Source organism: Mycobacterium sp. NGS27, assembly GCF_059813005.1.
In genome coordinates this window covers 511,466-603,834 of sequence record NZ_JCALDT010000003.1, presented here as the reverse complement: position 1 = coordinate 603,834, position 92,369 = coordinate 511,466, and the positions used below count along the sequence as shown (strand labels likewise).

Below are 92,369 nucleotides of genomic sequence, written 5' to 3'. Positions count from 1 at the left end.
ATTGGCCGCCGACAACCTGCGAGCCCGGGGCCCTGCCCCCCTCGCGTCTCGGACGCAACTGGCGAGCGCGGTGCGGCGGATTTGTTACGCCGACGGTGGGTCCGCCACGCAGCGAAATCCGATGTGGGTCGTCGCGGAGTCCTGCGATTGCGGCGACCGGGCCGCGGGACGGTAGCGGTGGCAGTACTCGGGCGCGCACAGGTGGCTGCCGCCCTTCAGGGTCTGGCTGACGGACGGATTGGCGGGACCCGACGGGGTGCAGCAGGACTTGGGCGGCTGATCGAGCCGGTGATGCGCGGCGAACTCGGTCGCCGTCCACTCCCACACGTTGCCGATCATGTCGACAAGCCCAAAGCCGTTGGGGGCGAACGTCCCAACGGGCGAGGTTCCCACCCAGCCGCGCGCCCCCTCATTGCGGTACGGGAAATCGCCCTGCCAGGTATTGGCCATCAATCGGCCAGCGCTCGTGGCCTCGTCTCCCCAGGAGTACGTCGTCGTGGACCCGGCCCGGGCCGCGTACTCCCACTCGGCCTCGGTCGGCAGCCGCCGGCCGGCCCAGCGCGCATAGGCCGCCGCGTCCGGGTACGCCACCTGCACGACCGGATGGTCGCCGCGGTCCGCGACATCGCTATCGGGCCCGAACGGGTGGCGCCAGCTCGCCCCCGGCACCCACTCCCACCACCGTCGCCAGTCGCGCAGGTCGACCGGCCCGGGTGTCGGCCGGAAAACCATTGCGCCCGGACATAACTCGTCCGGGTTCGCTCGCGGGTACAGCGCCGGATCGATCGGCTGCTCGGCCACCGTCACATACCCGGTAGCGTCGACGAATTCGGCGAACTGCGCGTTGGTCACCGGATGCCGTTCCACCGCAATCGGACCCACCGTCACGGTGTGGATCGGCGCCTCTTCGGGGTAGAAGCTCGTCGAGCCCATGCGGAAGGAACCGCCCGGGAGGTCGACCAGCTCGCTTAGCACCCCGTCAGGCTACGCCGGTCGACCGCCCTAATCGGATTGCCGATACCAGGTGAGCATGTAAAGAGCCATCGCCGCGACCAACGCGATCAGCACCCAGATCACCAGCACTTGGTCGATCCACGCGCCCGGCGGGGGCGCACCTGGCAAGAAGTTGCGAATGGGGATGACCGCGAACAACATGGCGGCGAACCACGTCACGAATGGCGGAACGAATTTCCTTCTGCCCAAGGCGATTTGGATCACCACGGCGAAGGCTAATGCGGGTAGCGCGAAGAGCACCAAGCAGATGCCTAAGTCGAAGATCAGCGGCCCCTTGGCCCGGTGCAAGGTGATGACGACGTTGTCGGCGCGATCCGAGTCCTGACTGGCTTCGCCGACGCGCTGAACGCTGACGTCCCAGCCATCCAAGCCGCCGGTCACCTCCACCCGTGCCGGTACGTAGCGGCGCGCATCCCCCTGGCCGACAAGCACATCGGCGGACAGGGTGTCGGTGCGGTAGGAATCGAACGGCCAATTGTTCGGGTCGCCGTGTGCCTCGATGGTAGTCGTGACCTGCGCTGGCGACTTGCCGGCCGGATACTGCAAGTCGCCGAGGTCGTTCGGGGGATCCATCCGCACTGCGGTGTCGGTCTTGAGCACTTCGAGACGTTTGTCGAACATCGACTCCTCAGGGATCACCAGCACCTTCACCGTCAATCGGTTCGCGGTGGTGTCCAGCTTTTCCAGCCGCACCAGCACGACGGTGTCATTGGTGGCGTTGAGGTCGGGCGGCTTGAGCGGGCCTCCCGATTTCGCCAGCAGATGCACGCCGAACAGTGACAGCGCATACACGGCGACGAAGCCCGCGACTGCGGCCACGGCAACGACCCTGCGCCGCTTGCGCCGGTCGGGCGCGGTCGAAACAGGAGGTTTCGCAGGTGGTTGCTCCGACGGCGCCGGAGGCGGTGGCGAAGGTGGCGCTTGGTGGGTCATCGGTCAACACCTCCGTGAGGAATCCGGACACTCGAGGACGGATGCTAGCGAACTCTCGTGCAGCACGGGTGAAGATTGAAAATTCGTCATGTCGAGGTAATTTTCGCTGACGGCCCCAGCGCTGCGCGCCGGGCCAGCGAAACCGGTCCGCAGGCTCGGCGGCCCCCGCGTCGCACTACGCGCAAACTTCGACGCGCAGCCGGGAGCCGCACCAGTTCATCCGGAGTTTGTTTGCCTGGCAAGCCGGTACCGGCACCGATTCGCCGGCTTTTCGCGTGCCGACACGTCAGTCCCGCGAAAAGGCAAGCGCGATCTCGGCTTCCACGTCCACGTAGGGCCGGCCGGACAGGTCGACGGTGACCTGGGTGATGGTACCGCCGGTGAACGTGAACGGCGCCTTGTAACGGCTGGACACACCCGACCCGCCGTTGCGGCCGACCGTGATACCGGCACCGGCGAGCCCGAAGGTTCCGGGGTGGGTGATCACGCCGGCCAGCGTGCCGACGACCTGGTCGTCGATGAACAGGGTGACGTCGCCCAGCGGCGTGTGACTGTTCTCGACCGTTCCAGTGCGCAAATAGCTGGCGCCGAACAGATGTCGGCCGAGGGGCACCGCGCCGGACGAGGAGACCTCCTGCTGGCGCTCGCCGAGGAAGTTGTATACGTAGTGCAGCCGACCATCCTGGATGAACAGCACATGCCCGCCGTGCGCGCCGCCCTGCTTGAACAGCACGCCCTCGGCGCCGGTGGTGTCGACGGACACCTCGGCCAGCACCGAGAACGACCGGCCGCGGATTTCGGCGGCGGCACCGATGCTCACATCGGCGCAATCGGGGTAGTAAAGATAGCTGTTGCGTTCGCTGACGAGATATGGCCGCTGCCGCGTCAGCGTCTCCATGATGTTCAGATCCGCCAGCGGCAACCCGTTGTACTTGGCCGCCTCCGAGAACCACAGCGCCTTGAGTTCTTCGAGTTTGTCCGGGTTTTCGGCTGCCAGGTCGTGGCACTGGCTCCGGTCGACCTCGATGTGGAACAGTTCCCAGCGGTCGGCGTCGAAATGCGACCAGCCGGCCGGGGTGGCCGCGTGCACGGTGTTGGCGAACCAGCCCCGGTGCCAGATGCCGCGGGTGCCCAGCATGGTGTAGAACTGGGTGCTCTTGCCGGTGTCGGCACCCGGATCGGCAAGGGCCGCTTTGAAGCTCACGCCGTCCAGCGGCTTCTGGACGATACCTTTGACGGTCTCCGGCGGCGTCATGCCCAGCAGGTCGTAGACGGTCGGGGTGATGTCGCAGACGTTGACGTAGTTGTCGCGGACTTCCCCGTGTGCGGGAATTCCCTTGGGCCACGAGATGATTGCCGTGTCGGCGATGCCGCCCTCGTGGGAGGCGTAGCGCTTGTACAGTTTGTAGGGCGTATTGAAGGCCATCGCCCACCCGATCGGGTAATGGTTGTAGGTCTCGGGGCCGCCTAAGTGTTCGAACATCTTCATGCTCTCTTCGACGGTGTCGATATAGCCGTTGAAGAACTTGCCCTCGTTGACCGATCCGTTCGGGCCGCCCTCGCCGCTGGCGCCGTTGTCGGAGATGACCACGATGATGGTGTTATCGAGCTGCCCCGAATCCTCGAGATAGTCCAGGATCCGGCCGATCTGGGCGTCGGTGTAGCTCAGGAACCCGGCGAACACTTCGGCCATCCGGGAGAACAGCCTCTTCTCCTCGTCGTTCAGCGAATCCCAGGGCCGCACTGTGTCCTGCAGCGGCCACGGCTCGCCACTCGGCCCCTTGACATCGAGATACGGGTTCACCGGCGATAATTCGGTGTCGGCCGGCACTATGCCCAGCGCCTTGTGTCGCTCAAGCACCACCTCGCGGTATCGCTCGTAGCCCATGTCGAACTTGCCGGCGTAGCGGTCCGCCCATTCGGAGAAGACGTGATGCGGCGCATGCCCGGCGCCGGGGCATACGTAGGAGAACCAAGGCTTCTCCGGCGCAATCACTTTGGCGTCGCGGATGAATTCGATGGTCTTGTCGGCGATGTCCTTCGACAGGTGGTAACCGTCCTCCGGGGTGCCCGGCGGCGTCACCGGGTGGTTGTCGTAGACCAGGTCCGGATACCACTGATCCGTCTCCCCGCCCATGAATCCGTAGAACCGTTCGAAGCCGCGCGAGGTCGGCCAGTGCCGCTTGGTCGAGGCGAGGTTCGATTCCTCGAGGGGCGTCAGGTGCCACTTGCCCACGCAGTAGGTGTTGTATCCGCGTTCGGCGAGAGCCTCGGAGAGCAGGCCGGTTTCGAACGGGATGCGGCCGTTGGCGTTGGGGAAGCCCTCGGTGAACTCCTCGATGGTGGCCATGCCGACGGTGGTGGCGTTGCGGCCGGTGAGCAACGACGCCCGGGTCGGCGAACACAGGGCGGTGGTGTGGAATTGCGACAGCCGGATGCCGCGCTCGGCGATGCGCGACATGGCGGGCATTTCGACCAAGCCACCGAAGCAGTCCCAGGTCGCTATGCCCGTGTCATCCCACACCAGGTACAGGACGTTGGGCGCGCTCGGCGGTGCCGTCGGCGCGGCGTAGGGCCCCCAATCCGGTTCGGAGTCCCGGATGTCGAGCTCGATCTTCCCGTTGAACTGCCCCGACCCAGTCGCCATCGCCGCAGACTACACCCGGGGCCGGGCGTTCGCTGCCGCTAGCTGAAAGGGCTTACTTCGCCTTTTCCAGGATTTCGACGAGCCGCCAACGCTTGGTCGCCGACGTCGGGCGGGTCTCCATCAGCGAGACGCGGTCGCCGATTCCGGCGGTGCTGTTCTCGTCGTGCGCCTTGACCTTGGTGGTGGTCCGGATGATCTTGCCGTACAGCGGGTGACGCACGCGGTCTTCGAGCTCGACCACGATGGTCTTCTGCATCTTGTCGCTCACCACGTAGCCGATGCGCACCTTGCGGCGACCCCGCACCTTCGGGTTGGCCGGAGTGTGCTTGGGGCCCTTGTCCTTCGACGCGGCCTCGGTTGCGGCGGCCTTCTTAGGGGCGGCCTTCTTGGCTTCTGCCATCACGATTCCTTACCGTCGGGCCCGGAAGCCAAGCCCAGTTCTCGTTCGCGCAGCACGGTGTAGACCCGCGCGATCTCCTGACGCACCGTGCGGAGCCGGCGGTTGTTGGTGAGCTGCCCGGTCGCCATCTGGAAACGCAGGTTGAACAGCTCTTCCTTGGATTCGCGCAACCGCTCGGTCAGCTCCTCTTCGGTGAGCTCACGCAGTTCGCCAGGCGAAGTTCCCACTGCCATCAGAACTGATCCTCTCGAGTGACGATGCGTGCCTTGATCGGCAACTTGTGGATTGCACGCGTCAGAGCCGCGCGGGCGGTCTGCTCGTTGGGGTAGCTGAGTTCGAACAGCACCCGGCCCGGCTTGACGTTGACGACCCACCACTCGGGCGAGCCCTTACCCGAACCCATCCGGGTTTCGGCGGGCTTCTTGGTCAGCGGGCGGTCGGGGAAGACGTTGATCCACACTTTGCCGCCACGCTTGATGTGCCGGTTGATGGCGATACGAGCGGACTCGATCTGCCGGTTGGTGACGTAGGCGTGCTCCAGAGCCTGGATGCCGTAGTCGCCGAAGTTCACCGCCGTGCCGCCACTGGCGATGCCGCGCTGGCGGGGGTGATGCTGCTTGCGGTGTTTAACCCTGCGGGGAATCAACATGATTCAGCTCTCCGTGCTTTGTGGTTCTGCAGCGGGTGCGGTCTGGGTCGCGGCGGCTGCTCCCTCTTCGGCGCTCGCCGCGGCGCGACCGGCTTCGGTGCTGGTGGCCGTGGTGCCCGACGCCCCACTGCGACGCGGACGGGTGCCCGACGGACGCTCGCGGCGCGAGCGCTCGGCGCCCGCCGGAGCCGCGGCGGCCAATTCGCGCTTGCCGCCGACGATGTCGCCCTTGTAGATCCACACCTTCACGCCGATCCGGCCGAAGGTCGTTTTGGCTTCGTACAGCCCGTAGTCGATGTCGGCGCGCAGCGTGTGCAGCGGCACCCGGCCCTCGCGGTAGAACTCCGAGCGGCTCATCTCGGCACCACCGAGACGTCCGGAGCACTGCACCCGGATGCCCTTGACGTTGGGCTGACGCATCGCGGACTGGATGGCCTTGCGCATCGCCCGGCGGAACGCCACCCGGTTGCTCAGCTGCTCGGCGACGCCCTGGGCCACCAATTGCGCCTGGGATTCCGGGTTTCGGACCTCGAGGATGTTGAGCTGCACCTGCTTGCCGGTCAGCTTCTCCAGGTCGGCGCGGATCCGGTCGGCCTCGGTGCCGCGACGGCCGATGACGATGCCGGGACGCGCGGTGTGGATGTCGACCCGGACCCGATCACGGGTGCGCTCGATCTCCACGTCGGCGATCCCGGCGCGCTCCAGGCCGGTCGACAGCAGCCGCCGGATCGCGACGTCCTCCTTGACGTAGTCCGCGTACTGCTTGTCGGCGTACCAGCGTGACTTCCAGTCGGTGGTGATGCCCAGCCGGAAGCCGTGCGGATTGATCTTCTGGCCCACTAGTCTGAGCCTCCCTTCGCGTCAGAGGTCTCAGACGTCTTGGCTTCGGCTTTCGGTGCGGCCTTCTTGGCGGGCGCTTTGGTGGCGGCCTTCTTGGCCGGCGCCTTCTTGGCCGGCGCCTTCTTGGCGGGCGCCTTCGAGGCGGCCTTGCTGGCCTCGGCGCGACGGGTCCGCGCCGACTTCGCCGACCCCTGGTCCTTGCCCGGCCGACTTTCCACCACGACCGTGATGTGGCTAGTGCGCTTGCGAATCCGGAACGCGCGGCCCTGGGCGCGCGGACGGATGCGCTTGGCAGTAGGTCCCTCGTCGGCGTAGACGGTGGCGACCACCAGGGTCGCCGGGTCCAGCCCGTCGTTGTTCTGCGCGTTGGCCGCGGCACTCGCGATCACCTTGGCCACCGGCTCGCTGGCGGCCTGCGGCGCCCAGCGCAAGATGTCCAGCGCGTCGGCCACCGAGCGGCCGCGCACCAGGTCGATCACCCGGCGCGCCTTTCTCGGCGACACCCGCACGAAACGCGCTTTGGCCACCGCCGATGGGAATTCCGTTGTGGTCATCGCCGTTTGGCCTTCCGGTCGTCCTTGATGTGTCCCTTGAAGGTTCGGGTGGGCGCGAACTCACCAAGCTTGTGGCCGACCATCGACTCGGTGACGAACACCGGGACGTGCTTGCGTCCGTCGTGGACGGCGAAGGTGTGGCCGATGAAGTCAGGAATGATCGTCGAACGCCGCGACCATGTCTTGATCACCTGTTTGGTGTTCTTCTCGTTCTGCGTGTCCACCTTCTTGAGCAGGTGGCCATCGACGAACGGGCCCTTCTTCAGGCTGCGTGGCATGTGCTACTCCTGACTTCCTAGCGACCGTGCTTCTTGCCGGTGCGCCGGCGTCGGACAATGAGCTTGTTACTGGCCTTGTTCGGGTGGCGGGTGCGGCCCTCGGGCTTGCCCCACGGGCTCACCGGGTGACGACCACCGGAGGTCTTACCCTCACCACCACCGTGCGGGTGGTCCACCGGGTTCATGACCACACCACGAACCGAAGGGCGCTTGCCCTTCCACCGCATCCGGCCGGCCTTGCCCCAGTTGATGTTCGCCTGCTCGGCGTTGCCGACCTCGCCGACAGTGGCGCGGCAGCGCACGTCGACGCGGCGGATCTCACCGCTGGGCATACGCAGCGACGCGTAGGTGCCCTCTTTACCGAGCAGCTGGATGCTCGACCCGGCCGACCGCGCCAGCTTGGCGCCACCGCCCGGTCGCAGTTCGACGGCGTGGATCACGGTACCGGCCGGGATGTTGCGCAGCGGCAGGTTATTACCCGGCTTGATGTCCGCGTTCGGGCCGCACTCCACCACGTCGCCCTGTGAAAGCCCCTGCGGCGCAATGATGTAGCGCTTCTCGCCGTCCAGGAAGTGCAGCAACGCGATGTTGGCGGTCCGGTTCGGGTCGTACTCGATGTGCGCGACCTTCGCGTTCACGCCGTCCTTGTCGTTGCGGCGGAAGTCGATCACCCGGTAGGCGCGCTTGTGGCCACCACCCTTGTGGCGGGTGGTGATGCGGCCGTGCGCGTTTCGCCCACCGTGGCCGTGCAGCGGGCGCACCAGCGACTTCTCCGGGGTGGAACGGGTGACCTCGGAGAAATCGGACACGCTCGAGCCGCGACGGCCGGGGCTCGTCGGCTTGTATTTACGAATTGCCATGTCTAATCAGGTTTCCTCTCGCGGCGGCTACGCCGGTGCCCCGAACAGATCGATCGGCTTGCTACCCGGCGCCAGCGTGACGATGGCCCGCTTGGTGCTCTTGCGCTTGCCGAACCCGGTCCTGGTGCGCTTGCGCTTACCTTGCCGGTTCGCGGTGTTCACCGACGCGACCTTGACGGAGAAGATCTTCTCGACGGCGATCTTGATCTGCGTCTTGTTCGAATCGGGGTGCACCACAAACGTGTACACGTTGTCGTCGAGCAACGAATACGACTTCTCCGAGATGACCGGGCCCAGAATGATGTCGCGGGGGTCAGTGATGGTCGCCATTTACGCCGAAACCTCCACATCTTTATCGGCGGCACCGCCGGTGGCCCCGGCGATGTAGGCGTTTAGCGCCTCGACGCTGAACACCACGTCGTCCGAGCGCAGCACGTCATAGGTGTTGAGCTGGTCGGGGGCCAGGATGTGCACGCCCGGCAGGTTGCGCACGCTCTTGGCGCCGGCCTCGTCGCTGCGGCCGATCACGACCAGCACCCGCTTGCGGTCGGTCAGCGTGCCCAGGAACGCCCTGGCGTTCTTGGTGGACGGCGTCTGACCGGAGACCAGCTCGGTGATCGCGTGAATGCGGCCGTTGCGGGCCCGGTCGGACAACGCGCCGCGCAACGCCGCGGCGATCATCTTCTTGGGGGTGCGCTGACTGTAGTCGCGTGGCTTGGGACCGTGCACGACGCCACCGCCGGTGAACTGCGGGGCCCGCGTCGAACCCTGGCGGGCCCGCCCGGTTCCCTTCTGCCGGTACGGCTTACGGCCGCCGCCACTGACGTCGCCGCGCGTCTTGGTCGAGTGCGTGCCCTGCCGCGCCGCCGCGCGCTGCGCGGTGACGACCTGGTGCATCAGCGCGATATTGGCCGGCGCGTCGAACAATTCGGCCGGCAGCTCGATCGAGCCCTCGACCTTGCCGGCCGGCGTCTTGACGTCGATCTTGAGCGTCTTGGAGCCTTGTGCCATCACTTCTCACCTCGTTTGACCGCGCTGCGGACCACGACGAGTCCACCGGTGCGGCCGGGGACCGCGCCCTTGATCAGCAGCACGCCGTTCTCGGTATCGACCTTGTGCACCAACAGGTTCTGGACGGTCACCCGGTCGCTACCCATCCGGCCCGACATCCGGGTGCCCTTGAACACCCGGGCGGGGGTGGCGCAGCCACCGATCGAGCCCGGGCGGCGGTGCACCGCCTGGGCACCGTGGCTGGCGCCCTGGCCTCGGAAGCCGTGGCGCTTCATGGTGCCGGCGAAGCCCTTGCCCTTCGAGGTTCCCGTGACGTCGACGTAGGCGCCGTCGGCGAAGATCTCCGCCGTCAGCTCCTGGCCGACCTCGTACTCCGCGACCGCCTCGGGGTTCTCCAGCCGCAGCTCGGCCAGGAACCGGCGCGGGTTCACCCCCGCGGCGGCGTACTGACCGGTCACCGGCTTGTTGACCTTGCGGGGACTGATCTCGCCGTATGCCAGCTGCACGGCGCTGTAGCCGTCGCGCTCGGGGGTACGGATCCGGGTCACCACGTTCGGGCCGGCCTTGACGACCGTCACCGGCACGACCCTGTTGTTCTCGTCGAACACCTGCGTCATGCCCAGCTTGGTACCCAGAATGCCTTTTCTTGCCATGAGTCTGGATCTCCTACTGGATGTTGACGTCGACACTGGCCGGAAGGTCGATGCGCATCAGCGCGTCGACGGTCTTCGGCGTCGGGTCGAGGATGTCGATCAGCCGCTTGTGTGTGCGCATCTCGAAGTGCTCCCGCGAGTCCTTGTACTTGTGCGGGGAGCGGATGACGCAATACACGTTCTTCTCAGTCGGCAGCGGCACCGGACCTACAACACTGGCACCCGTGCGGACGACGGTCTCGACGATCTTGCGCGCCGACGCGTCAATAGCCTCATGGTCGTAGGCCTTAAGCCTGATGCGGATCTTCTGTCCCGCCACGCTTCTCCTACCCTCACTCCTGTTGAGGCCCGAATCCGGGCCTGGTGCCACCGGCGCGCCGATCGGGCCGGCCAACTCTGGGCCGATCGAGCGTTGCGCCGGATACTGCGCCGCTGTTTACCTGTCGTGGTCCACCGGCCCCCGCGGTCGGGCGTGTCACCCTCACGCAGCCTCATCCGCGATCGAAATTCGTCGCTCTCAAAGGATGGGACCGGACGCGCCCGTTTGGACGCTGGTCGTATGCCCGACCAGGCGCAAACCCGGCTCAAGGCAACCTGAACAGTATGCCTGAAGATCGTGCCCCGACAAAATTCGGCCGCGATCTCGGGAGCGGCGTCAGTTTGAAGCGTGAACCCTGTCGAGAGCGCGTTTCACGGGGACATCGACTACGCCATGTTCCACAAGATCTACGACGCCCCTGCCGGGGAGGGCAACGAGCGCCGCTACAGCCCCGCCGTGTGCACTGAAATCCACGTTGGGAAGGTCAACGGCGAGTCGCCTACACGAGACCAGCACGTCCTACGTCGAGCGCCAGAACCTCGCCGTGCGGACTGGGGATGCGCCGCTTCACCCGCCTACCACCGGCTTCTCCAAGAAGGTCGAGAATCTTGCCCACGCCGTTTCCCTGCATTATATGTACTACAACTTCGCCCGGGCCCCCGCCACGCTCACCACGACGCTGGTGGCCGCAAGACTACCCCTGCGATGGCAGCCGGGACCGAAAACCGGGTCTGGACGTGCCGCGATATCGCCCCACTGCTCGACTGACCGAGTAAAAGCGGCGTCCACATGCGGCGGCCGCATGACAAAATGCCGCTTGTGGATACGGATCAAACATCGCCGCAGGAACCGGGCGAACGCCCGCTGGACACCCTGCGCGCACTCGTGCTGAGCGCTTTTGAAGCGGCGAAGAAACCCGGGCGCGCGGACTGGGAATCCATGACAACCGGCGTATTGAAGAACCGGATCCTGCAGGCGACAGCACGGGAGTTCGACGAACGCGACTACGGCGTGACCACCTTTACTGAGGCGATTCGCTTGATTCCCGACTTGGTCGAACTCGACGAAACCACCTGGCCGCTGCGGGCGCGACTGATCGCTCCCGATGCTGCCGAGGGGGCGGAAGCCCAGGAGGGGAAGGGCCAACCCATTGTGGGGGCGGGAAGGATTAGGACTGACCTGTGGGATGCCGTGCTTGACTACACCTGGGACGGGGTTTACGTGTGGGACGGCTCCCGGGCAGTTCGCGTTGCGGCGGACGAAGTAGGCGATAGGCTGCGGCTTCCCACGATTTCATCGGACGACATGGCGGCATGGCGACAAGACTTTGCCAATCAGCACACGGATCGTGAACTGGATGAGTGGGTGCAGCATGGACATGGCACGCTCGCATTGCCACCAGACCTGCGGAAGCCATGGAACCAGCTCGTCAAGTCCAACGCCGTCGATATTCTCTCGACCTGGTTCAGAAAACAGGGCCTGGAGATGCCCGAGGATACGTTCGCTAGTTCGGCCAGCAAGCGCGCATCGCCGGACCATATAGAAGCGGAGGAATTGCGGCGGTTCTTGTTGCGTTGCGTGGCGGTCATGAGGCCGAGCGAGCTTAAAGCCGTACAGATCCCTGCCTCCGTGGCGTTTCGGGCGAGAGCATGAGTCGACCTAGACGTCCCACGCAAGGGACATCCACTACGCGCGGGCCAAAGATCTGGTTGGTGCTCCATCCGCGCGATAGCGAGTATGAGCAGCGCTTGCGACGCACGTTGGGGCAGGAAGCCGCTGACCTTGGGGCAAACCTGATTACCCGCCGCACAAAGTCCCGCAAGCTGAGTATCGACGGTGGCGGTGCGCGGTCGGTCAACGTACTTCATCCTGTCGACGCAAACCAGCTCTACCGGGACTTGAGCCTTAACAATTGCTACGTTCTTAGCCGTGGGGCGGTGTTTGTGCTTCATGACCCACGGCGGGATCCGCCTACAAAACGGGATTGCCTCCCACTGCAACATTTCGTTCGCCACAGGGCGGTTTATCACACGCTGCAGGACGGGGCTGACACAGCCGCCGAGCTGAGAACAATGATGGCGGCGGCCCCTTCCGATTGCACCAGCTATCACGACCCGCGTGTCCTCCCGCTACATGTCTTCGACAGGAAGGTGGTGGAGGGCAGCCGACTCGACACGGAAGACGGCCGAACTGCATTTCGCAGAACGTATGGGCGTAGTAGTGGGCGTTGGCTGTCGGAGACGACAGGCACATGGACACCTGCACACCCAGGTGCAAGGCATGGAACTAGCCCATCGGGTGAGGCACTGCGTATATGGGACTTCGCGCTCCCCATCGGATATCACTGGGACACTAACGCGGGGCGGCACAAGCGCATGATCTTTGCAACGGCGACTGTGTGGGCAGTGGCCCAAGACGGTTACGTGAATATCTACCCCGACTCACACATCAGGGCAGGTCAGAGGGCCACAAAGATATGGACGGCTCGGCGCTGAACCAGATAGCGGATCGTCTTGCCAGCAAACGGTGAATGCCCCGGCAGTAGCCGGGGCATTCAAGCGCGGAGGCGAGCACTCTATCCAACAGTGATTCTTTACCGACGATGCAAGTGGCCGCTGACTCGAAATTATGATTTCGGGGCTCGCGATATGCGCCACTCTGGTCGTCGGGACCCTCCACTGTGGTTGCTTGGTTTCGTTGGCCGAACGAATCCAAGCCTCCTAGCGGTAAGCTCTGCTCCCACCAGGATCACGACCATTGTAGCGCTGCGGGGCCGAGAGACCAAGCCCAGATTTCGCGGGCGCTCTGGCCCGGCATAGCGTGGCTCATCAGCTGCTTCAAACTAACCGTTTCAATTTGACCTACTACCCCGGATCTGAGTCCGAATCCGCCCCACCCGCCTCGCGGACGGTAGCACCGGAGGATAAACGCGCTAGTCAGAAGCGCCTAGCCGGCGAGGCGCCGGCCCTCAGACGCCCGCCGATTCGACAGTCGTCGCGCCGGATCTGGCGCACTGGACGTGCAGGAAGCCGTCGACGGCCTCCAGCGCGCATTGCCGGTAGTCGAAATCGGGCAAGGTGGACAGCCGGCCCAAGACCAGGGGCCCGATGAGCAGGGCGATCGCACGCGACCGGTCCACCTCCCCCAGTTCGGCGGCCTCCGGGCTGTCGAAGATGGCGTCGAAGGGCTCCGCGTACTGCTGGGCGATGCGCTCACGCAGGGTGGTGATCGCCGCGCTGTCGGCGTTGCCGCTGCGCCGCGGCTCGGGCAGGCCCTCCAGATCGCGTCCCAGCGCCAGCCAGGACATCGCGGTCATGAGGGTGGGCGCCTGCGCCACGGATTCGGCCTGGGCCAGCACCACCGCGACCAGGCGGTCGCGCAGCGAACCCTCCGCCGGCGGGGCGGGCGACGCCGGGATCAGGCTGTTAAAAGCGGCTGCCAGTAAATCGTTTCCGCTCGGGAAGTGGCGATACAGGGTCGCCCTGGCCACGTTGGCGGTGCGGGTGACGGCCTCGACGGTCACCGCGCTGGGACCCCCGGCACGCAACAGCGTGACGGCGGCTTCCAGCAGCCTGGCCCGCGACCTCGCGGGGCGCGGGTCGGACGTCTCGGCGGTAATTGTGACCCACCTCCCGGTTTCGATACGAGACTATCGGTCTATCTACAAGACTGTTGGTCTCGAAACTCCGCACCCTCGCTAGGAGGCGCACCGCATGGTCGACACCCTCGTTCGGTCTGACCAGCACCAGCGTACTGACGCGATCGGCGTCGGCGACAGCCTGCGGGCACGAAACTGGACGCTGGCCGTCGCCTGCATGGCCGTAGCCCTGGTGGTGGCGTCGATGACGGCGCTGAACACCGCGCTCGGCGACCTCGCGGTGGCCACCTCGGCCACCGCCTCGCAGCTGAACTGGGTCGTCGATGGATACACCGTGGCATTAGCGTGCCTGCTGCTGCCGGCGGGCGCGATCGGTGACCGCTACGGCCGGCGCGGCGCGCTGCTCACCGGGCTGCTGGTGTTCTCGATCGGCTCGATGGCACCCGCGCTGCTGCATAATCCGTCCCAGATCATCGCGGGCCGCGCGGTAGCGGGGATCGGCGCCGCGTTCGTCATGCCCGCCACGCTGTCGCTGCTGACGGTAGCCTATCCAAAAGATGACCGCACCAAGGCCGTTGGCATCTGGGCCGGCACGGCCGGTTCCGGCGGTGTCCTGGGCATGCTCGGTTCCGGTGTGTTGCTCCGCTTTTGGGACTGGCACGCCATCTTCTGGTCGCTGGGCATCGCCGGCCTGGTGATTTTCGCGCTGGCCTGCACCATCGCGTCGTCGCGCGACGCGAGCGCTCCCCGGGTCGACGCGCTGGGCGCAATCCTGATCGGCGCTGCGGTCGCCATCGCGGTGGCCGCCATCCTGGAAGCGCCCGCCCGCGGCTGGAGCGACCCGGTGGTGTGGGGCGGGCTCGTCGTCGGTGCGGTGATCGCCGCGGGGTTCGGCGCTCTCGAATTGCGCCTGGCCCTGCGGGGCCGGCAACCACTGCTGGACGTCCGGCTGTTCGCCGACCCCAATTTCGCCACCGGGGTCACCGCGATCGTCATCCTGTTCGGCGCCACCTTCGGGTTCTTCTACATCGGCATGCAATACGTGCAGCAGATCATGGGCTACTCCGCGCTGGCGACCGCGATCGCCTTCGGGCCGTTCATGGTGCCGCTGGGCATCTTCTCGGCCCTATCGTTCTGGTATGTGCCCAAGTTGGGGCTGCGCCTGGTGCTGTTCGTCGGCACACTGCTGATGGCGGTGGGGTTCGGGTGCATGTACCGGCTGGGTTTGCATTCGAGCTATCCCGAATTCGCCTGGCCCACCCTGATTCTCGCCACCGGAATCGGAATCTGCACGGCGCCGACCACTTCGGCGATCATGGGGGCGGTCCCCGACGAAAAGCAGGGTGTGGCCTCCGCCGTGAACGACACATCGCGTGAGATGGGCGGCGCGCTGGGCATCGCGGTGGCCGGCTCCATCCTGGCCGGCCGCTACTCGCACGAGCTTGCGCCCAGGCTGGCGGGCTTCCCCGCACCGGTACGGGGTCAGGCCACCGACTCGCTGGCCAAGGCCGTCGAGATCGCCGGCCGGCTCGGACCCCAGGGGCGACAGCTGGCCGACATCAGTAAGTCCGCGTTCCTGGCGGCCCTGCACGCCTCGACGATCACCATGGCCGCGATCGTTGCCCTTGCCGCCGTGGCGATCGGAGCGTGGGCCCCCGGCCGCGACGGTCGCCAGTTGCGCCCGGTGCGGCAGCTGCTGTCGCGTCACTGAGCGCCCCAACCCCAATGCCGTTGTCCAACACCGGATTCAACGCATAAGACACCGCCGCGAAATACTTGCGACCGCTCGCCGTATCTGGTATCAGAGATGTATATCGACAGATACAAATCATCTCTGTACTCCCGGGGTGGATGTGGTGTTGATGGGCGTTACGAGCGTGGTCGAGCCGGCATGCGCGGCGATCAGTGAGGCGACGGCGATCGTGGAGGCCGAATGGATGCGCCTACAGCGACCGAGTGTGCCGGTTCGACACCCCAACTGCGAGTTGCCCGCGACGCGGCGAGGTTCGCGCCGCACCACCACCCTGGTTTCCGCCATGCCGACACGCATCAGGTGCTCAGCGCGCCGGCATGCCACCCGGGACCGGTGGCCGGTCTCCCTGGTGTGGGCGCGGGAGCGTTCGCCTCCGTCATGCCAACGTCTTTCGCACTTCGGCGAGAGGAGGTAACTGACCAAAGACAAGCACGAGCTATCGAACAATGAGATGGCGGTCGTGCCGTCCACGAATATTGCGACGCATCGTTCGCGCGACGCACATCTGCGCGCGCACAGCCACTTGTCGTGGCCATCTACGTGGACCGCATGACCTCCGCGGTCTCTTCGGGCGGGCCGCTGCCCGGTCGCCGCTTTCGGTGACCGCGTCGCGGCCCGCCCACTGCTCTCGCCATCACTGAACGAACTTTGCGGCGCGGTGCCCGATCATCACGATCGTGGCGTGCGGGCCGCGGCTGGTGATCGCGGGGAGGATAGAGCCGTCGATCACCCACAGGTTGTCGATGCCGAGCACCCGGCAGCGGGAGTCGACGACGGCGCGCGGGTCGGCGTCGGGGCCCATCGGTGCGGTGCCGCACAGGTGTTGGGACGTCGACCAGATTGCCGCCGCGGCATCGATTGTGCCGCCGGACGATTCGCGGGCCAGCTCGCTGCCGCGGCGCAGCGCCGCCACGTCTTCGGGCTCGCTGTCGTAGCGGTGTTCGATCCGCGGCGCCACGTCGGGATCGGCCGAGACCAGCGAAATGCGCCCGCGCGCGCGTGGCTGCATCAGCGCCACCCCGATGTGGGGCCAGTCGGCATGCCCGGCGGTGCCGTCACCGGTCATCGCGACGAATCCGCCTGTGTAAGGCCTGATCTCGAGATCGTCGGCCGTGCAGAGCACCACCTCGAGCACGGGCCGTCCGGGTGCCACCGCCCATTCGGTGGGCAGCACCCACTCGGCATGGTCGGTGAACGACGTGCCCACCGGCAGCGGCACCACCACCGGTACGCCGGCGGCGCGCAACGTCTTTTCTTCTCCGAAACCGGAAAGCATCAGCAGGCGTGCCGTCTCAATCGCACCGGCGCACAACACGACTCGGTCGGCGGTCAGAGTCATGCGGCCGCGCGGGCCGACCGCATCGACGCCGACCACGGCGGTGCCGGCGATTCGCAGCCTTGCTACCCGGGTCCGCGCGCGCAGGTGCAGGTTCGGCCGGCTCAGCGCCGGGATCAGGTAGCCCGCGCCGGGGCCGCGCCGTACGCCGTCGACGATGTTGAGCGGGACGGCCCCGATTCCCGAAACGTGCTCCGGCGCACAGTCATTGAGGTCGGGAATCCAGCCGAATCCGGCGCGCTCGGCGGCGGCGATGAATCGCTCGGTGGTCCCGGTCATTTCGTGCGTGCGGCGCACCTGGATGGGCCCGCTGTTGCCGTGGGCGGGACCATCGAAGTCCAGGTCGTTCTCGATGGCGCGGAAGCTGTCCAGCACGTCGGACCATCCCCAGCCCTCGATGGCGAGGCGATCGAAGTCCCGCGGCAACCCGCGGCAGAAGTAGCCGCCGTTGATGGCGCCCGATCCGCCCACCGTCGCCCCGCGCACCAGCGGGTGCTGGCGGACCGGTTCGTCGGTGAGCCGGGTCTGGTAGCGCTGGACCAGCGGACTGCCGGCGCCGATCGGCAACTGCAACCCGTTGGCCGTCTGGGCGAGCAGTCCGGGGTCGTCGAGCGCCGGGCCCGCCTCGAGGACCGTCACCGTACACCGCGGATCGGCGGAAAGCCGTTCCGCAACAACCGATCCTGCACTGCCGGCGCCGACGATCAGCACATCGCTGTGCGAGGCGGCTGCGGTCAAGGTGGTGGTTAACTCCGGATCTGAGGCTTCAGTGCGCGCGCGTTGCGCTCCCGTAGCACACCCCACCACAACCCGAGCCCGTACGCCAGGTCGTCGACGCGTTTGAGCACCAGGTAGGTCGGCAGCCCGATCGGTTCGACATCGTCGCTGATGGCGTCGCGGCGGCGAAGCCAGTCGACCACCCCGTCCATGACGGCCGCGACCAGAACGACCCGCCGGAAGTGACGCGACATGGCCGCGGCGAGCAACGCCAGCGGCCAGTAGTGCCGGCACAGCGCGGACGCCAGCTGCAACGCCGCGGACCACAGGCCGCGTCCCGCGATCATCGCGACATCGGTCATCGACGTCTCGGCGTTGCGCATCGCCCGCGCGATCCGGTGACCGGTCAGCACGGCGAAGACCACGGACACCAGCCGCGACAGGGTGGACCCGAACGCCATCAGGATCCACGTCATCAGCGCCCAGCCGGAAATCACCACCGGGGCCGTCTTGTCCGGGTGGCGTACCGAAAGCGGGGCCGCCGAACCGCCGTAAAAGGCTTTGCGCGCAAGCCAATCCCGCAACTCGGTGCGGTGGTCGTGGGCGACCAGCGCGATCGGCTCGTAGCGCAGCCGAACGCCGGCCTCGATGAGCCGCCAGCACAGGTCGACGTCCTCGCCGGACTGCAGGGTCTCGTCGAACCCGCCGACCCCCCGGATCGCCGCGCACCGGCAGATGATCGCCGCGCTGGGCACGTAGGACACCGTGCTGTGCGGCAGCACGGGCGCCTCACGCTCCCCGAGGTCGAGCGAGGAGTGCACCGCCTCGTAGCGCGCCACGACGTTCTCGTTGTGCGACAGGCCCACGATGCGGGGCGCGACCAGGCCGACCGTGGGATCGCAGAAGTGACCGAGCAGGGCCTCCAGCCAGCCCCGGCGCGGCGCGACATCGGAGTCCAGGAAGGCGACGAAGTCCGTCCGGCAGGCCGCCAGCCCGGTGTTGCGGGCCGCCGCCGGGCCCTTGCTGCGGTGGTGGCGCAGCACCTCGATGTCACAGTGCGCGCCGACGAAATCTTCCGGTTCGACGGGAGGAAACGAGCCGTCGTCCACCACGACGATACGCAGGCCGCGCAGGGAGCTGACCAAGCGGCGCACTCCAGAAAGGTTGTCGCGCACCGGGATTACCACCGTCACGTCATGGTGTGATGGGCCACCGGCGGGCCGCGGATGTGCCACCGTGGCGTCCAGCAGCGTGCGGGCAAGCTGGGCGCTGAGGTCGTCGCGCACCTTCAGCCGGCCATCCGAGAGCATGTCCTGCGCGGCGGGGGCCAACTTCAGCAGCCGGGTCGGCGAACCGCCGAGCAGCGCCGAGCCGTCGCCGAGCACCCGCACGCGGCGGTCGACCTGAACGGCGAACCCGTTCGGCAGCCGGGGCGCGGTCACCTGAGCATCCCGTCCGGCCCGGGGCGCCAGCGGACGACTCGACGGACACACCCGTCGACCATCTCGGTCAAGATCCGCTCGCCCTCGGCGGCGGTGGCGGTGGTCGGGTCGCCCAGCACGCCGACCGGGCTGACCGCCGCGACTCCCCCACGGCGCATCGACCCGAGCAGCTCGGGCAGGGGTGCGACGTTGCCCGGCACCCACTCGTCGGTCCGGACGACGGCCGGTGAGATGTGCAGCAACAGTGATGTTTCGGTATGGCCGGCGTGGGCGTCGCCGCCGGCGGTCAGGCAGGCAGACCAGCCGACGTCGCGGCCCTCGGCGCGCAACTGGGCCACCGCCCGGCTGCACGCCGTGACGTTGCCGCCGTGACCGTTGACGAAGACCAGGCGCCGGGCCCAGGCGGCCGCTGACCTGCCGTACTCGACCAGCAGCAACGTCAACGCCTCGGTGCCCAGCGAGACCGTTCCGGCGAAACTCTGGTGCTCGCCGCTGGCGCCGTAGGCGACGGCGGGCGCCACCAGCCAGTCGGGTCCGAGGCGCGGCGCAGCGCCGACGGCGACCGCCGTCGCGATCCGGGTGTCGGTGTCCAGCGGCAGGTGCGGGCCGTGTTGTTCGGTCGACCCCAGCGGAACCAATACCGACGCCGACATGCTCGATAGCTGGCTCGACGTCGCGGTTCCCAAGTCGCCGAGTACGGACACTCGGTGATGGTAGGACGAATTCACCTGGCGTGCACCAAATGTTGGAGCTTGAAAATAACTTTTTTTCTCCGGCCGTTCACCGGGCGTTCGAATCGTGGGCTCGTCCGTCACGGTTACCCCGCCCGTATCACGATTTGCGGCCGCGTCACTTAATCCGGAGATGTCCGCCCGGCATGGCCAGGCTTTCCCTACGCGCCGCCCGAGGGCACGCCCAGTGCCCGGGTGAATCCGGACGGCACCAGGACGTGGTCGGGTCCGAGGTCGTGAACCGAGGACAACCCGAGACCCATCAGCGCCGAGTCGATGCCGCCCCGCAAGATGTCGAGAACGTTCTCCACGCCCGGTTGGCCGGCCGCGGCCAGCCCCCACAGATAGGCGCGGCCGATCATCACCGCGCGCGCTCCCAACGCGACGGCCTTGACGACGTCGCTGCCGCGCCGGACGCCGCCGTCGAGCAGCACCTCGATCTGATCGCCGACGGCGGCCGCCACCGCGGGCAGGGCACGGATCGAGGCCGGCGTGCCGTCCAGATTGTTGCCACCGTGATTCGAGACCGAAATGGCCGAAACCCCGGCGTCCACCGCCTTTTTGGCGTCATCGACGCGCATCACGCCCTTCAGCATGAACGGGCCGCCCCACAGCTCGCGCAGCCAGGCGATGTCCTCCCAGGTCGGCGGCGGAGTGCCCATCCACTCCCCGTACGCCTGAAAGAACGGGGGCCCCGGCTCGCCGCGGCGGCCCTGGTTGGGCACCCGCAGCTCCGGGGGCCGCATGGTCTTAGCCCACTGCAGGAACCACCGCGGTTTGGTGATGACCTCCGGGCTCATCTTGACGATGGTCTTGAAGTCCATCTTCTCCGGGATCGACGGGCTGCCCCAGTCCCGGCCGTGCGAGAAGCTCCAGTCGGTGGTGACGATCAGCCCCACCGCCCCGGCGGCGCGAGCGCGCTCGACCCGCGCGGCGATCGCGTCACGGTCGCCCAGCCAGTACACCTGAAAGAACACCTTGGGGTTCGCCGCGATGACCTCTTCGATCGGCTTGCTGGCGAACGATGACAGCCCCATGGCGGTGCCCCGGGCCGCGGCGGCACGCGCCACGGCGACCTCGCCATCGGGGTGCACCGCCTGCACACCGGTCGGTGAGATCAGCACGGGCAGCGAAATGTCTTGCCCCATAACGCTGGTCGACAAGTCGCGCTTCTCCTGCGCACCGATCACGTGCGGCGCGAATCCGAGTTCGCTGAAGGCTGCCACGTTGTCGGAGACCGTGACTCCCTTTTCGCTGGCCGAAATCAGCGACGAATAGGCCGATTTCGGCAACCGCCGCTTGGCGCGTTGCTGCGCGATGGCGACGGTTTCAAACCATGCGTCGGCCACCGCTACACCGGGCTTTCGTTACACATGCGCGCAGGCGGCGCGGCCGGCGTGACCGCCGGTGGTCGCAGCGACAGCGTGAGCGGCACCGGCTGGCGGATGCGCTTGCCGCGGGAGTGATCGGCGCGGGGACGCGGCGTCTCGCGGTCGTGCGCCAGCGCCGTGACGCTGTGGCCCTGTACGCATTCGGGGTCCGGTCCGTCCAGCGGCAGGCCGGTGAAGAATTTGGCGGCCATGCATCCGCCCCGGCAGCTGTCGTAGTGCCCGCAGCTGCCGCAGGCGCCCGCCGACTGGGGCTCGCGCAGCTCGCGGAACAGCGGGGCGTTTTTCCAGACGTTGGAGAAACCGCTGTCGGACAGCACGTTTCCGGCCAGGAAGCGGTCGTGGATGGCGAACGGGCAGGCGTAGACGTCGCCGACCGGGTCGATCAGGCACACGACGCGGCCAGCGCCGCACATGTTCAGGCCGGCCAGGGCGCCGGATTGGCCGAGCGGAGCGAGGTGGAAGAACGAGTCGCCGGTGAGCACCCGCTCGCCCTTGGCGACCAGCCAGTCATACAACTGGACCTGCTGGTCGGCGGTGGGGTGCAGCTCCTCCCAGACATCGGCGCCGCGCCCGGACGGGCGGAGCCGGGTGATGCGCAGCGTGGCGCCGTAACGGCTTGCCAGCGCGGCGAATTCGTCGAGTTGGTCGACGTTGTGCCGGGTGACGACCACGGAGATCTTGGCGTCGGAGAAACCGGCGTTGGCAAGGTTTTTCAGCGCTCGCACCGCCATGTCGAACGATCCGGGGCCGCGGACGGCGTCGTTGACCTCGGCGGTGGCGCCGTCCAGCGAGATCTGCACGTCGACGTAGTCGCTGGCGGCCAGCCGAGCGGCGACCTCGGGTGTGATCCGGACGCCGTTCGTGGAGAACTTCACGCCGACGTGGTGTTCGGTCGCGTAGTCGACCAGCTCCCAGAAGTCCGGGCGCACAGTGGGTTCCCCGCCACCGATGTTGACGTAGAACACCTGCATGCGTTCGAGTTCATCGATGATGTCCATGCACTGACGGGTGGACAGCTCCCGCGGATCCCTCTTGCCCGACGACGACAGGCAGTGCACACAGGCGAGGTTGCAGGCGTACGTCAGCTCCCAGGTGAGGCAGATCGGCGCGTCCAGCCCGCGCTCGAACTGCTCGATCAGCCGGGGTACAGGGGCCGCTGTTGTCATTGATCGTCCTTCCGGGGCACCAGCATGTTGGACTCGACGAGCACCCCCAGCGCGTGCAGATACGGCGCCTGCGCGGCGTCGTCCACTCCCGCCGCGCGGCAGGCGGCCCGGACGTCGGCGTGGTCGGCCAGCGACTGCACCACGGTGAGGATGGTGCGGTTCTTCAGGAACGACAGCTTGCGGGTACCGAAGTGGTAGAGCAGCGCGCCGAACGGTTCCGGCCGAACCGCCACCTGCGGGTGCAATCGCCAGCCGCGATCAGGATCGAACGACGTCGGCGTCCGAGCCTGCGCGGGCGCGGGCACGGTCAGTAGACCCCGCACATGCCGTCGATGGACACCTCTTCGACCAGGGTCTCGGCGACGAGCTGGGTGTCGGTTTCGGTCTCGTGGTCCACGGGGCTTGCCTTTCGTCCGGTCTTGACAACGATGGGAGCTGAGTCACACTCGCCGTCAGAATATGGCATCGAGTGCCGAAATGGAAGGGCGGGGTCTGATGGTGCCGCAGCCGCGGGTGGGCAGGCGCCGCTCGACCACCCCGCACCACATCACCGACGTCGCGATCGACATGTTCGCGGCCCGCGGTTTCGCCGACGTGAGCGTCGACGATGTCGCGGAGGCCGCGGGCATCTCCCGCCGGACCCTGTTCCGGTATTACGCATCCAAGAACGCCATTCCGTGGGGCGACTTCGACAACCACCTTGCCCACCTGCGCGATTTGCTCGACGACGTCGATGCTGACGTGCGCCTGGGCGATGCGCTGCGCGCTGCGTTGTTGGCGTTCAACACGTTTGACGAATCCGAGATGGCCCGCCACCGCCAGCGCATGCGGGTGATCCTGCAAACCGCTGAGCTGCAAGCGTATTCGATGACGATGTATGCGGGCTGGCGGGAGGTGATCGCGGGATTCGTGGCGCGCCGGCTGGACTGCAAGACCACCGATCTGACGCCCCAGACGGTCGCCTGGACGATGCTCGGGGTGGCCTTGTCGGCATACGAACACTGGCTGAGCGACGAATCCGTACCGCTGCCGGTCGCCCTGGGCAATGCCTTCGACGTCGTAGGCGCGGGGCTGGACGGGTGGGGCAGGTGACGGCCGAGCACCTGCTGCACACCCTGCGGTCACAGGGCAGCTTCTGCGCCTCGTCGGGATCGCCGATGTATGGCGAGCTGTTCGAGTTGGTGGCCGGCGACGTCGAAGCCGGCGGTGTCTTCGCGACCGTCTTGTCCGGGCGCGAGGACGCGCCGTCGCGCGACGCGGTGCCGCTGCGGTTGCTCGGCGGGCTACACCGACTGGTGCTCGACGGCCGGGCGGCGCGGTTGCGCCGCTTCTACCCCAGCACCGGGGGCCGGTGGGACGCCCGGTCCGCCTGGCCGGAAATCCTCGACACGGCCGCCGGTCACGTCGACATGCTGCGCGCGGCGCTCGGCCAGCCGCCGCAGACCAACGAGGTGGGCCGATCGGCCGCCCTGATCGGCGGGCTGCTGCACATCAACCACGAATTCGGCTTGCCGATAAGGCTTTACGAGATCGGGTCGAGCGCGGGGCTGAACCTGCGCGGGGATCACTACCGCTACGGGTTCGCCGGTGGGCAGTGGGGGCCGGACGACTCGCCGGTGACCATCGACGACGCATGGCGCGGCGCGCTGCCACCCCGGCGCGACGTGCGGATCGTGGCGCGCCACGGCTATGACATCGCGCCTCTCGACGTCGGTGACGCCGACGGGGAGCTGACGGTGCTGAGTTATGTGTGGCCCGATCAGGGTGCCCGGCTGGCGCGGCTGCGCGGCGCCATCGAGGTGGCCCGCCGGGTCCCGGCCGTGCTCGAGCGCCGCACGGCGGCCGACGCGGTCGCCGGCCTGACGCTGGCCGACGGGGCCCTGACGGTCCTGTGGCATTCGATCACCTGGCAGTATCTGTCCGCCGAGGAACGCGGCGCCGTGCGCGCCCATCTGGACTCGCTGGCCGCGCGCGCCGATGCGCGCTCGCCGTTCGTCCACCTCACGATGGAGCCCGCGCGTGACGGGCCGGGCGCACCGATCAAGTTCGTGGTGCGTGCCCGCGTCTGGCCGGGGGGCGGTCCGCAGGTGCTGGGCGAATGTCATCCGCATGGCCCGCCGGTGGACTGGCAATGATCCGGCGCAGTCGAGCGAGCGAAAGTCCGTGTCAGCCAAGCACTTCCGCGATGGGTACGGCCGCGGCGATCTTGGCCCGAACCTTCATTACCTTGCCGGGCATCCCACCGCCGACCACCCCGACCAGCGCCCCGTCGCGTTCGTAGTAGGCCAGGAACTTGCGGCCGTCGTCCTCGACGATATGGACGATGTCGCCGGCTTCCGGCTCACCCAGGCACTGGATCTTGACGTCGTATTGGTCGCTCCAGAAGTAGGGGACGACCACCACCGACGGCACGTCCTGACCCAGCAACGCGGGCACCACGGCCCGTGCCTGATCGGCGACGTTGCTCCAATGTTCCACGCGCCCTTGGTGTCCCGTCGCGTCACGCCACGATGCGACGTCGCCTAGGGCCCAGACGTTCGGCGCGCTGGTGCGTCCGGCCTCGTCGCAGATGACGCCGTTGTCGACCTCGACGCCGCTGCCTTCAAGCCATTCGGTCGCCGGGCGCGACCCGATGCCGACCACCACGATGTCGGCCGGCAATTCGGTACCGTCGCTCAGCACCACCGCCTCGACGTGCGAGTCGCCGCGCACCTCGGCCACCCCGACCCCGAGGCGAACGTCGACACCTTCGGCACGGTGCAGCCGCGCGACCAGCTGCCCGATCTGCTCGCCGAGCACTGCGGCCAGCGGCGTCGGCTGCGGCTCCACCAGCACCACGTCCACGCCCAGGCTGCGCAGGCTGGCCGCCACCTCGCAGCCGATGAAGCCGGCCCCGATGACCACGGCGCGTTGCGCCGCCGACGCGTGCTCGCGCAGCGCAAGGCTCTCGTCGAAGGACCGCAGCACGCGGATGCCCTCGAGATCCGGGATGGCCGGGATGCGGCGGGGCACCAGGCCGGTGGCGATGACGAGTTCGGCGTAGCTAAGCGCCGTCCCGTCGTCCAGAGTCACCGTCTGCGCGGCGGTGTCCAGGCTCGTCGCGGCCGACCCCAGTCGCAGGGTGATGCCGTTCTCGTCGTACCACTCGCGCGGTTTGAGCGCGGTGTCGTCGACCTCTTTGCGCAGCACCTCTTTGGACAGCGGCGGGCGGTCGTAGGGCAGGTGCACCTCGTCGCTGACGATCGTGATGGGCCCGGAATACTCCGCCTTCCGCAGCTGCTCGGCGGTGCGCGCGGCGGCCAATCCGCCGCCGACGATCACGATCCCGTTGTTGGCGCTTTCGTCACTACTCACGTGGTGTTCTTAGCACGATGGCCGCTCAGTACTTGAGTGCACCCTTATCCACGGGGATCTGCGTGCCGGTCAGGGTGCCCGAGCCTTCGCCGGCGAGCCACGCCACCACGTCGGCCACTTCATCGGCCGCCATGAATCCGTTGGGCTGCACCGGCATTGGCGGAAAGCTGTGGACGAAGGTGGGATGCTTGGCGAAAATCTCCATCATCGCCTCGGGTTCGATCATCGGGGTGTCCACCGAGTACGGGTGGATGGAGTTGACCCGGATGCCGAATTCGCCGAGCTCGATGGCGAGCGTGTTGGTGAGCGCCGTGAGTCCGTGCTTGCTGGCCGAGTAGTGGCCGTTGCCCGGTGTGGCCTTGATGCCCGCCGACGAGCTGACCACGATTATGGAGCCGCCGTTTCCCGCGTCGATCATCGCGGGCACGGTGGCGCGCAGCGTGCGCCAGGTGCCGGTCAGGTTGACCCCGATGACCGTGTCCCACTGCTCGTCGGTCAGCTCCCAAATGCGGCCCCAGCTCAGCACTCCGGCGTTGGCCACCACGACGTCGAGCCGGCCGAATTGCTCGATCCCGTCGGCGACGAGATCCCGAAGCGCGGCGTCGTCGCGGATGTCGACCTCGCGGCTCAAGACCTTGCGCCCCTCGTTCTCCACCAGGCGGGCGGTCTCGTCGAGGTCTTCGCGGGTGGCCGGCGGGTAGGTCACGCTTGCGGACGCCGGCCCGCAGATGTCGAGCGCGATGATGTCGGCGCCTTCGCGGGCCAGCCGCACGGCGTGCGAGCGTCCCTGCCCGCGGGCGCCACCGGTGATGAATGCGACCCGTCCCTGCAGTGATCCGGCCTGTCCAGCCACGTGTAACCCCTTCGACCGCCGATAGATCAAGCCAGGCTAGCAGCGCAACTGAAACGTGTTCTAATTCACCCGGCGTTGCCGGACGGGCGCCTAGATTTCGGAGATGATCGACGCGCGCCGGCTGGCGTATTCGTCGTCGGTCAGCGCCCCGCTGGCGTGCAGATCCTTCAGTTCTTGCAACCGCGCCGCGATCGACGGCTCGGGAGGCGTGACCACCGCGGCGGGCGCGCCGGCCGGAGCCGGTTGCGGGGCAGGGGTCTGCTGTTCGACCGCTCGGCGGACCACCGCCTGGATCTGGCCGCGCAGGGCCGGGTTCGACCGGATGTCGACCATCTGATTGAGCGCGACGTTGTTGGCCTTGAGGATCTGCAGGATTTCCATCAGCGGGCCGGCCTGCCCGCTGAGGTCGTAGGTCTTGTTGTCCTCGGCCACGGTGAACTGCGCGGGCACCAGCCCGTTGACCAAAGCGCTTCGCTCCCAGTCGATCCGGTATTCGCTGGTGGTGGGGTTGACCAGGACCACCACCTTGCGGGCGTTGAGGTTGCCGAGCCGGGTGACGCTGGCGATCACCCGGTCTTCGCTGTCGAACGGCAGGATTCCGGGACCGGCGATGTGCAGGCGCACTTTGACGACCTGCTGGTTGTTCACCCATGTTCCGGTTTCGGTGATCCCGGTGATCTGCGCGAGCGCCAGCACCCCGTTCTGCTCGAGCGCGGCCGCCTTGGCCGACGACTTGGCGCCGTAGTTCGCCAACGCGAGCGCGACCAACACGTCGGCCACGGTGACCAGCAGACCGACGTAGAACATCCACTGCAGCAGGCTGTCTTGCCCCAGGTTGAAGTACACGATCAGAAAGATCGGTCCGACCAGGCCGCCGCACAGCAAAACGATCAACTGTGCCTTCAGGTAGCGCGCTAACACATGCCCCTCCTCGGCTTGCTGGGGAATCGGTGTCAGATTAGCGCTCACCGGGCCGCGGCGAACGAATTACGCGCAAACCGCGTCAGGTCACCGTTCGGGGGGTACGACCGGCACCCGCTTGACCGGCGTGCCCGCCGGGGGCCCCGGCTGCGCGGCGGCCTCGGCGTGCGGTACGGCGCGCGCCGACACCGGCATCGCCGGGGCCGCGGAGGTCTGTGGCGGCACCCCGGCCTGCGCGGCCGCGGCGGGAGCGGCGGCCGGTGTCGCCACCGATACCGGCGATGCCGCCGGCTGGACGGTGGCGGCAGAGCTGGCCGGCGCGTAAGCCGGTGTGACCACCCGCGCCGCGCCGGCCGGCGTGGTGGCCGAGGCCAGCGTCGCCGATCCCGTCGGTGCGGCCGCAACCGGCGGGCCGGCCGGTGCAGGCGGCGCGGCGGCCGGCGCCATCCCCGCCGCCAGCGGTCCGGCGGGCGCGGCCGGCGCGGACGTACCCACGGCGCCGGCGCTCACCGCCGGTACCTGCGCGGCCACCGACGCCTGGGCCGCCGCGGCCTGCAGCGGGGCGGTGTTGGCGGCCTCGGCGAACGCGTACTGCGCCGCACCGCCGTTCATCAACTCCACGAACTGGCTGTGAAACGCGGTCGCCTGCGCGCTGAGCGCCTGATACACCTGGGAGTGCGCATCGAAGAGCGCGGCGATGCTCACCGACACCTCGTCGGCGCCGGGAGCCAGCACGCTCGACGTCGGACCCTTCGCGGCGGTGTTGGCAGAGGTGATCGTCGACCCGATGCTGGCCAGGTCCCCGGCCGCGGCCTCGACGAATTCGGGCGTCGCTTGAACGAACGACATTGCCAACCCCCCGCAACGCTACGGTCAGGAAAAGATGGGCAAATCGTAAACCAGGTCGCGCCACCGCCGCAGGGACTCGTCCGCTTTGGTCCCAGCCCACCCAACGCGCAAAGCCCGGATTGCCGAGTCGGCAATCCGGGCTTTGCGGTACTGCGAGATTACTTGATGATCTTGACGACCCGGCCGGCGCCGACGGTGCGGCCACCCTCGCGGATCGCGAACCGCAGACCGTCGTCCATGGCGACGGGCTGGATCAGCTTCACCGAGATGTTGGTGTTGTCACCGGGCATCACCATTTCGGTGCCCTCCGGCAGCGTCACCACACCGGTCACGTCGGTGGTGCGGAAGTAGAACTGCGGACGGTAGTTGTTGAAGAACGGCGTGTGCCGGCCGCCCTCGTCCTTGGACAGGATGTAGACCTGGCCCTCGAACTCGGTGTGCGGGGTGGTGGTGCCGGGCTTGGTCACGACCTGACCGCGCTCGACGTCCTCGCGCTTGATACCACGCAGCAGCAGCCCGACGTTGTCGCCGGCCTGACCCTGGTCGAGCAGCTTGCGGAACATCTCCACACCGGTGACGGTGGTCTTGGTGCTGGTCGGCTTGATACCGACGATCTCGACCTCTTCGTTGACGTTGATGATGCCGCGCTCGACACGACCGGTGACCACCGTGCCACGACCGGTGATGGTGAAGACGTCCTCGACGGGCATCAGGAACGGCTTCTCCGTCTCGCGGACCGGGTCCGGGATCGACTCGTCGACGGCCTCCATCAGCTGCTCGACGGACTCGACCCACTTGGCGTCGCCCTCGAGCGCCTTGAGCGCCGAGACCCGCACGACCGGGGCGTCCTCGTCGAACTCCTGGGCGGCCAGCAGTTCGCGGACCTCCATCTCGACGAGCTCGAGCAGCTCCTCGTCGTCGACCATGTCGGCCTTGTTCAGCGCGACCAGGATGTAGGGCACGCCGACCTGACGGGCCAACAGCACGTGCTCACGGGTCTGCGGCATCGGGCCGTCGGTGGCGGCCACCACCAGGATGGCGCCGTCCATCTGGGCCGCACCGGTGATCATGTTCTTGATGTAGTCGGCGTGACCCGGGGCGTCCACGTGGGCGTAGTGACGCTTCTCGGTCTGGTACTCCACGTGGGAGATGTTGATGGTGATACCGCGCTGACGCTCCTCGGGCGCGTTGTCGATCTGGTCGAACGCGCGGGACTCGTTCAGGTTGGGGTACTTGTCGTGCAGAACCTTGGTGATAGCCGCGGTCAGCGTGGTCTTGCCGTGGTCAACGTGACCAATGGTCCCGATGTTGACGTGCGGCTTCGTCCGCTCGAACTTCGCCTTCGCCACTTCTGTGTCCTCCTGGACTAGTTGGTGCTTGTTAAAGCAGTGTTGGTGTTTTCAGTTGTGCCGCGTCCCAGGCATTCCAATGACCCGGCAAGATTACTCCCAGCAGATTTCTACTGACCCGTCGCTTTGGCGATGATCTCCTTCGACACGTTCGCCGGCACTTCGGCGTACGAGTCGAACACCATGGAGTAATTCGCCCGGCCTTGAGTCTTGGACCTCAGGTCGCCGACGTAGCCGAACATCTCCGACAGCGGCACATGCGCCTTGACGACGCGCGCACCGCTTCGCTCCTCCATGGCCTGGATCTGGCCACGGCGGGAGTTCAGGTCGCCGATCACGTCACCCATGTAGTCCTCGGGTGTGGTGACCTCGACGGCCATGATCGGTTCCAGGATCACCGGCTGCGCTTGCTGCGCAGCCTTTTTCAGCACCTGCGAACCGGCGATCTTGAACGCCATCTCCGACGAGTCGACCTCGTGGAACGCCCCGTCGAGCAGAGTGACCTTCAAGTTCACCAGCGGGTAGCCGGCCAGCACGCCGTACTGCATCGCGTCCTGGGCTCCGGCGTCCACCGACGGGATGTACTCGCGCGGGATGCGGCCACCGGTGACCTTGTTCTCGAACTCGTAGGTTGCACCGTCTTCGCCGGTGAACGGCTCCAGGTTGATGATGACCTTCGCGAACTGGCCCGAGCCACCCGTCTGCTTCTTGTGGGTGAACTCGACGTTCTGCGCCACCCGCCGGATGGTCTCCTTGTAAGCCACCTGCGGCTTACCGACGTTGGCCTCGACCTTGAACTCGCGGCGCATCCGGTCCACCAGGATGTCCAGGTGCAGCTCGCCCATCCCGCCGATCACGGTCTGGCCGGTCTCCTGATCCAGGTGCACCTTGAACGTCGGGTCCTCCTCGGCGAGCTTCTGGATCGACAGCGACAGCTTCTCCTGGTCGCTCTTCGTCTTGGGCTCGATGGCCACCTCGATGACCGGGTCGGGGAAGGTCATCGACTCCAGCACGATCTGCTGGTTCGGGTCGCTCAGGGTGTCACCGGTGGTGGTGTCCTTGAGCCCGATCACCGCGTAGATGTGCCCCGCCGAGGCGGTCTCCACCGGGTTCTCCTTGTTGGAGTGCATCTGGAACAGCTTGCCCAGCCGCTCCTTCTTGCCCTTGGTGGCGTTGATGACCTGGCTGCCGGAGTCGACCTTGCCCGAGTACACCCGGACGTAGGTCAGCTTGCCGAAGAAGGGGTGCGTCGCGACCTTGAACGCGAGCGCGGAGAACGGCTCGTCGGTCGACGGGTTGCGGGTGACCTCTTCGTCCTCCTTGCCCGGAGCGTGGCCCACGGCAGGCGGCACATCCAGCGGAGACGGCAGGTAGTCGATGACGGCGTCGAGCATCGGCTGCACGCCCTTGTTCTTGAACGCGCTGCCGCACAGCACCGGGTATGCCTCCGAGCTGATGGTCAGCTTGCGGATGGCGCCCTTGATCTCGTCGACCGTGAGCTCCTCGCCGCCGAGGTACTTGTCCAGCAGCGCCTCGTCGGTCTCGGCGACGGCCTCGAGCAGCTTGGTGCGGTACTCCTCGGCCTTCTCGGCCAGCTCGGCCGGGATCTCGATGGTGTCGTAGGTTTCGCCCAGCTTCGTCTCGCCGCGCCACACCTTGGCGTTCATCTCGACCAGGTCGACGATGCCCTCGAAGTCACCCTCGGAGCCGACGGGCAGCTGAATCGGGATGGCGTTGGCGCCGAGCCGCTCCTCCATGGTCTTCACGGAGAAGTAGAAGTCGGCCCCGATCTTGTCCATCTTGTTGACGAAGCAGATACGCGGGACGTCGTACTTGTCGGCCTGCCGCCAGACCTGCTCGGACTGCGGCTCGACACCCTCCTTGCCGTCGAAGACGGCCACGGCACCGTCGAGCACGCGCAGGCTGCGCTCCACCTCGACGGTGAAGTCGACGTGCCCGGGGGTGTCGATGATGTTGATCTGGTTGTCTTTCCAGAAGCAGGTGGTGGCCGCGGAGGTGATGGTGATCCCCCGCTCCTGCTCCTGCTCCATCCAGTCCATGGTGGCGGCGCCGTCGTGCACCTCACCGATCTTGTAGCTGATACCGGTGTAGTAGAGGATGCGCTCGGTCGTCGTCGTCTTGCCGGCGTCGATGTGCGCCATGATGCCGATGTTGCGGACCTTGGTCAGGTCGGTCAGCACGTCCTTCTGTGCCACAGAAGTCTTCCCACTCTTTCGATTGCTTGGTTAGTTCGCTGTCGGTTGGCGCCCGGCGACACTGCCTTGGGCGTCGTTGAGCCCCTACCAGCGATAGTGCGCGAAGGCGCGGTTGGCCTCGGCCATCTTGTGGGTGTCCTCGCGCCGCTTGACGGCGGCCCCGAGGCCATTGCTGGCATCTAGGATCTCGTTGGCCAGCCGCTCGACCATGGTCTTCTCACGGCGTTGCTTGGAGAAGCTGACCAACCAGCGCAGAGCCAGCGTCACGGAGCGATCCGGACGCACCTCGACCGGGACCTGGTACGTGGCGCCACCGACGCGGCGGCTGCGCACCTCGAGGGAGGGCTTGACGTTGTCCATCGCGCGCTTGAGCGTGATCACCGGGTCGGTACCCGTCTTTTCCCGGGCGTTCTCGAGCGCTCCATAAACAATGCGTTCGGCCAGCGATTTCTTCCCGTCCAGCAGAACTTTGTTCACCAGCTGCGTCACCAGCTGCGACCCGTAAACCGGGTCATTGACCAGCGGACGCTTCGGCGCGGGCCCCTTGCGCGGCATCAGCTCTTCTCCTTCTTGGCGCCATAACGGCTGCGCGCCTGCTTGCGGTTCTTGACGCCCTGGGTGTCGAGCGAACCGCGGATGATCTTGTACCGGACGCCGGGGAGGTCCTTCACACGGCCACCGCGGACCAGCACCATCGAGTGCTCCTGCAGGTTGTGGCCTTCGCCGGGAATGTAGGCGGTGACCTCAACCTGGCTCGTCAGCTTCACGCGGGCGACCTTCCGAAGCGCCGAGTTCGGCTTCTTCGGGGTGGTGGTGTACACGCGGGTGCATACGCCACGGCGCTGCGGGCTGCCCTTCAGGGCCGCGGTCTTGACCTTGGCGACCTTGTCGCGGCGACCCTTGCGGACCAGCTGCTGAATGGTTGGCATCTAGGAGGCTTTCTGTGTTCGTGTTCGGCATACTTCGAGCGTTCTCAAGTCTGTGTACTGCAGTTATGTCCGGCCGCATCACCCCGCGTCCGGGTGTGTCGCATGCGCTGCGCACCGGGCTTGGCCCGATGCTTCGTGGACACGCGAATTCGCCCGGCATCCACTCCCTTACGGTTAGGCGCCGTAAGCCGCCAGGCACGAGGGACCACAATACCCGCCGCCGGTCTCGCAGGTCAAAGCGACGGCGGCGCTCGTGCCGATCGCCGGAAAACGCGCTCCGGCTAGTGCAGGGCACCGTCGGCGGCGGTGCGCCTTTCCAGGCCCGCCGCCAGCCGAAGCACCATGTCGGAGAACAACGCGTCGGTGTCGATCTCGTCCATCACACCGGTCATCTCCAGCAGCACGAAGCCGTGCATCGCGGACCAGAACTCGATAGCCGCGTGAAAGGCCGCCTCGCCGTCCAGGCCGTAGGAGGACAGCACGGCGATCACCGGTGCGGCCGCGCCGCGTGTCGCGGAGGTGTATTCGGGATCATCGCCGCCCAGCGGCATCCGCGTGAAGGCGGAGTAGCGGCCGGGGTGGTGGTGGGCGTAGCTGCGGTAGGCGCCGGCCATCACGAGCACCGCGTCATCGCGGGCACGGCCCTCGCCGACCCGGTTGAGCATCGTGATGATGTCGTCGATGACGCGAATCCGCACCGCGCGCCGCAGGTCTTCCAGGCTGTCGACGTGGTTGTACAGCGACGGCCCCTTGGTGCCGAGCTGCATCGCCAGCGCGTTGATGGTCAGCGCGTCCCAGCCCTCGCGATCCAGAAACGTCAGGGCGCCGTCGATGATCCCGTCCCGGCTCAGCTTGGCGGGACGGGAGGCGGGCCGTCCCGCGCGCTGGCGCCCGGCCGCCGACGGCGGATCCGGTGGAGCTGCCATGGCGTGCCCTTCGATCGCGTGAACGGGTTGCGGTTAACTAATGACTCTAGTTGACGACCGTTCAGACATTGATCTCATGGGGATATGAGCGCCGGGCAAAGGAATTCAAAGTCTGCCACCGGGCAGGCGAATGCACGTAATGTCATGCTTGCCTCGTTTCGAGTAGCCGACCCGTCTAAAAGGGGGCCCGCAGTGAAGTGGACGACTGTCGCCGGGTCACTGGCCGCCTGCGTCCTCGCCGTCGTTGCCACCTCCGTCGCCGCGCCGCACGTCGCGCAGGCCAAGAACGGTGACACTCACGTCATCGGGGAGGGCATCGAGCAGACGGTCGACTGCAACGACGCCACCCTGATGGTCAACGGCACCCGCAACAACGTCACCGCGCTGGGCAACTGTTACGCCGTCACGGTGATGGGCTCGTCGAACACCGTCATCGCCGACTCGGTGTCGCACGACATCACCGTGTACGGCTACGACCAAACGGTGTTCTACAAGGGCGGTCAGCCCGCCCTGTGGGACCGCGGCCGCGAACTGGGCATGACCAACCGGCTCCAGCAGGTGCCGGGCTGAACCACGGCACCACAACCGATCAAGAATCGAGGAACCATGCCCGCCTACCTCCGTGACCGTTCGCTGCGGCTGGCCGTGTTCGCCATGACGCCGGCCGCCGCAGCGCTGGTGCTGGCCGGTTGCAGCTCGACGGCCGGGCCGCCGTCGGGTTCGTCGACGACCACCACGAAGAGCAGCAGCGCGACGACGAGTGCCGGCGCCGCCCCGACGACGGGATCGAGCGGGGCGAGCACGACCGCGTCCCTCGAGATCGGCAACACGATGAACTACGGATCGATGGGCACCACCACCACCCTGGACTGCGCCGGCGGCAAGTCGCTGAACGTCGGCGGCTCGGACAACACCTTGACCATCACGGGCACCTGCGAGACCGTCACCGTCACCGGCGCCAACAACAAGATCACCTTCGACAAGGTCAACACCCGAATCACCGTGCTGGGCATGGACAACACCATCACCTACAAGGACGGCGCGCCCAAGGTCGACGAGATCGGTTCGGGTAACACGATCAACAAAGCGGGCTGACCGGTAGTCGTTCGCCGGCAACGGTTTTCACGCGTGCCGCGGTGATTCCAGCCGCGGAGCGGTCAAGATGTGCCGGTGCGGCGTGCGCGGTCGCACACAGCCAATTCCCCTGCCGCTCGAAATGCCGCGCGCCCTGCCGCGGCATATGATCGTGCCGGCAGAACGGAATCCAGTCATGTTCAGCACCAACCACGCCGGCACCCTGGTTACGGCCCTCTTGGTGCTGACCGGCGTCGTCATGCTGCCCAACGACACGGCGGCGGCCGACCCCAACCCCGACGACCAGTTCGTGGCGCTGCTCGACCAAAAGCAGATCCCGGCCCTCGAGAATGTGCCGAGCCTCATCGCCGCCGCCCACCGGATTTGTCGCCAACTCGACGGCGGAATGCCGGTCGACGGCGTGGTCGACGACATGAAGCAACGGGCGTTCAATGCGAATTCGGGCGGCGGCCCATACCCTGCCGACCGAGTCATGCGCACGGTTGCCCGATTCATCTCCGCCGCGGTCGAGGCCTACTGTCCGAACAATCAAGCCAAGATCGCTTCCATCTCGTCGATGGCGAATCCCGTGCCCGGATCGCAGGACCCGGCGCAGCACCGCGCCGCGGACACGCGCTACGCAGCCCTGGCATGGCAGTTTCCTTCGGGGGAGACGGGCCAGCCGGACCCACCGCAACTTCCGCCGGATCCACCGCCGACCGTCCAAATCGTGACACCGCCACAGCCGGTCGTGAAACCGCCGCCACCCAAACAGCCGCCGCTTCCGCAGCAGGAGCCCGGACCGCAACAGGAGCCGCCCGCCGCTCCCGCGCCGGCGAGCCCACCCAGCGGTGGCGGGGGTGGTCCGGACTCGCCGCCCACACAGCCCGGCCGGGTGCGGCTGGCACCGTAAGGCAGGAGCCCCGTCGGTTACCCGGCCGGCGCCCCGTGCCGCCCGGCGCCCGCCGCGAAACGCCCGGCACCTTCGTTCGCCTCGGCGGCCACCCGGGAGATGCTGGCGAATTCGAAGTCGATCGCGTCGGATTCGGTTGCGCCCCATTGGTTCAACGCCGACAGCCGGTCCGAGCGCAGGCACTGCTGCGGCAGCGCCGCCAGCTGCGCCGCCAACTCCTCGGCGGCTTGACGCGACTGCCCTTTGGGCACAACCCGATTCGCCAACCCGATGGCAAGGGCCTCGTCAGCGGCCACCGCGCGGCCGGTGAGGATCATGTCCATCGCCCGGCTGTGTCCGATCAGCCGGGGCAGCCGCACGGTGCCGCCGTCGATCAGGGGCACGCCCCAGCGCCGGCAGAACACGCCGAACACGGCGTCCTCCTCGGCGACTCGCAGGTCACACCAGATGGCCAATTCCAGGCCGCCTGCGACGGCGTAACCGCTGACCGCGGCGATGACGGGCTTGGACAGCACCATCCGCGTCGGACCCATCGGACCCGGGCCCCTGCGATGCACGGCGTTGGCGTCGGGCGTCCCGAATGCCTTCAAATCCGCTCCGGCACAGAATGTTCCATTATCGCCGCACAGCACCGCCACCGACGCGGTGTCATCGCGGTCGAATTCCTCGAACGCGTCGTAGAGCGCGGCGGCCGTCGGGCCGTTGACCGCGTTGCGGGCCGCCGGCCGGTTGATGACCACCGTGGTCACCGGGCCGTTGCGCTCGATACGCACCGGGTCAGTCATGTCGCCTCCGCAAATAGTGGTTCGCGCTGCCGCATCAGCTCAGCGGCAAAGTCGTGGTATGCGGCCCGCAACCGGGCGCCGGGCCAGTCGGGTGGCAGCAGCTCGTCGGGCAACACCGGGTCGGTGAGCAGGTGTCGCACCGTCGCCGCGGCCACCAGAAAACGGCCGGGAATGTCTGGCGCCGCGGACATCTCGTCGAGCAGCCGATGGCCGGTTTGAGCCCAGGCGGGCAGATCCCACAGCTGCGCGGCCAGTTCGGCGGGGTCGTCGTCGCGGGCCCGCAGCACCCTCGCCTGGGCGGTCACCTCGGGACCGGGGTCTGCGTCGATATTGTCGGGGCGCATCCACACACCTTCACGGAGTTCACCGAAGCGCCTGTCGTGCAACGCGGTTCGCAGTGCCGCGCGGGTGCGAGCGTCCTTCCCCACACTGGTCACGATGAGCGTGACCCAGTCCCCGCTCCACGGCTGCACCCGCGGGTCGATGGCGTCGTCCTGGCGTCGCTGACGAGCCAGCAGGCGATCCGAGAGCCGGTAGCCGTCCGCGGAGCGGATCAGGTCGCCGGCACCGACCATGCGGGTCAGCGCCACGCGAAGCGTCGACTCTTTGATGCCGAAATCAGAAGTGAGCCCGACCAATTCGCTGGCCCGGGCGTGCGCGGGGTGAGCGCCCAGCAGCACGCTGAGCACCACCGACCGTGCCGTCATGTCCGCCATGGCTACACTCCGGACGCGCGGCGGCCGTGGTCGCCGAACGGTTCGTCGCGATGCCGCACCGCCTCGCGGAATCCGTGCTCGACCGCATCGGCCACGAAAGCGTGGCCCTCGGGCGTGTGGCGGGCCACGCCGTCGAACACGGTGCTGACCATCCTGCTGGTCGCCACGCCCTGTTGCAGCAGAGCGGAATTCAGCGCGAGTTTGACCATGATCAGCTGGTTGACCGGCACCGCCGCGATCCGCTCCACGAGCCGCTCGGTGCGCTCGTCGAGGTCTTTGGCGTCCGGCGCCTCCACCGCCAGACCCCACTCGGCGGCCTGCGCGCCGGTGAGGCAATCACCGGTTAGCAGAAGGCGTTTGGCACGTTGGTCGCCGAGCCGATGGGCCCACAGCCCCGCCGCCGGGACGCCCCACACCCGGGTCGGCGGGTAACCGATCTTGGCGTCGGCGGCGGCGATCACCTGATCGGCGTGCAGCGCGATGTCGGTGCCGCCGGCCACGCAGTAGCCGTGAATCTTGACCACCGTCGGCTTGTCGGCGTGCATGAGGCTGGAGAAGCCCCGCACGAAGCGGCTCATCATCTGGTAGTCGATCATCGGGTCCCACGGCTGGTCCGCCAGATGGTTGACCGCCTGAGTCTTTCCGTCCAGCACGGTGCCCTGATATGCGCCGGTGCCGCCGGCCGACCCGGTGCGGTCGGCGTAGGCGCTCAGGTCGAAGCCCGCGCAGAAGCCCTCGCCGCGGCCGGACACCAGGATGACATGAACATTCGGGTCGAGATCCGCGCGCTCCACCAGTGCCGACAGTTCCAGTGGGGTGTCGGCGACGATCGCGTTGCCCTTGTCCGGTCGGTTGAACGTGATGCGCGCAACCCGGTCGGTGACCTCGTAGGTCATCGTTTTGAGGTTGTCGAAGTCGACCGGCCTGATCGCGTGAGTCATGTTGCGGCTCAGCCCTTGACCAGCGCCCGCTCCAGGATGGGTGCGAGGTCGAGCCCGTCCGGCATGGTGCCGAACGCACCGCCCCATCGCCGGTCGAGCCGGGTGGTCAGGAACGCCTCGGCCACGGCGGGGTGGCCGTGGCGGACCAGCAACGAGCCCTGCAGCGCCAGGCAGATGTCCTCTGCCACCTTGCGGCCGCGGTAGGCGATGGTCTCCAGGTCGCCCAGCTGTTCGCGCAGCCGCGCGACGTGGCCGGCCAGGCGTGGATCCTGGCCCGCGCCGTCGGCGAGCTCGTCGAACAGCACCTCGATGCATTCGGGGCGAGTTGCCATGGCGCGCAACGTGTCCAGTGCACTGACGTTGCCCGAGCCCTCCCAGATGCCCATCAGCGGCGCCTCGCGGTACAGCCGCGGCATGCCGGAGTCCTCGACATAGCCGTTGCCGCCCAGGCATTCCAGCGCCTCGGCGGCGTGCGGTGTGGCGCGCTTGCACACCCAGTACTTGCTTGCCGCCAGGCCGATGCGGCGCAGCAGCGCCTCGCGCTGGTCGCCGCGCACGGCCTTGTCGGTGGCGCCGGCCATCCGCATCGCGACGATGGTGGCCGCCTCCGCCTCGACGGCCAGGTCGGCCAGCACGTTACGCATCAGCGGTTGGTCGATCAGGTAGGCGCCGAAGGCCTTTCGGTGCTGGGCGTGGTAGATCGCGCGGGTCAGGCCGGTGCGCATGCTTGTCGCGCTGCCCAGCGTGCAGTCCAGCCGGGTGAGGTTGACCATCTCGATGATGGTGGGCACCCCGCGCCCTTCCTCCCCCACCAGCCACGCGATGGCGCCGTCGTATTCCACCTCGCTGGACGCGTTAGCGTGGTTGCCCAACTTGTCCTTGAGCCGCTGCAGGAACATCCGGTTGCGGCTGCCGTCGGGCAGGACCCGCGGCAGCAGGAAGCACGACAGCCCGCCCGGCGCCTGCGCCAGCACCAGGAAGATGTCGCACATCGGCGCCGAGGTGAACCATTTGTGACCGGTCAGGCTGTAGGTGCCGGAGGCGTTGGGGCCAATGGGGATGGCCTGGGTGGTGCCGGCGCGCACGTCGGAGCCGCCCTGTTTCTCGGTCATCGACATGCCCGCGGTGATGCCCGGCTTGGTGGTGGCCAGCCGGAGCTCGGGGTCGTATTCGCGGCTGGTCAACAGCGGCTCGTATACCTTGGCCAGCTCGGCATTGCAGCGCAGCGCGGGAACGACGGCGTATGTCATCGAGATCGGGCACATGTGGCCCGGTTCCGCCGTCCACACCGAGGTCTTGGCGGCGCGCACGACGTGTGCGCCCGGGCGCTCGTCGGCCCAGGGCGCGGCGTGCAGGCCGTGGGCGACCGCGGCGCGCATCAGCTCGTGGTAGGCCGGGTCGTATTCGACCTCGTCGACGCGGTGACCGTTGCGGTCGTGGGTGTGCAGGACGGGCCGGTTGCGATCGGCGAGCTCGCCCCACCGCTGCGTCTGGTGGCTGCCCGAGAGCGCACCCACCTCGTTCACCTCGTCCAGGCCCCACTGCCCGCCCTCGCGGATCAGGGCCTCGATCAGCACCGGGAAGCTGGCGGGATTGTGGTTCTCCAGGGGCGGGACCTGGTTGGTGACGACGTGGGTATCCGGCATGCCACCAATGTTACATTTTCCCGACAGTTGCACAAGAGGTGTAACAGGCGGACGGGTCAGTCCTTGACGTTCTCCCGCAGGAAGGCGATGTCGTCCTTGCGGCCCTCGTCCGCGGTCTCGCAGATCACCGGCGCGCCGGCGGCCTCGACCACGGCGACGAGCAGCGCCGGGTCGATCTGGCCGGTGCCGAAGTTGGCGTGCCGGTCGGCGCCGGAACCCGCCGCGTCCCTCGAGTCGTTGCAGTGCACCAGATCGATGCGTCCGGTCAGGGCCTTGATCCTGTCGACCGCATCGATCAGTGCCTCGCCGGCGGCCCAGGCGTGACACGTATCCAGGCAGAAGCCAATTCCCTTGTCGCCGATGTGATCCCACAGCTTGCCGATGGTGTCGAAATAGCGGGCCATTGCGTGGTCGCCGCCGGCGGTGTTCTCCAGATACACCTGCACGTCTGTTTCCAGATAGTCCAGCGCTTTGACCCAGCGCTCGAAGCCGGCTTCCATGTCGTCGTCGTCGGCGTGGCCGCCGTGCACGATCACCGCCGTCGCGTCGATGGCCGCGGCCGCGTCGCAGGTGTCCTGCAAGATCTTGCGCGATGGGATGCGGATGCGGTTGTTGGCCGAGGCCACGTTGATCAGGTACGGCGCATGGACGTACAGCGGAATGGCCGACGCCTTCAGCGCCTCGGCGTCGTCGCGCGGCTTGGGTTTCTTCCAGCTCTGCGGGTTGCCGAGGAAGAACTGCACGACGTCGGCGCCGTCGGTTTGCGCGGCGGCCAACGGGTCGTCATTGCGGACGTGTGAACCGATGAGCACGTCGGCCAGTGTAGTGAGGGGCTGTGACGTACCTAGCTCGACCGCGAATGTGAACTTAGTTGCACGTTCGGCGAGAGAACACAACGAAAAAGCCCCGGGCGAACCCGGGGCTTTTTCGTTGTCGACTAGCGGTAGTCGCTGTAGCCGTAGTCGTCCAGCGGCACCGCGGCGCCGGTGGCCTGGCCGAAGTCCGGGCTGTAGTACTGATCCTCGTAGGACGGGATCGTGTACGCGGCGGCCCGGGCCTCCTCGGTCGGCTGCACCTGGATGTTGCGGTACCGGTTGATGCCGGTACCGGCCGGGATCAGCTTTCCGATGATCACGTTCTCCTTCAGACCGTTGAGCTTGTCGCTGCGGCAGTTGATCGCCGCATCGGTCAGCACTCGCGTGGTCTCCTGGAACGACGCCGCACTCAGCCACGAGTCGGTGGCCAGCGACGCCTTCGTGATACCCATCAGGACCGGACGTCCGGCGGCGGGCTCGCCGCCCTCGGCCACCACCCGGCGGTTCTCCGCCTCGAACTCGGCACGGTCGATCAGCGAACCGGGCAGGAACTCCGTCGAGCCCGAGTCGATGATGGTGACGCGGCGCAGCATCTGGCGAACGATCACCTCGATGTGCTTGTCGTGGATCGACACACCCTGAGCGCGGTAGACCTCCTGGACCTCGCGGACCAGGTGGATCTGCACCTCGCGGGGGCCCTGCACGCGCAACACCTCGTGCGGGTCGGCCGAACCCTCCATCAGCTGCTGGCCCACCTCGACGTGGTCGCCGTCGGACAGCACCCGCTCGGACCCGTCTTCGTGCTTGAACACACGCAGCCGCTGCCGCTTGGAGAGCTTGTCGTACACGACCTCTTCGCTGCCGTCGTCGGGAACGATGGTGATCTTGTAGAACCGCTCACCGTCCTCGAGACGCACCCGACCGGTGACGTCGGCGATCGGCGCCTTGCCGCGCGGGATGCGGGCCTCGAACAGCTCCTGCACCCGGGGCAGACCGCCGGTGATGTCCTCACCGACACCACCCTGGTGGAAGGTACGCATGGTCAGCTGGGTACCGGGCTCACCGATGGACTGCGCCGCGACGATACCGACGGCCTCGCCGATGTCGACCAGCTTCCCGGTGGCCATGGACCGCCCGTAACAGGTCGCGCACACGCCGGTGCCGGTGGTGCAGGTCAGCACCGAGCGCACCTTGATCTGCGTGATGCCCGCGGCCAGCAGGGCCTCGATCGACGGGTCGCCGAGGTCCTCGCCACGCGCGACGACGACATTGCCGGCCTCGTCGACCGCGTCGGCGCCCAAAGTCCGTGCGTACGCCGAGGTTTCGATGTACGGGTCGCGGATCAGGGTGCCGTCCGGCTGACGCTCGGCCAGCTCGACGATGATGCCCCGCTCGGTCTCGCAGTCGTGCTCGCGGACGATGACGTCCTGGCTGACGTCCACCAGACGACGGGTCAGGTAACCCGAGTCGGCGGTACGCAACGCGGTGTCCGCCAGGCCCTTTCGGGCGCCGTGCGTGTTGATGAAGTACTCCAGCACGGTCAGGCCCTCACGGAACGACGACTTGACCGGACGCGGAATGAACTCACCCTTCGGGTTGGTCACCAGACCCTTCATGCCGGCCAGCGTTCGCGTCTGGGTGAAGTTACCCGTGGCACCCGAGTCCACGATCGTGATGATCGGGTTGTCGGCCGGGTAGTGCTCACGCAGCGCCTGACCGACCTCGTCGGTGGCTTCCTTCCAGATCTCCACCAGCGCTTCGTTGCGCTCGTCGTGGTTCAAAGCGCCACGCTGGAACTGCTTTTCGACCTTCTCGGCCCGGTCCTCGTACTGGTCGAGGATCTCTTTCTTGCGCGGCGGGACGAGCACGTCGGCCATCGAGACCGTGACACCACTGCGGGTCGCCCAGTAGAAACCGGCGTCCTTGAGCTTGTCCACGGTCTGCGCGACGACGATCATCGGGTAGCGCTCGGCCAGATCGTTGATGATCGACGCCTGCACCTTCTTGTGCATCTGCTTGTTCACGAACGGGTAGCCGACCGGCAGCAGCTCGTTGAAAAGCACACGGCCCAAAGTGGTCTCGGCCATCCAGGCGTCGCCCGGCTGCCAGCCGTTGGCGCCGAACAGCTCGGCCTCGATCTCCGCGGGCGGACGCAACTGGGTCAGCCGCACCTTGATCTTGGCCCGCACCGACAGCACGCCACGGTCGGACGCCATGATCGCCTCGGCCGGCGAGGAGTACACCCCGACCTCGGGCTCGTCCTTGGCGGCGGCCTTGAATTCGCCCTTGTCGCCCTCGACCTCGGTGGTCAGGAAGTACAGACCGGTCACCATGTCGAGACGCGGCATGGCCAGCGGACGGCCCGATGCGGGCGACAGGATGTTGTTGGAAGACAGCATCAGGATGCGGGCCTCGGCCTGCGCCTCGGCGGACAGCGGCAGGTGCACCGCCATCTGGTCACCGTCGAAGTCGGCGTTGAACGCCTCACACACCAGTGGGTGCAGCTGGATTGCCTTGCCCTCCACCAGCATCGGCTCGAAGGCCTGGATACCCAGCCGGTGCAGAGTAGGTGCGCGGTTCAGCAGCACCGGGTGCTCGGCGATGACCTCTTCGAGGACATCCCACACCTGGGGACGCTGACGCTCCACCATGCGCTTGGCGCTCTTGATGTTCTGCGCGTGGTTGAGGTCGACCAGCCGCTTCATCACGAACGGCTTGAACAGCTCCAGCGCCATCAGCTTGGGCAGACCGCACTGGTGCAACTTGAGCTGCGGGCCGACCACGATGACCGAACGGCCCGAGTAGTCGACGCGCTTACCGAGCAGGTTCTGGCGGAACCGGCCCTGCTTACCCTTGAGCAGATCCGACAGCGACTTCAGCGGGCGGTTACCCGGCCCGGTGACCGGGCGGCCGCGACGGCCGTTGTCGAACAACGCGTCCACCGACTCCTGCAGCATCCGCTTCTCGTTGTTGACGATGATCTCGGGCGCGCCGAGGTCGATCAGCCTCTTGAGGCGGTTGTTGCGGTTGATCACGCGGCGGTAAAGGTCGTTCAGGTCCGACGTGGCGAACCGGCCACCGTCGAGCTGCACCATCGGGCGCAGCTCCGGCGGGATCACCGGAACCGCGTCGAGCACCATGCCCATCGGGGAGTTGCCCGACTGCTGGAACGCGGCGACGACCTTCAGACGCTTGAGGGCGCGAAGCTTCTTCTGCCCCTTGCCATTCCGGATGACGTCCCGCAGGATCTCGGCCTCGGCGTCGATGTCGAAGTTCTCGATCAGCTTCTGGATCGACTCCGCGCCCATGGCGCCGGTGAAGTACTCACCGAAGCGGTCGATCAGCTCGCGGTAGAGGTTCTCGTCGACGATCAGCTGCTTGGGGGCGAGCTTGGTGAAGGTCGTCCAGATCTCCTCGAGCCGGTCCAGCTCACGCTGGGCCCGGTCGCGCAGCTGACGCATCTCGCGCTCGCCGCCATCGCGGACCTTGCGGCGCGCGTCGGCCTTGGCGCCCTCGGCCTCCAGCTCGGCCAGGTCGGCCTCGAGCTTTTGGGCGCGGGCCTCCAGGTCGGCGTCGCGCTGGTCCTCAATGGCCTTGCGCTCCACCATCATTTCGGCCTCGAGCGTCGAGAGCTCGTTGTGGCGCATCTCGTCGTCGACCGACGTGATGACGTAGGCGGCGAAGTAGATGATCTTCTCGAGATCCTTCGGCGCCAGGTCGAGCAGGTAGCCCAGCCGGCTCGGCACGCCCTTGAAGTACCAGATGTGGGTGACGGGCGCCGCCAGCTCGATGTGGCCCATCCGCTCGCGACGCACCTTGGCACGGGTCACCTCGACGCCGCAGCGCTCACAGATGATGCCCTTGAACCGGACCCGCTTGTACTTGCCGCAGTAGCACTCCCAGTCGCGAGTCGGTCCGAAGATCTTCTCGCAGAACAGGCCGTCCTTCTCCGGCTTCAGCGTGCGGTAGTTGATCGTCTCCGGCTTCTTGACCTCGCCGTAAGACCATTGCCTGATGTCCTCCGCGGTGGCCAGACCGATACGGAGTTCATCGAAGAAGTTGACGTCGAGCACGTAACTCCCTTTCCCCTTGCGGGTTTAGTAACTGAAAAACGTTGTTAGGCGAGATCCTCGACGGACGCGGATTCGTTGCGGGACAAGTTGATTCCCAGGTTCGCCGCCGCCCGCTCCAGGTCCTCGTCCTCGCCTTCGCGCAGCTCGATCGCCGCACCGTCGCTGGAGAGCACCTCGACATTGAGGCACAGCGACTGCAGCTCCTTGAGCAACACCTTGAAGGACTCGGGAATGCCCGGCTCCGGGATGTTCTCGCCCTTGACGATCGCCTCGTAGACCTTGACCCGGCCGACGGTGTCGTCGGACTTGATGGTCAACAGCTCCTGCAGCGTGTACGCCGCGCCGTAGGCCTGCATGGCCCAGCACTCCATCTCACCGAAGCGCTGGCCACCGAACTGCGCCTTACCACCCAGCGGCTGCTGGGTGATCATCGAGTACGGGCCGGTGGAGCGGGCGTGGATCTTGTCGTCCACCAGGTGGTGCAGCTTCATGATGTACATGTAGCCGACGGTCACCGGGTACGGGAACGGCTCACCGCTGCGGCCGTCGAACAGCACCGCCTTGCCGTCACCGTTGACCATGACCTCACCGTCGCGGTTGGGCAGCGTGCAGGACAGCATGCCGGCCAGCTCCTCCTCCTTGGCGCCGTCGAACACCGGCGTCGACACGATCTGGTTCGGCTGCGCGTGCAGCAGCTGCTCGGGCAGGTTGACCGCCCAGTCGGGCGAGCCGTCGATGTTCCAGCCGGACTTGGCCACCCACCCGAGGTGGGTTTCCAGTATCTGGCCGATGTTCATCCGTCGCGGCACACCGTGGGTGTTCAGGATGATGTCCACCGGGGTGCCGTCCGGCAGGAACGGCATGTCCTCCTGCGGCAGGATCTTGCCGATGACGCCCTTGTTGCCGTGGCGTCCGGCGAGCTTGTCGCCGTCGGAGATCTTGCGCTTCTGAGCCACGTAGACGCGCACCAGCTCGTTGACGCCGGCCGGCAACTCGTCGTCGTCCTCGCGGGAGAACACCCGGATGCCGATGACCTTGCCGGACTCGCCGTGCGGCACCTTCAGGGAGGTGTCGCGAACCTCGCGGGCCTTCTCACCGAAGATCGCGCGCAGCAGCCGCTCCTCCGGGGTCAGCTCGGTTTCACCCTTCGGGGTGACCTTGCCGACCAGGATGTCGCCGTCGCGAACCTCGGCACCGATGCGCACGATGCCCCGCTCGTCCAGGTCGGCCAGCACCTCGTCGGAGACGTTCGGGATGTCCCGGGTGATCTCCTCGGCGCCCAGCTTGGTGTCGCGGGCGTCGATCTCGTGCTCCTCGATGTGGATCGAGGTGAGCACGTCCTCCTCAACCAGCCGGTTGGAGAGGATGATCGCGTCCTCGTAGTTGTGGCCCTCCCACGGCATGATCGCCACGAGCAGGTTCTTGCCCAGCGCCATCTCACCGTTCTCAGTGCAAGGACCGTCGGCGATGACCTGGCCGGCCTCGACCCGCTCCCCCGCGTCGACGATCGGCGACTGGTTGGCGCAGGTGCCGTGGTTGGACCGCTCGAACTTGCGCATCCGGTAGGTGTGCCGGGTGCCGTCGTCGGCCATCACGGTGATGTAGTCGGCGGAGACCTCCTCGATGACGCCGGCCTTGTCGGCCACCACCACGTCGCCGGCGTCGATCGCCGCGCGCAGCTCCATGCCGGTACCCACCAGCGGCGCCTCGCTGCGCACCAGCGGAACGGCCTGGCGCTGCATGTTGGCACCCATCAGGGCACGGTTGGCGTCGTCGTGCTCGAGGAACGGGATCATGGCCGTGGCCACCGACACCATCTGGCGCGGCGAGACGTCCATGTAGTCCACCTCGGACGAGGGCACGTACTCGACCTCGCCCGCCTTCCGGCGGACCAGGACGCGTGCCTCTTCGAACCGGCCCTTGGCGTCGATCGGCGAGTTGGCCTGCGCCACCACGTGGCGGTCCTCCTCGTCCGCGGTCAGGTAGTGGATCTCGTCGGAGACCACACCGTCGACCACCTTGCGGTAGGGCGTCTCGATGAACCCGAACGGGTTGACCCGCGCGTACACCGACAGCGAGCCGATCAGGCCGATGTTCGGCCCTTCCGGGGTCTCGATCGGGCACATGCGGCCGTAGTGCGACGGGTGGACGTCACGTACCTCCAGGCCGGCACGCTCACGGGACAGACCACCGGGGCCCAGCGCCGAGAGACGACGCTTGTGGGTCAGCCCGGACAGCGGGTTGTTCTGGTCCATGAACTGCGACAGCTGGCTGGTGCCGAAGAACTCCTTGATCGCGGCGACGACCGGCCGGATGTTGATCAGGGTCTGCGGCGTGATGGCCTCGACGTCCTGCGTGGTCATCCGCTCCCGGACCACGCGCTCCATGCGCGACATGCCGACCCGGATCTGGTTCTGGATCAGCTCACCCACGGTGCGCAGCCGGCGGTTGCCGAAGTGGTCGATGTCGTCGGTCTCCACCGGCACCTCGGTGCCGCCGGGGACAGTCATGACAGCGGGCTGGCCATCCGTACGGGCGTGGTGCAGCCGGACCAGGTATTCGATGGTGGCGACGACGTCTTCCTCGGTGAGCGTCGACGACGTGATCGGCTCGCCCGTGTGCAGGCCGAGCTTCTTGTTGACCTTGTAGCGGCCGACGCGCGCCAGGTCGTAGCGCTTCTCCTTGAAGAACAGATTCTCCAGCAGGGTCTGCGCGGACTCCTTGGTCGGCGGCTCGCCCGGACGCAGCTTGCGGTAGATGTCCAGCAGCGCCTCGTCGGTGCCGGCGGTGTTGTCCTTCTCCAGCGTCGACATCATGATCTCGGAGAAACCGAACCGCTCCGTGATCTGCTCGTTCGTCCAGCCCAGCGCCTTGAGCAAGACGGTGACGGGCTGGCGACGCTTGCGGTCGATGCGGACGCCGACGGTGTCGCGCTTGTCGACGTCGAACTCCAGCCAGGCGCCGCGGCTCGGGATCACCTTGACGCTGTGCAACAGCTTCTCGGTCGACTTGTCGATGGACTCGTCGAAATACACACCGGGCGAGCGGACCAGCTGGCTGACCACCACGCGCTCGGTGCCGTTGATGATGAAGGTGCCCTTCTCGGTCATCATCGGGAAGTCACCCATGAACACCGTCTGGCTCTTGATCTCGCCGGTGTTGTTGTTGATGAACTCGGCCGTGACGAACAGCGGGGCCGCGTACGTCATGTCCTTGTCTTTGCACTCGTCGACCGGCGCCTTGACCTCGTCGAAACGCGGGTCGGAGAACGACAGCGACATCGAGCCGGAGAAGTCCTCGATCGGCGAGAGCTCGTAGAGCACCTCTTCCAGGCCACCCACCGGAGTGACGTCCCCGCGTGCGGCGGCGGCCTCGCGCCACCGCGGCGCGCCGATCAACCACTCGAAGGAGTCGATCTGCACGTCAAGCAGGCCCGGAACCTCGAGCGGTTCACGGAGCTTGGCGAAGGAAACTCGGTTGGGCGCTCCGGGCACGGAGCCGTTTGAGGAACTTCCGTTAGAGGAACTTTGTGGGCGATCCGTCTTGCTCTGGCGGAAATCTGCCAAGATGCATCCTTCCAGCACCTCGTGCGACTCACGAAGACCGGGACCACCGGCCAGCTCGCCGCGAATTGTGTCGGTTCGGCCGGCGGACGATCTGTCCGGATCTCACGCGCAACTAGAACTAAGCCGCTTACGGGGCTCAGGCTTAGACCACGGTGTCAGGTGGCGGGTGAGGTGGGCAGGAGGTAGCCAGCGCAACGTCCAACAATAGCGCAGGACGGCGCATTCCTCAACTGCCCAGCATTAGCAGTCCAGGGACATCGGCGCTGGCTGGCATCTCGACTCTCCACTGGATACATGCTGCCCAACAGACTGGCCCGTTTACGGCCCGTCGTCAAGAGGGCGGGCCGGGAGTGTTACGCGGAGTTATCGCGAAACCCGGTGCCACCCTGGCCCTAGTCGCCGAACTCGTGCGACCGGAACTTGTGGGTCCCTTCGAGGTCGTCGAGGATGGCGGCCTGCGCGTTCTTCGGCAGGGTGTGCAGAATCTCGCGCACCCGGGCCTGGCGGCGGGCGACGGCCTTGCGCTCGGGCATGCCGGGCGTTGCGGTGATCTGCGGGGGCACCCCCTCGATCTCCTCGACACCGCCGGCGTGGTGACCCGCGTCGAGCAGGGCCTGCTCTTCGGCCATGGTCGCCTCGTCCTTCTCCTCGGACATGCCGATCGGGCCGATCCGGCGGCCGTTGAGGAACTGCCGCACGACGGGCTCGTCGCTGGTCAGCAGCACCTCGCGCGGGCCGAACATGACCAGCTTGCGGCGGAACAGCATGCCCATGTTGTCCGGCACCGTGCGGGCGATGTTGATGTTGTGGGTAACGATCAGCACCGTGGCGTCGATCTGGGCGTTGATGTCGAGGATCAGCTGGCTCAGGTAGGCGGTACGGACCGGGTCCAGACCGGAGTCGGGCTCGTCGCACAGGATGATCTGCGGGTCCATCACCAGGGCGCGGGCCAGGCTGGCGCGCTTGCGCATACCGCCGGAGATCTCCCCGGGGAACTTCTTCTCGTCGCCACCGAGACCGACCAGGGTCAGCTTCTCCATGACGATGTCACGGATCTCGCCTTCCTTCTTCTTGGTGTGCTCGCGCAGGGGGAACGCCGCGTTGTCGAACAGGTTCATCGAACCGAACAGCGCGCCGTCCTGGAACATGACGCCGAACAGCGTGCGGATCTCGTAGAGCTCCTTGGCCGAACACTGCAGGATGTCGGTGCCGTCGATGACGACCGAGCCGCGCTCGGGCCGCAACAAACCGATCAGGGACTTCAGGAAAACCGATTTGCCGGTACCCGATGGTCCCAGTAGGACGCTGACCTCCCCGGCGGGGATTTCCAGCGTCACGTCTTCCCAAATCCTCGAGGAGCCGAAGGACTTCGTCAGTCCATTCACCTCGATAGCGACGCCCATGGGGAATCCTTCCGTCGACAGTCGTGCCTGCCACCTGCCCTTTTATGTGGCATGAGTCACTGTAGCGCACGCCTGCCACACGGCATCAGGGATGCGCACGACAGCCGGAAAAATTGGCCGTCCTGAGACCACCCGGAAGCCCGCGCGGCACCGCTTATTTGACGCACGTGTTAGCCAGCGGGCGCCCAGTTGCCGTGAAAGCCCATCGGCACCCGCTGCGGCAGGTGGACGGTGGCCACGTGCTCGAGCGTCTGCGCGTCCAGCAAGACCAGCTGGCCTTCGTCGCGGTCGCGGTGATAGCCGAAGCCCATCAGGATGCCGTCATCCTCGGCGCGGGCCCCGGGGTTGGGCACAAAGGACATCTCGCCGAGTAAAAGGCCGGCATCGAGGGCCGCAACCGCGCTGGATCCCGTGGCGTAGTCGTGTTTGTAGAGCGCGGTGGACATCTCGGATGCCGCGTTCGCCAGGTAGCCGCCGTCGGTGCCGATGGTGTAGCCGAATCGGTGCCGCCCGCCCAGCAGGCCTTCGTTGATGCGCGGGAACTCCTGTGGACGATCGTCGCGACGTTCGCTGCTGACCGCGCCGGTCGCAAGGTTGATCGTCCAGCGGTCCAGCGTCGGCCGGCTGTCGCCGGGGCCGCGCAGGTCGCGGTCGAACATCCGCGAGTAGCGGACCACATCGAGCACCAAAACCTCTGCGCCACCGCGTATCTCGGAGTAGGCGTTGAGTGGGTGATAGACATAACAGGGTTCGATGTCGAACCAGCGGATGGCATCCTTGCCCGCGTTGCTCCCACGGCCCTCGCGCGGCATGACCCCGATGCGCGCCGGGTAGTCAGGATTCCAGCGGTACGGCATCCGACTGATCGGTTCGCGATTGCGGTTGATCATCGTGGTCACCGGACCGGGGACCCGGACGCGTCCGATCAGCGACTGCATCACGAGCCGGGCCGGCAAACTCAACCACCGCGGCACGTTCGCCGGCATCACCTGCACGGGATCGAACGTCACCGGCAGGTCGTAGATCACCACGTATTTGTCGGTCAGCGAGAAGTCGTGCATCATCGGCGACCCTGACACCTCGATGTCGACGGTGCGACGGGCCCGGCCGGCGGTATCGATCACGGAGTACTGCACGGTCCGCCCGCGGGTGAACGCGTAGGACACCGCGTGCAATTCGCCGGTACGGGGGTCGCGGTGCGGATGGGCGGTATAGCCCCCGAACAGGGTGCCGTCGAAATCGCACGCCCCCTCGGTGTCCAGTTCCTCGGTCAGCCGGTAATTCGCCCCGCCGCCCTCGACGAGCGCGAGCGTTTGGCCGGCATGGCTCAGCACGTTGGTGTTCGGGCCCACGGACAGCATCCCGGCGCGCGGGTCCAGCCCCGGGGGTGCCGGCTCGTTCAATGCCGCGCACACGTGCGCGGTGCGCACCCAGCGGTTGCGGTACCAACGGGCCTGCCCGTCGCGCAATCCCACGCCGTGCACCATGCCGTCGCCGCTGAACCAGTGGTAGACGGCCGGGTTCACCTCCGCGACGGGGTTCGGCCCGTTGCGCAGGTAGCGACCGTCGAGGTGTTCGGGGATGCGGCCGGTGACCCGCAGATCGTGCGCGGTGACTTCCGCGCTCACCGGCGCCAGGAAGTCCTCGAGGTACGGGTTGCCGGGCTTGGCGGTCGTCGTGGTCGCCATGCTGAACTCCTATAACATTGTTATTTCGGCGTTATTGGCACGCTACGCCGCCGATGAGAAGATGGCAAGGATGACTTCAGACGTTCAGCGCAGCGTTCGGGCGGAGATGCTGCACGCCGCGGTCGGCCTGCTCGACGAACACGGGCCGGACGCCCTGCAGACGCGCAAGGTCGCCGGCGCCGCGGGCACCTCCACGATGGCGGTGTACACCCACTTCGGCGGCATGCGCGGGCTGATCGCCGAGGTGGCCGAGGAGGGGCTGCGGCAGTTCGACGCGGCGCTGACGGTGCCGCAGACCGCCGACCCGGTTACCGATCTCTTCGTCGTGGGTGCGGCCTACCGCCGCTACGCCATCAGGCGCCCGCACATGTATCGGCTGATGTTCGGCAGCACCAGCGCACACGGCATCAATGCGCCCGCCCACAACGTCCTGACGCTGACGGTCGCCGAGATCGAGCGGCGCTACCCCAGCTTCGCCCACGTGGTGCGCGGGGTGCACCGATGCATGCTGGCCGGGCGGATCACGGTGGGTGCCGCCGACGACGATGCGTCCGTCGTGGCCACCGCGGCCCAGTTCTGGGCGTTGATCCACGGGTTCGTCATGCTGGAGCTGGCCGGCTACTACGGCGACGACGACTCGGCGGTGGTACCGGTGCTTACCGCGATGACTACGAATCTGCTTGCCGCCCTTGGGGATTCACCCGAGCGGGTGGCGCAGTCGCTACAGTCGGCCAGGCGCTGAACGCACGAAACCCCCGGAATGGCGATCCCGGGGGTTTGCGCGCAGTAGACCTACTTGACGGTGACGGTGGCGCCGGCGGCCTCGAGCTTGGTCTTGGCCTCGTCGGCGGCCTCCTTGGCCACCTTCTCCAGCAGCGGCTTGGGCGCGCCGTCGACCAGGTCCTTGGCCTCCTTGAGGCCCAGGCCGGAGACGATCTCGCGGACCACCTTGATGACGCCGATCTTCTTGTCGCCGGCGGCCTCGAGGATCACGTCGAACTCCGACTGCTCCTCGGCGGCCTCGGCGGGCGCGCCACCGGCGGCGCCACCACCGGCGGCGGCAACGGCGACCGGGGCGGCCGCGGTGACCTCGAAGGTCTCCTCGAACTTCTTCACGAAGTCGGAGAGCTCCAGCAGGGTCATTTCCTTGAAAGCGTCGAGCAGGTCGTCGGTAGACATCTTTGCCATGGGTACGGGTCCTTCCTTGTTTTTCCCAGGTTCCGGGGTGGTTGTTATTCGGCTTCGGCCGGGGTTTCCGGCGCCTCGGCGGCTGCGTCCGGTGCGGGTTCCGGGGTGGTGGCCTCCGCGGCGGCCGCGGGCTCCGCGGGAGCTGCCGGCCCCTCTGCGGCCTTCTTCTCTTGCAGGGCGGCCGCAAGGCGGGCGACCTGCGACGCCGGAGCGTTGAACAGCCCGGCCGCCTTGGCCAGGTTGCCCTTCATCGCGCCCGCCAGCTTGGCCAGCAGCACCTCGCGAGACTCGAGGTCGGCGATGCGCTCGACTTCGGCGACCGTGAGAGCCCGGCCGTCCATGTAGCCGCCCTTGATGACCAGCGCCTTGTGCTCCTTGGCGAAGGTCTTGATGGCCTTGGCGGCGTCGACCGGTTCCCCTTTGACGAATGCGATGGCCGTCGGGCCGGCGAAGAGCTCGTCGAGCCCCTCGACCCCGGCCTCCGAGGCAGCACGCTTGACCAGCGTGTTCTTGGCCACCGAGTAGGTGGCCGCCCCGCCCAGTGAGCGCCGCAGCTCGGCCAGGTTGGCGACGGTCAGACCGCGGTACTCCGTGATCAGAGTCGCGGTCGCTTCCTTGAACTGCTCGGCAATGTCTGCAACGGCGGTGGCCTTGTCAGCCCTGGCCATGCCTACCTCCTGAAAGTCAATGCGACGTGTCGTCTCGATTCCCCCGAAGAACGACGAACGCCCCGGCGCAGAAGCGGCCGGGGCGTGGATAGGCGCCGGCGCGAGCCGGCGCTGATGCCTCGTCCTCCTGCGTGGGCCGCCGGGATGCTCCCGGACCTTCAACCGATTGCTCGGTGACCGACGGTCTTCGGTGGATCGGCTAACACAATAGCGTTGCCAGCGCGATCAGCCAAAACGGCGGCCTCAGGTGACGGCGAGGGCCAGCAGGACGAACACGGCCAGCAGCAGGATCACCCGGACGCGGTGCCGCCGATCCCAGCGGGCGGCGAGCTCGCGGGACAACTCGCCGGTGCTCGGCCATTTCGCGATGCGGTTGTTGATCGGCACCAGCATGGTCAGCGTCAGGAGGATCACCGCGGCCATCAGGCCGGCGGCGACGCCGCACAGCCAGTCGCGCTGCTCGCCGCGTTCCTGGATGGCGAGCGAGCCCACCAGCAGCAGGACGATCGCGTACCAGAACGGCATCGTCGTGCCCAGCGCTCGGGCGGCGCCGCCGCGGGCCGCGCGGAAGCCGTCGTCGGGCAACCGGGCGATGAGCGGGTGGAAGAAGACCGCGACGCCCAGCTCCACGCCGACCAAGAGTCCGGTGACCACGACCGCGAGCGCGTCGATGCTGTTGTTCATGGCTACGACCCTGGCACGAAACCCGCGCCGGGTCAGCTGAGTCCCGCGAGCCGGGCCGCGCCGATCAGCCCGGCATCAGCGCCCAGCTCGCCCGGCATCACCCGCAATCCGGACAAAAAGTCCAGGCCGGCGTATTCGTCGAGTTTCGCCCGCAGCGGGTCGAAAAGCAGCGGCCCGGATTTGGCGACCCCTCCCCCGATCACCACGAGATCCAGATCGCACACCGCGCCGACCGAGGCGATCATCGCGGCCAGCGCGTTGGCCCCCCGGTGGAATGCCTGCTGGGCCAACGGATCTCCGGCCGCCGCCGCAACGGCCAGGTCACCGGCGCCGGCGCCGGCCGGCGCGGACCAGCCGTTCTCTCGCGCCCGGCGCACCAGCCACGGCCCGGACGCCACGGTCTCCACGCAACCGTGACCGCCGCAGGTGCAGGGCCGCCCGTCCAGTTCGACCACCACATGCCCGACGTGGCCGGCGTTGCCGGTGCGCCCCGAATAGGGGACACCGTCGAGCACCAGACCGCCGCCCACCCCCGTCGAGACCACCATGCCCAACAGGAATCGGGCGTCCGCGCCTTTCCCCGCTCCAATCCAGTGCTCCGCCAAGGCCATACAGACGCCGTCTCCGGCCAGTACCACCGGCAGTCCGGGCACCGCCGCGGCGACCTTGTCGCGCAACGGGAAACGGTCCCAGCTGTCGATGTTGATCGGGCTGACCGCCCCGCTGCGCACATCGATGGGCCCGGCCGACGCGATCCCGACGGCGCCGACCGGAGTGTCCGCGGCCTGCAGCGCGTCGGTGATCATCGCTTCGACGACGGCCCAGACGTCGCCGGCGGCGGGCGTGATCGGCGTGGGGCGGACGGCGGTGTGCACCAGCTTTCCAGCCGAATCTGCCAGTGCGACAGCGATTTTGGTGCCGCCGATGTCCAGGCAGAGGGTGAGCATGGCGTTCAGTGCCGGTGGGTGTTGTCGGGTTGGCGAGGGTCGCCGGGATGCTCGTAGCCGGGTGCCAGCTCCACCAGCGCGGCGCGGCGCGCGTCCAGCCACAGCCGGAAGGCCCGCCGTCGCGCGGCGCCGCGCAGCTGCTCTTCGATGGCCGATCGCACCTCGTCCAGCGGTGGTGCCGCGGACGCCGTTGTGCGCCAGCCATGTTCGCGCTGTTGCGGCGTGGCGAAGCGCAGCGGGTTGCGGGCGTGGTAGGCGGCCACCTCGGTGTCGGCAACCCGCACCTCGGCGGTGACCTCGGCGAACAGCGCGCGGGCACGCGGATCGGCCAGCGCGGCGGCGGCGACGCTGCCAAGCTCCAGCCGGGCGGCCACGTCGGGCAGCAACTCGGCCTCGGATGGCGCGCCGAGTCCGCGCAGCCCGCGCGCGGCCGCCTCCGCGGCGACCACCCGCTCGGTGACGATCAGCTGGGTCAGCCAGCGCCGCAGTTGACGGCCCTCGCTGGTGCCGCTGGCCGGCAGGCCGCCCGCGCCGCGTGAGCCGCGCAGCCGCGCTTCGGCGGCGTCGAGCACGCCAGGCGCAACGGGCACGCCGGCAACGATCGCTATCGGCCGCACGCTCATGTCACCGTCACCTTCACCGCCGGCGAGTAGACCAGTCGGCCCGCGCAGCCGATCCGCACCAGCGCCCACCACTGGCCGGGTTCGAGCCAGGCCGGCGGTGTCAGCTGGAAGCCTAGGTCGACGGTGGAGCGGGCCGGTAGCACCGCGCCGAGCGCGCCGGGACCGATCCATTCCCAGGTGCCCCACGGGCTGATCAGGTGCGCCTCGAGATTCAGGCCGGCGCCGGCGTGGCTGCCGACCGTGACGGTCAGGGTGCCCGCTTCGCCGGCTCGCAGCGCGACCTCGGCGGGACCGTCGGCCAGGTAGACGAGCTCATCGGCTGCCTCGCCCACCGTCACCACGCACACATCCTCAACGGGCTGGCGCCACGACGGCGGGACCTCGTCGCCGGTGACGCGCAGTTCGGCTCGGATCGGGTAAACGCCGGGTTCGGCGCGCGCCGGGACGGAGACCAGCACGTCGGTGTGCAGGTGGTCACCGCTCGGCAGGGTGAAGGGCAGTTCGGCGGGCCGGGCCGTCCAGCCGTCCGGACACCGCAAAGTGACCGTGCCGTGCAGCGTGGCGTCGGTGCTGTCGCTGGCCGCGGTCAGGCGCAACGTCACCTCGCCGCCGGCCTGCCCGGTCACCCGTGGCGGGTGCAGGTGGGCGACCGCCGGCAGCCCGCCGAGCGGCGCGGGGCCGCGATTGTGCAGCCAGTACCGCGCGTACAGCGGCTGCGCGGCCTCGACGTTCGGGGCCAGGTCGGGGGCGCCGGTCGCGGCGCGGGTCGCGCCGAAGCGGGCCAGCACGGTCGCCACCTGGTAGCCGTGCAGCCCGACCGAGGACACGCGTTCGGGGTGCGTTTCCAGCAGATCGGCGCGCCGCAGGTCACGCACCGTCGCGACGTCGGAGTCGATGACGACGTCGGCGCCCGCCCCGGTGGTCTCCACCAAGCGCAGGGCGACCTCGTTCGGGTCCAGCGGCGCCGCGCTGCCCGCGGCCAGTGGGTTTCCGGCTGCCTTGAGGGCGGCCAGCTGTACCGATTCGGCGGGCTCGACGCGCAGCAGCGACCCGGCCGGCGGCAGCGCGGTCCCCGGTCGGCCCGATGCGACGGCGAGCAGTGGCTGGGAGAACTGCGCGCTGCGGGCCGGGATCTCGGCCCGCCGCCAGTCGCCGGCCCCGCTGACCAACGCGTAGTCGAAGGTGTGGGTCCAGTGCTGCAGGCCGAAGTTGGACCCGTCCGGCGCGGTGCGCCGCGGGTCGTCGATCCAGATGCCCGACGGCCAGCCGGTGCAGGAACGCATCAGCGCGGTGTGCAGCGTGCCCTCGGTGTCGACGGCGAAGCTGGGCACCCCGCGGTTGAGCAGGGCGACGGTGCGGTCCTCGAAAACGCCTGTCCCCGAGGGTGCGTGCTGCGACACGGTGATCTCGGCGTCGCCGAGGTCGTCGACGACGGCGGCGATGGCGGCCCGCAGGTCGGCCTCGTCGTGGCCGTCGATGACTAGAACTGGCAGCGCGCGCGTCGCGCGCAGGTCGGCGTCGGGCACCCACACGGCGTTCAGCGGCGTCTCGGCCGGCACCCAAACTCGGGCCCGACCGGTCGTCGCCAACTGGCGCTTCAGTTCTGCGGCGTGGGCCGGAGCCCCGGCCAGCACGGCCGCGGCGAAGGCGTTGCGCGCGGGCCCGCCCAGCGCGATGCGGACGTCGGGCAGGTTCGAATCGACCTCGAGGTTGCCGTAGCGCGGCTTGGCCGCGGAGCTGCAGGTGGCCGTGACGCCGGCGCGGACCAGCGCGACCATCAGCTCGCGGGCCAGCGGACCGGACACCGCCTCGGCCGGCGACACCACCTCGGCGACCGAGATCGCCCGCACGCCGGTGCCCGATACCCGGACCCGGGCCGCCGAGGACAGGCCGAACCAGCCGTACGCCGGGTTGTCCAGGGTCCAGAGGTGCTGGGCGGTGTCCACCGAGCGGGGGCCGCCGGGGGTGGGGTGCAGCAGCGCAAACCCGCGGCCGACGACGGCGTCGCCCACCTCGCTGACCGGCATGGCGCCCGGCACCGGGCACGGCCAGCGCAGCCGCACCAGCTGGTCGGCGCCGGTGAACTCGTCGATCGTGGTGCGGCACTCCACCCGCGCGACGCCGTGCCACAGGGTCAGGGTTTGGGTGTAGCGCAGCAGCGTGCCGATCCGACCGTGCATCACCACTCGCTGGCCCAGCGGCCCATGAAAGGCCTGCACCCGCGCGGGGCTTTCGGCCGAGCACACCACCGGCCCCTTGGGCAGCAGATGCCACGGGCCTTCGCCCTGGCTCGGGTGCGCCGGATACTCCTCGTAGACGGCGAGCTCGTTGCCCACCCGCCCGTCGGCGATCAGCTCGCATCCGTCCTGGATCAGCGAGGCGACTCCGCCGCCGCGCGCCGGGTCGACCTCGACGCGGTAGTGCTCGTTGCAGATCGCCGTTCCCACCACCGGTTCCCAGCCGGCCGGATCGCCCCCTGCGCCGGGCACCAGCCGATACGCCCGCCAGCCCAGCGACGGCACGTCGCGCGCCAACCAGCTGATCGACCGGCCGCCGTGCTCGACGTGGGCGGCCAGCTCGACACCATCGGCGCCGAGCACCCGAACCCGCGCGCCCAGGGACGGGTCGAGGCGCACGGTGACGACGTCGGTTCGCGGGCAGGTCAGCGGGCTCCACACCACCACGTCGCCGTCGACCGCGTTGGACAACACCGCCAGCGCGCGGTCGCGGGCCGTGCCGCCGAGCTCCCACGCGTCGCGCCATCCGGTCAGCAGGTCGAGGTACACCTGGTCGGATTCCGAGCCGGTGATGGCGTCGTGGTGTGCGCCGTAGACCAGCTGCACCCAGGCCTTGGCCAGGGCGGCCTGCGGGTACGCGGCGCCGGTCAGCAGCCCGGCGAACACCGCGAAGCGCTCGGCCGCCAGCACGGCGTCCTCGGCGGCCCGGTTGGCCTGCTTGGTGTCGATGTAGGAGACGTCCTTGCCGGTGTAGATCGGGTTCATGTCCCGGGTCTGGGGCGATGGTTCTCCAGGCGCGCAGCGCCCATCCGTCAGTTCGGCACGCACCGCCGCGAAGAACTCGCACGGCAGCCCGCACACGAACCGCGGCCAGGTGTAGCGGGCGGCCCAGTCGCGGTGGATCTCGGTGACCCACTTGTTGGGCGGGGTGTAGTCGGTGCCGACCGGTAGCAGCACATTGCGGGTGAGGGCGACCTTTTTGAGCTGAGCGAAAAGGTCGTACGTGGCGCTCTCGGCCTCGCCCAGCGACGCCGCGGAGTCCATCCACCAGCCCGCCGAGTAGTGCGCCGGCATGTAATGCGTCAGCAGCCCGCGGCCCGATGGCGAGATCCACTCGAACTCGCTGCAGAACTGCATCCGCTCGACATCGCCGCCGCCCAGCGCCGGACCCCACTGGTGGTGCGGGCCCCTGGCCCACGAACTCGACGTCAGCCCCGCGTCGGCGGCCATCCCGGGGAATTGCGGATCGTGGCCGAACACGTCCAGCTGCCACGCGGTGGCCGGGTTGGCGCCCAGGACGTTCCGCTGAAAACCCATGCCGTGCACCAGGTTACGAATCGTCGTCTCGGGACTGGTGAGGTTGGTGTTGGGTTCGTTGTAGGTGCCGCCCATCACCTCGACGCGGCCCTGGCCGATGAACCGGCGCAGGTCGGCCCGGTCCTCGGGCCGGGTGTCCCAGTACGGCTTGAGGTAGTCGACCTCGGCCAGCACGAACTTGTAGTCGGGATCGCGGCGCGCCATCTCCAGATGCGCACGCACCAGGTCGAAGCCGTTCCGTTGACGGGCTCGTCCCGGCGGATCCTCGGCCCACTCGCTGGTGTACGCGCCCTGGGTGTTCCACCACACCGGGTCGTAGTGGAAGTGGCTGACCATGAACATCGTCCAGCCGGGCTCGGCCACGGTGAACTCGAACGGCAGCCGCTGGCCACCGGCGTGCACCCGCGCGGAGCGGCGCTGCCCGACGACGCCCTCCTGCACGGTCACCGCGACCTCGACGACCTCGCGCCCGGGTTCGGCGACCGCCTCGCCGAGCAGGCCGTGGCCGTCGACGCGGACCGGCGTCTGGTCCGCACACTCGGCAACGGTGACGCGGACCAACTGCAGCGGCGCATGCGGTGGCCCGACGAACAGCTCGGTCGACTCGGCCTTCGTCAGTTGCATGCCGAAACCACCTGCATCCCCGAACCTTACGGCGCGTCGAGCCCCTAGGATCGATCAATGCCCGCCCTCGCCCCGCCGGTGGCCGACGAACGCAGCGCCCTCCGCGAATTCCTGGCGTACCACCAGAGCGCCTATTTCGCGGTCAGCCATGGCCTCACCGACGACCAGGCCCGATCCACGCCCTCGGTCAGCGCGCTGTCGATCGGCGGCCTGGTCAAGCACGCCACCGGGATGCAACGCAGCTGGATGGCGCGCGTGGCCGCGGCACCGGACGCGCCGCCGAAGGACCCGCGCCCGTTCGAGCAGATCGCCGCGGAGTTCGGCGATCAGCACGTGATGCGGCCCGACGAGACGCTGGCCGGGCTGCTGGGGGCGTTCGAGGCGCAGAACGCGACGTCGCTGCGGCTGGTGGAGACCGCCGACCTGGACGCCGCGGTGCCGGTTCCGCAGGACATCCCGTGGTTTCCCAAGGATCAGCGGGCCTGGTCGGTGCGCTGGGTGATCCTGCACGTGATCAACGAGCTGGCCCGGCATGCCGGGCACGCCGACATCATCCGGGAGACGATCGACGGCGCCACCATGTACGAGCTGATCGCCGCGCGGGAAGGCTGGGCGATCGAGGGCTGGGTGCAGCCCTGGAAAAGCGGGGAAAGCGGTGGCCGCCCGCGTTAGAGGATTGGGATTCATCCGTGCCGGTTTGGCACACTGCACTGATGAGCTCTACCAAACATCGAGAGGGAGCCAAGCTCGACCGGGTGCCGCTCCCGGTCGAAGCGGCCCGGGTGGCCGCGACGGGTTGGCAGGTCACCCGCACCGGCGCTCGCATCCTCACCAAGCTGCCGGGTAGGGGTCCGTGGCAGCAGAAGGTGATCAAGCAGCTGCCGCAGACCTTCGCCGACCTGGGACCGACGTACGTCAAGTTCGGACAGATCATCGCGTCCAGCCCCGGAGCGTTCGGCGAATCCCTGTCCCGCGAGTTCCGCGGCCTGCTCGACCGGGTGCCGCCCGCCGACTCCGGCGAGGTGCACAAGCTCATCGTCGAAGACCTGGGCGGCGACCCGTCGGAGTTGTTCGCCGAATGGGACGAGACGCCGTTCGCGTCGGCGTCCATCGCCCAGGTGCACTACGCCACCCTGCACACCGGCGAGCAGGTGGTGGTCAAGATCCAGCGACCGGGGATCCGACGCCGGGTCGCGGCCGACCTGCAGATCCTCAAGCGTTTCGCGCAGGCCGTCGAATTGGCCAAGCTGGGCCGGCGGCTCTCGGCGCAAGACGTGGTCGCCGACTTCTCCGACAACCTGGCCGAGGAGTTGAACTTCCGGCTGGAGGCACAGTCGATGGAGGCCTGGGTGTCGCACCTGCACCCCTCCCCACTGGGCAAGAACATCCGGGTGCCGCAGGTGTTCTGGGATTTCACCAGCGACCGGGTGCTGACGATGGAGCGGGTGCAGGGCATCCGGATCGACGACGTCGCGGCCATCCGCAAGGCCGGGTTCGACGGTGTCGAGCTGGTCAAGGCGCTGCTCTTCTCGCTGTTCGAGGGCGGGTTGCGGCACGGGTTGTTCCACGGCGACCTGCACGCAGGCAACCTCTATGTCGACGATCAGGGCCGCATCGTCTTCTTCGATTTCGGCATCATGGGCCGCATCGATCCCCGCACCCGCTGGCTGCTGCGCGAGCTGGTGTACGCGCTGCTGGTCAAGAAGGACCACGCCGCGGCGGGCAAGATCGTGGTGTTGATGGGCGCCGTCGGCACCATGAAGCCCGAGGCCGAGGCCGCCAAGGACCTGGAAAAATTCGCGACCCCGCTGACCATGCAGACGCTCGGCGACATGTCCTACGCGGACATCGGCCGGCAGTTGTCGGCGCTGGCCGACGCCTACGACGTCAAGCTCCCCCGCGAGCTGGTGCTGATCGGCAAGCAATTCCTCTATGTCGAGCGGTACATGAAGCTGCTGGCGCCCAGGTGGCAGATGATGTCGGATCCGCAACTGACGGGCTATTTCGCGAACTTCATGGTCGAAGTCAGCCGCGAGCACTCCTCGGACGTCGAGGTCTGATGGAGGTCCGCGCCGGGAACGCCACATCGGGCGACTTGAAGCTGTACTACGAGGACATGGGCGACATCGACGACCCGCCCGTGCTGCTGATCATGGGGCTGGGCGCCCAGCTGCTGCTGTGGCGAACCGCGTTCTGCGAGAAGCTGGTCGGGCACCGGCTGCGCGTCATCCGGTACGACAACCGCGACGTCGGCCTTTCGAGCAAGACCCAGCGTCGCAGCTCGGGGCAGCCGCTGGTGATGCGCTTGGTCCGCTCCTTTCTGGGGCTGCCGAGCAAAGCGGCGTACAAGCTCGAGGACATGGCCGACGACGCCGCGGCCGTGCTCGATCACCTGGGCATCGAGCAGGCGCACATCGTGGGCGCTTCGATGGGCGGGATGATCGCCCAGATTTTCGCCGGGCGATTCCAGGAGCGGACGAAGACCCTGGGAATCATCTTCTCCAGCAACAATTCGGCGTTCTTGCCACCGCCCGGGCCTCGCCAATTGCTGGCGCTCATCAAGGGACCGGCGCCGAGTTCGCCGCGCGACGTGATCATCGACAATGCCATTCGCGTCAGCAAGATCATCGGCAGCCCGCGGTACCCGGCTCCCGAGGAGCAGCTGCGGGCCGAGGCCATCGAAAGCTACGAACGCAGCTACTACCCGTGGGGCGTCGCCCGGCATTTCGACGCGGTGCTGGGCAGCGGCAGCCTGCGTGGCTACAACCGCCAGACCACCGCGCCCACCGTGGTGATCCACGGCCGGGCCGACAAGCTGATGCGCCCCTCCGGTGGGCGCGCCGTGGCGCGGGCGATCGATGGGGCCCGACTGGTGACATACGACGGCATGGGTCATGATCTTCCACAGCAGTTGTGGGATCAGGTGATCGGCGTGCTAGCGGAAAACATCAACGAGGCGCGCTAGCCAAAAACATTTGGTAGAAACACATCCCCGCGATTTCCGGTCCGTGTCGCAGGGTTGTACGGTTGGCACAGAAGGGCGGGTGTCGCTAATGGCAAAGCTGAAGCCGTATTACGAAGAATCGCAGGCAACCTACGACATTTCGGACGACTTCTTCGCACTGTTCCTCGACCCGAACATGGTGTACACCTGCGCCTACTTCAAAAACGACGACATGACCCTGGAAGAGGCGCAACTCGCCAAGATCGATCTGGCGCTGGACAAGATGAAACTCGAGCCCGGGATGACGGTGCTCGACGTCGGATGCGGCTGGGGCGGCGCCGTGGTGCGGGCGGTGGAGAAGTACGACGTGAATGTCATCGGCATCACGTTGAGCCGCAACCACTACGCGCGCACCAAAGCTCGGCTGGCGGCGATCCCGACGACGCGGCGCACCGAGGCCCGTTTGCAGGGCTGGGAAGAATTCGACGAGCAGGTCGATCGGATCGTCAGTTTCGAGGCCTTCGACGCATTCAAGAAAGAACGCTGGCCGACGTTCTGGGATTGGGCCTATAAAACCCTTCCCGAAGGCAGCCGAATGCTGATGCATAGCATTTTCACGCATCCGCAGAACTACTGGCACGAGCACGGCATCACGATCACGATGTCGGATCTGCGATTCCTGCGCTTCCTCGGCAAGGAAATCTTCCCCGGCGGACACATGTGCGGCGAGCCCGATATCGTCGACAATTCCCGGAACAGCGGATTCACACTCGAGCACACCCAGTACCTGCAGCCGCATTATGCGCGGACACTCGACACGTGGGCGGCCAACCTGGCGGCGAATCGCGAACGCGCCATCGCCATCCAGTCCGAAGAGGTCTACGACCGCTTCATGCGCTATCTGACCGGCTGCGCGGAGCTGTTCCGCAAAGGCATCTCCAACGTGGCCCAGTACACGCTCACCAAATAGCGCCAGGCCGGCGCATCCGGGCCGGGGCTGACTGAACCGAACTGTTCGCGGCTTCGTAACAGGGGTATACAGAGCAGAACGCTTGCCTGCCAGAGGGGGGCCAGGAAGAAAGGCGCGCAGGCTGATGGCTGCCAAAAATCTCACGCCGCACTTCGAGGACGTGCAGGCGCACTACGACCTATCGGACGATTTTTTCCGCCTGTTTCTCGATCCCACCCGGACCTACAGCTGCGCGTTCTTCGCCCGCGACGACATGACGCTGGAAGAGGCACAGCTCGCCAAGATCGACCTGGCGCTGGGGAAGCTGGGGCTGCGGCCCGGCATGACGCTGCTCGACGTGGGCTGCGGGTGGGGCGCCACCATGCGCCGGGCGATCGAAAAGTATGACGTCAACGTCATCGGGCTGACCCTGTCGAAGAACCAGGCGGCGCACGTTCAGCAGTCGCTCGATCAGGTGGACAGCCCGCGTGACAGGCGGGTGTTTCTCAAGGGTTGGGAGCAGTTCGAGGAGCCCGTCGACCGCATCGTGTCGATCGGGGCATTCGAGCACTTCGGCCGCGACCGCTACGACGGTTTCTTCGCGATGGCCCACAACGTCATGCCCGACGAAGGCGTAATGCTGCTGCACACTATCACCGGGCTGACGAAGCAGGAAACCATCGACCGGGGCTTGCCGATATCCCTCCGGCTGCTTCGCTTTCTCAAGTTCATCCAGACCGAGATTTTCCCCGGCGGCCAGTTGCCGTCCATCGAGATGGTGGAGGAGCACTCGTCGAAGGCGGGCTTCACGCTCACCCGCCGCCAGTCGCTTCAGCAGCACTACGCCAGAACCCTCGACCTGTGGGCCGAGGCCCTGCTTGCGCACAAGGACGAGGCCATCGAAGTGCAGTCCGAGGAAGTCTACGAGCGCTACCTCAAGTATCTGACCGGCTGCGCGAAGTTATTCCGGGCCGGCTACGTCGACGTCAACCAGTTCACCCTCGAAAAGTAGACTGCTATCCGCGGCCGGGACCGCGACGCGCACGTGCACCCTTGCGAATTCACGCCTCGACATTGGGTATCGTTGCAGGTCACGTGCGACCCCGGCGGTGGTGCGCGGATCGCAGGAAGTGCACCTCATCGGAGAGAACAGGACGAAAATGGCTGAGCAACCGACTAGCCCGACGAAGACGCGGACGCGTTCGGAGGACATCCAGGCGCATTACGACGTCTCCGACGACTTCTTCGGCCTCTTCCAGGACCCGTCCCGGATCTACAGCTGCGCGTACTTCGAGCGCGACGACATGAGCCTGGAAGAGGCCCAGTACGCCAAGATCGACCTCAACCTGGACAAATTGGACCTCAAGCCGGGCATGACCCTGCTCGACATCGGCTGCGGGTGGGGCACCACCATGAAGCGCGCCGTCGAGCGGTTCGACGTCAACGTCATCGGCCTGACGCTGTCCAAGAACCAGCACGCCCGCGCCGAAGCGTTGCTCGGTTCGATCGACACCGACCGCTCACGCCAGGTCCGCCTGCAGAACTGGGAAGACTTCAACGAGCCCGTCGACCGCATCGTGTCGATCGAGGCCTTCGAGCACTTCGGCCACGAGAACTACGACGACTTCTTCAAGCGGACGTTCGACATCATGCCCGAGGACGGCCGGATGACCGTTCAAAGCAGCGTCAGCTATCACCCGTATGACCTGGCGGCGCGCGGCAAGAAGCTGAGCTTCGAGACCGCGCGGTTCATCAAGTTCATCGTCACCGAGATCTTCCCGGGGGGCCGGCTGCCGTCCACCCAGATGATGGTCGACCACGGCGAGAAGGCGGGATTTGTTGTCCCCGAACCGCTTTCACTGCGCCCGCACTACATCAAGACATTGCACATCTGGGGCGACACGCTCGAGTCGAACCGGGACAAGGCGATCGAGGTCACCTCGGAAGAGGTCTACAACCGCTACATCAAGTATCTGCGCGGCTGCGAGCACTACTTCGGCGACGAGATGCTCGACGTCAGCCTGGTGACCTACCTCAAGCCGGGAGCTGCCGCCTAGCTGTCGGATCGGCGCTGCGGCGTTCGTCGAATAGGTAGAGAGTGGAGCACGGGCTCCGCTCACGACCGGAGGTGACGACCATGCAGTACTTCGCGCTGTTGATCAGCCAAGAACAAGACCGCACACCCGACGATGCGGCCGCCGCGATGGCGGAATGGGAGAACTTCCACGCCAAAGCCGGCTCCGCGATCAAATCCGGAGATGCGCTGGCTTCCGCCGCCGAAGCGGTGCTCATCACCGGCGGTCCGGATGCCCCGGTGGTCACCGACGGGCCCTTCGCCGAGACCGCCGAGGTGGCCTGCGGCTATTACGTGTTCGAAGCGGAAAACCTCGACGAGGCGCTGGCACTGGCGCGCGACATCCCGCTCGCCGCGTTCGGGGCCGTGGAGGTGTGGCCAGCCGTTCATTCGATCGAGCTGTCGCGCAAGCTCACCGGCAACGACTGGCTCGCGCTGCTGCTGGAGCCGCCCGCCACCGCCCACACGCCCGGCACACCGGAGTGGGAGGCGGTGGCGGCGAAACACGCCGACCTCCACGCGGCCGCGGGCGATCACATCGTCGGCGGCGCCGCGCTGCACGACCGGTCCACGGCGACGACCGTGCGGGTCCGCGACGGCGAGGTTCTGCTCACCGACGGGCCGTACGTGGAGGGCGCCGAAATCGCCACCGGGATCTACCTACTGGGCGCCGCCGACCGCGACGAGGCCGTCAAGATCGCATCGATGATCCCCGCCTCGGCGGTGCAGGTCCGGCAACTGGCTGGAGTCTCGGCGCTGTAGACCATGGCGAACCTGGACGGCGTCTTCCGCCGGGAATGGGGACCCGCGGTGGCCGCGCTCGCGCGGTGGTCGGGTGACCTCACCGTCGCCGAGGACGCCGTCCAGGAGGCCTGCGCCGAAGCGCTGCGCACCTGGCCGCATGAGGGGATGCCCGCCAACCCGGGCGGCTGGCTCATCACAGTCGGCCGTAACCGGGCCCGGGACCGGCTGCGCCGCGAGTCCGCGCGTCCCGGAAAGGAATTGGCGGCTGTGCTGGACGACATCAGGGCGCGTACCGATCACACCGATCCGCATCCGGTGCGCGACGACGAGTTGCGGATGATGTTCACCTGCGCCCACCCGGCGCTGGATCGGCAATCGCAATTGGCCCTGACGCTGCGGTTGGTGTCCGGGTTGACCGTCGGCGAGATCGCGCGCGCGCTGTTGCAGAGCGAGGCGGCCGTCGGTCAGCGAATCACGCGCGCCAAGAACAAGATTCGGCACGCCAACATCCCGCTGCGGGTGCCGCCGGCCGAGCTGCTGCCCGAGCGCACGCCGCACGTGTTCGGTTGCGTCTATTCGGTGTTCACCGAAGGCTACTGGTCGACCGCTGGCCCGTCGGCCATCCGGGACGACCTGTGCGACGAAGGGATCCGGCTGGGCGCGGAGCTGTGCGCGCTGCTGCCCGACGAGCCGGAGGCGCACGCGCTGTCCGCGCTGATGTTGCTGCACGATTCGCGGCGCGCGACCCGGGTGGACGATTCCGGGATGCTGGTGCCGCTCGAGGACCAGGACCGGCGCCGATGGGACCGGGGGCGCATCTCGCGCGGGCTCGACCGGTTGAAGCGCGCCCAGGGGTCGACGGGCAGTTATCTGCCCCAGGCGGTGATCGCAGCGTTGCATGCCACGGCGCCGTCCTGGGAGCAGACCGACTGGGTGACCATCTGCGCCGCCTACGACCGGCTGTTCGGACTGACCCACTCGCCGGTGGTGGCGGCCAACAGGGCGCTGGCGATCGGATTTCGCGACGGCCCCGATGCCGGCCTGGCCGCCCTGGACAAGGTGGCCCACGATCCGCGGCTGACCCGCTCCAATCTCGTCGCGACCGTGCGCGCCGACCTGCTGCGGCGCGCGGGCAGACCCGCCGATGCCCTCAGGTGGTACCGAGAGGCATTGGAGTCCAATGGATCTGACCCCGGCCGCGCGTTTCTGCGGCGGCGCATAGTCGAGTGCGGGGGTTAGCCCTCAGCGAAGTTGCGGGTGACGGCCGGGTCCACCGGGATACCCGGTCCGGTCGTCGTCGAGACCACGATCTTGCGCAAGTAGCGGCCCTTGGAGGCGGACGGCTTGAGCCGCAGGACCTCGTCCAGCGCGGCGCCGTAGTTCTCGGCCAGGGCCTTCTCGTCGAACGAGGCCTTGCCGATCACGAAGTGCAGGTTGGCCTGCTTGTCGATGCGGAAGTTGATCTTGCCGCCCTTGATGTCGGCGACGGCCTTGGCGACGTCGGGAGTCACCGTGCCCGTCTTGGGGTTCGGCATCAGCCCGCGGGGGCCGAGCACGCGAGCGATGCGACCGACCTTGGCCATCTGGTCCGGGGTTGCGATCGCGGCGTCGAATTCCAGCCAGCCGCCCTGGATCTTCTCGATCAGGTCGTCGCTGCCCACGATGTCGGCGCCGGCGGCCTGGGCCTGCTCGGCCTTGTCACCCACCGCGAACACCGCGACGCGGGCGGTCTTGCCGGTGCCGTGCGGAAGGTTGACCGTGCCGCGGACCATCTGGTCGGCCTTGCGCGGGTCGACGCCAAGCCGGATGGCGACCTCGACGGTCGAGTCCTGCTTGCTCGACGACGTCTCCTTGGCGAGCTTGGCCGCTTCCAGCGGGGTGTAGAGGTTGTCGCGGTCCACCTTTTCGGCGGCGGCGCGGTATGCCTTGCTGTTCTTGCTCATTCATTCATCCAATCGTGTGTTGGGTCGTGGTTGAACGGGCCGAAGCTGGCCCTCCCACGGTGGTGATGCGGGTATTACTCGACGGTGATACCCATCGACCGGGCGGTGCCGGCGATGATCTTGGCGGCTGCGTCGACGTCGTTGGCGTTCAGGTCGGCCTTCTTGGTCTCGGCGATCTCCTTGACCTGATCCCAGGTGACCTTGGCGACCTTGGTCTTGTGCGGCTCGGCCGATCCCTTGCCCACGCCGGCGGCCTTGAGCAGCAGCTTGGCGGCGGGCGGCGTCTTGAGCGCGAAGGTGAAGCTGCGATCCTCGTAGACCGTGATCTCCACCGGGATCACGTTGCCGCGCTGGTTCTCCGTGGCAGCGTTGTACGCCTTGCAGAACTCCATGATGTTGACGCCGTGCTGACCGAGCGCGGGCCCGACCGGCGGCGCCGGGTTGGCCTGCCCCGCCTGGATCTGAAGCTTGATCAGCCCGACGACTTTCTTCTTCGGGGCCATGAGGTTGTGCTGTTCCTTCCTGGGTTACGCCGGGCGTATGCGCCGGTTTAGAGCTTGGAGACTTGGCTGAACGTCAATTCGACCGGCGTTTCGCGGCCGAAGATCGACACCAGCACCTTGAGCTTCTGCTGTTCGCCGTTGACCTCGCTGATCGTGGCGGGCAACGTCGCGAACGGGCCGTCCATGACCGTCACCGATTCGCCGACCTCGTAGTCGACCTCGATGGCCGGCCGTTCCAGGCCGCCGACCTCGGCGGCGGCAGCCGTGGTGGCGGCGCCCTTGGCGGCCTTCTTCGTCGCGCCGCGCGGCAGCAGGAACTTGACCACATCGTCGAGTGTCAGCGCCGACGGACGCGAGGTCGCCCCGACGAAGCCGGTGACGCCGGGGGTGTTGCGGACCGCGGCCCACGAGTCGTCGGTCAGGTCCATGCGCACCAGGATGTAGCCGGGCAGCACCTTGCGGTTGACCTGCTTGCGCTGGCCGTTCTTGATCTCGGTGACCTCCTCGGTGGGCACCTCCACCTGGAAGATGTAGTCACCGACATCGAGGTTCTGCACCCGGGTTTCGAGGTTGGCTTTGACCTTGTTCTCGTACCCCGCGTAGGAGTGGATGACATACCAGTCGCCGGGCTTGCTGCGCAGTTCCGCCTTGAGCGTGGCGGCCGGGTCGGCCTCTTCGGCCGGCTCGTCGGGCGCCGCGGCGGCCTCGGCCGTCTCGTCGGCGGCGTCGTCCGCGGTCGCCTCGGTGACCTCAGCGGCCGCGGAGGTGTCCGTGGCCTGCGCCTGCGCGATTTCGTCCACGTCGACCGCTTCACCCGCGGACGGGTCACCGTCGAAGGTAGTCACGGTTTGAGTCCTCTCTGTCACTTTCAAAGCGGCGTCACTCGCTCAGCCGAACACCAACAGCACCAGCTTGGTCAGGCCGAAATCCGCCAGGCCGACCAGCGCCACCATGAAGGCCAGGAATGCCAGCACAACGGAGGTGTAAGTGAGCATCTGCTTGCGGTTGGGCCAGATGACCTTCCGCATCTCTGCAACGACCTGCTTGAGGTAGTTGAAGACGAACACGAACGGGTTGACGCGGTGGTCGCCGGCCTTCTTGGGCTTCGCGGCCTTCTTCGCCTTGGCGCCCTTCTTGGCCTTGTCCGGCGCGGAAGCTTCGACCTCGTCCGAAGCCTCGGCGTCTTCACCGCCCTCGATGACCCGCTGCCGGGACCGCTTGCCGGTGGGGCGCTGTGGCCGCGTCACCACCGCCGTCCGGCTGGCGCTCGCGCGGCCGTCCTCGTTCTCAGTGCCGTCGCTTGCGGCGTCGTTGGCAACGTCGCCTTCGTCGCTCACCGCATGCTCCTTTGTTTGCTAGTACTTCGCGAACCATCCCGCCGATGGTGGGAACTTTCTTCCAGTGTCCACCATGCCAGGACGTTCGCCATTAGCAGGGGCGACAGGACTTGAACCTGCAACCTGCGGTTTTGGAGACCGCTGCTCTGCCAGTTGAGCTACGCCCCTTCGCGGTTGGCAGGCCAACCTGCGCTTACCTACCGGGGCCTACATGACACGCGCGCCTTCCGATTGCTCGACTCACGGAAAGCGCGCTAATGCTGGGAAAACCCCGAGGACCGAGTGTACTTGATTGCCCCTAAGCGCGGGAAATCCAATAGTGATTACGCCGTCCTGACGACCTGCCCGGATTCCGGGTCCCAGCGCAGGTTGTCGGACTGTTCGGCGTACTGGCTCATCAGCGTGGTGTAGGCCTCCAGGACCAGCTCACCCTGATCGTTGGTGCAGATGTTCTTGGTGACGACGATGTCGGCGCCGAAGCGCTCGTCCACGGATTGGATTTCCATCCGGGCCCATAGCCGGTCGCCGGCCTTGATCGGCTTGGCGAACACGAAGCGCTGGTCGACCTGGACGATCACCAGGGTTTCCATGCCGATGTCGACGTGCCGGAAGAAGTCCAGCTGGACCAGCTTGGCGAAGATGGTCGCGAAGGTCAGCGGCGCGAGGATCGCGCTGTGGCCGAGTTCGGCGGCCGCGTCTTCCCTGTAGTACGCCGGGTGGTCGTTCTTGATGGACTGGGCGAAGGCACGCAGCTGCTCGCGCCCCACCACGAAGGAATCCGGGTACCGCCAGATCATTCCGCGGATGTCTGTCTTGAGCGCCATGAGCTATGCCAGAGTTGCGGACGCGATCGCCCTGCCGAAGATCTTCTTGCCGCCGGTGGTGGCCGTGAGCGCGATCGTCACGGACTTGGTCTCGGGATCGGCGGACTTCACCCGGCCGCTGAAGACGAGTTCGGCGCCCTTGCCGTCGTTGGGCACCGGGACCACCGCGGTGAACCGCACGTTGTACTCGGTGACCGCGCCGGGGTCGCCGATCCACGCGGTGACGTAGCCGCCGCCGATGCCCATGGTGAGCATGCCGTGCGCGATCGCGGTGTCCAGGCCGACGACCTTGGCGATCTCGTCGTCCCAGTGGATCGGATTCAGGTCGCCGGAAACGCCCGCGTAGTTGACCAGATCCTGTCGGGTCAGCGGGTAGGTCTTCTCAGGAAGCTGGTCACCCACCTTCACGGAGCTGAACTCACGCAGTGGCATCAGTAAATCCCTCTTCTCCATCCTCACCGGCACGGCCCGCGAGGGTCGTGTAGGTCTCTTGCACGACGTCGCCGGCGGCGTTGGTGACGACATTCTTGGTGACCACGATCTGGGTGCCGTGCGACTCCCGCAACGAGTCCACGTAGACGTCGCAGTACAGCCTGTCGCCGGCGACGATCGGCCTCTGCATCTTCAGCACCTGGTCGACCTGCACGATCTGCTGGTCGGCGATCGCGATGTTCGCATAGTGGAAGAACGCGGTCTGGGCCTTGTATCCGAAAACACAGATGAAGGTAGGGGGCGCCACCAGACCGCCGTAACCGAGTTCGGCCGCCGCCTTCTCCTCGAAGAACGAGGGGTCGTCGTTCTGCACGGCCACCGCGTATTCGCGGATCTTCTCCCGCTCGACCTCGTAATGATCGGGGTAGCGGTAGTGCATACCGACGATGCTCGGACTTAACGGCACGGTTCTTAAACTACCTAGTCAATCGGAATAAACGCCCGCGGGTGACCGCTAGCGCGTCTCCCTGTGCGCCTGGTGCTTACCGCAATTGGGGCAGAACTTCTTCAGCTCCAGTCGGTCCGGGTCGTTCCGGCGGTTTTTCTTGGTGATGTAGTTGCGGTGCTTGCACACCTCGCATGCCAAGGTGATCTTCGGCCGTACGTCGGTACTGGAAGCCATGACGTTCTCTCTCGATTCCTGAACTGTGCTGTTGTGTTGTAGCGATGGCCGGACTCGAACCGGCGACCTAACGATTATGAGTCGTTCGCTCTAACCGACTGAGCTACATCGCCTCTGGCCACCCCTTTCGGGGTCGGGGCCGCCACGCCTGCTCGGCGTCCGCCGAGCCCCCTAACGGAATCGAACCGTTGACCTTTTCCTTACCATGGAAACGCTCTACCGACTGAGCTAAGGGGGCCGTTCACCCGCAGCGATCTCCTCCGCGCGGGCCTAAAAGAGGGTACAGCCTGGCTCGCAGCGGAACCAAACCACGTTGTATTCCTAGGGATCACCCGGCGATCGACGAAGCCGCGGCAAACATCAGCCGCTTTTGCCGTTGCGCTGAGGTTCCCAGGCACCGAGGTCGCTGAACTCGTCGTATTCGTCGTCCTGTTCGACGGAATCGCCGTCGTTGAGCAGGGTCCGCAACGCGAGATTGATGGCCTCGCGCGCGTCGAGGAGATGGAAGCGGCGGATGGCCTCATCGATCAGATCGGCGTCGACCTCGATTTCCACCTTCTTCCTCATGCGCCAACAATACCCACCACGCCCCGGCCTAATCGGCTCCGAAACGGCGGTGTCGGTGGGCCCTTGGGCTGGGGGTCCTAGTCTGGTCACGTGCCAGAGGACCGGCTGTATTTCCGACAACTGCTCTCCGGTCGCGACTTCGCCGCCGGTGACATGTTCGCGACGCAGATGCGCAACTTCGCCTACCTGATCGGCGACCGGCAAACCGGTGACTGCGTGGTGGTCGACCCGGCCTACGCCGCCGGCGACCTGCTCGACGCGCTCGAGGCCGATGGCATGCACCTGTCCGGCGTGCTGGTGACCCATCATCACCCCGACCACGTGGGCGGTTCCATGATGGGGTTCGCCCTGCCGGGGCTTGCCGAACTGCTGGAGCGGGCATCGGTGCCGGTGCACGTCAATACCCATGAGGCGCTGTGGGTTTCGCGGGTCACCGGGATAGGTCTGGGTGACCTGACCTCCCACGAAAACCACGACAAGATCAGCGTCGGCGACATCGAGATCGAGTTGCTGCACACCCCCGGCCACACGCCGGGCAGCCAGTGCTTCCTGCTCGACGGCCGCCTCGTCGCCGGTGACACGCTGTTCCTGGAGGGCTGCGGGCGCACGGACTTCCCGGGCGGGGACTCCGACGAGATGTACCGCAGCCTGCAACGGCTCGCCACCCTGCCCGGTGACCCGACCGTGTTTCCGGGTCACTGGTATTCGGCGGAGCCCAGCGCGCCGCTCGCGGAGGTCAAGCGTTCCAACTACGTGTATCGGGCAGCCGACCTCGACCAATGGCGGATGTTGATGGGCGGCTGAGGCCGTATCGCTCCGTCACGACCATGCGGCGAGGGCACCGCCCCTGTGATATAAGCGGAGGGTGGATTCCATGGGTTGGATCCAGGACAGCTGGCATGATGTCACGCACGTCGGGTCCGACACCTGGATAGCGTGGGCGGCGTGGGCGGCAATCGTCCTGGCGATCGTCACGCTGGTCTTCATCAATAGGCAGATCAACCGGAATCGCCGCGTCGCTGCCGAGCAGACGCGTCCGCAGGTCGCGATGTTCATGGAGCCGCATTCCGCTGACTGGCACGTGATCGAACTCGTGGTCCGCAACTTCGGGCGGACCGCGGCCTATGACATCGGGTTCTCCTTCGCCAATCCCCCGACCGTGGCCGAATACGAGAACGCCACCGACGGCTACGCCGACGTCGTCGAACTGCGGCTCCCCCGCGAACTGCCCATGTTGGCGTCCGGCCAGGAGTGGCGCATGGTGTGGGATTCCGCGCTCGACCGCGCCGAGATCGGCAGCGGCATCGAATCGCGCTTCACCGGCACCCTGACCTACTACGACCGGCCCGACCGCGGGCACGGCCGGCGGTTTTGGGAGCGCGAGCGTTCCCCGCTGCACACCGACGTCGTGCTGGACTGGGATGCGCTGCCGCCCGTCCAGCGCATCGAATTGATGACCACCCATGATTTGGCGAAGCGGGAGAAGGAGAAGCTGGAGCTGCTGCGCGGCCTGCTCACCTATTTCCACTACGTCAGCAAGGAAACCCGGCCCGAGGTGTTCCGCAGCGAGATCGAACGGATCAACGCCGCGGTCCGGGAAACCCAAGACAGATGGCGCACACGCCAACTCGACGAACCGACCGATGTCAGCCTGCGCTGGAGTAACGCCGAAAACGATCTGGGCAAACACCACAGCCAGCCCGCCTGACGGCAAGGAGTAACCGATGAGCGCCCCGGTCCACTACAGCACCAAGGACTCCATCGCCGTCATCAAGATGGACGACGGCAAGGTCAACGCGCTGGGCCCGACCATGCAGCAGGCCCTCAACGACGCGATCGACCGGGCCGAGGCGGATGACGCCGGAGCGCTGGTGATCGCCGGCAACGAACGGGTGTTCAGCGGCGGCTTCGACCTGAAGATCCTGACCTCCGGTGAGGTGCAGCCCGCGATCGACATGCTCCGCGGCGGGTTCGAGCTGGCGTATCGCCTGTTGTCCCATCCGAAGCCGGTGGTGATGGCGTGCACCGGCCACGCGATCGCGATGGGGGCGTTCCTGTTGTCGGCGGGCGATCACCGGGTGGCCGCACACGCCTACAACATTCAGGCCAATGAGGTCGCGATCGGCATGGTCATTCCCTATGCCGCGCTGGAGATCATGAAGCTGCGGTTGACGCCGTCGGCCTACCAGCAGGCCGCTGGGCTGGCCAAGACGTTTTTCGGCGAAACCGCCCTTGCGGCAGGCTTTGTCGACGAGATCGTGTTGCCCGAGGTGGTGATCGATCGCGCGGAAGAGGCCGCAACCGAATTCGCCGGCCTGAATCAGCGGGCGCACGCCGCCACCAAATTGCGCACCCGCGCCGACGCGTTGACGGCCATCCGCGCCGGCATCGACGGGATCGAAGCCGAATTCGGGGTATAGCGGCGGGGCGTTCGCCCGGACCGGTTTGAGGGGCCGCCGCCGGGGAAGTCAGCGGAATGGCCATAGATCGCATCGCTGACCCCTGGGGAACACGGACTCCCTACGCACCCGGCACGCGGTGGCCGGAACGAGTCGACTCCTACCTGGCCGACGGAGTCAGCGCCGAGTCGGTCGACCGCTGGGTGCAATCGGCCGCGGTGTTGCACTCCAACGGCGACGGCCTGGACATCGCCGTCAAGGACGGGCGGATCGTGGGCGTGCGCGGGCGCGCCGTCGACCGGGTCAACCACGGGCGGCTCGACCCGAAGGATCTGTTCGGCTGGCAGGCCAACGCGTCGCCCGACCGCCTCACCACGCCGATGATCCGGGTCCGCGGCGAGCTGAAGCCGTGCGACTGGGACACCGCCATGCAACGGATCGTGGACCGCACCAAGGAGTTACTCGGCAGCTACGGCCCCAGCTCGATCGGGTTCTACACCTCCGGGCAGCTGTTCGCCGAGGCGTACTACACCCAGGGTGCGATCGCGCACGGGGCGATCGGCACCAACCACGTCGACGGCAACACCCGGCTGTGTACGGCGACGGCCGCCGAGGCGCTCAAGGAATCGTTCGGCTGCGACGGGCAACCGGGCTCCTACACCGATGTCGACCACGCCGACGTCATCGCCTTGTTCGGGCACAATGTCGCCGAGACGCAGACGGTGCTGTGGGCGCGGATGCTGGACCGGCTGGGCGGCGAGTCGCCACCCGCGATCATCTGCGTCGACCCCCGGCTCACGCCGGTGGCCCGCCACGCCACGGTTCACCTGGCGCCGCTGCCGGGCACCAACGTGGCGTTGATGAACGGTCTGCTGCACGAGATCATCGGCCACGGCTGGGTCGACCAGGACTACATCGACACGCACACAGTCGGTTTCGACGAACTGCGTCGCCGGGTCGAGGAGTTTCCGCCCGAGCGGGCCGCCGACATCTGCGGTGTGGCGGCCGACGACATCCGGCACGCGGCGCGGCTGCTGGGCACGGCCGAGCGGCTGATGTCCACCGTGCTGCAGGGCTTCTACCAGTCTCACCAGGCCACCGCGGCGGCCGTGCAGGTCAACAACATTCACGTGGTGCGCGGCATGCTGGGCAAGCCGGGCTGCGGGGTGCTGCAGATGAACGGGCAGCCGACCGCGGAGAACACCCGCGAGTGCGGGGCCGACGGGGACCTGGCCGGCTTTCGCAACTGGTCCAACGACTCTCACGTGGAGGAGTTGGCGAAATTGTGGAACCTGGAACCCCTGCAGATTCCGCACTACGGCCCACCGACGCACGCCATGCAGATGTTCCGCTTCGCCGAAGAGGGAACGCTGCGGATGCTGTGGGTCACCGCCACCAATCCCGCGGTGTCGCTGCCGGAGCTGGCGCGGATCCGCGACATCCTGTCGCAGGAACGGCTGTTCCTCATCGTGCAGGACATCTTCATGACCGAGACCGCCGCGCTGGCCGACGTCGTGTTACCCGCCGCGGCATGGGCGGAGAAGACCGGCACCTTCACCAACGCCGACCGCACCGTGCACCTGTCCGAAAAGGCCGTGGAGCCACCGGGTTCCGCGCGTTCGGACCTCGACATCTTCCTGGACTACGCGCGCCGGATGGACTTTCGCGACAAGGACGGCCAGCCGTTCCCGCCCTGGACGGACCCGGAATCGGCGTTCGAGGCGTGGAAGAAATGCACCGCGGGCCGGCCGTGCGACTACACGGGTCTGACCTACGACAAGCTGCGCGGCGGCAGCGGCATCCAATGGCCTTGCAACGCAGAGCATCCCGACGGCACCGAACGGCTCTACGCCGACGCGAAATTCTGGGCAGCCCCGGACTATTGCGAGGCATACGGCAAAGACCTGATCACCGGCGCCCCATTGCAGCCCGACGAGTACCGCTCGATGAACCCGTTCGGTAAGGCGATCATCAAGGCGGCCGAGTACGTGCCCCTCACGAGCAACCGAGTCCCGACTACCCGTTCGCGTTGATCACCGGCCGCACCGTCTACCATTTCCATACCCGCACCAAAACCGCTCGGGCACAGCAACTTCAACGGGCCGCCCCGGAGGTGTGGGTCGAGGTGTCCGACCGCGACGCGCGGCGCCTGGGCATCGGGGAAGGCGATCTGGTCGAGGTGAGCACGCCGCGCGGCTGCGTGGTGTGCGCCGCGCGCATCTGCGGCATCCGCGACGGGGTGCTGTTCGTGCCCTTCCATTACGGTTACTGGGACACCGACGGCAGGGCCCATCACCGGGCCGGCAATGAAATGACGCTGACCGATTGGGATCCGGTGTCCAAGCAGCCGATCTACAAGACCGCCGCCGCCCGGCTGCGCAAGGCTCGGGTGAGGCCGCCCGGCCGGAATGGGCAGGCGCCGACGACCGCGGCGTCAGCCGATGGATCGGTGCCCGCGACGGTGGGCGGCGCGATGGCCGGCGTCACCGAAGTCGTCCCCGGGGGAGGCCGGCCATGAAGCTGAAGTTGGCGATCCGCGAGCTGCACCGCTCCGAACGCAAGCTGGCGCACGAGCTCAACGTGGTGGCGGCGCGTCACCACAGTGACCAGGACATTCACCACCTCGCACGCGACATGTCCCGCTGGTCGCAGCATCACGTCAGCGAGCTGGCGCGGCACGGGCGTCACTACGGTCTGCGCCTGTCCTCGGACCCGCGCACCGGCGCGATCACCGGCTTTCTGCAGTCGCGGATGAGCGGCCTGCTGCGACACCGGCCGGAGCCCGGCCTGGCGCTGCTGGCCGACCTGCGGCGGATTCACCGGCTGTCGGCGGGGGTGTCGCTGGATTGGGAGCTGCTGGCGCAGGGCGCACAGGCCGCCAAGGATTCCGAACTGCTGAGCCTGTCGTCGCGCTGCCACCCCGAGACGTTGCGCCAGATGCGCTGGGCCAACGCGATGCTCAAAGAGCTGTCCCCGCAGGTCTTGATGAACTGAAACGGCGAACGCGGTGGCCGCCACTGGCCGCCACCGCGTTCCCTTCGCCTCCTCGACGCTAGTTTGACACGCTCGCGACACGCCGTCACTTCACTTTGGCGTGCTCGCCTCAGCCGTCCGCCTCGACCCATTGATAGGGAAGGAATTTGCCGTCGAACGTCACTACGACCCGGTCACCGGACGGGTGCGGCCTCTTCTGCACGTCGAGGCTGAAGTTGATCGCACTCATGATCCCGTCGCCGAACTGTTCGGCGATCACCTCCTTCAGCGCGCCGCCGTACACCTGCAGGGCTTCGTAGAAGCGGTAGATCGTCGGGTCCGTCGGGACCGCGGTGGGCAGCCCGCCGCGCATCGGCGCGGCGGCGAGCACCGGCACCGCGGACTCGTCCAGCTTCAACTTCTCCGCCAGAACCTTGGCCTGCTCCACCGGAATCGGGTGTTGGCCGAGCAGCGCCGCCGTGGTCCACATGAGTGGCCTGCCGATCGCGTCGGCCAGCTCTTGCCACGTCAGACCCTCGCGGAGCCGGGCTATGACGACCTGTTCGGTGATTTCGGTTCTGTTCATGGCCTAAGCATGCCCCGCGGTTTGGCCCGGCGCAGGTGCACGCTTCGGCATACTCAGACGTTATGCCTGAAGTGGTTGATCCGCTGCTGCTGGGCCAGCGCGTAGTGGCAATCCTGGAGACCGGCCTTCGAACTGCGACTTACAAGCTGGCAACCTTGATGGCGTTGCTCGATCAATGCATTGAGCACCTGCCGGCAGATCCGGCCGACACACTCAGTGTGCCGATTCCTGATTTGGCCCACCGAGTCCTTGAAATCTATTGGCGTCAGATCCGGCCCTTCGACGGCCGAGAACTCCGCCAGTCGACGCAATCACGCGCGCGGATCCTTCTCGCGGCCAACGTACTTCGCAATGTTTCAGGAGGCGCTGCGTCCGTCGATCGCGCAATCGTGCAACAACCTCGGGCGTACCAAGCGGCAATCGATGAAATTACGATCTGTTTGGCTCAGCAGCCATTGCATCGGCTTCAACGGCTGCCGGGCACAAGCCAACGCGACGCCTTTCTTTACGACGACTCATTCCTTCATGACCAGATCTCGCGCAGGAGTTTGAGGGAGCACGGTGATGCCATCCATCTCAGACCGGGTATCGCATATGGGCTCGCTCGTTTGGCAGGACTGCTGAAGCCTGCGCTGGAAATCATGTGGGTAGAGGACGTGAGGCGGATGAACAAGTTCCTTGAGGCGGAGGTACCGGACGTGGCGGGACATCTCTTCGGGCGAGAACGAATTGCCCTGGCCGCTGTCCGAGAACCATTCAAGGACGCTTTCGGCGCGCATTGCTTTTACTGTGGTGCGCATTTAGCGGCAGACAATCCGATCGATCACGTCTTGCCCTGGTCCCTGGTCGGCATCGACGGGCTGACCAACCTCGTTTTGGCGTGCAGCAGGTGCAATGGGGACAAAGGCAATCTTCTACCCGCTGTCGAGATCGTGGACCAGGTCCTTGGGCGTGACCGGCAACAGATCCTCGACGACATCGCGGCCGAGTTGCAGTGGCCGACCCAGCGTGATCGGGTCGTCGCGGCGGCCCGTGGGGTATATCGGGGTCAGCCACCAGGGGTACCTACGTGGTCTGGATATCGTCAGACCGCCGTTCTCGATATCAGCTATCCGCCATGGTGGGTCCGGGTCGCCGGGCGAATGGAAGGCTAGTTGCGCCGAGCCGTGTCCGGACCACTGATGCTTCGCACTTTTAGCTAGCAGATGCGCTATCGGAAACGGCCGCGCCATCTATCCTCCGCCGGATACAGCTGCATGCCCGCCGGGCATCACTCCGGCTTGGTCGCGGTGACCACGCGGGTGGAGAACCAGGGTCCGCCGTACCACATCCGCCAGCCGAGGTTGCGCCGCCGCACGTCGCGCCAACCGAGTTCGCGCAGCCGGGCGGCGTGTTGACGCGTCTCCCACAGGTCGGCGATGGCGAGCCGGCCCCCCGGCCGCAGCACCCGCACGGCTTCGTCGAGCGCGCGACGCCGCCCGGCGTGCCCTGGGATGTTGTGGATGGCCAGGTTGCTCACGATCACGTCGACGCTCTCGTCGGGCAGCGGCAGCGCGGTCATGTCCGCGGTGTGCAACTCGATGCGGTCGGCGACATCTTCGGCCACCGCGTTGGCCAGCGTGGCCTGCTCGGAGTTGTCGGTCTGGTCGGCCTGCCAGAGGTCGACGCCGATCGCGCGGCCCCGCGGCAACCGCTTGGCCGCCGCCAGCAGCACGGCGCCGCGCCCGCAGCCGAGGTCGAGCACCGTTTCGTCGCCCGTGAGCCGCAAGTCACGCAGAATCCGTTCCCACACAACGAATTTCCCGGTGCGGGTGGCGTACATGTAGAGGACCACCGCACCCGTGACCCCGGCGGAGGACACCGCGGCCAGCGCCGCCCGAAGCCGCCTGCCGCGCGCCCAGCTGATACCCGCGAACACGGCCAGGGCGGCGGCTTGAGCGCCGATGCCTACCGCCTGCGCGCGCGCCGAGATGGTGTGAAAGGAACCGTCGACTCCGTAATCGCCCTGGTGTTCATGCACGCCGATCAGCTTAGGACTCGGTAAGGCGCCGAAGGTTTTTCGTGTTGGCGATCACCATCGGCCGTGGTGGACGACCTCGGCGAACGGCCGCCTATTCGGTTTGCGGATCGCGGTGAGCGGGCGATCGGCGGGATAGCCCACTCCGAGCAGGAAGGCCACCAGGTGATCGTCGGGCACGCCCAGGATCGCGCGCGCCTTGTCCTGCTCCCCCACCGACGAATGACCGGTCCCGATCCCCAGGTCGGTGGCGGCGATCATCATCGCCATGGTGGCCTGGCCGACGTCGTAGTTGTCGGTGACCACTCGGCGCTCGTCGGGCGGCACCGGGACCACGATCGCTATCGCGGCGGCGGCCCCGGCGATGTGGCCGGCGCCCCGCCAGACCGTGGACAGCTCCGTCAGCTGGTTGCGGTCGGTGACGATGACGAAATCCCACGGCTGGCGGTTCTTCGCCGACGGCGCGCGCCAGCCGGCCTCGGCGATGCGGTCCAGATCCTCGGCCGGTATCGGTTTCGGCTGGTACTCCCTGACATTGCGACGTGCGCAGATCGCGTCCCAAGCTTCCATCTGGGTCCCTCCACTAGCTGTTTCACGGATCAACCGGCCTGGCATGGCACCGATTCCCACGGATGCCGCGCCCTAAGCGCCCACTCTCGTCGGTGTCGGGGTTTATCGTGACAGCGCAATGCCGCTTCATCTTCACCGCGCCGAGCGCACGGATCTGCTGGCCGACGGTCTCGGCGCCCTGCTGGCCAACCCGCTGCCCGACCCGTTCGCCACCGAACTCGTCGTCGTGCCGGCGCGCGGGGTGGAACGCTGGCTGAGTCAGCGGTTGTCGCACGTGCTGGGTGCGCGTGGCGGTGACGGGGTGTGCGCCGGGGTGGCGTTCCGCAGTCCGGGCTCGTTGATCGCCGAACTCACCGGCACGGCCGACAATGATCCCTGGTCGCCGGACGCCATGGCCTGGCCGCTGCTCGAGGCGATCGACTGCTCGCTGGACGAACCGTGGTGCCGCACGCTGGCCATGCATGTCGGCCACTTCCACACCGGCGCGGAGGCCGAGCTGCGCCGGGGCCGCCGCTACGAGGTGGCACGCAGGCTGGCCGGCCTGTTCGACTCCTACGCGCGCCAGCGCCCGCAACTGCTCGTCGACTGGGGCAACGGCGACCCCGGCGAGCTCGACGAGGACCTGCGCTGGCAGCCCGAGCTGTGGCAAGCGCTGGTGGCGCGGGTCGCCGCCGACCCCCCACACATCCGGCACGCCAAGGCCATCGCGCGGCTGCGCGAGGCGCCCGGCGAGCTACCCCCTCGGCTGTCGCTGTTCGGGCACACCCGCCTGACCCGCACCGACGTCGAGCTGCTGGACGCGGTGGCCGCCCACCACGACCTGCATCTGTGGCTACCGCACCCGAGCGAGGAGCTGTGGCGCGCACTGGCCGGCAGCCAGGGCGCGATCCGCCGGCGCGAGGACGTCAGCCACCGCGCGGTGTCCCACCCGCTGCTCGCGACCCTGGGACGAGACCTGCGGGAGCTGCAACGCAGCCTGCCGGCGGATCCGGTGACCGACGACTATCTGTCCGGCGACGTGCGCCCGGACACGCTGCTCGGCTGGTTGCAGTCCGACATCGCCGCCAATGCCGTTCGCCCACTTGGCCGCACGATGCGAGCCGACGACCGATCGGTGCAGATTCACAACTGCCACGGCCCGGCCCGCCAGGTCGATGTGCTGCGCGAGGTGCTGCTCGGCCTGTTGCAGGACGACCCGACGCTTCAGCCGCGCGACATCCTGGTGATGTGCCCGGACATCGAGACCTACGCGCCGCTGATCATGGCCGACTTCGGCCTGGGCGACGTGGTGCACGGCGCCCATCCCGCCCACCAGCTGCGAGTCCGGCTGGCCGACCGCTCCCCGATCCAGACCAATCCCCTGCTCGGCGTGGCCGCGCAACTGCTGGCCCTGGCGGCCGGACGGGTGACGGCCAGCGAGGTGCTCGACCTGGCCCAGTCCCCGCCGGTGCGGGCCCGGTTCGGCTTCACCGATGACGACCTAGAGGCCATCACCCGCTGGGTCCGGCAGGCGAACATCCGCTGGGGGCTGGACCAGGAGCATCGGCGGCCCTACCACGTCGACTTCGTGCACAACACATGGCGTTTCGGCATCGACCGGATACTGGCCGGCGTCGCGATGTCCGACGATTCGAACGCATGGATCGACGCGACGCTGCCGCTGGACGACGTCAGCAGCAACCGCGTCCAATTGGCCGGCCATTTCGCCGAATTCGTCGCACGGCTGCAGCACGTCCTCGACTCGCTTTCCGGAACCCGCCCGCTGACCGAGTGGCTGGACTGCCTCACCGAGGGCATCGCGCTGCTGACGCACGTCCGCGATGCGGACGCATGGCAGACCGGTCAGATGCAACGCGAGTTCGCCCAGACGGTTGCCCAGGCCGGACCCCGGGCCGGAACCGCGCTGCGGCTTCCCGACATTCGCGCGCTGCTCAGCCACCGCCTGGCCGGTCGACCGACGCGGGCCAACTTCCGCACCGGCACCCTGACGGTGTGCACCATGGTGCCGATGCGCTCGGTGCCGCACCGGGTGGTGTGCCTGGTCGGGCTGGACGACGGGCTGTTCCCACGGCTCGGCGTCGTCGACGGCGACGACGCGCTGGCCCGGTGCCCGATGACCGGCGAGCGCGACATCCGTTCGGAGGACCGGCAATTGCTGCTCGACGCGATCGGCGCGGCCACCGAGAAACTGGTGATCACCTACACCGGCGCCAACGAATATTCGGGCCAGCCGCGTCCACCGGCGGTGCCGCTGGCCGAACTCCTGGACAGCCTCGACGTCACCACCCCGACCAAGGTGCGTGCCCACATCGTCGTCGAGCATCCGTTGCAGCCGTATGACATTCGCAATGTCATTCCCGGCGCCCTGGCCGGCGACGAGCCGTTCAGTTTCGACCCCACGGTGCTGCGTGCGGCGCGCGCGGCCACCGGCGAGCACCGCGAACGCCCGAGATTCATCTCCGCGCCCTTGCCGGCACCGCCGGCCGCCGACGTCATCCTCGCCGACCTGGTCGCCTTCTTCAAAGACCCGGTGAAGGGCTTCTTCCGCGCGCTGGAATTCACGCTGCCCTATGACGTCGACGGCGTGCAGGACGCGATGCCGGTCGACATCGACGGCCTCGAAGAATGGACGGTCGGCGACCGGATGCTGGGCGACATGCTGCGTGCAATGACTCCGGACGACGCGCGGCAGGCCGAGTGGCGGCGCGGCACGCTGCCGCCGGGCCAGCTGGGCTGGCGCAAGGTCACCGAGATCCGCGACCAGGCAGCGCTGTTGGCGCGCGAGGCGCTGGGCCATAGGCAAGGGCACGATCACGGCGCCGCATACGATGTCGACATCGACGTGGGCGGCGGGCGGCGGCTGACCGGCACGGTGTCGCCGGTGTACGGCGATCGCACGGTATCGGTGACGTATTCGCGCCTCGACGGCAAACATCTGCTCGAATCATGGATTTCCTTGCTGGCCTTGGCCGCCCATGATCCCGACCGGGACTGGTCGGCGGTGTGTGTGGGCCGCATGCGCAGGGGCGCCGGCACCCGGGTCGAGGGGCTGGGCCCGCCGCGCGACCGTGCGCAGTCCGTCGAGGTGCTGCGCGAGCTGGTGACTATCTACGACGCAGGCCGGCGTGAGCCAATCCCGTTGCCCATCAAGACATCCTATGCCTGGGCGGCCGCCCGGTATGGCGGCGACGACCCGGTGACCGAGGCGCGGTACCGATGGAGATCCACCGACCGCGTCCCGGGCGAGGATCAGGCCCCCGCTCACGCGCGGGCGTGGGGCAAGGGCGCGGCGCTGGACGAGCTGATGGCGCCCGTGCGCCCGGGCGAGGAGTGCGACGGCGAGGACAACCGGCTCGGTGCCTACGCCGCGCGGGTCTGGCTGCCGATGCTGCGCGCCGAGAGGAAGCCCACGTGATGCAGCGCTTCGACCTGCTGGGTGCGCTTCCGGCCGAACGCTCCACCACCGTGCTGGAGGCCAGCGCGGGAACCGGGAAGACTTTCGCGTTGGCCGGTCTGGTCACGCGGTACATCGCCGACGGGGCCGCGACACTGGACCAGATGCTGCTCATCACGTTCGGCCGCGCCGCCAGCCAGGAGCTACGCGAACGCGTCCGCTGCCAAATGGTCGATGCCGTAAAGGCTTTCGCCGATCCGTCGACCGTCGGCGACAACCAGGTGGTTGCCCACCTGCTGGACGGCACCGACGAGCAGCGCGCGGCGCGCCGACAGCGCCTTCGCGACGCGCTGGCCGGCTTCGATGCGGCGACGATCGCCACGACCCACCAGTTCTGCCAACTGGTGCTGCGCTCGCTCGGCGTGGCCGGCGACACGGCGGCCAGCGTGACACTGCTCGACAGCCTCGACGACCTGGTGACCGAGATCGTCGACGACCTGTACCTGGCGCACTTCGGCCAGGAGCGCGACGACCCGGCGCTGCACTACCGCGAGGCGCTGCGACTGGCACGCGCGGTCGTGAACAATCCGTCGACCGAGCTGCGGCCGCGCGACCCGGATCCCGATTCGCGGGCCGCCGCCAGTGTGAAGTTCGCCAAAGATGTTCTGGCCGAGCTTGATACGCGCAAGCGCCGGCTTGGCGTCCTCGGCTATGACGACCTGCTGATCCGGCTCGCCGACGCGCTGGCCACCGACGACTCCCCCGCCCGGCTGCGCATGCACCAACGCTGGCCCATCGTCATGGTCGACGAGTTCCAGGACACCGACCCGGTGCAGTGGCAGGTGATCGACCGGGCCTTCAGCGGCCGTTCCACCCTGATCCTCATCGGTGATCCGAAGCAGGCGATCTACGCGTTTCGCGGCGGTGACATCGTGACCTATCTGCGGGCGGCCCAGTCGGCGGGCGAGCGCAGGACGCTGGACACGAACTGGCGCAGCGACTCCGCGTTGCTGCAGCGGCTGCAGGTGGTGCTGCGCGGCGCCCAACTGGGCGACCCCGCGATCGTGGTGAACGACGTGGACGCGCAGCACCGCGGTCATCGGCTCGCCGGCGCACCGCACAACGATCCGTTCCGGCTGCGCGTGGTCGCGCGAAAGACGTTGGGGCGTCGCGGTGTTCAGAACCTGCCGATCGACGAGGTGCGCGAGCACATCGGCGCCGATCTCGCGTCGGACATCCGGGCGCTGCTGGCCGGCGGGGCGACGTTCGACGGCAGACCACTGCAGGCCCGCGACATCGCCGTGATCGTGGAGAAGCACCGCGACGCGCACGCGTGCTTCAAGGCGCTCTGTGCGGCGGGTGTGCCGGCGGTGTACACGGGCAACTCCGACGTGTTCACCTCCGAGGCCGCCGAGGATTGGCTGTGCCTGCTGGAGGCCTTCGACCAACCGCACCGGCCCGGGATGGTGCGGGCGGCCGCCGCGACGATGTTCTTCGGCGAGACCGCCGAATCGCTGGCCGCCGGCGGCGACGCTCTCACGGACCGGGTCGCGAAAACCCTGCGGGAGTGGGCCGGTCACGCCCGCGAGCGCGGGGTGGCGGCAATCTTCGAGGCCGCTCAATTGCTGGGCATGGGCAACCGCGTGCTCGCCTGGCGGGGCGGTGAGCGGCACATGACCGACCTGGCGCACCTCACCCAGCTGCTGCAGGACGTCGCGCACCGCAACCACTACAGCCTGCCCGCGCTGCGCGATTGGCTGCGCCGGCAGCGTGACGAGCGCGGCGGCGCGCCGGAACGCAATCGCCGGCTCGACAGCGACGCCGCTGCCGTGCAGGTCATGACCGTCTTCGTCAGCAAGGGCCTGCAGTACCCCATCGTGTATCTGCCGTTCGCGTTCAACCGCAACACCCAGGACAGCGACGTGGTGCTGTTCCACGACGAGGACGGCACGCGCTGCCTGCACGTCGGCGGCAAGGACAGCCCCGACTTCAAAGCCGATGAGCGGCTGGGGCGTAAGGAGGACGCCAGCGACGACAGCCGGTTGACCTACGTCGCGCTGACCAGGGCCCAGTCCCAGGTGGTGGCGTGGTGGTCGCCGGCGTACTACGAACCCCACGGTGGGCTGTCGCGGCTGCTGCGCGGTCGCCGGCCCGGCGAACCGGTGGTGCCGGACCGATGCGAGCCCGCCCGGATCTCCGACGACGACGCGGTAGCCCGGCTGCGGGAGTGGGAGGCGGCGGGCGGGCCGGTGATCGAGGAATCGGTGGTGGCGCCTGCCCCGTCGCTGCCCGCCGAGCCGATGGTTGAACGCCTGGCGAACCGGCATTTCCACCGCGCCATCGACACCGGCTGGCGGCGCACCTCGTATTCCGGTTTGATCCGGGCGGCGCAGGCCAGCGGGGTGAGCAGCGAACCCGAAATCGGCGAACTCGACGACGAAGTCGCCGACATCCCCTTGGTGTCGGCGGCGGCCGGGCCCGACGTGGCCTCGCCGATGGCCGACCTGCCGGCGGGCGCCACGTTCGGCACCCTGGTGCACGCCGTGCTGGAGACGGCCGACCCGTTGGCCGCGGACCTGGCCGCCGAACTCGAGGCGCAGATCCGGGCGCACTCGGCGTGGTGGCCGGTCGCCGCGGCCCCCGAGGAGCTGGCGGCGGCGATGGTGCCGATGCACGATACGCCGCTGGGCCCGTTGACGGGTGGCAGGACGCTGCGCCAGATCGGTTTGCCGGACCGGTTGCGCGAACTGGACTTTGAGCTTCCCCTGGCGGGCGGTGACCGCCGCTCGACGGCACCGGAGGTCCGGCTCGCGGATCTGGCGCCGCTGCTGCGCGCCCACCTGCCGGGCGACGATGTGCTGGCGTCGTATGCCGACCGGCTGGCCGAACCCGGCCTCGGCGATCAGTCGCTGCGGGGATACCTCACCGGGTCGATCGACGCCGTGCTCCGCGTCCCCGACGGATCTGGCCACCGCTTCGTGGTGGTGGATTACAAGACCAACCGGCTCGGAGACCCCGAACGACCGCTCACCGCCGCCGACTACGACCGGTCACGGATGGCCGAGGCGATGTTGCACTCGGACTATCCGCTGCAGGCCCTGCTGTATTGCGCCGTGCTGCATAGGTTTTTGCGGTGGCGGTTGAGCGATTACGATCCGGGCCGGCATCTCGGCGGCGTCCTCTACCTCTTCGTGCGGGGAATGTGCGGCGCAGACACGCCCGTGCTCGAGGGCCACCCGGCGGGCGTCTTCGACTGGCGCCCGCCGTGGCCGTTGATCGCGGCCCTGTCGGACCTGCTCGATGCCCAGGGGGTGGCCGCGTGACGGTGGAGGTCATGTCCGCGACCGGGCTGCTGCGCACCTTCAGCGACGCCGGCGTATTCGAGCCCGCCGATATCCATGTGGCGCAACGGCTTACCGCGCTGACCGGCGAATCCGATGAGCGGGTGGCGCTCGCGGTCGCTGTGGTGGTGCGCGCGCTGCGGGGTGGTTCGGTCTGCGTCGATCTGCGCGCGGTGCACGCCCAGATCGAGGAGGCCGACCTGCCCTGGCCCGACGCCGACGATTGGATCGCGACAGTGCGGGCGAGCGCATTGCTCGGGTCGCCGCCCGTGCTGCGATTGTTCGGCGACCTGCTGTATTTCGACAGGTACTGGCTCGAGGAGGAGCAGGTGTGCACCGATCTGCTGGCCCTGTCGGTGACCCCGTCGGCCGTCGAATCGACCAGCTACGAAAGGCTTTTCGGTCCCGGCTACGAGGAACAGCGGGCGGCCGCCGAGGTCGCGGTCACGCAGGCGCTGACGGTGTTGACGGGCGGGCCCGGCACCGGCAAGACCACCACGGTCGCCCGCCTGCTCGCCCTGCTGGTCGAACAGGCGGAGCGTGCCGGTCTGCCGCGACCGCGGATTGCGCTGGCCGCGCCGACCGGCAAGGCGGCGGCGCGGCTGGCCGAGGCGGTGGCCGCGGGGAGCGAGGAGCTCGCCGCGGCGGACAGGGCGCGGCTGACCGGCCTGGCCGGAACCACGCTGCATCGACTCCTGGGTCCCCGGCCGGACACCTCGGTGCGCTTCAAGCACAATCGCGGTAATCGACTACCGCACGACGTCATCGTGGTCGACGAGACGTCGATGGTGTCGTTGACGATGATGGCCCGGCTGGTCGAGGCGGTCCGGCCGAACACCCGGCTGATTCTGGTCGGCGACCCCGACCAGTTGGCCTCGGTCGAAGCCGGTGCCGTGCTGGCCGATCTGGTGGACGGGCTGGCCGCCCGCGATGACGTGCGGGTCGCGGCCCTGCACACCCCGCACCGATACGGCACGTCGATCGGCGCCCTGGCCGAGGCGATCCGGGTCGGCTACGCGGACCATGTCGTGCAGTTGCTGGCGGCCGGCGGCGAACACATCGAGTGGGTCGACTCCGAGCGCCCGGCCGAGCGGCTGCGCGAGGTGCTGGTCGCTCACGCGCTGCGGCTGCGCTCGGCCGCCCTGCTGGGCGCGGCGGTGGAGGCGTTGGCGACGCTGGACGAGCATCGGCTGTTGTGCGCCCACCGCGCGGGACCCTACGGGGCGGCGCACTGGAACACGCAGGTGCACAAGTGGATTGCCGAAGCGACCGGCCAGCCTGCCTGGTCGCAGTGGTATGCCGGTCGACCCTTGCTGGTGACGGCGAACGACTACGGGCTGCGCCTCTACAACGGCGACACCGGCGTGACGGTGGCCGCCGCGGACGGTCTGCGCGCCGTCGTCGCCGGCGCCACCGGGCCGCTGGACTTCGCGACCAGCCGCCTCGGCGAGGTGGAGACGATGCATGCCATGACCATCCACAAGAGCCAGGGCAGCCAGGCCGACGAGGTGACGGTGCTGATACCGCCGGAAGATTCGCGTCTGCTGACGCGAGAATTGTTCTACACGGCGGTGACCCGGGCGAAGACCAAGGTGCGGGTGGCCGGGCCCGAGGCGTCGATCCGGGCGGCGATCCAACGCCGGGCGGTGCGGGCCACCGGAATGCGGCGGCGTCTGCGGTCGTTCAGCCCGCGGTAGGGGCGCTAGCGGTTCGGGCCTTCGCGGCCATCTGCTTGAGCATGCTGTCGTGGATGATGTCGATGCGTGAGCGCGCCTCCGCGCACACGTACGGATCGCGGATCACGGTGAGTTGGTTGTCCTGCTTGGATTCCCCGCCCGTGGACCAGTTGGTCGACCCGGTGATGACGTCGACGCCGTCGATGATAACCATCTTCAGATGCATGATCGCCGACTTCTCGCTGTGCCCGATTGCGATGCTATTGCCGATCTTGTCGTTGAGCCACGGGGCCAGCAGCGGACGCTCGGCGGCTCCCGCGGCTTGTGTCGAGTCGAGACTCATTTGTACATAGACCTTTTCGTCGTTCAACGCGGACTGCAGCACCGCGTTGAGCTCCGCGTCGTCGAATCCGTACATCGCCACGATGATGCTCTTGCTGGCCGACGTCAACAAGGCCTTGAGTGCCTCGTGCACCTGGTCGACGGGACTGTAGAAGGTTCGCGTGGTATCGGGATAGCCGGGCGGAAACGGCGCCGCTTTGAACTTGTCCAGTTCGGTCAGCGAACTCAGGGCCATGACGGTTGCTCCTTCACAACGCGAGAGAGATCCAGTCTGCCGGGTCGGCGCTGAGCCGCTGCTGCTCGGCGCTGAGATCCGGTAGGTAACTTGGGTTGTCGCGGCGGCGCAGCAGAACGCTGGGATGCACCAGCGCGTCGGGGCCCATCGGCCGGCGCCGGCGGCCGAGCAGGTACCACAATCTGCCGTTGTCGTGCAGCGGTGCGTCCGCGAAGTCCTCCGCCACCACACACTGCCGCCGGTAGGCAGCGGCATCGAGCGCCAGCTCGCCGACGATTCCGTCGGTGACCCATTTCAGGGCGATCGTGGCAAGCCGGTGGTCGGGCATGAACGTGCCGCCGACGTCGGCGTGCACGCCGGCGAACCAGCGCTCCTGAAGTCCCACCGGATGCCGTTCGACGAGGTATTCGCGATAGGGACGGCGACGTTCGTCGATCGACACGGCGTGGCGAATCCGCGCCACATTGGGCAGCGCGCGGGTGTAGGGCCACTCCAGCGAGCCGAACCCCATGAAGCCGGCCGCTTTTACTGTGTCCCACAGCCCCAGGTATGCGACCGGCACCGCGTAGTGCGACAACTGCTCCGGGTCGCGTTGATGCACCATCGAGAACTGTGGCTCGCGATCGGTGCGCCAGCAGAAGGCGCGGCCGAACTCGTCCCATTCGGCATGCTGATCCTTAGTGAATTTCCCATTGATCGCGTACTTTTCGATCGCATAGCCGAGCAAGTTCTCCGAACCGGGCCGCATGAGTCCAGGCCTCACCAACATGCCTGCCAGCGCGCGCGCCGTGTACGAGCCGCGGCTGAAGCCGAAAATATAGACCGCGTCCCCGGGACGCCAATGCTGCATCAGATACCGGTAGGCCTGCGCAACATTGTCTTTCAGGCCGATGCCGAATGCCTGCTCGAACAATAGAGACAGGGTGCGAGTGACACGCCAATGCGCCGACGGAGGCGCCAGTGTGCCGACACCGGGGTCGTAGTAAGCGAGCTGGCTGGCGGGATCGTCCTTCTGAACCATCTCGAAGATCTTGGCGACATTAGTGAGATTGCCGGCCCCGATTTGGTTGGCGGTGCCGTCAAAGCAGATGACAATCCGCTTTCCCATATGCGGCACTCTACGGTGATGACGTCCGCACCGGGCCGAGTTGGAAACAGCCGGGTGCGTCCAGCGCGAGGCGGTGCGGAACAATCATGGCCGACATGGACGACAGTGACGGTCCCCCACCGACATCGCGACGGGTTCACGTCGTGCGGCTCGCGGTGTTCGCCGGGTTTCTGGCCGTGGTCTTCTATCTGGTGGCTGTCGCGCGGGTGATCGATATCGACGAGATCCGGCGCGTCGTGTCGGCGACCGGTCCCGCGGCGCCACTGACCTACGTCGTGCTCTCGGCGATGTTGGGCGCCTTGTTCGTCCCGGGATCGATTCTGGCCGCGGGCAGCGGGTTGTTGTTCGGTCCGTTGGTGGGCGTCTTCGTGACGCTCGGCGCGACGGTGGGCACCGCGATCGTCGCGAGCTTTGTCGGCCGGCGAGCCGGCCGGGCCAGCGCCCGGGGCCTGCTCGGGGACCAACGTGCCGACCGCTTCGACGCGCTGATCGAGCGGCACGGGTTGTGGGCGGTCGTCGGGCAGCGCTTCGTCCCCGGCATCTCAGATGCGTTGGCCTCGTACACGTTCGGCGCCTTCGGCGTTCCCGTGTGGCAGATGGCGGTTGGCTCTTTCATCGGGTCGGCGCCGCGGGCGTTCGTCTACACCGCGCTGGGCGCCTCGATCGGGAATCGGTCATCGCCGTTGGCGTACGCGGCGATCGCGGTGTGGTGCGTCACCGCCGTCGTCGGCGCGTTCGCCGCGCATCGCGGGTACCGCAACTGGCGCCGGCACGGCCGTGCGGACGACGAGGACGACGGTGCGCCAGAGGCGAATTCGGAAACTCGCTAGCGGGGATCGGGCGGACCGAACTTGTCGGAGGGGGCTGTCATGATGTCGTTATGTCCCCGACCGTGATGGCAGCCAGTGTCGAAGTGCGCCCGAAGGATCGTCTTGAGGTGCTGTTCGAGGAGATGGCGGAGTTAGCCGGTCAGCGCAACGCGATTGATGGGCGCATGGTGGAGATCGTGGCCGAGATCGATCGTGACGGGCTGTGTGGCATGACGGGCGCGCGGTCGGTGCCGGCGTTGGTGGCCTGGAAGTTGGGCTGTTCGTCGGCGAACGCCCACACGATCAGCACGGTTGCGCGCCGG

General features: G+C 67.6%; 85 protein-coding genes, 3 tRNA genes and 3 pseudogenes (1 of these 91 cut by a window edge). 28 read left to right on the top strand and 63 right to left on the bottom strand.

Features of this window, described 5'->3' with window-relative positions:
* Positions 1–84: 84 nt before the first annotated feature.
* The 14 genes from AC5Y30_RS11415 to rpsJ form a co-directional block, all read right to left on the bottom strand.
* Positions 85–975 (bottom strand): formylglycine-generating enzyme family protein, encoded by an 891-nt coding sequence (locus AC5Y30_RS11415; protein ID WP_499918216.1) that lies wholly within the window; start codon positions 973–975, stop codon positions 85–87.
* Between the two features lie 27 nt (positions 976–1,002).
* Positions 1,003–1,947, bottom strand: coding sequence for a DUF4436 domain-containing protein (locus tag AC5Y30_RS11410; RefSeq protein WP_499918215.1), 945 nt, complete (start codon positions 1,945–1,947; stop codon positions 1,003–1,005).
* Positions 1,948–2,233: 286 nt separating this feature from the next.
* Positions 2,234–4,594: an arylsulfatase gene (locus AC5Y30_RS11405; RefSeq protein ID WP_499918214.1), complete on the bottom strand. Its 2,361-nt coding sequence runs from the start codon at positions 4,592–4,594 to the stop codon at positions 2,234–2,236.
* A gap of 52 nt (positions 4,595–4,646) precedes the next feature.
* On the bottom strand, positions 4,647–4,994 hold the full coding sequence (rpsQ, locus tag AC5Y30_RS11400; RefSeq protein WP_067833783.1) for a 30S ribosomal protein S17: 348 nt from the start codon (positions 4,992–4,994) through the stop codon (positions 4,647–4,649).
* Positions 4,994–5,227 carry a 50S ribosomal protein L29 gene (gene rpmC, locus AC5Y30_RS11395; RefSeq protein WP_066999296.1) on the bottom strand — a complete coding sequence of 78 codons (234 nt, stop codon included), beginning with the start codon at positions 5,225–5,227 and terminating at the stop codon, positions 4,994–4,996. The genes rpsQ and rpmC overlap by 1 nt, the downstream gene beginning before the upstream one ends.
* Complete coding sequence (gene rplP, locus AC5Y30_RS11390; protein ID WP_007773582.1) at positions 5,227–5,643, bottom strand: 50S ribosomal protein L16; 417 nt, start codon at positions 5,641–5,643, stop codon at positions 5,227–5,229. Before rplP ends, rpmC begins: the two co-directional genes overlap by 1 nt.
* Before the next feature lie 3 nt (positions 5,644–5,646).
* Entirely contained in the window at positions 5,647–6,483 is an 837-nt protein-coding gene (rpsC, locus tag AC5Y30_RS11385; protein ID WP_499918213.1) for a 30S ribosomal protein S3, read from the bottom strand.
* Complete coding sequence (gene rplV / locus AC5Y30_RS11380; RefSeq protein WP_499918212.1) at positions 6,483–7,037, bottom strand: 50S ribosomal protein L22; 555 nt, start codon at positions 7,035–7,037, stop codon at positions 6,483–6,485. The genes rpsC and rplV overlap by 1 nt, the downstream gene beginning before the upstream one ends.
* Positions 7,034–7,315: a 30S ribosomal protein S19 gene (gene rpsS, locus AC5Y30_RS11375; protein ID WP_008260806.1), complete on the bottom strand. Its 282-nt coding sequence runs from the start codon at positions 7,313–7,315 to the stop codon at positions 7,034–7,036. Before rpsS ends, rplV begins: the two co-directional genes overlap by 4 nt.
* A gap of 17 nt (positions 7,316–7,332) precedes the next feature.
* Positions 7,333–8,175 (bottom strand): 50S ribosomal protein L2, encoded by an 843-nt coding sequence (rplB, locus tag AC5Y30_RS11370; protein ID WP_007773586.1) that lies wholly within the window; start codon positions 8,173–8,175, stop codon positions 7,333–7,335.
* A gap of 27 nt (positions 8,176–8,202) precedes the next feature.
* Complete coding sequence (gene rplW, locus AC5Y30_RS11365; RefSeq protein WP_067350595.1) at positions 8,203–8,505, bottom strand: 50S ribosomal protein L23; 303 nt, start codon at positions 8,503–8,505, stop codon at positions 8,203–8,205.
* Positions 8,506–9,186 (bottom strand): 50S ribosomal protein L4, encoded by a 681-nt coding sequence (gene rplD, locus AC5Y30_RS11360; protein WP_499918211.1) that lies wholly within the window; start codon positions 9,184–9,186, stop codon positions 8,506–8,508. It lies immediately after the preceding gene.
* The gene (gene rplC / locus AC5Y30_RS11355) at positions 9,186–9,839 is read right to left on the bottom strand and encodes a 50S ribosomal protein L3 (protein WP_499918210.1); all 654 of its coding nucleotides are present in this window, start codon (positions 9,837–9,839) and stop codon (positions 9,186–9,188) included. The genes rplD and rplC overlap by 1 nt, the downstream gene beginning before the upstream one ends.
* Before the next feature lie 13 nt (positions 9,840–9,852).
* The gene (rpsJ, locus tag AC5Y30_RS11350; protein WP_003873519.1) at positions 9,853–10,158 is read right to left on the bottom strand and encodes a 30S ribosomal protein S10; all 306 of its coding nucleotides are present in this window, start codon (positions 10,156–10,158) and stop codon (positions 9,853–9,855) included.
* Positions 10,159–10,506: 348 nt separating this feature from the next.
* On the opposite strand from rpsJ, the pseudogene AC5Y30_RS11345 reads away from it, so the two are divergent.
* Both AC5Y30_RS11345 and AC5Y30_RS11340 read left to right on the top strand, forming a co-directional pair.
* A pseudogene (locus AC5Y30_RS11345) lies at positions 10,507–10,926 on the top strand (IS1 family transposase); the annotation flags it as partial.
* 51 nt (positions 10,927–10,977) lie between these two features.
* The gene (locus tag AC5Y30_RS11340) at positions 10,978–11,811 is read left to right on the top strand and encodes an OST-HTH/LOTUS domain-containing protein (RefSeq protein ID WP_499918209.1); all 834 of its coding nucleotides are present in this window, start codon (positions 10,978–10,980) and stop codon (positions 11,809–11,811) included.
* A 1,315-nt stretch (positions 11,812–13,126) separates the two neighbouring features.
* Here the strand turns inward: AC5Y30_RS11340 and AC5Y30_RS11335 are convergent.
* Positions 13,127–13,726 (bottom strand): TetR/AcrR family transcriptional regulator, encoded by a 600-nt coding sequence (locus AC5Y30_RS11335; protein ID WP_499918270.1) that lies wholly within the window; start codon positions 13,724–13,726, stop codon positions 13,127–13,129.
* Between the two features lie 145 nt (positions 13,727–13,871).
* Between AC5Y30_RS11335 and AC5Y30_RS11330 the strand changes: the two genes are divergently transcribed.
* Positions 13,872–15,467: an MFS transporter gene (locus tag AC5Y30_RS11330; RefSeq protein ID WP_499918208.1), complete on the top strand. Its 1,596-nt coding sequence runs from the start codon at positions 13,872–13,874 to the stop codon at positions 15,465–15,467.
* Positions 15,468–16,143: 676 nt separating this feature from the next.
* On the opposite strand, the gene mftG is transcribed toward AC5Y30_RS11330, so the two are convergent.
* The 7 genes from mftG to mftA form a co-directional block, all read right to left on the bottom strand.
* Complete coding sequence (gene mftG, locus AC5Y30_RS11325; protein ID WP_499918207.1) at positions 16,144–17,583, bottom strand: mycofactocin dehydrogenase MftG; 1,440 nt, start codon at positions 17,581–17,583, stop codon at positions 16,144–16,146.
* A gap of 8 nt (positions 17,584–17,591) precedes the next feature.
* The gene (gene mftF, locus AC5Y30_RS11320; protein ID WP_499918206.1) at positions 17,592–19,004 is read right to left on the bottom strand and encodes a mycofactocin biosynthesis glycosyltransferase MftF; all 1,413 of its coding nucleotides are present in this window, start codon (positions 19,002–19,004) and stop codon (positions 17,592–17,594) included.
* Positions 19,001–19,732, bottom strand: coding sequence for a mycofactocin biosynthesis peptidyl-dipeptidase MftE (gene mftE / locus AC5Y30_RS11315; RefSeq protein WP_499918205.1), 732 nt, complete (start codon positions 19,730–19,732; stop codon positions 19,001–19,003). Before mftE ends, mftF begins: the two co-directional genes overlap by 4 nt.
* A gap of 164 nt (positions 19,733–19,896) precedes the next feature.
* Positions 19,897–21,084, bottom strand: a complete 1,188-nt coding sequence (gene mftD / locus AC5Y30_RS11310) for a pre-mycofactocin synthase MftD (protein WP_499918204.1) — start codon at positions 21,082–21,084, stop codon at positions 19,897–19,899.
* Between the two features lie 2 nt (positions 21,085–21,086).
* Positions 21,087–22,292 carry a mycofactocin radical SAM maturase gene (gene mftC, locus AC5Y30_RS11305; RefSeq protein WP_499918203.1) on the bottom strand — a complete coding sequence of 402 codons (1,206 nt, stop codon included), beginning with the start codon at positions 22,290–22,292 and terminating at the stop codon, positions 21,087–21,089.
* Complete coding sequence (gene mftB, locus AC5Y30_RS11300) at positions 22,289–22,615, bottom strand: mycofactocin biosynthesis chaperone MftB (protein WP_499918202.1); 327 nt, start codon at positions 22,613–22,615, stop codon at positions 22,289–22,291. The genes mftC and mftB overlap by 4 nt, the downstream gene beginning before the upstream one ends.
* Positions 22,600–22,689 (bottom strand): mycofactocin precursor MftA, encoded by a 90-nt coding sequence (mftA, locus tag AC5Y30_RS11295; protein WP_463832414.1) that lies wholly within the window; start codon positions 22,687–22,689, stop codon positions 22,600–22,602. Before mftA ends, mftB begins: the two co-directional genes overlap by 16 nt.
* A gap of 98 nt (positions 22,690–22,787) precedes the next feature.
* Here mftA and mftR point away from each other — a divergent pair, with 98 nt between their 5' ends.
* Positions 22,788–23,384, top strand: a complete 597-nt coding sequence (gene mftR, locus AC5Y30_RS11290; protein ID WP_499918269.1) for a mycofactocin system transcriptional regulator MftR — start codon at positions 22,788–22,790, stop codon at positions 23,382–23,384.
* Positions 23,381–24,427: a DUF2332 domain-containing protein gene (locus tag AC5Y30_RS11285; RefSeq protein WP_499918201.1), complete on the top strand. Its 1,047-nt coding sequence runs from the start codon at positions 23,381–23,383 to the stop codon at positions 24,425–24,427. Before mftR ends, AC5Y30_RS11285 begins: the two co-directional genes overlap by 4 nt.
* A gap of 31 nt (positions 24,428–24,458) precedes the next feature.
* Here the strand turns inward: AC5Y30_RS11285 and AC5Y30_RS11280 are convergent, their stop codons facing one another.
* From AC5Y30_RS11280 to AC5Y30_RS11240, 9 genes are all read right to left on the bottom strand, one after another.
* Entirely contained in the window at positions 24,459–25,646 is a 1,188-nt protein-coding gene (locus AC5Y30_RS11280; protein WP_499918200.1) for an NAD(P)/FAD-dependent oxidoreductase, read from the bottom strand.
* 25 nt (positions 25,647–25,671) lie between these two features.
* Positions 25,672–26,499, bottom strand: coding sequence for a mycofactocin-coupled SDR family oxidoreductase (locus AC5Y30_RS11275; RefSeq protein ID WP_499918199.1), 828 nt, complete (start codon positions 26,497–26,499; stop codon positions 25,672–25,674).
* 90 nt (positions 26,500–26,589) lie between these two features.
* Positions 26,590–27,420: an SHOCT domain-containing protein gene (locus AC5Y30_RS11270; RefSeq protein ID WP_499918268.1), complete on the bottom strand. Its 831-nt coding sequence runs from the start codon at positions 27,418–27,420 to the stop codon at positions 26,590–26,592.
* A gap of 87 nt (positions 27,421–27,507) precedes the next feature.
* Positions 27,508–28,269, bottom strand: coding sequence for a PE family protein (locus tag AC5Y30_RS11265; protein WP_499918198.1), 762 nt, complete (start codon positions 28,267–28,269; stop codon positions 27,508–27,510).
* Between the two features lie 158 nt (positions 28,270–28,427).
* A complete protein-coding gene (gene tuf, locus AC5Y30_RS11260; RefSeq protein WP_044483827.1) occupies positions 28,428–29,618 on the bottom strand; it encodes an elongation factor Tu in 1,191 nt (396 codons plus the stop codon).
* Between the two features lie 110 nt (positions 29,619–29,728).
* The gene (fusA, locus tag AC5Y30_RS11255; RefSeq protein WP_499918197.1) at positions 29,729–31,834 is read right to left on the bottom strand and encodes an elongation factor G; all 2,106 of its coding nucleotides are present in this window, start codon (positions 31,832–31,834) and stop codon (positions 29,729–29,731) included.
* A gap of 84 nt (positions 31,835–31,918) precedes the next feature.
* On the bottom strand, positions 31,919–32,389 hold the full coding sequence (gene rpsG, locus AC5Y30_RS11250) for a 30S ribosomal protein S7 (protein WP_007767793.1): 471 nt from the start codon (positions 32,387–32,389) through the stop codon (positions 31,919–31,921).
* Positions 32,389–32,763 (bottom strand): 30S ribosomal protein S12, encoded by a 375-nt coding sequence (gene rpsL / locus AC5Y30_RS11245; RefSeq protein ID WP_007767794.1) that lies wholly within the window; start codon positions 32,761–32,763, stop codon positions 32,389–32,391. Before rpsL ends, rpsG begins: the two co-directional genes overlap by 1 nt.
* Positions 32,764–33,044: 281 nt before the next feature.
* Positions 33,045–33,689, bottom strand: a complete 645-nt coding sequence (locus tag AC5Y30_RS11240; protein ID WP_499918196.1) for a TetR/AcrR family transcriptional regulator — start codon at positions 33,687–33,689, stop codon at positions 33,045–33,047.
* 192 nt (positions 33,690–33,881) lie between these two features.
* Between AC5Y30_RS11240 and AC5Y30_RS11235 the strand changes: the two genes are divergently transcribed.
* From AC5Y30_RS11235 to AC5Y30_RS11225, 3 genes are all read left to right on the top strand, one after another.
* Entirely contained in the window at positions 33,882–34,259 is a 378-nt protein-coding gene (locus AC5Y30_RS11235) for a DUF3060 domain-containing protein (RefSeq protein WP_499918195.1), read from the top strand.
* Positions 34,260–34,295: 36 nt separating this feature from the next.
* Positions 34,296–34,784, top strand: coding sequence for a DUF3060 domain-containing protein (locus AC5Y30_RS11230; protein WP_499918194.1), 489 nt, complete (start codon positions 34,296–34,298; stop codon positions 34,782–34,784).
* Positions 34,785–34,959: 175 nt separating this feature from the next.
* A complete protein-coding gene (locus AC5Y30_RS11225) occupies positions 34,960–35,676 on the top strand; it encodes a DUF732 domain-containing protein (RefSeq protein WP_499918192.1) in 717 nt (238 codons plus the stop codon).
* A 17-nt stretch (positions 35,677–35,693) separates the two neighbouring features.
* Here AC5Y30_RS11225 and AC5Y30_RS11220 read toward each other — a convergent pair whose 3' ends face one another.
* The 9 genes from AC5Y30_RS11220 to AC5Y30_RS11180 all read right to left on the bottom strand — a co-directional run bounded on the left by AC5Y30_RS11220 (position 35,694) and on the right by AC5Y30_RS11180 (position 51,309).
* On the bottom strand, positions 35,694–36,461 hold the full coding sequence (locus AC5Y30_RS11220; protein WP_499918191.1) for a crotonase/enoyl-CoA hydratase family protein: 768 nt from the start codon (positions 36,459–36,461) through the stop codon (positions 35,694–35,696).
* Positions 36,458–37,177 (bottom strand): PaaX family transcriptional regulator C-terminal domain-containing protein, encoded by a 720-nt coding sequence (locus tag AC5Y30_RS11215; protein WP_499918189.1) that lies wholly within the window; start codon positions 37,175–37,177, stop codon positions 36,458–36,460. The genes AC5Y30_RS11220 and AC5Y30_RS11215 overlap by 4 nt, the downstream gene beginning before the upstream one ends.
* Before the next feature lie 2 nt (positions 37,178–37,179).
* Positions 37,180–38,118 carry a crotonase/enoyl-CoA hydratase family protein gene (locus AC5Y30_RS11210; protein WP_499918188.1) on the bottom strand — a complete coding sequence of 313 codons (939 nt, stop codon included), beginning with the start codon at positions 38,116–38,118 and terminating at the stop codon, positions 37,180–37,182.
* An 8-nt stretch (positions 38,119–38,126) separates the two neighbouring features.
* Complete coding sequence (locus AC5Y30_RS11205) at positions 38,127–39,764, bottom strand: acyl-CoA dehydrogenase family protein (protein ID WP_499918187.1); 1,638 nt, start codon at positions 39,762–39,764, stop codon at positions 38,127–38,129.
* A 56-nt stretch (positions 39,765–39,820) separates the two neighbouring features.
* Positions 39,821–40,576 (bottom strand): deoxyribonuclease IV, encoded by a 756-nt coding sequence (locus AC5Y30_RS11200; protein ID WP_499918186.1) that lies wholly within the window; start codon positions 40,574–40,576, stop codon positions 39,821–39,823.
* Between the two features lie 125 nt (positions 40,577–40,701).
* Complete coding sequence (locus tag AC5Y30_RS11195; RefSeq protein WP_499918185.1) at positions 40,702–44,652, bottom strand: DNA-directed RNA polymerase subunit beta'; 3,951 nt, start codon at positions 44,650–44,652, stop codon at positions 40,702–40,704.
* Positions 44,653–44,696: 44 nt separating this feature from the next.
* Positions 44,697–48,218, bottom strand: coding sequence for a DNA-directed RNA polymerase subunit beta (gene rpoB / locus AC5Y30_RS11190; protein WP_499918184.1), 3,522 nt, complete (start codon positions 48,216–48,218; stop codon positions 44,697–44,699).
* A gap of 392 nt (positions 48,219–48,610) precedes the next feature.
* On the bottom strand, positions 48,611–49,621 hold the full coding sequence (locus AC5Y30_RS11185; RefSeq protein ID WP_065121948.1) for an ABC transporter ATP-binding protein: 1,011 nt from the start codon (positions 49,619–49,621) through the stop codon (positions 48,611–48,613).
* A gap of 170 nt (positions 49,622–49,791) precedes the next feature.
* The gene (locus AC5Y30_RS11180; RefSeq protein ID WP_499918183.1) at positions 49,792–51,309 is read right to left on the bottom strand and encodes a carotenoid oxygenase family protein; all 1,518 of its coding nucleotides are present in this window, start codon (positions 51,307–51,309) and stop codon (positions 49,792–49,794) included.
* 70 nt (positions 51,310–51,379) lie between these two features.
* Between AC5Y30_RS11180 and AC5Y30_RS11175 the strand changes: the two genes are divergently transcribed.
* On the top strand, positions 51,380–52,051 hold the full coding sequence (locus AC5Y30_RS11175) for a TetR/AcrR family transcriptional regulator (protein ID WP_499918182.1): 672 nt from the start codon (positions 51,380–51,382) through the stop codon (positions 52,049–52,051).
* Between the two features lie 50 nt (positions 52,052–52,101).
* Here the strand turns inward: AC5Y30_RS11175 and rplL are convergent, their stop codons facing one another.
* The 6 genes from rplL to AC5Y30_RS11145 all read right to left on the bottom strand — a co-directional run bounded on the left by rplL (position 52,102) and on the right by AC5Y30_RS11145 (position 59,597).
* A complete protein-coding gene (rplL, locus tag AC5Y30_RS11170) occupies positions 52,102–52,497 on the bottom strand; it encodes a 50S ribosomal protein L7/L12 (protein ID WP_007767831.1) in 396 nt (131 codons plus the stop codon).
* 44 nt (positions 52,498–52,541) lie between these two features.
* Complete coding sequence (gene rplJ, locus AC5Y30_RS11165; RefSeq protein WP_499918181.1) at positions 52,542–53,165, bottom strand: 50S ribosomal protein L10; 624 nt, start codon at positions 53,163–53,165, stop codon at positions 52,542–52,544.
* 243 nt (positions 53,166–53,408) lie between these two features.
* A complete protein-coding gene (locus tag AC5Y30_RS11160; protein WP_499918180.1) occupies positions 53,409–53,849 on the bottom strand; it encodes an anthrone oxygenase family protein in 441 nt (146 codons plus the stop codon).
* A gap of 32 nt (positions 53,850–53,881) precedes the next feature.
* A complete protein-coding gene (locus AC5Y30_RS11155; protein ID WP_499918179.1) occupies positions 53,882–54,796 on the bottom strand; it encodes an ROK family protein in 915 nt (304 codons plus the stop codon).
* Between the two features lie 5 nt (positions 54,797–54,801).
* Positions 54,802–55,419, bottom strand: a complete 618-nt coding sequence (locus tag AC5Y30_RS11150; protein ID WP_499918178.1) for a DUF7158 domain-containing protein — start codon at positions 55,417–55,419, stop codon at positions 54,802–54,804.
* On the bottom strand, positions 55,416–59,597 hold the full coding sequence (locus tag AC5Y30_RS11145) for a glycoside hydrolase family 38 N-terminal domain-containing protein (protein WP_499918177.1): 4,182 nt from the start codon (positions 59,595–59,597) through the stop codon (positions 55,416–55,418). Before AC5Y30_RS11145 ends, AC5Y30_RS11150 begins: the two co-directional genes overlap by 4 nt.
* Before the next feature lie 78 nt (positions 59,598–59,675).
* On the opposite strand from AC5Y30_RS11145, the gene AC5Y30_RS11140 reads away from it, so the two are divergent.
* The 8 genes from AC5Y30_RS11140 (at position 59,676) to AC5Y30_RS11105 (ending at position 67,547) form a co-directional block, all read left to right on the top strand.
* Positions 59,676–60,269, top strand: a complete 594-nt coding sequence (locus AC5Y30_RS11140; RefSeq protein ID WP_499918267.1) for a DinB family protein — start codon at positions 59,676–59,678, stop codon at positions 60,267–60,269.
* 41 nt (positions 60,270–60,310) lie between these two features.
* Positions 60,311–61,657: an ABC1 kinase family protein gene (locus AC5Y30_RS11135; protein WP_499918176.1), complete on the top strand. Its 1,347-nt coding sequence runs from the start codon at positions 60,311–60,313 to the stop codon at positions 61,655–61,657.
* On the top strand, positions 61,657–62,562 hold the full coding sequence (locus AC5Y30_RS11130; RefSeq protein ID WP_499918175.1) for an alpha/beta fold hydrolase: 906 nt from the start codon (positions 61,657–61,659) through the stop codon (positions 62,560–62,562). The genes AC5Y30_RS11135 and AC5Y30_RS11130 overlap by 1 nt, the downstream gene beginning before the upstream one ends.
* Positions 62,563–62,650: 88 nt before the next feature.
* Positions 62,651–63,511 (top strand): cyclopropane mycolic acid synthase family methyltransferase, encoded by an 861-nt coding sequence (locus tag AC5Y30_RS11125; RefSeq protein ID WP_499918174.1) that lies wholly within the window; start codon positions 62,651–62,653, stop codon positions 63,509–63,511.
* Positions 63,512–63,635: 124 nt separating this feature from the next.
* Entirely contained in the window at positions 63,636–64,502 is an 867-nt protein-coding gene (gene mmaA2 / locus AC5Y30_RS11120; RefSeq protein ID WP_499918266.1) for a cyclopropane mycolic acid synthase MmaA2, read from the top strand.
* Positions 64,503–64,650: 148 nt separating this feature from the next.
* On the top strand, positions 64,651–65,547 hold the full coding sequence (gene mmaA4, locus AC5Y30_RS11115; protein ID WP_499918173.1) for a hydroxymycolate synthase MmaA4: 897 nt from the start codon (positions 64,651–64,653) through the stop codon (positions 65,545–65,547).
* An 80-nt stretch (positions 65,548–65,627) separates the two neighbouring features.
* Positions 65,628–66,326, top strand: coding sequence for a YciI family protein (locus AC5Y30_RS11110; RefSeq protein ID WP_499918172.1), 699 nt, complete (start codon positions 65,628–65,630; stop codon positions 66,324–66,326).
* A gap of 3 nt (positions 66,327–66,329) precedes the next feature.
* Positions 66,330–67,547, top strand: coding sequence for an RNA polymerase sigma factor (locus tag AC5Y30_RS11105; protein WP_499918171.1), 1,218 nt, complete (start codon positions 66,330–66,332; stop codon positions 67,545–67,547).
* Here the strand turns inward: AC5Y30_RS11105 and rplA are convergent.
* The 12 genes from rplA to AC5Y30_RS11045 form a co-directional block, all read right to left on the bottom strand.
* Positions 67,544–68,251, bottom strand: a complete 708-nt coding sequence (rplA, locus tag AC5Y30_RS11100; RefSeq protein WP_499918170.1) for a 50S ribosomal protein L1 — start codon at positions 68,249–68,251, stop codon at positions 67,544–67,546. The two genes, AC5Y30_RS11105 and rplA, sit on opposite strands and share 4 nt — an antisense overlap.
* Positions 68,252–68,325: 74 nt before the next feature.
* Positions 68,326–68,754 (bottom strand): 50S ribosomal protein L11, encoded by a 429-nt coding sequence (gene rplK / locus AC5Y30_RS11095; protein WP_499918169.1) that lies wholly within the window; start codon positions 68,752–68,754, stop codon positions 68,326–68,328.
* 47 nt (positions 68,755–68,801) lie between these two features.
* On the bottom strand, positions 68,802–69,599 hold the full coding sequence (gene nusG / locus AC5Y30_RS11090; RefSeq protein ID WP_499918168.1) for a transcription termination/antitermination protein NusG: 798 nt from the start codon (positions 69,597–69,599) through the stop codon (positions 68,802–68,804).
* Positions 69,600–69,641: 42 nt separating this feature from the next.
* Positions 69,642–70,091: a preprotein translocase subunit SecE gene (secE, locus tag AC5Y30_RS11085; protein WP_499918167.1), complete on the bottom strand. Its 450-nt coding sequence runs from the start codon at positions 70,089–70,091 to the stop codon at positions 69,642–69,644.
* A 95-nt stretch (positions 70,092–70,186) separates the two neighbouring features.
* A tRNA-Trp gene (locus tag AC5Y30_RS11080) sits at positions 70,187–70,259 on the bottom strand.
* 155 nt (positions 70,260–70,414) lie between these two features.
* The gene (hadC, locus tag AC5Y30_RS11075) at positions 70,415–70,915 is read right to left on the bottom strand and encodes a (3R)-hydroxyacyl-ACP dehydratase subunit HadC (protein WP_499918166.1); all 501 of its coding nucleotides are present in this window, start codon (positions 70,913–70,915) and stop codon (positions 70,415–70,417) included.
* A 3-nt stretch (positions 70,916–70,918) separates the two neighbouring features.
* Positions 70,919–71,347, bottom strand: a complete 429-nt coding sequence (hadB, locus tag AC5Y30_RS11070) for a (3R)-hydroxyacyl-ACP dehydratase subunit HadB (RefSeq protein ID WP_067122372.1) — start codon at positions 71,345–71,347, stop codon at positions 70,919–70,921.
* Complete coding sequence (hadA, locus tag AC5Y30_RS11065; RefSeq protein WP_499918165.1) at positions 71,334–71,813, bottom strand: (3R)-hydroxyacyl-ACP dehydratase subunit HadA; 480 nt, start codon at positions 71,811–71,813, stop codon at positions 71,334–71,336. The genes hadB and hadA overlap by 14 nt, the downstream gene beginning before the upstream one ends.
* A 48-nt stretch (positions 71,814–71,861) precedes the next feature.
* Entirely contained in the window at positions 71,862–72,029 is a 168-nt protein-coding gene (gene rpmG, locus AC5Y30_RS11060) for a 50S ribosomal protein L33 (RefSeq protein WP_003898538.1), read from the bottom strand.
* A 39-nt stretch (positions 72,030–72,068) separates the two neighbouring features.
* Positions 72,069–72,142 (bottom strand) — tRNA-Met (locus AC5Y30_RS11055).
* Positions 72,143–72,194: 52 nt separating this feature from the next.
* Positions 72,195–72,267 (bottom strand) — tRNA-Thr (locus AC5Y30_RS11050).
* A 122-nt stretch (positions 72,268–72,389) separates the two neighbouring features.
* Positions 72,390–72,596: a type II toxin-antitoxin system VapB family antitoxin gene (locus AC5Y30_RS11045; RefSeq protein ID WP_499918164.1), complete on the bottom strand. Its 207-nt coding sequence runs from the start codon at positions 72,594–72,596 to the stop codon at positions 72,390–72,392.
* 90 nt (positions 72,597–72,686) lie between these two features.
* Between AC5Y30_RS11045 and AC5Y30_RS11040 the strand changes: the two genes are divergently transcribed.
* The 5 genes and pseudogenes from AC5Y30_RS11040 (at position 72,687) to AC5Y30_RS11020 (ending at position 77,989) form a co-directional block, all read left to right on the top strand.
* On the top strand, positions 72,687–73,400 hold the full coding sequence (locus AC5Y30_RS11040; RefSeq protein WP_499918163.1) for an MBL fold metallo-hydrolase: 714 nt from the start codon (positions 72,687–72,689) through the stop codon (positions 73,398–73,400).
* A gap of 70 nt (positions 73,401–73,470) precedes the next feature.
* Positions 73,471–74,324: pseudogene (locus tag AC5Y30_RS11035) on the top strand (DUF8453 domain-containing protein).
* On the top strand, positions 74,321–75,016 hold the full coding sequence (locus AC5Y30_RS11030) for a crotonase/enoyl-CoA hydratase family protein (protein WP_499918162.1): 696 nt from the start codon (positions 74,321–74,323) through the stop codon (positions 75,014–75,016). Before AC5Y30_RS11035 ends, AC5Y30_RS11030 begins: the two are co-directional and overlap by 4 nt.
* 56 nt (positions 75,017–75,072) lie before the next feature.
* Positions 75,073–77,513: pseudogene (locus AC5Y30_RS11025) on the top strand (molybdopterin oxidoreductase family protein).
* On the top strand, positions 77,510–77,989 hold the full coding sequence (locus AC5Y30_RS11020) for a hypothetical protein (RefSeq protein WP_499918161.1): 480 nt from the start codon (positions 77,510–77,512) through the stop codon (positions 77,987–77,989). The pseudogene AC5Y30_RS11025 and the gene AC5Y30_RS11020 overlap by 4 nt, the downstream one beginning before the upstream one ends.
* 109 nt (positions 77,990–78,098) lie before the next feature.
* Here AC5Y30_RS11020 and cynS read toward each other — a convergent pair whose 3' ends face one another.
* The gene (cynS, locus tag AC5Y30_RS11015; protein ID WP_499918160.1) at positions 78,099–78,554 is read right to left on the bottom strand and encodes a cyanase; all 456 of its coding nucleotides are present in this window, start codon (positions 78,552–78,554) and stop codon (positions 78,099–78,101) included.
* 62 nt (positions 78,555–78,616) lie between these two features.
* Here cynS and AC5Y30_RS11010 point away from each other — a divergent pair, with 62 nt between their 5' ends.
* The gene (locus tag AC5Y30_RS11010; RefSeq protein WP_499918159.1) at positions 78,617–79,708 is read left to right on the top strand and encodes a DUF8808 domain-containing protein; all 1,092 of its coding nucleotides are present in this window, start codon (positions 78,617–78,619) and stop codon (positions 79,706–79,708) included.
* A gap of 116 nt (positions 79,709–79,824) precedes the next feature.
* Here the strand turns inward: AC5Y30_RS11010 and AC5Y30_RS11005 are convergent, their stop codons facing one another.
* Both AC5Y30_RS11005 and AC5Y30_RS11000 read right to left on the bottom strand, forming a co-directional pair.
* On the bottom strand, positions 79,825–80,574 hold the full coding sequence (locus AC5Y30_RS11005; RefSeq protein ID WP_499918158.1) for a class I SAM-dependent methyltransferase: 750 nt from the start codon (positions 80,572–80,574) through the stop codon (positions 79,825–79,827).
* A gap of 51 nt (positions 80,575–80,625) precedes the next feature.
* Entirely contained in the window at positions 80,626–81,141 is a 516-nt protein-coding gene (locus AC5Y30_RS11000; protein WP_499918157.1) for a nitroreductase family protein, read from the bottom strand.
* Between the two features lie 118 nt (positions 81,142–81,259).
* Here AC5Y30_RS11000 and recC point away from each other — a divergent pair, with 118 nt between their 5' ends.
* The 3 genes from recC to recD are packed head-to-tail and all read left to right on the top strand — an operon-like array spanning position 81,260 to position 89,573.
* Positions 81,260–84,556 (top strand): exodeoxyribonuclease V subunit gamma, encoded by a 3,297-nt coding sequence (gene recC / locus AC5Y30_RS10995; protein ID WP_499918156.1) that lies wholly within the window; start codon positions 81,260–81,262, stop codon positions 84,554–84,556.
* The gene (gene recB, locus AC5Y30_RS10990; protein WP_499918265.1) at positions 84,556–87,858 is read left to right on the top strand and encodes an exodeoxyribonuclease V subunit beta; all 3,303 of its coding nucleotides are present in this window, start codon (positions 84,556–84,558) and stop codon (positions 87,856–87,858) included. The genes recC and recB overlap by 1 nt, the downstream gene beginning before the upstream one ends.
* 11 nt (positions 87,859–87,869) lie before the next feature.
* The gene (recD, locus tag AC5Y30_RS10985; RefSeq protein WP_499918264.1) at positions 87,870–89,573 is read left to right on the top strand and encodes an exodeoxyribonuclease V subunit alpha; all 1,704 of its coding nucleotides are present in this window, start codon (positions 87,870–87,872) and stop codon (positions 89,571–89,573) included.
* Here recD and AC5Y30_RS10980 read toward each other — a convergent pair.
* Positions 89,560–90,129: a phospholipase D-like domain-containing protein gene (locus AC5Y30_RS10980; RefSeq protein WP_499918155.1), complete on the bottom strand. Its 570-nt coding sequence runs from the start codon at positions 90,127–90,129 to the stop codon at positions 89,560–89,562. The two genes, recD and AC5Y30_RS10980, sit on opposite strands and share 14 nt — an antisense overlap.
* Positions 90,130–90,142: 13 nt before the next feature.
* Positions 90,143–91,237, bottom strand: coding sequence for a T6SS phospholipase effector Tle1-like catalytic domain-containing protein (locus AC5Y30_RS10975; RefSeq protein ID WP_499918154.1), 1,095 nt, complete (start codon positions 91,235–91,237; stop codon positions 90,143–90,145).
* Between the two features lie 95 nt (positions 91,238–91,332).
* Between AC5Y30_RS10975 and AC5Y30_RS10970 the strand changes: the two genes are divergently transcribed.
* Positions 91,333–92,067, top strand: coding sequence for a TVP38/TMEM64 family protein (locus AC5Y30_RS10970; RefSeq protein WP_499918153.1), 735 nt, complete (start codon positions 91,333–91,335; stop codon positions 92,065–92,067).
* Between the two features lie 50 nt (positions 92,068–92,117).
* Positions 92,118–92,369, top strand: the 5' portion of a protein-coding gene (locus tag AC5Y30_RS10965) for an HNH endonuclease signature motif containing protein (protein ID WP_499918151.1). Its footprint extends 999 nt past the window's final position; only the first 252 of its 1,251 coding nucleotides appear in the window; its start codon is at positions 92,118–92,120; the stop codon falls past the right edge of the window.

Bases quoted from the DNA above. Each gene is read 5' to 3' on its own strand.
- AC5Y30_RS11410 (WP_499918215.1), bottom strand. From the start codon at position 1,947: ATGACCCACCAAGCGCCACCTTCGCCACCGCCTCCGGCGCCGTCGGAG.
- AC5Y30_RS11405 (WP_499918214.1), bottom strand. From the start codon at position 4,594: ATGGCGACTGGGTCGGGGCAGTTCAACGGGAAGATCGAGCTCGACATC.
- rpsQ (WP_067833783.1), bottom strand. From the start codon at position 4,994: ATGGCAGAAGCCAAGAAGGCCGCCCCTAAGAAGGCCGCCGCAACCGAG.
- rpmC (WP_066999296.1), bottom strand. From the start codon at position 5,227: ATGGCAGTGGGAACTTCGCCTGGCGAACTGCGTGAGCTCACCGAAGAG.
- rplP (WP_007773582.1), bottom strand. From the start codon at position 5,643: ATGTTGATTCCCCGCAGGGTTAAACACCGCAAGCAGCATCACCCCCGC.
- rplV (WP_499918212.1), bottom strand. From the start codon at position 7,037: ATGACCACAACGGAATTCCCATCGGCGGTGGCCAAAGCGCGTTTCGTG.
- rpsS (WP_008260806.1), bottom strand. From the start codon at position 7,315: ATGCCACGCAGCCTGAAGAAGGGCCCGTTCGTCGATGGCCACCTGCTC.
- rplB (WP_007773586.1), bottom strand. From the start codon at position 8,175: ATGGCAATTCGTAAATACAAGCCGACGAGCCCCGGCCGTCGCGGCTCG.
- rplW (WP_067350595.1), bottom strand. From the start codon at position 8,505: ATGGCGACCATCACTGACCCCCGCGACATCATTCTGGGCCCGGTCATC.
- rplD (WP_499918211.1), bottom strand. From the start codon at position 9,186: ATGGCACAAGGCTCCAAGACGCTCAAGATCGACGTCAAGACGCCGGCC.
- rplC (WP_499918210.1), bottom strand. From the start codon at position 9,839: ATGGCAAGAAAAGGCATTCTGGGTACCAAGCTGGGCATGACGCAGGTG.
- AC5Y30_RS11330 (WP_499918208.1), top strand. From the start codon at position 13,872: ATGGTCGACACCCTCGTTCGGTCTGACCAGCACCAGCGTACTGACGCG.
- mftC (WP_499918203.1), bottom strand. From the start codon at position 22,292: ATGACAACAGCGGCCCCTGTACCCCGGCTGATCGAGCAGTTCGAGCGC.
- mftR (WP_499918269.1), top strand. From the start codon at position 22,788: ATGGTGCCGCAGCCGCGGGTGGGCAGGCGCCGCTCGACCACCCCGCAC.
- AC5Y30_RS11265 (WP_499918198.1), bottom strand. From the start codon at position 28,269: ATGTCGTTCGTTCAAGCGACGCCCGAATTCGTCGAGGCCGCGGCCGGG.
- rpsG (WP_007767793.1), bottom strand. From the start codon at position 32,389: ATGCCGCGCAAGGGGCCCGCGCCGAAGCGTCCGCTGGTCAATGACCCG.
- rpsL (WP_007767794.1), bottom strand. From the start codon at position 32,763: ATGCCAACCATTCAGCAGCTGGTCCGCAAGGGTCGCCGCGACAAGGTC.
- AC5Y30_RS11240 (WP_499918196.1), bottom strand. From the start codon at position 33,689: ATGGCAGCTCCACCGGATCCGCCGTCGGCGGCCGGGCGCCAGCGCGCG.
- AC5Y30_RS11230 (WP_499918194.1), top strand. From the start codon at position 34,296: ATGCCCGCCTACCTCCGTGACCGTTCGCTGCGGCTGGCCGTGTTCGCC.
- AC5Y30_RS11225 (WP_499918192.1), top strand. From the start codon at position 34,960: ATGTTCAGCACCAACCACGCCGGCACCCTGGTTACGGCCCTCTTGGTG.
- AC5Y30_RS11220 (WP_499918191.1), bottom strand. From the start codon at position 36,461: ATGACTGACCCGGTGCGTATCGAGCGCAACGGCCCGGTGACCACGGTG.
- AC5Y30_RS11215 (WP_499918189.1), bottom strand. From the start codon at position 37,177: ATGGCGGACATGACGGCACGGTCGGTGGTGCTCAGCGTGCTGCTGGGC.
- AC5Y30_RS11210 (WP_499918188.1), bottom strand. From the start codon at position 38,118: ATGACTCACGCGATCAGGCCGGTCGACTTCGACAACCTCAAAACGATG.
- AC5Y30_RS11205 (WP_499918187.1), bottom strand. From the start codon at position 39,764: ATGCCGGATACCCACGTCGTCACCAACCAGGTCCCGCCCCTGGAGAAC.
- AC5Y30_RS11185 (WP_065121948.1), bottom strand. From the start codon at position 49,621: ATGGGCGTCGCTATCGAGGTGAATGGACTGACGAAGTCCTTCGGCTCC.
- AC5Y30_RS11180 (WP_499918183.1), bottom strand. From the start codon at position 51,309: ATGGCGACCACGACGACCGCCAAGCCCGGCAACCCGTACCTCGAGGAC.
- AC5Y30_RS11175 (WP_499918182.1), top strand. From the start codon at position 51,380: ATGACTTCAGACGTTCAGCGCAGCGTTCGGGCGGAGATGCTGCACGCC.
- rplL (WP_007767831.1), bottom strand. From the start codon at position 52,497: ATGGCAAAGATGTCTACCGACGACCTGCTCGACGCTTTCAAGGAAATG.
- rplJ (WP_499918181.1), bottom strand. From the start codon at position 53,165: ATGGCCAGGGCTGACAAGGCCACCGCCGTTGCAGACATTGCCGAGCAG.
- AC5Y30_RS11160 (WP_499918180.1), bottom strand. From the start codon at position 53,849: ATGAACAACAGCATCGACGCGCTCGCGGTCGTGGTCACCGGACTCTTG.
- AC5Y30_RS11155 (WP_499918179.1), bottom strand. From the start codon at position 54,796: ATGCTCACCCTCTGCCTGGACATCGGCGGCACCAAAATCGCTGTCGCA.
- AC5Y30_RS11150 (WP_499918178.1), bottom strand. From the start codon at position 55,419: ATGAGCGTGCGGCCGATAGCGATCGTTGCCGGCGTGCCCGTTGCGCCT.
- AC5Y30_RS11145 (WP_499918177.1), bottom strand. From the start codon at position 59,597: ATGCAACTGACGAAGGCCGAGTCGACCGAGCTGTTCGTCGGGCCACCG.
- AC5Y30_RS11135 (WP_499918176.1), top strand. From the start codon at position 60,311: ATGAGCTCTACCAAACATCGAGAGGGAGCCAAGCTCGACCGGGTGCCG.
- AC5Y30_RS11130 (WP_499918175.1), top strand. From the start codon at position 61,657: ATGGAGGTCCGCGCCGGGAACGCCACATCGGGCGACTTGAAGCTGTAC.
- AC5Y30_RS11125 (WP_499918174.1), top strand. From the start codon at position 62,651: ATGGCAAAGCTGAAGCCGTATTACGAAGAATCGCAGGCAACCTACGAC.
- mmaA2 (WP_499918266.1), top strand. From the start codon at position 63,636: ATGGCTGCCAAAAATCTCACGCCGCACTTCGAGGACGTGCAGGCGCAC.
- mmaA4 (WP_499918173.1), top strand. From the start codon at position 64,651: ATGGCTGAGCAACCGACTAGCCCGACGAAGACGCGGACGCGTTCGGAG.
- AC5Y30_RS11110 (WP_499918172.1), top strand. From the start codon at position 65,628: ATGCAGTACTTCGCGCTGTTGATCAGCCAAGAACAAGACCGCACACCC.
- AC5Y30_RS11105 (WP_499918171.1), top strand. From the start codon at position 66,330: ATGGCGAACCTGGACGGCGTCTTCCGCCGGGAATGGGGACCCGCGGTG.
- rplA (WP_499918170.1), bottom strand. From the start codon at position 68,251: ATGAGCAAGAACAGCAAGGCATACCGCGCCGCCGCCGAAAAGGTGGAC.
- rplK (WP_499918169.1), bottom strand. From the start codon at position 68,754: ATGGCCCCGAAGAAGAAAGTCGTCGGGCTGATCAAGCTTCAGATCCAG.
- hadC (WP_499918166.1), bottom strand. From the start codon at position 70,915: ATGGCGCTCAAGACAGACATCCGCGGAATGATCTGGCGGTACCCGGAT.
- hadB (WP_067122372.1), bottom strand. From the start codon at position 71,347: ATGCCACTGCGTGAGTTCAGCTCCGTGAAGGTGGGTGACCAGCTTCCT.
- rpmG (WP_003898538.1), bottom strand. From the start codon at position 72,029: ATGGCTTCCAGTACCGACGTACGGCCGAAGATCACCTTGGCATGCGAG.
- AC5Y30_RS11045 (WP_499918164.1), bottom strand. From the start codon at position 72,596: ATGAGGAAGAAGGTGGAAATCGAGGTCGACGCCGATCTGATCGATGAG.
- AC5Y30_RS11030 (WP_499918162.1), top strand. From the start codon at position 74,321: ATGAGCGCCCCGGTCCACTACAGCACCAAGGACTCCATCGCCGTCATC.
- AC5Y30_RS11020 (WP_499918161.1), top strand. From the start codon at position 77,510: ATGAAGCTGAAGTTGGCGATCCGCGAGCTGCACCGCTCCGAACGCAAG.
- cynS (WP_499918160.1), bottom strand. From the start codon at position 78,554: ATGAACAGAACCGAAATCACCGAACAGGTCGTCATAGCCCGGCTCCGC.
- AC5Y30_RS11010 (WP_499918159.1), top strand. From the start codon at position 78,617: ATGCCTGAAGTGGTTGATCCGCTGCTGCTGGGCCAGCGCGTAGTGGCA.
- AC5Y30_RS11000 (WP_499918157.1), bottom strand. From the start codon at position 81,141: ATGGAAGCTTGGGACGCGATCTGCGCACGTCGCAATGTCAGGGAGTAC.
- recC (WP_499918156.1), top strand. From the start codon at position 81,260: ATGCCGCTTCATCTTCACCGCGCCGAGCGCACGGATCTGCTGGCCGAC.
- recB (WP_499918265.1), top strand. From the start codon at position 84,556: ATGCAGCGCTTCGACCTGCTGGGTGCGCTTCCGGCCGAACGCTCCACC.
- recD (WP_499918264.1), top strand. From the start codon at position 87,870: ATGTCCGCGACCGGGCTGCTGCGCACCTTCAGCGACGCCGGCGTATTC.
- AC5Y30_RS10980 (WP_499918155.1), bottom strand. From the start codon at position 90,129: ATGGCCCTGAGTTCGCTGACCGAACTGGACAAGTTCAAAGCGGCGCCG.
- AC5Y30_RS10975 (WP_499918154.1), bottom strand. From the start codon at position 91,237: ATGGGAAAGCGGATTGTCATCTGCTTTGACGGCACCGCCAACCAAATC.
- AC5Y30_RS10970 (WP_499918153.1), top strand. From the start codon at position 91,333: ATGGACGACAGTGACGGTCCCCCACCGACATCGCGACGGGTTCACGTC.